Raw genomic sequence first — 115,343 nt, 5'->3', positions numbered from 1 at the left:
ACCAGCAACCATGACCACGATATCTATGCCACCTACGCCAACGTCGCGGCCAACAGTGCGAGTTTCGTCGGCGGCAAATACACCTTCACGCCCTCGCTGAGTGCAACCGTGTACGCCGGTGAACTGGAAGATATCTGGCGCCAGTACTACACCAACCTCAACTACGTGTTGCCGTTGGGCCATGACCAGTCGCTGGCGCTGGACGGCAACCTGTACCGCACCCTCGACACCGGCAGCGCCAAGGCCGGGGCCATCAACAACACCACGTATTCGGTGGCGGCGGCCTACTCGTTCCTGGCGGCCCACACGCTGACGCTGTCGTTCCAGAAGGTGCACGGCGACACGCCGTTCGACTACATCGGCACCGGCAACAACGGCGCGGGTGAAGGCGGCGATTCAGTGTTCCTGGCCAACTCGATTCAGTGGGGCGACTTCAACGGCCCGGGCGAGCAGTCCTGGGGCGTGCGTTATGACCTGAACATGGCCAGCTACGGCGTGCCAGGCTTGAGCTTCATGACCCGCTACGTCAACGGCTCCGACATCAACGGCACGCACACGCCGGCCAACAGCGCCTACGTCGGCGACTACGGTGCCGACGGCGACCATCACGAGACGGATGTGGAGGCCAAATACGTGCTGCAAAGCGGCCCGGCGAAAAACCTGTCGCTGCGCGTGCGCGATGCGATGGTTTCGTCAAACGCGGATCAGCGCGACGGCAAATTGAACGAGCTGCGGGTGATCGTCGACTACCCGTTCACTCTGCTGTAACCACCCCAGGCTCCAGCCGTTGGCGCATGCCTGCGCTGGCGGCTGGACCGGCCTGCACCACGCACGCATCCAACGGCACGAGTGTGCCTTCGGCCGTTGCCATCATCGGTTGCACCGGCTTGCCCGTCTCGCGCTCCACCACCTCGACACTGGTGCCCTCTTCGGCATAATGCCGATTGCCCCACGCCACCAGTGCCATCAGCACCATGCGCAAATCCTCGCCCTTGGCCGTCGGCACGTATTCATACCGTGGCGGCCGCTCGCTGTAGGCGCGGCGCTCAAGCATCCCGGCGTCCACCAGGCCATTCAAGCGGCGCGTCAACATGTTCGGCGCGATGCCCAGGCTGCGTGAAAACTCATCGAAGCGACGCAGGCCATGCAATGCATCGCGCATGATCAACATGCTCCACCACTCCCCTATCCGTTCAAGGCTGCGGGCGATCGGGCATTCGTCGCTGACAAGAGACTTGCGTTGCATAAGGGTTCCCAGGTGCCGGTACAAAGTTGTGTGACGCCATGTTACTTTCATCATGATAGTGACGTCCATAGGGTCTGTACCCTCAACGCAACCGGAGTCGATTGATCATGAGTAAACGTATCGTCGTGACAGGCATGGGCGCACTGACGCCGCTGGGCGCCAGCGTGGAATCCACCTGGCAACGCCTGTTGAACGGGCAGTCGGGCATACGCCGTCTGCCTGAAGCATTGATCGGTGACCTCGCCATCAGCATCGGTGGCCAAGTGCAAAGCGTGTTGCAAGACCCTGAGGCCGGGTTTGACCCTGATCGGCTGCTGGCCGCCAAGGAACAGCGCAAGATGGACCGCTTTATCCTGTTCGCCCTGGCGGCGGCCGATGAAGCCTTGAAGCAAGCCGGCTGGGCGCCTCAAACGCCGCAGGCACAGGAACGCACGGCGACCATCATTGCCTCTGGTGTGGGTGGCTTTCCGGCGATTGCCGATGCCGTGCGCACCACCGACAGCAAAGGCCCGCGACGTTTGTCTCCCTTCACCATTCCCTCGTTCCTGAGCAACATGGCGGCCGGGCATGTGTCGATCAACTACGGCTTGAAAGGCCCGCTGGGCGCGCCGGTGACGGCCTGCGCAGCCGGTGTGCAAGCGATTGGGGACGCAGCACGGATGATTCGTGCCGGGGAAATCGATGTGGCGGTGTGTGGCGGTGCGGAAGCGGCAATTCACCGGGTCAGCCTGGCCGGGTTTGCAGCGGCGCGGGCGTTATCCAGCGACTTCAATGACACGCCAGAACGGGCTTCGCGGCCCTTCGATCAGGCACGTGACGGCTTCGTGATGGGCGAAGGTGCCGGCATCCTGGTCATCGAAGAACTGGAGCATGCCCTGGCACGCGGCGCGCAGCCCATCGCCGAACTGGTGGGTTATGGCACCAGTGCCGATGCCTACCACATGACGGCCGGGCCGGAAGACGGTGATGGCGCGCGGCGGGCGATGACCCAGGCACTGCGTCAGGCAGGCATTGAGGCGGCCCAGGTCCAGTACTTGAACGCCCATGCAACCTCGACGCCGGTGGGTGACAAAGGCGAACTGGCCGCCATCAAGACCGTGTTCGGCGCCCATGGCGGCCCGGCCATCAGCTCAACCAAGTCTGCCACCGGCCACTTACTGGGCGCCGCAGGCGGCATCGAAGCGATCTTCAGCGTGCTTGCCCTGCGCGACCAGGTCGCCCCGGTGACGCTGAACCTGGATAACCCGGACGCGCTGGCCGACGGCCTGGACATGGTGCGCGGTGAAGCGCGGCACATGCCGATTGAATATGCGCTGTCCAACGGCTTCGGCTTCGGTGGCGTGAATGCCAGCGTGCTGTTCCGCCGCTGGGCATAACCCTCGGTTTGCCCCTGCTGTGATTTTCGGGGACCATGTGCGCCTTCTGTTATAGCCAACCAGAGGCGCCCATGGCCAACCACGACCTGAGCTACACCCCCGATCCGGATGCCGACTCGATTTCCTCCGACGTCGTCGGCTTCAACGGCATCCTGGTCTCCACCCAGATCCCGACCCGCGCCGATGGCAGCCTCGAACTCGGCGACATCACCCTGCAAAGCGAATGCACCCTGCAAGCGCTGAAAGTCGCGCTGGAAAAAGCCGGCAGTTCCATGGACCGGGTGATGCACCTGACCATCTACCTCACCGACATGGCTGATCGCGCCGCTTTCAATGAAGTCTACAAACGCTTTTTCGCCAAACCGTGGCCGGTTCGCGCTGCAGTAGGCGTGGCCGCATTGGCCGTTGAAGGCATGCGCGTGGAAGTCACCGCGATGGCGGCCAAGGCCTGAGTTATCGCTGGCAATACACATCATGGATTGGCGCGATAGCGTCAGATAGACCGAGGTGCCCGCATCGCAGGCAAGCCAGCTCCCACAGAAAAGCAAAAGCAGTGCGGTGGTGGCGGCTGAACGCGGTCAACTTGTGGGAGCGGGCTTGCTCGCGAAGGCGGTGCATCAGTCAACTCATGTTTAGCTGACCCACCGCATTCGCGGGCAAGCCCGCTCCCACATTTGGATCTCTGTGCATCAGATAGAAGTGTGTTGCTGTGCTTTTGCTTCTACCACTCAGGCCGCCGTGCTGTGCTTTTGATTTTGATCTGACAGGCCCCGTCAACCACGCTGGCCGAACCTAGGCGAGGCACCGAGTGGTGGGGCAAAGACCTTTTGGTTACTTTTGGCTGGGCCGGCGTTCCGGGCGTTTGCCAAAAGTGACCCGCTGTAAGAGCGGAACCACCAGTGGCCGTTACCGCAGCAACGGATATGCCCCCAATCTACCTCCCCCCATTCGCCCAAGCAGCCCTGCGGTAGGTGCCCACCCAGCATTTCACAGCTACAATGCTCGCCTCAACCGTGACAAGCCTGACTAAAAAACTATGTCCTTGCCCAAGCATCACCTGGAATTGCTCAGCCCGGCCCGCGATGTCGCCATCGCGCGCGAGGCTATCTTGCATGGCGCCGACGCCATCTACATTGGTGGACCAAGCTTCGGCGCGCGCCATAACGCGTGTAACGAGGTGAGCGACATCGCTCAACTGGTCGAATTCGCCCGCCGTTACCACGCCCGCGTGTTCACCACCATCAACACCATCCTGCACGACAACGAACTGGAACCCGCGCGCAAGCTGATCCATCAGCTGTACGACGCCGGTGTCGATGCGTTGATCGTGCAAGACCTGGGCGTGATGGAGCTGGATATTCCGCCCATCGAGCTGCACGCCAGCACCCAGACCGACATCCGCACCCTGGGCCGCGCCAAGTTTCTCGACCAGGCCGGTTTCTCGCAGCTGGTGTTGGCCCGCGAGCTGAACCTGCAGGAAATCCGCGCGATCGCCGATGAAACCGATGCCGCCATTGAGTTCTTCATCCACGGCGCCCTGTGCGTGGCGTTCTCCGGGCAATGCAATATCTCCCACGCGCAGAATGGCCGCAGCGCCAACCGTGGCGATTGCTCCCAGGCCTGCCGCCTGCCGTACACCTTGAAAGATGACCAGGGCCGCGTGGTGGCCTTTGAAAAACACCTGCTGTCGATGAAAGACAACAACCAGAGCGCCAACATCCGCGCGCTGGTCGAAGCCGGTGTGCGTTCGTTCAAGATCGAAGGCCGCTACAAGGACATGGGTTATGTGAAAAACATCACCGCCTATTACCGCCAACGCCTCGACGACGTCCTCGAAGACCGCCCTGACCTGGCGCGCGCTTCCAGCGGCCGTACTGCGCATTTCTTCCTGCCCGACCCGGAAAAAACCTTCCACCGGGGCAGCACCGACTACTTCGTCACCGACCGCAAGATCGACATCGGCGCCTTCGACACGCCCACCTTCACCGGCCTGCCGGTGGGTGTGGTGGAAAAAGCCGGCAAGCGCGACTTGCAGGTAGTCACCCATGAGCCGTTGTCCAACGGCGACGGCCTCAATGTGCTGATCAAGCGCGAAGTCGTGGGTTTTCGCGCCAACATCGCCGAACCCAAAGGCGAGTTCGAAGAAGACGGCGAGAAACGCTACCGCTACCGCGTCGAGCCCAATGAAATGCCGGCCGGCCTGCATCAGTTGCGCCCCAACCATCCGCTGAACCGCAACCTCGACCACAACTGGCAGCAAGCCTTGCTCAAGACCTCGGCCGAACGCCGTATTGGCCTGCAGTGGGTCGCGCGCCTGCGTGAAGACCAGTTGGACGTGACCGCGACCAGCGAAGAAGGCATCAGCGCCAGCGTCACCCTGCCCGGCCCGTTCGGCGTGGCCAACAAGCCGGAACAGGCGCTCGACACCCTGCGCGACCTGCTTGGCCAACTCGGCACCACCGAGTACCACGCCACGCACATCGAACTGGATGCGCCGCAGGCATTCTTCATCCCCAACTCACAGCTCAAGGCCCTGCGCCGTGAAGTGATCGAGGCGCTGAGCGCCGCCCGCGTTGCCGCTCACCCACGAGGTGGACGCAAGGCTGAGACGTCGCCGCCGCCGGTGTACCCGGAAGCGCATTTGTCGTTCCTGGCCAACGTCTACAACCAGAAAGCCCGGGACTTCTACCACCGTCACGGCGTGAAGCTGATCGACGCCGCCTTCGAAGCCCACGAAGAAACCGGCGAAGTGCCGGTGATGATCACCAAGCACTGCCTGCGGTTCTCGTTCAACCTGTGCCCTAAACAGGCCAAGGGCGTGACGGGTGTGAAGACCAAAGTGGCGCCGATGCAGCTGATCCACGGTGATGAAGTGCTGACCCTGAAGTTCGACTGCAAACCGTGCGAGATGCACGTGGTGGGCAAGATCAAGGGCCACATCCTTGGCTTGCCACAGCCGGGCAGCGGCGTGGGCCACTTCAACCCGGAAAACATCATCTTTCAGGGCACGCACTGACCCTTGGGGAGCGGGGCCACCACCAGCCCCGCTGCAACCCCGCTGCCGCCAGCAGAATCGCAACAACCCCCAGCCATTGCAGCCAACCCAGGCGATGCCCGAAGGCGATCCAATCGACAAAGATCGCCGCAATCGGGTAGATGAACGACAGCGCGCCGGTAATCGCGGTCGGCAGTTTCTGGATCGCCCCGTACAGCAACACATACATCAAACCGGTGTGCACCATGCCCAGCGTGACCAGCGCAGCCCAGGCCTGGGTCGCGGCAGGCAAGCTGTGCCAAGGCACTAACGGCGCCAGCAACAGTGCGCCGGTAATCACCTGGATCAACGCCATCAAGTGGGGTGGAACGTCCTTCAAGCGCTTGATGATCAAGGCGGCAATCGCATACAAAAACGCTGCGCCCAACGCCAGAGCAATACCGGTCAGATAATCCCCGCCAGCGCTTTGCTGTTCGCCATGGGCGGTGACAATCGCCAGCATGCCGAGGAACGCCACGCTCAACCATGCGAGCTTCTGCACGGTGATCTTCTCACCCAGAAACAGCGCCGCCAGCATCACCAACATGAACGGCTGCACGTTGTACACCGCGGTGCTGATGGCAATCGACGCACGTGAATAGGATTCGAACAACAGCAACCAGTTGCCGACGATGGCCACACCGCTGAGCATCGCCAGGCTGAGCTTGGCCCAAGTCAGCAGGTCTCGGCGCAAATAGCCCAACCACGCGCACACCAGCAATAGTGTCAGCGCGCCAATCAGGCAGCGCCAGAACACCACTTCGATCACCGACACGCCAGACACCAGCACAAACCAGCCGATGGTGCCCGAAATCAGCATGGCGGCGACCATTTCCCACGACCCGCGACGAATAGATGTGTCCACGATGGCGCTCCTCAAGTGAGGCTCAATTATGGCAATCTGCTGATCGGCGCCTCCAGCGACTAAAGTAGGCAAAAACCTTCAATTACCTTTTTAAATTAGGCAGGCAGCATGATTGACTCTATCGACCAGCAACTGATCGCCGCCTTGATGGACGACTCGCGCCTGTCGCTCAAGGCGTTGGCAGGTATTACCGGGCTGTCTTCGCCCAGCGTGGGCGAACGTCTGCGCCGTTTGGAGGAGCGCGGGGTGCTGACCCATTACACCGTCGACATCGACCCCAAACACTTCGGCTATTTGCTGCAAGCCATCGTGCGTATCCGCCCATTGCCCGGCAAATTGCAGGAGGTGGAGCGCCAGATCCAGGCGATTCCCGAGTTCACCGAGTGCGACAAAGTCACCGGTGAGGACTGCTTTATCGCGCGCCTGCATGTGCGCACCATGGACCAGCTCGACACCCTGCTCGACCGGCTTAACGCCTATGCCGAAACCAACACCGCCATCGTCAAGAAAACCCCAGTCAAACGGCGTTTGCCGCCACTGGCCGATTCGTGATTTTGCGTCACTAACGCAGTGACGTAATCGCTATTCTGTCATCGCCGGCTGAACTTTATGCTGGGCTCCACACATTGGAACCCACAGGAGTAAAGCGCATGTACGTAATCACTGGCATCACAGGCAAAGTCGGCGGCGCCCTGGCGCATAACCTCCTCAAGGCAGGCCTGCCGGTTCGCGCCGTCATTCGCGACGCCGGCAAAGCGGCCTATTGGGCCGACCAGGGCTGCGAAATCGCGTTTGCCGCGATGGAAGATGCACAGGCGCTGACCGAAGCGTTCAAGGGCGCGACCGCTGTGTTCATCCTGCCGCCACCGGGCTTCGATCCGCTGCCTGGGTTTCCCGAAGCGCGTGCCGTGATAGCGGCTGTCAGCCAGGCCCTCAAGGCCGCCGCGCCACAAAAAGTCTTGTGCCTGTCGACCATCGGCGCGCAAGCCAAGGAGCTCAACCTGCTGACCCAGCGCACGCTGATGGAGCAGGCGTTGAGCGCCCTGGACATCCCCGTAACCTTCCTGCGCCCAGGCTGGTTCATGGAAAACGCCGCCTATGACGTCAGCAGTGCGCGTGACACCGGCGTGATCCACAGCTTCCTGCAACCGCTCGACAAACGCGTACCAATGGTTGCCACGGCCGACATCGGCACACTTGCCGCGCAACTGTTGCAGCAAGACTGGGCCGGCCATCGCGTAGTTGAACTGGAAAGCCAGTGGGTCAGCCCGAACGACATCGCCCAGACCCTGGCGCAAGTGCTCGGCCGTGACGTGCGCGCCGAGGTGGTTGAGCGCGATACCTGGGAACCGTTGCTGCGCGCCCAAGGCGCACACAACCCACTGCCGCGCATGCGCATGGTCGATGGCTTCAACGAAGGCTGGATCTGTTTCGAGCACGATCAGGTGCTCAAGGGCACAACTTCCCTGCTCACGGTGTTGCGCGAGCTGGCAGATAAAACCGCGGAGGCGAATGCCTGATGAACCTGCCTGAATTGGGTTTCGGTACCTTCCGTATGCCCGGCGATGACTGCCGGGCAGTGGTCGAAAGTGCCCTGGCGCTGGGTTACCGGCATATCGACACCGCCGCCCTGTACGACAACGAAGCCGCTGTTGGCCAGGCGATCAAACACTCGGGCATCCCCCGCGACGAGGTGTTCCTGACCACCAAGGTGTGGCATGACCAGTTGGCGCCGGCCGCGCTGCAAAAAGCCTTTGAGCTGAGCCTCGGCAAGCTGGCGGTGGACTACGTCGATCTGTTCATGGTGCATTGGCCGGCTGCCGACATGGACCTGCCCGGCGTGATGAACGCTTTGTTGGCCCTGCGCGACAGTGGCCGCGTGAAGCACATCGGTGTGTGCAACTTCAACATGCCGATGCTGCGCGAGACGATCGATGTGCTGGGTACGCCGATTGCCGCGGTACAGGTGGAATACCACCCGTTCCTCGACCAGAGCCGCCTGCTCAACTACCTGCGCGGCAAACGCATCCCGATGGTTGCGTATGCACCGTTGGCACAGGGTCGCGCGGCCACTGACCCGGTATTGACACAGATCGGCGCCAAGCACGGCGCCAGCGCAGCGCAAGTCGCCCTGGCCTGGTTACGCCAACAAGGCGTGGCGGCGATTCCCAAAGCCCAGCGCCCGCAAAGCCAGCAAGCCAACCTCGATTCGCTGCACGTCACACTCGATGAGCAGGATATGCAAGCCATCGCGCGCCTGCCCAAAGACCAACGCTTTGTGCAGCCGCCGTTTGCACCGCAATGGGATGCGCTGTAAGCCGATGGACTGTTGTCGTCAGTGGGCTTTCTGTGGCGAGCGGTCTGGTTGTGGCGAGCGGGCTTGCCCCGCGTTGGGGCGCGAAGCGGCCCTGAAACCTGCCGACTCAATTAATCTGGAAAAGCGCGGTGACTGGTTTGGGGCTGCTGCGCAGCCCAACGCGGGGCAAGCCCGCTCGCCACAACAGCCCCGCTTGCCACAACCAGCCCGCTTGCCACAAAAGGCCCGCAAGAAATATGGGGACATGGAAGTCAACGCGGGTGTTCCGGCTGCGCTGCTAGCGTCACAGCTTCTTATCCATGCAAGGAGCAACGGATTGTCTCGTCAGCCCAACTCTCACCGGTTACGCCGCGGTCGCTACTCAGAATCAGGGCGTGCTTATTTGGTTACCGTCGTGGTGCATCAGCGCCAACCCTTGTTCAACAGTTTTGAGCTGGGACGATTATTGGTAGCAGAATTCAAACGAACCCACGACGCGGGCCAGGTCAACTCACTGGCGTGGGTGATCATGCCGGATCACTTTCATTGGTTGTTCGACCTGCATAACTCGACCCTGCCCGATGTGATGCGCCAGACCAAGTCGCGCAGTACGCTGAGTATCAATCGAGCCCGAGGCAGCCGGGAAAGATTTTGGCAGCGCGGCTATCACGACCATGCTGTTCGGGCCGAGGAAGACGTAAGGAAAATAGCCCGCTACGTGATCGCCAATCCTCTACGAGCCGGGCTGGTCGAGCACATTGGCGATTATCCGTTGTGGGACGCGGCGTGGTTGTGACACTGCAGATTCGCTTGGCAAGCGGGCTTTCTGTGGTGGACGGGATTCCTGTGGCGAGCGGGCTTGTTGTGGCGAGCGGGCTTGCCCCGCGTTGGGGCGCGAAGCGGCCCCGAAACCTGACGACTCAATTCACCTGGAAAAACGCGGTGACGGGTTTGGGGCTGCTGCGCAGCCCAACGCGGGGCAAGCCCGCTCACCACAACAAGCCCGCTCGCCACAAAAAAGGCCTGCTCAACACAAGGCGCATGATCAGTCGTGCAGCGCCTTCGCCGCCACCAGCAACCCTTGGAATTTGCGATAACGCGCTTCCAACACCGGCTGTTGCGTCGCATCAGGCCAATACCGCGCCTTGACCGGCAGGCCCGCTTGCAACAGCGACGCGCCCTGCCCGATCGCCACAAACCCCAGCTTCGCCGCCCCAATACACGCGCTCAATTCGCTGCCCTGCAAGGTAAAGACCTCGCGCTGCAGGATGTTCGCCAACAACTGTGCCCAGTACTCGCTGCGCGCGCCGCCGCCCACCAGGGCACAGGCGCCGACGCTGGCGCCGGCCGATTGCACGGCGCGCAAGGCATCGAGCAAGCCAAACCCCACGCCTTCCATCACGGCGTAACCGAGCATCGCCGGGGTGCAATCGTGGCCCAGGTTCATGAAACCGCCGCGCAACAACGGGTCGTTATGCGGCGTGCGTTCACCGGCCAGATAGGGCAAAAACAGGGGTGTGTCCAACGGTACCGGCTGCCCCATCGGCAACTGCGCCTGCACCTGGTCCAGTAGCGTTTGTTCGTCTGGCATACCGGTCAGGCGCGTCACCCAGCGCAAGCAACTGGCACCGGCCAGCATGGCGCCCATCGTGTACCAGCGATCAGGCAGCGCGTGGCAGAAGCTGTGCACGGCGCTGGTCGGGTTGCCGGCGGCGTGATCGGTGATAGCGACGATGGCCGCGCTGGTGCCCAGGGTGATGAAACCGTCGCCGGCATTGATTGCACCGATGCCGACGGCCGCCACCGGGTTATCGCCGCCGCCACCGGCAATCACCACGCCGTGCGACAAACCCAGCTCGCTTGCCGTCACGTAACCCGCCGGCGCACCGCCTTCCACCAACCTGGGCATCTGCGCAGGCGCAAGCCCCGTGGCACCCAGCATCGGCGCGAACCATTCGCGCTGCGCCACGTCCAGCCACAGTGTGCCGGCCGCATCGGACATCTCGCTGATGCGCTCGCCACTCAGGCGTAAACGCAGGTAATCCTTGGGCGAGAGCACGCAGTCAATGGCCTTGAACACCTCGGGTTCATGCTGCTGCAGCCACAGCAGTTTCGGCGCGGTCAGCCCGGCCATGGGCAGGCTGCCGGTGACATCGGCGAAGCCGGGCCCGAGTTGCTCAGCGTCGGCGACAGCACGCGAGTCGTCCCACAGGATCGCCGGGTACAACACGCGGTCGTCATCCCCGAGCAACACGGCGCCGTGCATCTGCCCCGACAACCCGATGCACACCACGCGACTGAAAGCCGCATGCGCACGCAACTGCTCAAGCGCCTGCAAACAGGCCTGCCACCAGTCTTGCGGGGCCTGTTCGGACCAGCCGCTGTGGCGTCGCGAAACACTCAAGCGCACACCGGCGTGGGCCAGCACGGCGCCGTCGACGTCCATCAGGATCGCCTTGAGTTCGGAGGTGCCCAGATCAATACCGAGGGAAACAGGACTGCTCATACGTGGGTCATTCCAATCAAATACAGCCACATGAATTACGGTATTGCAGGCTCGGCGCCAGGCGTACGCTTTGTACCGGCGCGGCCGGCGAGGCCATGCGTTGCAGCAGCATCTGCACCGCGCGTACGCCCAGTTCCTTGACCGGCTGGGCAATCAAGGTCAGGCGCGGCACGAAAAAATCCGCCCAGTCAAAATCATCAAAACCCACCAGCGCGATCTGCCCTGGCACCTCAATCTGCGCGTCACGCAGGGCATGCATGGCGCCCAGTGTCATCAGGTTATTGCCCGCCATGATCGCCGTAGGCGGCGCGCTCAGGGCCAGCAACTGCGCAGTCGCAGCGCGCGCCGGCTGACTGTTGGAGCCACCGTTGACCAGCAACTGCGGATCAAACGCCACGCCTGCCGCCTGCAACGCAGCCCGGTAACCCGCCACGCGCTCATCGGTAGTGCCCAGCCCCGCGCGCCCGGCAATAAAGCCGATGCGGCGGTGCCCGTGTTCAATCAAATGCGCGACCAGGGCCTGGGTGGACTGGGTATTCTCCACCCCGATCTGGTCAAACTGCGTACTCATCATGCGGTCCACCAGCACCGTGGGCATTTCATTTGCCTGCAAATACTTAAGGGCCCTGGAATCAGTGGACGGGGCCAGCAAAATCCCGTCAACCCGCCGATGATGCAACGCCGTGACCACCCGCAGCTCCTGCTCCGGGTCGTCGTGGGGGTCGACAAACAGCATCATGTAGCCGTGCTTGGCGCACTCGGTTTCAATCGCGTGCACGGTTTCACTGAAGTAATGGTTGGACAGCGCCGAGATCGCCACGCCAATCGTGCTGGTGCTGGAACGGGCCAGCGAGCGCGCCAGGGTATTGGGGATGTAGCCCAAGTCCTGAATCGCGCGCTGCACCGCTTGCACCGTGGCCTCGCTGACTTTGCGGGTGCCGTTCAGCACGTGGGACACGGTCGACGTTGACACCCCCGCCCTGCTTGCCACGTCATCCATGGTGACCACGACGCGCTCCCCTTCCTCAATGACTCAATGTTTACTCGACCAACCGCTGTACGTAGCCACGTTGTCGCGGGTGATCAGTTTTGGCGTGAGCAGGGTAACCGCTTCGGCCGGGGCCTTGTCATTGAGAATGTCGTTGCCCACATTCACCGCTGTTTGCGCCATGGCCCAAGGGTCCTGGCTGGCCGAGGCCTGGATTTGCGTGTCGGTCTTCAGCGCATTTTCGATGTCTGGCGCACCGTCCACCGAGGTGATGAGGATGCCGCTGCGTTTCAGCTGTTTGGCCGCCAGGTCACTGCCAATGGCTTGCGGGTCGTTGATCGCGAACAGGCCGTCGATTTTCGGGAAGCGCGTGAGGTAACCCTGCATCACGTTCAGGCCACCTTCGCGCGAGCCTTTGCCGTCCTGGTCATCGGACAGCACCTTGATGTCCGGCGCACCCGCCAATGCAGCCTTGCAGCCTTTGACGCGGTCGGTCACGGCGGTGACTTGCGGGCCATTCTGGATGATCACATTGCCCTTGCCCGCAAGCTTGTCCACCAGGAACTGGCAGGCCAGTTTGCCGGCCTCGACGTTGTCAGTTTGCACCGTGGCGTTTACGCCCTTGGCGTCCACATCCACCGCCACCACGACAATGCCGGCATCCCGGGCTTTTTTGATGGCTGAGGCCATGGCCGATGGGTCGACGGCGTTGAGCAGGATCAGGTCGACCTTGGACGAAATGAAGTTGTCGATCTGCGAGAACTGCTTGCTCAGGTCGTAGTCGGCCGACACCGACGTCACTTTGACGTTGGGGTTCAGCTCTTTGGCCCGCGCCGTGGCGCCATCGGCCAGGGTCACAAAATACGGGTTGCCGAGCGAGCCCATGCTGATGCCGAGGGCCTTGAGTTCGCGGGCTTCTACGGTGTGGGAGATCAGGGCAGCCAAGGCCATAACAGGAAAGAGGCGTTTGAAGTTCATGCGGGACTCTCTTGTGATTGTTGTTGGAGTGAAATCAGGTCCGTGCACCGGACTGGCGATAGCGATCCAGCGCCACCGCGCCGATGATCACAATGCCCTTGATGATGTACTGCCAGATATCCGACACACCCAGCAGCACCAGGCCGTTGGTGAGCACCGCGATAATCAGCGCACCGATCAGCGTGCCGCCGATGGTGCCGACGCCGCCGGTAAAACTGGTGCCGCCGAGAATCACCGCAGCAATCGCGTCCAGCTCATAGGATTGCCCCAGTTGCAGGCCATTGGCGGCGAACAGGCGCGAGGCGCTCATCACCGCGCCCAGCCCGGCCAGTGCACCGGACATGGCGTAGACGAACAGCAGCACTTTCCACACCTTGATCCCCGACAAGCGCGCCGCTTCCGGGTTGCCGCCGACGGAGTAGATCTGCACGCCCATGACGGTGCGGCGCAGGATGAACCACGACAGCGCCACCACAGCGACGGCAATGATCACCAGCCACGGCACGCCCAGCACCGAGTCATTGCCGATAAACGCAAACGGCAAGTCGGGGTTGAACACGGTTTTGTCATCTGCCAGCAACCGCGCCAGGCCTCGCATGGCGGTCAGTGCGCCGAGGGTGACGATAAACGGCGGCAGGCGCATGAAGGCGATCAGCCCGCCGTTGACCAGGCCCAGCAACAGACCGAAACCGATGCCGGCAGCAATCCCGAACATGCCGAACTGTGGCGACATTGAGGCCTGCAACGCGACCACGGCGGACGCCGCGAGAATCGCGCCGACGGACAAGTCGATGCCCGCCGTCAGAATCACAAAGGTCATGCCCGCCGCCAGCACCACATTCACCGAAGCCTGCTGGGTGATGATCGACAGGTTCTGCACGGTGAGGAAGTTTTCACTGGCCAGGGCAAACCCGACCAACAGCAGTATCAGCACCGGCAGCATGCCGACCGTGCGCATCAGCTCGCGAACGCGTTCCGCTTTACCGGCGGGCGCAAGGGCAAGTGTGTGGTTGTTTGAATCAGCCATGGGCAGCCACCTGATCGCCACCGGTGGCGAGGTCAATAATACGTTCCTGGGAAATGACGTGGCCGGATGCCCCGCCGACTTCGGCCACCAACTGGCCTTCGCGCATGATCAACACGCGGTCGCACGTGCCGATGATTTCCGGCAACTCACTGGAGATCACCACAATGCCAACACCGGCCAGCGCCAGTTGATTGATGATGCGGTAGATCTCGGACTTGGAGCCGATGTCCACGCCCCGCGTCGGTTCGTCGAGGATCAGCACATGCGGCTTGACCTCCAGCAGCCGCGCCAGCAGCACTTTCTGCTGATTGCCGCCGCTCAAGGCGCCGACATTGACCTTGCCCGATGCCACGCGAATCGACAGCGACTTGATCGCGTCATTTGAACGCTGGGCAGCATGGCCGCGATCCAGCACGCCACCGGCATGCGCGTCTGGCACACAGGCGCAGACGTTGATGTTGTCGGCCACGCTCATGTCGAGGAACAGGCCCTGGGCCTTGCGGTCTTCGGTGAGGTACACCACGCCGGCGCGGATCGCGTCAGCCGGGCTGCGCAATTGGGTGACGGTCTTGCCCACCACTTCAAGTGTGCCGCTGGTGCGCGGGTCGGCCGCAAAGATCAGCCGCGCCAGCTCCGTGCGCCCTGCCCCGACCAGCCCGGCAATGCCCAATACCTCGCCGGCATGCAGGTCGAAACTGCACTGGCGCACGCGTTTGCCATCGGCCATGTCACGCACGCGCATCACCACGTTGCCGGGGTTATAGGCGGCATGTTCCTTCTTGTAGAACCCGGAAAGATCGCGGCCGACCATCATTTTCACCAGCACCTCGGCCGACAGCGCCTCGCGCGTCAGCTCGCCGATGTACTGGCCGTCGCGCAGCACCGAGACGCGGTCCGACAACTCATAGATCTCGGCCATGCGGTGGCTGATGTAGATAATCGCCAGGCCCTGGCTGCGCAGCTGTTTGATCAGGGCAAACAGGCGGTCGGTCTCACGCGATGACAGCGGCGTGGTCGGCTCGTCCATCACCAGGATCCTGGCGTGGGCATGCAGCGCACGGGCGATTTCCACCAGCTGGCGCTCGGCAATCGACAGGCTGCTCACCGGCGTGGTGGGTTTGAACTCGGCGCCCAGGCGTTGCAGCACCTCGACGCAGCCGGCTTGCATGCCCTTGCGGTCGATGGTCCAGCCGCGCCGCAGTTCGCGGCCCAGGTAGATATTCTCGGCCACGCTCAGGTTGGGGCACAGGCTCAGTTCCTGGTAGATCACGGCGATGCCGAGGTTCTTGGCAGTGGCGGGGTCGAAGGTGGCGACGGGCTGGCCGTCGATGCGGATTTCACCGCCGGGATCGGCCTGGTAGGCGCCGGAGAGGATTTTCATCAGGGTGGATTTGCCGGCCCCGTTCTCCCCCATCAACGCGTGGATTTCACCGGGGTAGACCTTCAGGCCGACATTCTTGAGCACGCGCAAACCGTTGAAGGTTTTGCTGATGCCCTGCATCTCAAGCAAGGGTTCAAGGCTCATGGATGAGCTCCTGGAATTATTATTTTTGTAGTCGAGTGCTGCCGACTCTAGTCCAGTTACATTTCCTTACGCAAGCGCTTGCGTGCGCCGTTTATCGATTGATTAAACGTTTCATCAAGCACACAAGCGCGAAACCCGCACGCCGCCGGCGTGCATGACATGAAATTTATACGCCAGCGGAATAAAACCCTGCGCCCGTGCGTTCTGCCAGCAGTCATTGGAAGAAATCAGGATGCGTCATGACCTCCAACGCAGGCGTTGTCGTTTACATCTGGTATTCCCAATGGCGGCTGAACGCGGTCAACTTGTGGGAGCGGGCTTGCCCGCGAAGGCGGTGTGCCAGTGATACATGAGCTGACTGGCCCACCGCATTCGCAGGCAAGCCAGCTCCCACAGAAAAGCACATGAGCTGACTGGCCCACCGCATTCGCAGGCAAGCCAGCTCCCACAGAAAAGCAAAGCACTGCGGTACTGGCGGCTGCACTCGGTCAACTTGTGGGAGCGGGCTTGCTCGCGAATGCGGTGTGCCAGTGACACATGAGCTGACTGGCCCACCGCATTCGCAGGCAAGCCAGCTCCCACAGAAAAGCAAAGCACTGCGGTGCTGGCAGTTGCACTCGGTCAACTTGTGGGAGCTCTGTGCATCAGATAGACGTGTGTTGCTGTGCTCCGGCATTCCGGGTGTTTGCCAAAGGTGACCCGCTGTAAGAGCGCAACCGCCAGCCGCCCTGAGCGCAGCAACGGATATGCCCCCGCCCAACAATCCCTCCAAAACCCGCCAAGTCAAAGCTGCCAAGCATCAAAACGCCTTAATCTCTGCTATCGTCCAAAGACCTCATCTCCTCCTCGTCGCCCTCGTGCGATCTCAGTGAGCATGCTCTGCGCCATCGGCTGTCAATGATGGCGGGCCTGAAGTTCATGGAACGCCACCGCGATGGATAAAAACCCAACCGAACGCCCCCTCGAACCGCAATCGCGGGCCGAAAAAATCGTCGAATTCAAACGCCAGAAAACCCTGCTCAAGACCGGCGCCCTGCAAGACGCGATCTTCAACAGCGCGTATTTTTCAAGCATCGCCACCGACGAAAAAGGCGTGATCCAGATATTCAACGTCGGCGCCGAACGCATGCTCGGCTACGCCGCCGACGACGTGCTGAACCGCATTACCCCCGCCGACATTTCCGACCCCGCCGAACTCATCACCCGCGCCGCCGCCCTCAGCCTGGAGCTCGACACACCGATCACGCCGGGCTTCGAAGCCCTGGTGTTCAAAGCCTCGCGCGGCATCGAAGACATTTACGAGCTGACCTACATCCGCAAGGACGGCAGTCGCCTGTCGGCCATGGTTTCGGTGACGGCCCTGCGCAACCGCCACGACACCATCATCGGCTACTTGCTGATCGGCACCGACAACACCGCGCGCAAGCAGGAAGAAGCCGAGCGCAAAGGCTTCGAACGCGCTCTGGAAGAAAAAAACCTGGAACTGGAACACGCCAACCACATGAAGTCCGAGTTCCTCGCCACCATGTCCCACGAGTTGCGCACGCCGTTGAACGCGGTGATCGGCTTTTCCGAGGCGCTCAAGGATGGCCTGGTCGGCGACATGAGCGAGGTGCAGCGTGAATACATCGGCGATATCTTCACCAGCGGCCAGCACTTGCTGTCGCTGATCAACGACATTCTCGACCTGTCCAAGGTCGAGGCCGGGATGATGGACCTGGAGCTTGAGGCCGTGGAGCTCGCCGGCTTGCTGGCCAACAGCCTGTTGATCGTGCGCGAAAAAGCCGCCTTGCAACGCATCCAGTTGAAACTGGAAAGCGACGGCGATTTCGGCACCCTGGAACTGGACCTGCGCAAAACCAAGCAGATCATCTACAACCTGCTGGCCAATGCGGTGAAGTTCAGCGAACACGGCGCCTCCGTGACCCTGGCGGTGCGCGAGGTCAGTCGCGCTCAGGTCGGGCAGATCCCTGGCGACTGGCCGACCCACGGCTTCGCCCTGCAACCCAGCCCCCACGCGCAGTTCCTGGAACTGAGCGTCAGCGACACCGGCATCGGCATTGCCAAGGACGACATGAGCAAGCTCTTCAAGGCGTTCAGCCAGATCGACAGCAGCCTGGCGCGTAAATTTGATGGCACGGGTTTGGGGCTGGCGATGGTCAAGCAATTGACCGACCTGCATGGCGGCAGCGTCGCCGTCGCCAGCCGCGTGGGCCTGGGCACCCGCTTTGTGGTGTGGCTGCCACTGCATCGCGCCCCGGAGGCCGCATGGCCGAAATCCTGATCGTCGAAGACAATGAGGCGAACATGCGCCTGGCTCGGTTGCTGCTGGTCAATGCCGGTCACAGCGTGTTGTGGGCGGCGGATGCAGAAACCGGCTTGACGCTGGCGCGGGAAAAACAGCCGGCGCTGATCCTGATGGATATCCAGTTGCCGGGCATGGACGGCCTCGCCGCCACCCGCCTGCTCAAACAAGACCCCGGCACCGCGCACATTCCGGTGATCGCCCTGACCGCCATGGCCATGAAGGAAGACCGCGAAAAGACCCGACTGGCCGGCTGCGACGCCTACATCATCAAGCCGCTGCGCTACAAAGAGCTTTACCAGACCATCGACACCTTGCTGCAACAACACATCAGCCCCCTCCTGTGAGTCCTCTCCATGGCCAGCCAACCCGCAACGCTATTGATCGTTGATGATGAACCCCATGTTCGCAAGCTGCTGGAAACCCTGCTGCAACACGAGGGCTACCAGACCTTGAGTGCCGGCAGCGGTGAGGAAGCCCTGCAGTTGGTGGCGCAGCAACCGCCCGACCTGATCCTGCTGGACATCATGATGCCGGGCATGGACGGCTACGAGGTGGCCAGCCACTTGAAGGGCGACGAAGCCACGGCGAGTATCCCGATCATCATGTTGTCGGCCCTCAGCGAGCCCAGCGCGCGCGTCACCGGGCTGCAAACCGGCGCCGAGGAGTTCATCAGCAAACCGGTGGAGCGTGTCGAGTTGTGGCTGCGGGTGCGCAACCTGCTGCGGCTCAAGGCGCGCGGCGATCATTTGAAAGTCCACAACCTGATGCTCGAACAGCAACTGCAGCAGCAAACGGGAGAGCCGGCGGGCATGAGCGTGCACGACCTGGCACGCCAGGATCTGGAAAACGCCCTGCGCCTGGCGGTCGAAACCAATGCATTCAGCGTGCATTACCAACCCAAGGTCGAGCTGGCCGGCGGCCAGATATGCGCACTCGAAGCCTTGCTGCGCTGGGAGCGGCCAGGCTATGGCGCGGTTTCACCGGCGGTATTTGTGCCGATACTCGAGAGCCTGGGCCTGATCGTGCCGGTCGGGCGCTGGGTGATTGACACGGTTTGCCAGCAAATCGCCGTGTGGCAACGCGGTCTGATTGGCGCCGTAGAGGTTTCAGTCAACGTTTCCGGTCATCAGTTGATCGAAGGCGACCTGATTGCCGATATCGAACGCACCTTGAGGCAACATGGGGTTGCGCCGCACTGGCTGGAGGTCGAACTGACCGAAGGCTCATTGATGGAAAACACCCAGCACACCATTGCCAGCCTGCAACGGCTGCGCACGATGGGCGTGAAAATTTCCATCGATGACTTCGGCACCGGCTATTCAAGCCTGGCGTATCTGCGCCGGTTTCCCATCGACACGTTGAAGATCGACATCGCGTTTATTCGCGAAGTCACCACCAACCCGCAAGACGCGGCCATCACCCGCACGATCATTGAACTGGCCCATAGCCTGAGCCTGCAAGTGGTCGCCGAAGGTGTCGAAACCCAGGATCAGCTGGCGTTTTTGAAGGCCGCCGGCTGTGATCAGATTCAAGGGTACTTGTTCAGCCGGCCATTGCCCGCGGCCACGCTGGAACGCCTGCTACTGGAGCGACTGCCGCGGATCTGAAATCTCGTCGCGCAAACACTCGATCAGCCCGCGGTGTGTCGAACTCAATCGCCCCGCGCCGCTGATCAGCGAGTTCGAGATCAAACAGGGCGGCGACCTTCATATCGACTATTCAACTGTGTGGCAGAGGCTAATTTGATTTCCAACTGACGGCCACGTTTCCTGTGCTGCGAGGGTCACTCACTTTCCGTACAGGTGCCGCATGCCCCTTGAGAACACCCCTCGCCCACTCTGGTTGACCTTTGATTGCTACGGCACGCTGATCCAGTGGGACGAAGGCCTGCGCGCCGCGATCGATAAAATCCTCGACGAAAAAGGTGATCATCAGGTCGACCGGAATACCTTGCTCAGCGCCTACGATCATCACGAACACACGCATATCTGCGCCAGCCCGCACCTGGACCACGTGCCTGAGCTGTTCAAGTCCGTGGGTTGGTGAGGCCTATCGAAATCACCTGACGCGCTGCGATACAACTGTGGGAGCGGGCTTGCCCGCGAATGCGCAGTGTCATTCACTGAATAGGTCGGCTGATACGCCCTCTTCGCGGGAAAGCCCGCTCCCACATGGGGGTGCGTGTACAGGCAATTTCAGGGGTCCAGCACCAGGCCGGCGTCGGCGGCTGACTGCACCAGGCTCTTTTGCCACTGCGCCAGGTTGCTCGCCTGGCGCTCCATGGCCAGTGAGTGGTCGAAAGCGCGGTTGAAGTTCTGCCCGGTGGCGTCGTGAAAGCGCCCCAGCAGTCGGCCCTGAGGAAATTGGCCGATGCCGAACGGATTCGCCTGGGGCACAACAGTAACAGTGCCGCGCAGCCGCCCTTGAGCCTGTAAGGGGTGTCAGCCGTTGATGTAGCCGAACGGACACCCCTGACAACTGAGCACGAAGGTTGAAATGAGGGGTAAAGATTATCGCCGCCAGGCGCCGGAATCGCTGCACGCAATACTGCCACAAGGGGATGCCACGCCACTGTGCCGTGGCGTATTCCCCTGCCCAGGTGACAGACTTTATGACGCGTATTTCCACCCCCCACGCTGCGCACGTGCAGCCAACGCAGGTTCCTGACAGCAACGTTGCACCGCCCAGGCTCACCGCTGAGCCCGGCGCGCCCATTCAGCCAGCCATTGAAGGCACCCGGGCCCACGGTGATCGTGAGCTGGCGGCTCAGTACGGCGCCGCACTGCGCGGCATAACCGGCGTAGCCGCCCGCGATGCTGACCAGAAAATCTGGCCCATTCCCCCGCATTCAACTTTCGGCCAATGGTGGGCGCAGCTGGCCAACGCCTTGCGATCACCGGATGTGGCCCAGTGGATCCATGACAAAGGCATAGACAGCCACTCGATCAGCCTCAACCCGGCGTCCGGGCAGATTTGCTTCACGCTCAAGCGCCACCTGGATCCCGCGCAGACGCTGGGGCTCGACGACAGACACTGGGGCGCCATTAGCGGCCCGGTTCTGCAGGCGGCACGTATCATTGCAGCCGGCCAGGCGGATGCGACCTTCACCCTGCCGGGCGCTACAAACGAGCACATCGCGCCCTTGGCACTGGTAGGCAATTTTTATCAAGAACCGCCCCACCTTTCGGGCACGGCCCTAAAGCAGCGTGCCGACGCACTCAGCCGCGAGCGCCGCTTCGCCGGGCTCGACCCTGTTGCCTTTCCGGGCTTGATCGAATCGCGCAGCGAAAGTGCCCTGCAAAGCCAGAAATCCGTAGTCGACGATACGCATGCGCAGCATCAGGCCGCAGCGTCGTTGCGGTACTTGTCAGCGCAGTTGAAAGACGGCACGCGATCAAATGCCGACATCGCCGATGAGTTACAGGCAAACACCCTTCAACTGGGCACCGACAGCACCTACCGCAGCGATCACACGCAGGCGTGGGCCGAGGTCAGCCTCAAGCAGTTCCTGGAAGATAACGGCTGGGATCTGCCGACCTGCCGCGAGGACATGGACAACCTTGCCCACGCAATCACCACGCCACCGCCCCTTGCTCCGACGCACGGGAACCTTGGCGGTGCGCTGAGCTGGCCGCAACCCCTGGATCAGCGTAACCAGCGACTGTTGAGTACCGGCTTGTACGCAGGCGGCTTGGGCGACATTGATGTGCGCCCGTTTAACAATGTCCTGGAGTACCTGCTCGACAACAGGCCTCTCACGCCCTCAACGCTGAGCCAGCCGCGACACTTACTCGACGAGTTGATCAATACGCCCAGAGGCAAGGCACTGGGCGAGGCCATCCAGGCCAGCTTCGAGGCACGGTCGATCAAGGGCAGTGCCACCGATTGGCTGCTGGCGGCATTGAACGTGGAGCGTGTCAGCGTGACCGATCCGTTTGGCACTGCGCGGCCAGACACGCCACTGAGCATTGAGGGTTACACGCTGTTCTGCGCCGAAAACGCCGGCAAGTCCGCGTCTACCATCATCAGGGAGTTGGAAGACCACCTGGTGACCACCGGCCGAGCGTCCTCCCCGGCCACCGCCTCAGTGCTGACTCAACTTTTGCTTGCCAGTCGGGCGCCGGCGCTTTTGGTCAAGGACATCCCCGATCAGGTGGCCGTGGGCACCCACAGCTGGGTCAGCTTTGCCACGGCGGTCGCGCGCATCGAGGCAAAAGCGCCAGGGGCAACAGCGGCGATGAGCTATGCGCGCGTCATGCTGGAGGCCAGCATTGCCCCCGTGACCGATGACGAGCGCCGCATTGAATATGCCGCCCAGCATGAAGCGATCAAGGACTGGGCCGTTGGCAATGGCATGCACTACCTGACCACCGATGCAGCCATGGCCGAAGTGCGTCAGCGATTCAGTGCCCAGGTCAGTGAGTTGAGAGAGGCCGCCGAGACGCAGATCGGCGAGATGCCGACCACAAAAGCCCTGGCGCTGGCGCAACTGAAACTCGCCTTGCCGGCAATGGCCCCGAACCTGTTTGAAGAAAAATGCATCACCTCGCAGCCCGCCAGCCGGCACTTTCCGGGGCCTTACTCGCTGCTGGATCTGTTTATCGACGGCAGAGCCCTGCTCGGCGCTCCCGACTCGTCCGACGATTGGGGCCGGGCCGGTCGCACTGTGGTCAGCGCGGTGACGTTGGGCAACGTCTCTTTGCCCACCGATGGCGCGCCGGGGGCTTGGGTAGCGTCATCGAATGCGATCAACATCAACGCCGCTCTGGCAACGCTTAAAGACCTGTCGCGTCCGCAGGATGCTTTTGATCAAGCGTTTGCGTCCTACGCCAACCGCGTAAAAAAGACCACCGCTGCGCAGCTCAAGCACTTGATAGCCAGGCTGCCGCTGCAAGACCGGCACAACCTGGAATTCGGCCAAATAAGCGTGCGCAAGGAAATTGAATACAGCCGAGACGATCGCCGCATTGCAGAAGGAGTGCTGCTGGTCGAGACCCAGCGCAATGGCAAGACCATGACCTATGAAGTCGACCGCCTCAAGGGCACGGTGACCCGGCGGCCGGGCCAGACCTATAAGGAGTACCCACCGGCCGGCGGTTGGTATCCGTCCCCCGGCAAACGCTACGATGCCGTAAAGCCTGCGGGTGAATACTCATCGGCGCTGTTGGATGAGCGCCAAGGTGCGCAGACCGTGCCTGATAGCTTCGCCAGTGACCGAACCCGGTACATCGCCGATGCGCTGATCGAAGACATCAACCTGCCTGCGGTGCGCCGCAGCGCCAAAGGCGTGACGACCTTCGACACTGAAGTGCCGACCTATAAGGTGGTTGAGGAAGTAGCGCTGAATCTGATCCCGTTCAGGTCAGCCATCAAGCATTTCATCGACGGCAACGTGAAGGACGGTGCCGTCGATCTGGCCTTCGATATCTTTGGTTTCGCGGTGGGCCTGGGGGCTGCGGCCAAGGGCGCGAAAGGCGCCCTGGCCGGCGCTTCGGCCATTTCCAAACTCGGCCAGACGTTCAAGATCGTCGGGCGTGCGGCGGTCGGCTCGCTCAACCCCCTGAGCGGGGTGGATGACCTGGCTCGCGGCGTCGCCAATGGCGTACGCAGCTGGACCGGCACCGCCTATAAAGGCCTCAAGCACATGCGCGGGTCTTACCGCAGTGTCAATCTGCTCGAGTTGGCGAAAAAGCCCGATCTCGCACAAGGCACCTTCAGGGCCTCTCACCGTGCGCAGAGCACCCCAGCGCTGGCCACATTCGATGAGGCAACCCAAAACTGGTACGCCTTTGATCCGCGCACGAAGCAGGCGTACGGCAAAGCGCTGGACAACTTTGTCGTCGACAGCCCCAACTCAAACGACGCCAGCAGCCTGCACGCCCTCGGCGGCGATGACCTGGTGAAGATCGCCGAACGGCAACAGGGCCTGGCGGCAAACGGCACGTTCAAGGTCGGGCAACAGACCGTCGAAGGTCATGCCGTGTTGTTCCAGGGTCACTGGCATCAATACGACGCGGTGAAAAAATACCCCTTTGGCCCCCCGCTCAAAGACTTCACGCCCAAGCGCCTGGCGGCCAGTGGCGAGACCCGCACACTGGATGCCAACCTGCGCGGTTATGAAGCCAGACACATAGCCCCCGACGCGCTATCGGCCAAGGGCTTGCAGGGCAACGTGTACGTAGGCCGCAGTAAAAAAGAATATGTAAGGGTTGACGGAACACTCTATGAGTCACGGTTGAAGCACGGCCAGCGAGTCATCCGGCACCCCAATGGCACGGGGCCAGAGATTGCCATCAGGGACCTCGGCGCGTCCGGCTGGGAACCCACCTCCAGGTCCGCCCGGCTGCTGGGTGGCACCCATGACACACCCACGCCCTGGAAGTTTGGCGACAGCACTTACGTGGTCCCGATGGATGACATCCAAGTCGTCGAACATGCAGCCACGCCGTTCAGGCTCAATCACAAAGGCGCCGAACACAGCGTCATCTTCGACAGCTCGGCCGGTGCGTGGAAAGAGACCACGCTCGCCACGGGTATCGATGACACGCCCGCGAGGTATTTCTGGCGAAGTGCCAAGGGCAAGTGGCAACGGGGAACGCTTGATGAGTTCAGCAAAGCTAAAAAAGCCGACGCGCATCAGTACACCTTTATAGATGTCTCCCCGCCGTCGGTGCTGAAGGTGCCAAACAAGGTGAAACCGCTGCCCAAGGCGCTGCACTATTTTTGGGCCGGCCAGGAAATACCGTCGCACCTGGCCGACAACATTGCCAGGAACGCCACTCAAGCGCCCGGCTACACCTCCATCCTTCACGTCGATGCCGACAGCCCGGCGGTGTTTCAACGCATAAAAACCACGCTGCAGAGCAAGGCTCCCGACGTGAAGGTGGTGAACCTGCATGAGGACGAAGTCTTCAAGCAGCTCAGGCGCGGCGAAATGTACGACTACTTTCGGCAGGGGCAAGGCAAAAACCTGGCGGCCGCCTCGGACGTTGCGCGTTATCCCATCATGAACAAGCACGGCGGCGTGTATCTGGACACCGATGACGTCATTCAAAAAAACATCGGCACCGACGCATTGCTCGCCGGCCCTGACGATGTTCTGCTCGGCGCGCCGGTCGTGCATAGCCTGACCGACTACACGCCGTTCTATAACACCAGTAACTTCGCGACACGCCCTGGCAACCCGGTCATCGAAGCGATGATCACGCAGATGAACCAACGCTTTAAGGCCAACAAGGCGTACTTCGCGGCCAACCGCCCCACTGCCACGAAAACCGCCGATGGCCGGGTGCACTACACGCCCGAATTCACCGCGTATGAACGCAAGATATTCGAGACCGCTGGCCCGAATCTATTCAATGACATCCTCAAATCGAACCGGCCCGACCTGTACGACCTGGGTTTGGATGGATTAGCCAAAGAGTCCAAGCTGGTCGAGGGCAGCCTCGTCTCGTCCGGGCCTATCGTCGACATTGAAAACGACGTGCTTCGCGTCTACGCCAGCAAAGGGCTTGCGCCACCGGATCACCTGCGTGAGCAGATACAAAAAATCAAACACCACCACTACCCGCTGCGCTACCGGTTCCACATCAGCATCGGCGCCGATCATTCGTGGATCAACACCTGACCCAACAACTTTGAACCAGTACCGGGTCGTGGTCCTCCAACGGCTACAAACCACGGCCACGGTGCACGTTCGATGACTTTTATTCTTTGGTTGGCCGTACTCGGCGCGGTATTGCTGACCCTCGCCCTCACCTCCTCCTACCTGCGCTGGATGCCGGTGACAACCTCGGCAGTCTGCCTGTTGCTGGGCATCGCCATCGGCCCGCTGGGCATGGACCTGCTGCAGATGGACATCAAGGCCTCCGCACGCTGGATGGAGCACTTAACCGAAGTAGCAGTGCTGTTTTCGCTGTTCGTCAGCGGCCTGAAGCTGCGCCTGCCCTTGCGGCATCGCACCTGGCGCATTGCGTTTGGCATGGCTGGCCCGGTGATGTTGCTGACTATCCTGGGCAGCGGCCTCGCGCTGCATTACCTGTTCGACCTTTCCTGGGGCGTTTCGCTGTTGGTCGGTGCCATTCTCGCGCCGACCGACCCGGTACTGGCCGGCCTGGTTCAGGTCAACAATGCGCAGGACTATGACGCGCTGCGTTTTGGCCTGTCGGGCGAGGCCGGCCTGAACGATGGCACGGCGTTTCCGTTTGTGATCTTTGCGCTGTTATTCATGCAGCACGGCGGCTTTGACGGTGACTGGCTGGGCGGTTGGGCGCTGAAAAACCTGCTGTGGGCCGTACCGGCCGGGTTGCTGATCGGCTACTGGATGGGCCGAGGCATCGGCCGCGTGACCTTGTGGATGCGCATCACCAACGAAGACAGCACCTTGTCACCCAACGATTACCTGACGCTGGCGTTGATCGCCCTGGCCTACGTGGCAGCCGAGGCTGTGGGCGGCTACGGCTTTTTGTCGGTGTTCGCCGCCGGGCTCGGCTTGCGCCAGGCAGAGTTCAGGTCCACGGGCAATTCGCAGACGCCCTCCGAGCACTTGGCATTGCCGGTAGTGGGCCATCTGGAAGTCGAACCTGCGCGCGCGCTCCAAGGTGATGTCAGTGAACTGCAAGACACGCAGATCGCCGCCGGTGTGATGATGGGCGACATGTTGTCGTTCGGCAGCCTGGTGGAGCGCTCGATGGAGGTTTTCCTGGTGACGTTGCTGGGGATCATTCTGGTCAGCCATTGGGACTGGCGCGCGCTGCCGGTAGCGGCGCTGTTGTTTTGCGTGATCCGGCCGGCGAGTGTGCTGGCGGTGCCTTGGGGCAGCCTGATCGACTATCGGCAGCGCGGTTTGATGGGCTGGTTCGGTATCCGCGGGATCGGCAGCATCTACTACCTGTTTTATGCGCTCAACCACGGGTTGATCGGCACCAGCAGTGCGGTGGCGGTGAACCTTACGGTGTCGGTGATCGCCTTGAGCATCGTCGTTCATGGCCTGAGTACCCAGCCGATGCTGGTCTGGTATGAACGACGTGCCAAGGTGAAAGCTCAAAAAATTGCAGCTCAGTCCTGATTTTCGGTATGACCGACATCGGCCGCGTCATCCAGATCGTTCAGCGGCACTTCTGCATCATCCATCAATGAACCCGGGTCTTCGTTGCCCGGGTCATTGAGTTCTTCGTCGTCTGGATCTGACATGACCGTCTCCTCTAACCGCCTTGGGTATCGATATCGGCATCCGTCTCAGGCTTGGCTTCGGGCTCAGGCTTGAAGTCGGGGCTGTAGTCGTTTTCCTTGGCTTTTGGGTCGCTGGCAGGTTTTGGGTCTTTCGGCGCGTCGGCGGCAGTGCCGGGGGCCGGCTCTCCACCATCGATGGCCGGGTCGTTGCGGTTGCTGACTTGCGGATCATTGCTTGTGTTCATGGGGTCACCTCTTCGCAGTTTCGGAAAACACATCCTGCGTAAAGGTAAGGTCCCGCGCAGGACGATGAAGTTCCGACGATTTAACCAGCGTGCTCAAGACACAGGGTTGTCGATCTGGATGTAGAACGCGTAGACGCCCAGCAATAGCCAGAACACCATGAACAGCCACGGCGCGCGCATGGAGAACAGCAGCGACTTGCGATAGCCCTTGTGCGACGACTCGGTTTCACAAAACAGCGGCGAATCGTCATAGGCCAAGCCCATTACCGGCTCGCTGCGCAGCAATTCACTTTGTTTGTAGTGCCAGTGGTCGATGATTTCGTACGCGGCGCGGATCCCCGGCCAGGCATTCAGGGAACTGAGCACCCCCAGGGAGGCCAGGAACACCGGCACGATCAGGGTGAAAAACTTGCCCCATTCCGGGTTCAGGTTGCCCATGCCGGAGACAAAGGCGATAACCAGGAACGATTGCGCCGTCAGGTAGGCGTCGGTGCGGTTGGCCAGGATGGAGGTTTCGTACTGGATTTCGCGGCGATAGAAGTCAAGGCGGTCCTTGGGCGAACCAAAAATCTTGGCGTTGTGTTCACTATGATCGTCCAGCGCTGCTTCGGGAGTGTTCGGGGAGATGATTCTGGGCACGACGGTGCTCCACAAGGTTGCGAGTCTCGTTAGAAGAATCGGGGAGCAGTGAAGTTCAAGTTTGTTCATGCACCATTGTGGAACATGCCCTGCACCCTTGTAGTGAGCGGGCTTGCCCCGCGTTTGAGTGCGCAGCGCTGCTGCGTTTTCCTGGGGGACGCTGCGCAGCCCAACGCGGGGCAAGCCCGCTCGCCACAATGCGCTCCGCTGTCACCATCAGCCGGCTCCCGCAGGATTAAATCGACACAAGGCCCAGTTCCGGCACACGCATTGCTTTATCCATTCATCTGCCCGGATTCAGGAGCATTCGTTACCCCCCGACCCAGAGCCGACCCCATAAGAAAGTAAGGACCAGGCCTGTTGGCACGATCAGCCACGGGCTCATAAAAAAATGCGTTTTTTAAAGCGGCAGTGCCACCCAAGCATCCCTGGGCACTGACAAGGTACTGGAATGGCTCGATCTTTCTTTGATGAAATGAATGACGCACAGGGCGTGTGCCGTGCGCATTATCAGGATTTCTCCCGCTGGCTGGCCAACACGCCGCCTGAACTGCTGGCGCAAAGGCGCCGCGAAGCCGATTTGCTGTTCCACCGCGCCGGCATCACCTTCACCCTCTACGGCGACGAGCAGGACACCGAGCGCCTGATCCCCTTCGATATCATTCCGCGCAGCATCCCCGCCACTGAATGGAGCGTGATCGAACGCGGCTGTATCCAGCGCGTCAATGCGCTGAACATGTTCCTGGCCGACATCTATCACGACCAACGCATCATCAAGGCCGGGATCATTCCCGCCGAGCAGGTGCTGGGCAACGAGGGTTATCAGAAGGCGATGGTCGGGCTGGACCTGCACCGCGACATCTATTCGCATATTTCCGGGGTTGACCTGGTGCGCGACGGCGACGGCACCTATTACGTGCTCGAAGACAACCTGCGCACCCCCAGCGGCGTGAGCTACATGCTCGAAGACCGCAAGATGATGATGCGCCTGTTCCCGGAAGTGTTCGCCAAGCAGCGCATCGCGCCGGTGGACCAGTACCCCAACCTGCTGCTCAAGACCCTGAAAAGCTCCAGCCGCCTCGACAACCCCAACGTGGTGGTATTGACGCCTGGGCGCTTCAACAGCGCCTTTTTCGAACACGCCTTCCTTGCCCGAGAAATGGGCGTGGAACTGGTCGAAGGCGCCGACCTGTTCGTGCACGACCTCAAGGTGTTCATGCGCACCACCGACGGGCCCAAGCCGGTGGATGTGATTTACCGGCGTATCGACGACGCCTTCCTCGACCCCAAGGCCTTCAACCCCGATTCGATGCTCGGCGTGCCGGGGCTGGTCGCCGCCTATTGCGCCGGCAATGTGGTGCTGGCCAATGCGATTGGCACCGGCGTGGCCGATGACAAGTCGGTTTACCCGTACGTGCCGGAGATGATCCGCTTTTATCTGGATGAAGAGCCGATCCTGCAAAACGTGCCGACCTTCCAGTGCCGCAAGCCGGATGAACTGTCCCACGTGCTCGCCCACTTGCCGGAACTGGTGGTCAAGGAAACCCAGGGCTCGGGCGGCTACGGCATGCTGGTCGGCCCGGCCTCCACCGCCGCCGAAATCGAGGATTTCCGCCAACGCATCAAGGCACGCCCCCACGCCTACATCGCCCAACCGACCCTGAGCCTGTCCACCTGCCCCACCTTCGTCGAAAACGGCATCGCGCCGCGGCATATCGACCTGCGCCCGTTCGTGCTCTCGGGCAAGGAAACCCGCCTGGTGCCCGGCGGCCTGACCCGCGTGGCATTGAAGGAAGGCTCGTTGATCGTCAACTCGTCGCAAGGCGGCGGAACCAAGGACACCTGGGTGGTGGAGGGCTGAGTATGTTGAGTAGAACCGCCGCAGATCTGTACTGGATGTCGCGTTACCTGGAGCGTGCCGAGAACCTGGCGCGCATGCTCGAAGTCAGTTACTCGCTGTCGCTGATGCCCCAGGCCGGGCGCAGCGATGGGCTGGACGAACTGGCGATGGCGTTGCTCAGCAGTGGCACTCTGGAAAGTTACCTGGAGCGTCACAAACAACTGGACGCGACGCTCATGCTGCACTTTTTCGCCCTCGACGAAGAAAACCCCGCGAGCATCTACAACTGCCTGCGTGCCGCCCGGGGCAACGCCCACGCGGTACGCGGGCGCATTACCGCCGACATGTGGGAAAACCTCAACGCTACCTGGCTGGAAATGCGCAGCATCGCCGCCGGAGGCCTGGCGCGGCACGGCATCAGCCACTTCTGCGACTGGGTCAAGCAGCGTTCGCACCTGTTCCGCGGCGCGACGTCCGGCACCATCATGCGCAATGACGCGTACCGGTTTATTCGCCTGGGCACCTTCGTCGAGCGCGCGGACAACACCTTGCGCTTGCTGGACGCGCGCTATGAAATGTTTGGCGAGGAGTCGGAAGAAGTCAGCGACTTGTCGGCGCGCGGCTACTACCAGTGGAGCGCCCTGCTGCGGGCGTTGTCGTCGTTTGAGGCCTACACCGAGCTGTACCCGAATGCGTTGAATGCGCGCTCGGTGTCGGAGTTGCTGCTGCTGCGCAGTGATGTGCCGCGTTCGCTGCATGCGTGTATCGAGGAGTTGAGCCATATCCTCGCCGACTTACCCGGCAGTTATGGGCGCACCGCGCAGCGCCTGGCGGCCGAATTCGAGGCGCGCCTGCGCTATACCGGGATCGACGAGATTCTGGAGGACGGCTTGCACAGCCGCCTGACGGACTTTATCGACACGGTGCGCGAGCTGGCACGGGCGATTCATAGCTCGTACCTGGAAGTGGTGTGAGTTGCAGTCACTTAACTGTCAGTTCGGGTGATTGACCCTGCTCAGGTGCCGCTCTTATGTTGGGCAGGTGAAAGGCCTTCCCATCCCAAGAACAGGTACCGCGCATGTCCGAACTGACACTGACCCCCGCCGCCGCGGCTACGTTACAACGCTGGCACGCGATGCTGGCCGGGCGCGATCTGCAATCGCTGCCCGAGCTGCTGGCGCCTGATGCCGTCTTCCGCTCACCCATGGCCCACACGCCCTACCCTGGCGCGCCCGTGGTGTCGATGATTCTGAACACCGTGATCACGGTGTTTGAAGACTTTAAATACCACCGTGAACTGGCCACGGCCGACGGGCTCAGTGTGGTGCTGGAGTTCAGCGCGCGGGTGGGCGACAAGCAACTCAAGGGAATTGACCTGATTCGTTTTAATGAGTTGGGGCAAATCGTTGAGTTTGAAGTGATGGTGCGGCCGCTGAGCGGGTTGCAGGCGTTGGGGGAAGAGATGGGGCGGCGGTTGGCGCCTTATCTGGCAAAAACCAAAGGTTAAAACTGTGGGAGCGGGCTTGCCCGCGATGGCGGTGGTTCAGTTGCATGGGTGGTGACTGAGCGGACGCCATCGCGGGCAAGCCCGCTCCCACATTGGGTTTTGTGTTAGTTGCTGGTTATTGGTTTTTTACCAGTACGGGTTCTGCGCGGTATTGGTCCGGGAACAGCTTTTTCAGCTGCGCCACTTTCGGCAGGTCATTGATCACGATGTAGGGGTAGGACGGGTTCTCGGTGAGGAAGTCCTGGTGATAGGACTCGGCCGGGTAAAACGCCTTGCCCATCTCCACTTTGGTCACGATCGGCTTGTCGAAGGCCTTGGCGGCGTCGAGCTGTGCGATGTAGGCCAGGGCGACTTTTTGCTGCTCGGCATTCTGCGCGAAAATCTCCGAGCGGTACTGGGTGCCACTGTCCGGGCCCTGGCGGTTGAGCTCGGTGGGGTTGTGAGCCACCGAGAAGTAGATCTGCAGCAGCTTGCCGTAGCTGACCTTGCTCGGATCGTAGGTCACCGACACCGACTCGGCGTGGCCGGTGTCGCCCTCGCTGACCGACTCGTATTGCGCCGTGTTGGCGGCGCCGCCGTCATAGCCGGACACCGCGTTTTTCACGCCTTGTACATGCTGGAACACCCCTTGGACGCCCCAGAAACAGCCACCGGCAAACACCGCGGTTTGCAGGTTGCCGGACTCGGCGGGCAGGTCGAGCGCGGGCGGCGCGATCATCACCGCGTCATCGGCGGCGCCGAAAGAAAAGGCCGAGCTTTGGCCGACGAAGGTGGCGAAGGCCAGTGCGGGTAAAATGTTGAGAAGCCTCATAAAACTCACTCCAGAGCGCGGTCGAGTGTGGGAGCAGGCTTGCCTGCTCCCACATTGATTGGGTTTTCACTTGAAGATTGATGGGTCAGCCGAAGGTGAAGGCATATGCCGCCACGTGCGGGTCGAGAAATTCGATGCTGAAGATGCGGTCCTGAACGGCGCCGGGCTGGCGTACTAGCTGATAAAGGCGTTGCTCGGTCACCGTGCCGCTGCCGTCCGGTGCCACATCCGTGCCGTGGGCATCGCCCGGCGCTTGGCCGTCAATCGTCACCTTGAAACGCACCGGCTTGCCATCGGCACCCGGGCCCAGCACCAGGTGCAGGTCACGGGCATGGAAGCGGTAGACGATGCGCCCGCCAGCCTGGTCGAGGGTGGCTTGCTGGCCGCCGACATTCCATGGGCCTTCCAGGGTCCAGTTGTTCAGCGCCAGGGTGCCGGCTGCCGGGTAATTCACCACTGTGTCGGTGCCCAGGGTGCCGGTGGTCACGAAGTTTTGCGCACGCTGGAAGCCCAGGTAGGTTTCCGGCGATTGCACCTCGTTCATGTCCGGCGCTTGCTGCACGCCCTTGGCGTCGGCTTCGATCAAGCCACCGGCGACGTTGGTCGCGCCGGCCTCACGCAGCAGTTGCTGAATGACACGTTCGGACTCGGCGTAATCACCTTCGCCAAAGTGGTGATAGCGAATCTGGCCCTTGGCATCGGCAAAGTAGTGCGCCGGCCAGTACTGGTTGTTGAAGGCGCGCCAGATTTTATAGTTGTTGTCGATCGCCACCGGGTAGGTGATGCCCAGATCCGTCATGGCCTTGGTGACGTTGCTCACGTCGCGTTCAAAGGCGAATTCCGGGGCGTGCACGCCAATCACCACCAGGCCCTGGTCGTGGTATTTCGCGGCCCAGGCTTTGACGTAGGGCAAGCTGCGCAGGCAGTTGATGCAGGAGTAGGTCCAGAAATCCACCAGCACCACTTTGCCTTTGAGCGCTTCGGCGCTCAGCGGCGGGCTGTTAAGCCACTGCACCGCGCCGTCCAGCGCCGGCAACGCGCCTTCGATGGGCAGCGAATCGCTGTGGTTGGCCGCTGCCATCATGGCTCCGCCAGCCATCATCGCGCCGCTCTTCTGTTCGGGCTTGGCGCTGAGTGTGTCCACCAGGCGTTGTTCCAGGCCGCCGGTGGAGGCTGTCGACAAGCGCGACAGCACGCCGGTGTCCAGGCCCAGCGCGATGGCGGCCACCCCGGCCAACATCAGCGCGCCCAGACCGCGGCGCAACCATTCGCCGGCGCCGAGCGACTTTTTCATCAGGCCAAAGACTTTACCGCCGACCAGCAGCGCCAGCGCCAGTGACGTCGCAGCACCGGCGGCGTAGGCCAGCAACAGCAAGGTAGTGCCGATGCTGGCGCCCTGCAGCGCCGCGCCGGTCAGTACCAACCCGAGGATGGGCCCGGCGCAGGGTGCCCAGAGCAAACCGGTGGCCACGCCGATCAGGAACGAGGCGCCCGGACGCGGTTTGGTGTCGGCCCCAGCGGCTTCGGACAGGCGACTGCCGGCGGCTACCAGTGGCCGCGTCAGGCGTTCCGACAGTTGCGGCAGCAACAGCGTGAGTCCGAACAGGGCAACGCACAGCAACGCGAGCCAGCGCCCGTATTGATTGACTTGCACCACCCAGCCGCCGCCCACTGCCGCCAGCGAGGCCACCAGGGCGAACGTCACCGCCATCCCCGCTAACAGCGGCAAGCCACTGCGCATAAACGGCTGCCCGGTGCGAGCGAAGACAAAAGGCAGAACAGGCAGGATGCACGGGCTGACAATGGTCAGCACGCCGCCCAGATACGCGAGAACCAGAAGCCACATGGGTTCGTCCCTTATAAGTATTGATAAGCATCGGCTTAAGCCGCCGTGAACGTCATGGCCGCGCCATTCATGCAATAGCGCAGGCCGGTGGGTGCAGGGCCATCGTCGAAGACGTGCCCTTGGTGGCCACCACAGCGGCGGCAGTGAATTTCCTTGCGCACCACGCCGAAGGAGGTGTCGACGTGGCTGGCGACCGCGTTGTCCAGTGGCTGCCAGAAGCTTGGCCAGCCGGTGTGGCTGTCGAATTTGGTGGCCGAGGAGAACAGCGGCAGCGCGCAGCCGGCGCAGGCGAAAGTGCCCGTGCGGTGTTCGTCGTTGAGCGGGCTGGTGTAAGGCCGTTCGGTGCCCTCCTCGCGCAGAATGTCGAATTGCTCGGCGCTGAGCAGGCTGCGCCACTGAGCCTCGGTGTGGTTGACCTCGAAGGTTTCGGCGGCTTCGGCGTCGGTGACCAGGTTGAGCTGTTTGAGCAGGCCGCCGGCCAGGACGGCGACACCCAGGCCGCCGGTGGCCAGGAGTATTTGTCGGCGTGAATACATGGGATTTTCCTCATTGATGGCTGGCGCTGATCGTGTGGCTGCAGGGTTGGTGTGGCGAGCGGGCTTGTCCCGCGTTGGAGTGTGTGGCGCTCCCGGTTTTTTGGGGCCGCTGCGCAGCCCGACGCGGGGCAAGCCCGCTCGCCACGGGGATCTGGCTCGCCGTAAAAGCTTGTCTTGTCGTAACCGGCGCCTTTGCATTGAGGTGATCCTGGGCCATGGGCGGTCGCGAAATCCTCACGCAGAGTTAAACAATTCGTGATAACTACACTGTTGCAAAACCCGCACAATGCGCGGACTACAAGTGAAGGTTTCTGAAGGTTTCCAACATGGATCAGCCCAAACGTGTCCTGGTGGTCGAGGACGATGCCCATATCGCCGACTTGATCTGCCTGCACCTGCGCGACGAGCAGTTTGAGGTGGTGCACAGCGCCGATGGCAACGAAGGCCTGCGCCTGCTCGAGCAAGGCGGCTGGGATGCGTTGATCCTCGACTTGATGCTGCCCGGCGTCGACGGCCTGGAAATCTGCCGGCGTGCCCGCGCCATGACGCGCTACACCCCGATCATCATCACCAGCGCGCGCTCCAGCGAGTTGCACCGCATCCTTGGGCTGGAGCTGGGCGCCGACGATTACCTGGCCAAGCCGTTTTCGATGCCCGAGCTGGTCGCACGGGTCAAGGCACTACTGCGCCGCGTGGATGCAATGGCGCGCAACTTGAAGATGGACGCCGGCAGCCTTGACCTCGGCCAGCTGTTCATCAACCCGCTGACCCGCGATGCGACCCTGCAAGGCCAGCGCCTGGACCTCACGCCGCGCGAGTTCGACCTGCTGTATTTCTTCGCCCGCCAGCCGGGCAAGGTATTTTCGCGCATGGACCTGCTCAACGCGGTGTGGGGCTACAGCCACGAAGGCTATGAACACACCGTGAACACGCACATCAACCGCCTGCGCGCCAAAGTCGAAGCCGACCCGGCCAACCCGGTGCTCATCCTCACGGTATGGGGCCGGGGCTACAAGTTTGCCGAGAGTGCGTCATGAAACTGACCCTGACCCAGCGCCTGTCGGTGGTGTTCGCCGTGCTGCTGGTGATTTGCAGCGGCACCTCGGCATGGCTGCAGGTGCGCTCCAACCGCATGCATGAACTGGAAGTGGTGCAAGGCCTGTCGCGCGACCTGGCGGCGCATATTGCCCGCGACACTCAACTGATGGACGCCGACGGCCTCAAGCCCGAGGCGGTGCGCAACCTGTTCAGCCAGTTGATGCTGGTCAACCCGAGTGTCGAGGTGTACTTGCTCGATAATGACGGGCGTGTGGTCGGGAATGCCGCGCCCAGCGGGCATTTGCTGCGCGACAAGGTCGACCTCGCACCGGTGCGCCGATTCCTCAGCGGCGCGATACTGCCGATCCTCGGCGATGACCCGCGCAGTGTCGATGGGCGCAAGGTATTCAGCGCGGCGCCGCTCAAGGCCAACGGCCAGCAAACCGGCTTTCTGTACGTGGTGCTGCTGGGCGAAGCCCATGATGTGTACGACGCCAAAGACGCGACCGGCATGGCGTTGAAGATTGCCTTGTGGTCCATCGGCCTGGTCGCCCTGCTCTGCCTGTTGGCCGGCTTGATCGCCTTTGCCTGGATTACCCGACCGCTGCGCCAGCTCACCGACAAGGTGGGCCGATTCGACATCAACGGCGCCCCTAAACCTGCGCAAATCAACACCCCCGAACTCGACAGCGGCGATGAAATCGCAGTACTCGACCATGCCTTCGTGCAAATGGAAAACCGCCTGGGCGAACAATGGCGCGCCATCACCCATCAGGACCAGGAACGCCGCGAAATGGTCGCGAACATCTCCCATGACCTGCGCACGCCGTTGGCGTCGCTGCACGGCTATCTGGAAACGCTGTCCCTCAAGGACGCCAGCCTCAGCCCCGACGAGCGCCGCCGTTACCTGGGCATCGCCCTCGACCAAAGCCGCAAGGTGGGCGGGTTGGCCCAGTCATTGCTGGAGCTGGTGCGCCTGGAGCATGGTTTTGTGCAGCCGGTAATCGAAGGCTTTTCCCTGCCGGACCTGGTGCAAGACATCTTCCAGAAATTCGCACTCACCGCCGAAGCCCGCTGCATTACCCTCACCGCCACGCTGCCGCCACAGGTGCCAACGGTGCTGGCCGACCTGGGCCTGATCGAACGTGTGCTGACCAACTTGCTCGACAACGCCTTGCGGCACACCCCGGTAAACGGTGAAGTCGAAGTGATCCTGGCACCCGAGGCTACTTGTGTGGCGGTGACCGTCAGCGACAGCGGCCCGGGCATTGACGCGCAGCTGCGCGAAGGCCTGTTCCTGCGCGCGTTCACCATCGGCGGCGCACGCCGCGATGGCGGCCTGGGCCTGCGCATCGTGCACCGTATCCTGCAATTGCACGGGCGCAGCATCCAACTGGTGGAGCGCCCAGGCCATGGGGCGACCTTCAGGTTCTCCCTAGAAACGCGAGCATCAGCGCGTTGACCCGCTCGGCCTGTTCGTTCTGGATCCAGTGACCGCAGTTGGCCAACACCTGCTGGTGCAGGTTGGGCACTGCGTCGGGCATGCGCTTGAGGGTGTGGGCTTCAAACACGCCGACCGGATCACGGTCGCCAATCAGGAATAATGTGGGTTGCAGCACGGGCTGGCCGGCGAGGAACTCGGTGCGCTGCCAGTTGCGCTCAAAGTTGCGATACCAGTTCAGCGGGCCACGAAAACCGCACTTGCTGAAGGTTTGCACGTAAACGTCCAAGTCCGCTTGAGTACACCACGTCGGCAATGCGCCGGGGGCCGAGACGCCGTCGAACAGGGTGGCGTTGGCTGGCTTTTTCTGCAGGAACACGTCCTGATCCTGCATGAACAGCCGCAACGTGCGTTCGCTGTCGGCATCCAGTTCCCGCTCGGCTACGCCCGGTGCCTGGAAATACAGGATGTAGTTGAAGCGCTCGGCGTACAGCTCGCGCATGATCTCGATCACCGGGCGCCGCGCACGTCCGGCAAACGGTACGGACATTGTGATCAAGCGGGCGACCCGCACAGGCTCCAGTAACGCCAGATGCCAGGCCACCACGGCGCCCCAGTCGTGGCCGACCATCACCACCTGTTGATGGCCGAAATGGTCCATGGCCTGCTGAATATCGGCACACAAGGTCAGTAACTCGTAATCGGCGACCTCGGCAGGCGAACTCGATTCGCCGTAGCCGCGCATGTCGGGCGCGAACACCCGATACCCGGCGCCGGCCAGCGCGCGAATCTGCTCGCGCCAGGAGTGCCAGCACTCCGGAAACCCGTGCAGCAGCCAGATCGGCTGGCCGTGCTCGGGCCCGGCGATGTGGACGCTCAACTCAATACCGTTGACCTGAGCCTTGTCATGCTGGATATCGCTCATCACTGGCTTCCTTGTGATCGATGGTGTGAAGGTTATGGAGGGAGCGCTCGCGGTATTCGCGTGGTGTGCACTTCATCTGACGTTTGAATACGCTGCTGAAGGCGCTGTCCGACTGGTACCCCAACGCCTGGCCGATGCTGGACACACTGCTGCCGGAGGTGTTCAAGGCCTTTATCGCCAGGTGCATGCGCCAGCGGGTCAGGTACTCCTGAGGGGCCATTCCGACCTGCTGCTTGAAGCGCAAGGCAAACGTCGAACGGGACTGATTGGCAATGCCGGCCATGTCGCTCAAGGTCCAACGCCGCGCCGGTGCGGCGTGCACTTGCGCAAGTACCGGTGCCAGCCGAGGATCGGTCAATGCCGCCAACCAGCCTTGAGTGCTGGCACCCAGGGAAGATTGATAGAGCCGCAGGATTTGCACCAGCATCATTTGCGCCAAATGCTCGGTCATCAATGCCGCGCCGAGTCTTGGGCCGGCATATTCCAGGGCCAGCCGCTCCAGGCACCAGCGCAACACACCGGCCTGTTCGGACCTGGCGCTGATACGCACCACCGGCGGCAACCCATCGAGCAACAAACGCGCATCATCGCCGTAGGTGAACAGCCCACCAATCAGAAACAAATCCTGCGCGTCGCCCACGCGGGCGATGCCGTCCACCGCCTCGCGGTAAACGTCGCGCGCGTCAACGCCCTCCCGCGCAAGGTTGCTGGACAATCTCCACGGGCGGTTGTGTGTCAGTAAAAAACAATCGCCCTCGCTCAAGGCGATGGGCACCGGCTCGCCCTCCACTTCCAGCCAACAGTTGCCCTCCACCACGGCATTGAACTTGATGCCCTGCGGCGCCGGAAAATTCACCGCCCACGTGCCGCCGGCCTTCAAGCCCGCGAACAGCGTGCGGTGGCTTTTCAAGAGGGCCAATACCTCGGAGAGAGTATCCACAAGAAAAATCTCCGGACGATCGCGATAGAAACACAGACTTTAGGGCATTCCGCGTCCGACCGCCGAAGAAGAACATAGCCCTACCCCAAATGGAGAATTGCTATGACGCGCAAACAAGCCCCCCTCAACAGTGGTTTTGGTGCCAGTACCACCGCGCTGCAAGCGTTGGCCGCTAAAGACTTGCGCGGTATGACCGCCATCGTCACCGGCGGTTACTCAGGAATTGGTCTGGAGGCCACTCGCGCACTTGCAAGTGCCGGAGCACGGGTGATCGTCCCTGCACGTGACGCGCAAAAGGCGCAGCGCAATCTGCACGGCATACAAGGTGTTGAATCGGTGCACCCCGACGAAATCCTTACTGACCTGGTTCGGCATCTGGACAACAAGGACTTGGCGTTCGTCGGCGCGCTGGATGAACACGGCACTGTGCGCGCGGCCAGCCATTACAAAAGCCCCGCACAAGGCGCCGCCACGCTGGTGTGGTGTGGCGTCAGCCCGCAACTTGAAGGAATGGGCGGCCTGTATTGCGAGGACTGTGAAGTCGCCACTCCCACCGAAGATCACACCCAGCGCAGCGGCATTCACGCCTGGGCGATCGATCCGCAGCAAGCCGAAAAACGCTGGGCGCTGAATGAGCAACTGAGCGGCATCACGCTTGAGTGACGGGCGCCCACCAGCGCGGCAACAATTGGCGAACCCGCGCTTCGCCAAAGCGGTCGTCAATCAACATCACCACGCCCTCATCCTGCTGGCTGCGAATCACGCGCCCCGCCGCCTGCACCACTTTCTGAATGCCGGGGTACAGGTAGGTGTAGTCGTAACCGGAGCCGAAAATCGACGCCATGCGCGCTTTCATCTGTTCGTTGATCGGGTTCAGTTGCGGCAAACCCAAGGTGGCGATGAAGGCGCCAATCAAGCGTGCGCCGGGCAAATCAATGCCTTCGCCAAACGCACCGCCCAGCACGGCAAAGCCGATGCCCTGGCTGTGCTGGGTAAACTGGTTGAGGAACCCCTGCCGTTCGGCCTCGGCCATACCGCGTGACTGCAACCACAGCGCCACCTGCGGGTGGCGCTCGGCCATTAACTGCGCCACCTGTTGCAGGTAATCGAAGCTTGAGAAAAACGCCAGGTAGTTGCCGGGCCGTTGCGCGAATTGCCCGGCGATGAGCTCCACGATCGGTGCCAGCGAGGCTTGGCGGTGCACAAACCGCGTGGAAATCGCATCGACGATACGCACCTGCAATTGCTCGGCCTTGAACGGCGATTCCACATCGATCCACGCAGTATCGGCCGGCAGGCCGAGCAGGTCGGCGTAATAGTGGCGTGGGCTCAGGGTCGCGGAAAACAACACGCTGCTGCGCGCGGCGGTCAGCCTGGGCCGAATGAATTCGGCCGGCACCACATTGCGCAGGCACAGGGTTGAAGCACTGCGCTTGCCACCGAACTGACGTTTGCTGATATCAAAGATGAAGTGTTCGTTGAACAGTTCGGCGACTTTGGCAAATTGCAGCGCTTCGAAATAAAACGCCTGCAGCTCGCCGCTGAGGGCTTCGGGGTGATCGTTGAAGTAGTCGCCCATGGCGCTGGCGCAGAGGCTCAGGGCCTGCAGCAGTTTTTCGGGTTTGGTGGCGTAGGCCTGGTATGGCGCGAGCTGGTCCTTATGCAGGGCGTTCCATTCGCGGTTCAGGCGTTGCAAGGGTTTCTTCAGCGGCTCGGGTGCGCTGTCGCGCAGGGTCTTGAGGCTGTATTGGTCGAGGCTGGCGCTGTACATCGAACGCGCACGCTCCACCAGGTTGTGGGCTTCGTCCACCAGCACGGCGGCGCGCCATTGGTTCAACTGGGCCAGGCCGAACAGCATGGCGCCAAAGTCGAAATAGTAGTTGTAGTCAGCCACCACCAGGTCGGTCCAGCGCGCCATTTCCTGGCTCAGGTAATACGGGCAAACATCATGGGCCAGCGCCACGTCGCGCAGGTTGCGCTGGTCCAGCAGGCGCACCTTGGACGCGGCCGTGCGCGCGGCCGGCAGGCGATCGTAAAAGCCTTTGGCCAAGGGGCAGGAATCGCCATGGCAAGCTTTGTCCAGGTGTTCGCAGGCCTTGTCCCGCGCCACCAGTTCGAGCACGCGCAGCGGCAAATCGGGGCTGCTGTCGTAGAGGACTTGGGCGGCGTCCAGGGCCAGCTTGCGGCCCGGCGTCTTGGCGGTGAGGAAGAACACCTTGTCCAGCTGCTGCGGCGCCAGGGCCTTGAGCAGCGGAAAGATCGTGCCGACGGTTTTGCCGATGCCAGTGGGCGCCTGCGCCATCAGGCAACGGCCGGTACTCACGGCTTTGTAGACCGATTCTGCCAGGGCGCGCTGGCCGGGGCGAAAGTCAGCATGGGGGAACGCCAGGCGTTGGGCCGCGCCGTTGCGCGCGTCGCGGTGCTGCATTTCCTGTTGGGCCCAGCCCAGGAACAACGCGCACTGCTGGTTGAAGAACAGTTCGAGGTCGGCCGCTGCAAAGCGCTGGTTGAACAGGGTCTCGCCCTCGCCGACGATGTCGAAGTACACCAGTGCCAGGTCGATTTCACCAAGGCCAAGCTTCTGGCACATCAACCAGCCGTACACCTTGACCTGCGCCCAATGCAGTTGGCGGTGGTTGGCGGGCTGGGCGTCGAGGTCGCCGCGATAGGTTTTCACTTCTTCCAGGCGATTACTGTCCGGGTCGTAGCCGTCCGCCCTGCCCCGTACCTTGAGCTGTTGGTATTCGCCTTCCAGCGCGACTTCGTTCTGGTAGTGCGCGCTGCGCCGCGACGCCACGGTGCGGTGGCCGACGATACCTTCCTGGGCGCTGGGCGACGGCGTGAAGCGCAGGTCGAGGTCGCCGACCTTGGCCGTGAATTCACACAGCGCGCGCACCGCGACGCTGTAGCTCAAGCCGACTGCGCCCAGCGCACATAACAGACAGTCACCGGCATCTGATACTCGCCACAGAACTCCAGCCAGCGCAGTTGGTTATCCTGCAGGCGGTCGCCGGGGCCCTTGACCTCGATCATGCGGTAAGTCTTCTGGGCGGGCCAGAACTGGATCAGGTCCGGCATGCCGGCGCGGTTGGCGCGGATGTCCAGCAGCAAGCGTTCAAACCAGTAGCGCAGGTGTTCGGCGGGCAAGCAGTCCAGTGCTTGCTGCAGCAGGTCTTCGCTGAGCAGGTTCCAGAACACAAAGGGCGACTGGATGCCCCATTTGTCGACGTAACGCTGGCGGATGGTGGCCTTGTAACGCTCATCGCCAAGCTGCTCGAAACACGCCGCGAACAACGGCGCGCGGCGCTGATGGAAGTCTTCACTGTGCAAGTCCACCGGCCCGCGCTGGAACGGGTGGAAAAACGAGCCGGGCAACGGTGCAAAAATCGCCTCCCAGCACAACAGACCGAACAGGGAGTTGATCAGCCCATTCTCGACGTAATGCACCGGTGCATCGGGCTCGCTGAGGTGCGCCTGCACGCAGTACTCCACCGACATCAGCGGCTGCGGCACCTCCAGCGCCAGGTCCAGACGCGTGACGGGCCGCGGCTTGGCCTTGGGCAGCGCCGGCTCCCCCAGCTTGCGGCGCAGGCGTGGCAGCACGCGCACCAGGTGTTGCTGTTCGGCGGCGCTTTCCGGAGCCTGTTGCGCGGCGCACGCCAGGGCCATGGCTTGCGGGTAATCCTCCTGGCGCTCCAGCACGCGAATCAGGCGTGACCGGGCGCCGGGATAGGCGCATTGGCGGTAAATGCGTTGCGCCAGGTCGAGTTCGGCGCTGCGTTCGCAATACTGGCCGATCTGGAACAACAGCTTGGCGCGACGCTTTTCCAGCCATGGGTTGTCGGTGCACAGCGTAGCGATTTGCGCGAGTACGCCGTCCAGTGCCTCCCCCGCTTCAAAGGCCTGCTGGCATTGATGCAGAAATAGAAAGCCGACGACGTCGTCACGGGTGCGCAGGCCGCGGGACTCGGCGCAGAACTCGACTTTTTCGTAGGTGTAGATGCCAAGGTCGGCCAGCACGAACTCTGACCAGTCCTGGTGCAGATTGCCAAAGAACATCAGACGCAAGCGGTCGCACAGGTCCATCACGGTGAGGCTGTACAGTGCATCGCTCAGGTCGGGGCACCACTGGGCAAAGCTGCGCTGCTGCGTAAAATGCTGCGTCAGTGGCGCCAGCCAGTCGGTTTTCTTGGCTTTGGGTTGATCAATCCAGGGTTTGAAGGCAGCGAGGACTTCGCCTTTTTGCAGCACGGCGAACAGCTCTTCAACGCACAGCGCGCCTTGATCATCGACCCAACCCTGCTCAATCAACGCCAGGGCGGCCGAGCGTGTGCAACCAATCTCGAGGTAATTGAGCTTGCTTGCGCGAAAATGCACGCCCTTGCGCATGACCATGCGCACCAACAGCGCCTGTGACGCTTGCGGCAACCTGTCAAATTGCTGAATGAAATACTGTTCGTCCGCATCAAGCAAATCCGCATAGCGCTGCACCAGCCACTGCAGGACTTGGCGGAAGTTATGCAGGTAATACAAGGGATTTTCGAGGGGGTTGGCCATGTCGAGCGCTGATCAAATACTGGTTATGCATACAGAGTGCCGTCGCGAACCCGTTGTTGCAATCGGTAATAGATAAATGGCGCACGCAACTTTTCTAATAAAAAGGATCAGATAGCTCAGTTGATGGCGTAACATTTACGGCCCGCCCCCATAGGCTGCGGGACTTTTCAGGGTTAAAGGTAAGGGTTATGAACATGAAGAATTTGGGTCTGCCGCTGGTTGCACTCACTTTTCTGCTATTGGCCGGTTGCTCAACGCAAACCGTGGTGACATTGCAAAATGGTACGCAGTATTTGACCAAGGACAGTCCTAAAACCAAGACGGCCGACGGCTTCTACGAGTTCACCGACATCGCTGGCAAGCATGTGCGCGTCAAGGCCGATGACGTAGCGACGGTACGCAAGGAAAACTGATAAAAAAAGCCCCGCAGATGCGGGGCTTTTTGTTGCAGGTTCAGTACCGATAGTACGGGTGGTAATACGGGTGATAGTAGGGATGGTAATAGTACGAGTGGTAGTACGGCCGGTAGCAGCATGGGCCCGGATAGGCCGGGTACACCGCACACCCGCCCAACCCCAGCAATACCAAGGCGCATAGCAGCAATCGAAGTCGGGACATGCTCAGCTCCTCATATGACGCGCGAAACATCTCGCAGGTGCTGATTAAACGCGTGAGGCGCGCGTAATCCGTCGCAAGGCTGCGCCGCTGATCAATGAAGATTTATTTACCGAAGGATTTTCCCCGCCTGGGCGTTTAACCGATAAGCCGCTTTTATTTTCAAACGCGGCACAACGGAGGAACGACGGCCATGGCACTCATGTCCCGCACGGTACGCGCTCTTTTGCTGATTCCCCTGACCCTGGCGGCCTTGGCCTGCGCGCCAGCGTTTGCCGACACCATCATCATTCGCCAGCCACCGCGGGTGATCGTGGTGCAACCACCTCCACCGCTCTATTACGGGCATTGGGGCTATGCGCCACGTCCTTACTACTACCCACATCACTATTACGTCTATGGCTACCCCCGCCGGCCCTATTGGGGCGGTGGCTGGCGGGGGCAGCACTGGCACTGATCGGTTGCGCGAGTAATCAGCCGATCACTACACCATCCGTCCACAGCCCGCCATGCCCCACGCCGACCAGCGTCACCGAGTCGGCCCCAAACGTGAGCACCGTATCGGCGCCGACCACCTTCGCGTGGTCACGCAGGTCGGTGCTCCCTTGCACGTCCTTGAACACCAGTTTGTCGGTGGGCTGGTAGCCAATCACCCGGTCATTGCCAAAGTGGCCGCTGAACAAAAAGGTGTTGTGCCCGCTATCGTCGCGGATCGTGTCGTTGCCTTTGCCACCCTCGATAAAGTCCGCCCCCTTGCCGCCCTGGATCAGGTCGTTGCCATCGCTGCCGATGATGAACGTGTTGCCCTTGTGCGGCTCGGCATTGCGGTTGAGGTCCTGCACCCAGGTATTGGCCCGCGCCGGGTCGGACAGGTTGGCAACAATCACCGTGGAGTCACGGGTCATCTGGTCGTAGAAGCCGGACTCGAGGATGCGCGTCATGCCATCGCCGTACGCCGTCGGCAAATGCGAGACCCAGGTGGGCAGGTTGACGATGGAAAACGGCATCACATTCCACAGCGTCGAGGCGTAGTGGTCGTTGAAGCTGACAATGTTATCGGTGGTGGACTCGTGGGGTTTGTCGTGCACGCCCAGTGACGACAGGTTGAAGGACGAGCCGTCCAGCGCGCGGAACACCGGGTCGTTTTCGTAACCGATATTGAGCACCTTGTCGCCGGCACTCTGGGTCGGCGAGGCATAGGCGACATAGTTGGCGTCCTTGTAGAAACCCGCCCATTTGTTGTTGCTCAAGTCCGCCATGCTGTTGACCGCCAGCCCGCCCAGGCTGTGGCCGCTGACCACCACGTCCTTGCCGGTCAGGCCATGGGCACCGGCGTAGTCGGCAACATTCTTGAGCAAGCCGCCGAACGCTTCGCCGGCGTAGTTTTTCGCGTAATCCTTGGGCCCCAGGGCCGCGAGCAGATCGCTGATCAAGTCGCCGATCGAGTCGCTGATCAGGGTTTCCCGTGGCCCCGAGGTGCCACGAAAACCGATACCGATTTCGAGCAGCTTGCCGGCGTCATCGTATTTGCCGAGTACCTCGACCTGGGCCGTGGTGTAGCCGGCTTTTTCCCCAAAGAAGGTGCCACGCGCATCGACCTTGCCGGCGTAGCCCAGGGCACTGGCGCTGATCGGTGTCCAACCGGCTTTCTGCACCGCCTCAAGGGCGGCTTTTTCCGAATCCGGGTTCCACGGGATGCCAGGGATCACGCCCTGGGAGTCCGTGCTGCCGAGCAGCGCACCCACCAGCGTGGCCGGTAGCCCCAAGCCTAACCCGTTGTGCTGGTAGCCCACGGCAAAGCCGTTATCCAGGTTGTGATAGGAATACAACGTGATCGCCATGGCATCGGCGAACAACGTTTTGGAACCCTCGGTGCCAAGGTTTTTATAGTCAAAGATACCCATGGTAGTGCCTCTCTGTTGTTGGATTTGTAGAGAAAGCGAAAACACTTTTCAGCGGTGGGCCAGGTGTCAGGTGGGAGCTGGCGTGCTCCCACCTGACACCTGGCCCGCATGCAAAGGTGATGAAACCTTTAGAACGCCCAGTCGAGGCTCAAGCCCACCCCGTGCACTTTGTCCTTGCTGGCCAGCAGGCCGTTGTAGTCAAAGTTCACCCGCGCCTCTTTGCTCAAGGCCAGGCTCACCCGCGCGCCCACCAGCGCGGCATCGCGCACCATCGGTGCGCTTTCCACCGCGAACGACGGGCTGCCCGACGCGAACGCCAGGTGCTGCTCGGAATCAGTGCTACTCAGGTTGTGCTGCCAGCCCAGGGTGCCGGACACCTCCAGTTGCTGGTGATCGTTCACATTGAAGGTCTTCAATGCACGCATGCCCAAGGTGCTCAACACCACATCGCGGCGGTCGTCGTGGCCTTTGAGCGCGGCGGCATCGCCTTTTTCGGTAAAGCCATCGGTGTCCAGGTGCACGTAAGCCAGGTTGGCGAACGGCTCCAGGGCCAGCGGTTGCAGATTGACGCGGTAAGCCGCCTCGCCAAACACCTGCGTGCTGCTCGCGTCCACTTTGACTTTCTGCTTGCCGGCCACATCGCCATACTGCAGGTCGCGCTTCACATCGGCGCGATGCCAGCTGTAGGTCGCTCCCCCGCTCAGGCGCAAGGCACCGATCTCATGCCCGGCATAGGCGCCAAAGTGGTAGCTGTCGACCGAGGCACGTGAGTGGGTGTCGTTGCCCATGTTCAACGAGGTGTCGCTGTAACCGGCGACCAAACCGATACGGGTCGCCTCGTCCAACGCACCGTCAACGCCCACAAGCATGCCGCCCAGCGAAGTGGTGTAGCCCGCCGTGTCGCTGCGGCTGTCGGTCTTGCCCCAGGCGCCCAGGGCCTTGACCCACACGTTGCCACGGCTGTCGAGGGTTTCGCTGGTGGCGCCCATCTCGCCATTGCGCAGGCGCTCACCCACCGCTTCACGCACGTAGCGGCTGTCGTTGACCAGCGCGCTCTGCAACGCCGGGTAGATTTCGCCGGACAGTTGCTGGAACGCGCCTTGCGCCGAGGCCGCAGTCGGCGCCAGCAACAGGCTTTCATACACCGCGTTGCCGGCGCCCAACTGGTCTGCCGCCGCGGCGACAGCACGCTGGTTGGGCGTGACGGCCACACTGGCGAAGCTGTTGGTACGCGCCACATCCAACTGCACACCGTTGGCGGCATAGTTCAACGTGCCACCGATAAACAGGTAGTTGGGCAGTACCGCACCGAAGCTACCGGTAACCCCACCCGCGGCTTGCAGGATGGTGTACTGGCGACCGACCAGGCTCTGGGCCTGCGCGTTTGTCAGCAGTGTCGGGCTGTTTTCCAGGGCCAGGGTCACGGTGCCGCCATTGAGCGTGGCCGTGCCACCGGCGACGATGCGATCGCTGCTGGTCGGCGACAACTCGACCGCGTAGGTCGAGCCCGCGTCGAAGGTGACATTGCCGGCCACATTCAAGGTGCCGATGGAATTACCCGGCGCCACGGTGCCGCCGCTTTTGGCGGACAGCGAGCCGATATGCCCCGAGCCACCGACCACGCCGCTCTGGCTGACGGTGACGTCGGAGGTGACCGAGCCATTGATCGCCAGCAAGCCCTGATTAACCAGGGTCGGGCCGCTGTAGGTGTTGTTGCCGGTCAGCACCAGCGCACCGATGCCCTGCTTGGTCAGGCCGCCGTGGCCGGAGATGTTGTTGCTCCACACGTCCAGCCCGCAGTGCACGTCCGTGCACAGGCGCTGGGTCGGTTTGCCGGCATCCACCACGGCGCCGATCCCTGGCAAATCCGCCACGAACTGCCCGCTGCCGTACGCGCCGTCAATGCGAAACTCGGCCGGGATATCTTCGCCGGTGATGAACATCCCCGGGCCGTTGACCGCCTTGCCCAGGTTGATCATGCCCCAGCCGTACAGCGCGTCGATGCCCGGCGCGCCGAGGTCGGTGGCGGTGGTTTTCAGCACGGTGGAGACCTGATCGCCGCTCATGTACGGGAAGCGTTCCATCAACACCGCCGCAGCGCCGGCCACGTGGGGCGCGGCCATGGAAGTGCCATTTTTATTGGCCCAGTCGGTGGTGAGGTTTGAAAGATCGGTGCCGTTGATGATCGAGCTGAAGATCTTGGTGCCGGGCGCCGACACGCAAAAGCTTGCCGCATACCCGCAGCGCGACGAGAAGGTACTGATCACATAAGGATCAGCGCTGGCGGTGTCCGGGTTCTGCTGCAAGGCCGCCACCGACAGCCAGTTTGGCGCAATGTCCGGCACGAAGTAGGCCAGGCCCGACATCGCATCCGGGTTGTTGCGGTTGTAGTCGTTACCGGCGGCAAAGATGGTCAGCACGCCGCTGCGGGCCGCGTCGATTGCGCCTTGATAAGCCCCGCCGGCCAGCGTGCCGAGGATCGGCCGGATAACGTTGAACTGCGCCTGCGCTTCATTGACCGTGAAGTTGGGGAATGCCGGATCGCGGCCGCCCTTGGCGTACTGGTCACCAATGCCGATGCCCCAGCTGTTGTTGATGATGCGCGCGCCATTGGCGACCAGCCCATCCCAACCGGCCTTGTACACCGCGCCATCGTTGCCGAGGATGATCCCGTCTTCCGGGCCCGGGTCGCCGTTTTCGGCGCTGAGGATTTGCGCATTGAACGCCACGCCATGCATCGGCCCACCATCGCGGTTACCCGCAGCAATGCCGCCGACGTGGGTGCCGTGGTTGCCCAGCTTGCCGTTGGAGTCCTTGGACGGCGTGCCGTCATAACGGAACGCATCGCCCGCCTTCACCGGAATGTAGGGGTCGGTGTATTGGCGAATGCCCTCGGTGACAATGGTCACCACCTTGCCGGGGCTGTCGAATTCCGGGTGCTGCGCGTACACCGGCTGGTCGAAGATCCCCAGCTTGACGCCCTTGCCGGTGTAGCCCGCGGCGTAGGCGGCATCTGCATGCACCGCGCCCAGGCCCCAGTCGGCCTTGAATTCATTGCTGCGCCAACTGGCCGCGTCGCCCAGCTTGCCCGCTTCCACATAGGGTGCGGCCTGGGCGGTTCCCAGGCTTGCCAGGCAGCACAGCAACGCGCCGTATGGCACGCAGCTCAAGGCCTTGAGCGGGTAGCCCGGGCCGGTGTGAGTGGCGGTGATTAACCCTGACTTGCGTTTGTTCACGGTGACCTTCCTTAGTTTTCTTATTGCCGGTATGTGAATCACTTTTTCTTCAGCGCCGCCTATCTGATGTGGGCGCTGGCGTGCCAGCTCCCACCGTTTTTGACCTGCGGTGTTCTCTAGAACTGCCAGTTGAGGCTCAGCCCCACGCCCTGGGTTTTCTCGCGGCCACCCAACTGGCCGTTGTAATCCAGGTTGACCCGTGTGGTCGGGCTCAACGCCAGGCTGGCCTGCACGCCCACCAGCGCCGCGTCACGTAGCAACGGCGAACTGCGCACGGCAAATGACGGCCCGCCGGCAACAAACGCCAAATGTTCTTCGGATTCCACCGCCGTGAGGCTGTGCTGCCAGCCCAGCGAGCCGGACAGCTCCAGTTGCTGATGGTCATTCAATGGCAAGGTTTTCAACGCGCGAAGCCCGAGGGTGCTGAGCACTGCATCACGCCGGTCACTGCCACGCTCCAGGGCCGCGGCGTCACCTTTTTCGTGGAATGAGTCACTGTCCAGGTGCACGTACGCCAGGTTGGCGAACGGCTCCAGCGCCAGCGGTTGCAGGTGAATGCGGTACGCCGCCTCGGTGAACAACTGCGCCGTGCGCGCATCCAGCTTGGTCTTTTGCTTGCCGCTGACGTCGCCGTATTGCAGGTCGCGTTTCACATCACCGCGATGCCAGCTGTAGGCACCGCCGACGCTCACGCGCCAGTCACCCAGTTCACGCCCGGCATACGCACCGAAGTGGTAACTGTCGATGGACGCCGATGAGTGTGTGCCACTGCCCAGGTTCAAGGAGCTGTCGCTGTAGCCTGCCACCACACCTACGCGGGTCTGCTCGTCCAACGCACCGTCTACACCGGCCAGCAAGCCACCGATCGAGGTGGTCGAGCCTGCGGTTTCGCTGCGGCTGTCAGTCTTGCCCCAAGCCCCGAGCGCCTTGAGCCACAGGTTACTTTCGCCGCTCACCGGTACATGGCGCAGCCGCTCACCCACAGCATCACGCAGTTGCAGGCTGTCGTTGATCAGCATCGCGCCAATCGCCGGGTAAACCTCGCCGGACAGTTGCTGCAAGCCTTGCCGAGCGGTTGCAACCGAATCGGACTGCAGCAGGCTTTCATACACCGGGTTGCCCGCGCCCAGTTGCTCGGCAGCGGCGGCGACAGCGCGCTGGTTACGGTTGACGGCGACGCTGGCAAAGGTCGCTCCGTTGCGCCCCACGTCCAGTTGCACGCCGTTGGCCGCATAGTCGAGGGTGCCGCCAAGGAACAGGTAGTTGGGCAGCACTTGGCCAAACTGCCCCTGGATACCGCCCGCCGCCTGCAGGATGGTGTATTGGCGGCCGATCAGGCTTTGCACCTGGCTCTGGCTCAGCAGCGTCGGGCTGTTTTCCAGCGCCAGGGTGACGGTGCCGCCACCCAGTACGGCGTTGCCACCGGCGACAATGCGGTCGCTGCTGGTCGGGGTCAGTTCCACCGCATAGGTGGAGCCCGCCCCCAGGTTCACATCGCCCGCCACCTGCAAGGTGCCGACCGAATTGCCCGGTGCCACGGTACCGCCGCTGTTCACCGCCAAGGCGCCGATGCGCCCGGAGCCGCCGAGGGTGCCGCTGTCGTTCACGGTCACGGCCGAGGTCAGCGAGCCGTTGACCGCCAGCAGGCCGCCATTGACGCTGGTCGCGCCGCGGTAGGTGCTGTCGCCGCTGAGCAGCAAACTGCCGGCGCCGGATTTGATCAGGCTGCCTTCATACACGCGGTTCGCGGCGGCGTGATCACGGGCGGTGCCGACCGCGTAGTCGGTCTGGTCCTGCTGACTGGCAGTTGCGCTCACGCCGTTTTGCCAGCCCTTGTCGATCAGGGTTTGCTGCCAGGCTGTGTGCTCGGCGCGGTCTTCGGCCTGGCGCTGGAGCAACGCCTGGTCGGTGATGCCGTTGCTCCACACATCGCCCTGCCCGGCCGCCAGGTTGACGTTCATCGAACCGAGCAATTGCCCCGGCCCGTGCATCGCCCGGCCCAGGTCCGGCACGCCCCAGCCCACGGTGGTATTGGGTGCCTGGGTAATTGAGCCGTCGAGTTGCGTGGCAGTGGTCAACAGCACCTGCAACGCCTGCTCGTTGTTCAAGTACGGGTAGCGTTCCATCACCAGCGCCAAGGCGCCGGTGGCGTGCGGCGCCGACATCGACGTGCCGGACTTCACCCCATAACCGCCGCCGGGAACGGTGCTGTTGATCAGCGCGCCCGGGGTGGAAATGCACCAGTACTTGGCGATGCCGCACTTGTTGTATTTCTGGTTATTCGCCTTGTCCAGGCCCGACACCGCCAGCCAGTGGCCTTCCAGTTCCGGCTGGAAGTACGGCAGCGCCGAACGCACGCTGGCATTCGCGTAGCCACTGTTGCCGGCGCTGAACACATTGATCACGCCGGCCTTGGCCACATCCGCTGCCGCATCCAGCCAGGTGCCCTGGTTGTAATGCTGGGCGTAGGCGGCGTGCAGGCCGTCGAGGGTCTGGTAACTGACGTCCGGCGGCTGGCTGCCCCAGCTGTTATTGATGGCGCGCACGCCGGAATCCACCAACGCGGTGTACACCGCCTTGAAGTATTTGGGGTCCGGGGTGGGGCCAAACAGGAAGCTGTCGTTGGCGTTGGTGTTGCCCACATAGACTTGCGCGTTGTACGCCACGCCATGCATGCCCACGCCATCACGCGCCGCGCCCATAGTGCCGGTGACGTGGGTGCCGTGGGAGTCGTTGTTGGGGTTGAGCGCGCCGGTGGTACTGAACGCGCTGCCATTGACGTAAGTGCCGGTGGCCGTGACCGGGTGGAAGCGGTCTTTGGAGGCTTCCGGGTGATCGGTATCGAACCCGGAGTCCAGCGCGCCGATTTTTACTCCGCTGCCGCTGATCCCGGCGGCGTAGGCCTCATTCGCCTTCATGCGGTCCAGGCCCCAGTCACTCTGGAACTCGGCCGAACGCCAGCTGGCGGGGTTACCCAGTAAACCGGTCTCGGTGTATTGCGCCTGTGCCGCAACGGACAACAGCAGCAAGGAACCTGCGGTAAAGGGTTTGAAGCGTGATGAATCGGTGATCATCTAAACCATCCTTATTGTTTTTATAACTGCTCATTTCACCGGGCCGAATGCCTCATCGACTTTCGCCAGGTCGGTGTCGCGCAAGTTGCCCGCGTAGTAGTGCAATTTGGTCCAGGCCATCAAATAGTCGTACCGCGCCTGGGCCAGGTCGCGACGGGTGCTGTACAGCTGCTGTTCGGCATTCAATGCATCCAGGTTGACCCGCTCGCCGCCGAGGATGCTCTGCTTGGTCGATACCACCAGCGCCTCGGCCGAGGTCAGGGCCTTTTGATACGCGCGCAATTTGCTCACCCCGGACAGGCACGCGCTGAACTGGCGGCGCAGCTCGATCAGGGTTTCGCGCGTCTTGCCTTCCAGCTCGTACTCGGCCTGCTCCATGCCGCGACTGGCTTGGCGGGTGGCGGCCGAAATACCGCCACCGGCATACAGCGGCACGCTGACTTCAATGCCGATGGTGTTGGTGTCGTAGCGCTGGTTGTAGGTGTTGCCGCTGTCGGACTCCTGTTTGCGCGAGCTGGCATACGCGGTGATCTTGGGCAGGTGCCCGGCGCGGTTGCGCTCCACTTCATAGCGCGCCACTTCCACGGCCTGACGCTGGGAAGCGAGGGTCGGGTTATTGGTGATCGCCAGTTCATGCCAGGTGTCGTAGTTGGCCGGCGTCAGGGTGAAGGCGGCAAAACTTTGGTTCAGCGGCGCCAAATCCTGGATGTTGACGCTCTGCACACCGATCAACGCGCCCAACTCCCTCAGCGACGCGTCCTGCTCATCCAGCGCCTGGATCTCTTCGGCAGTGGCCAGTTCATAACGCGATTCGGCTTCGAGGATGTCGGTACGCGTGCCTTCGCCCTGCTGGAACAGGTGCTGGTTTTGCTGGAACTGCTGCTCGAAGGCCTTCTTTTTGGCGCGGGCGATGTCGATCTGGTCCTGGGCAAACAAGGCCTGGGTGTAATAGCTCAGCACCCGCACCAGCAGCGCCTGGCTCTTGTCGCGAAAGCTTTCATCGGCGAACAACGACTGGGCCACGCCCTTGCGGTAGTTGGCATAGGCTTCGTAGTCGAACAACGGCTGTTGCAGGCTGAAGGTCGAGCCATAACTGTTGTAGTTGCGGTCGTCGCGGTAGTTGCCGCCGCGCCCGTCCGGCAGGTGCGCCTCAGAGTTGTTGCGGCCCTTGTTGTAGTTGTACGACAGCTTGGGCAGCAGCCCGGCGCGGCCGATGGTGCGGTTTTCCAGGCCGGCGTCGCGCTCCTTGATCGCGCCGAGAAACACCGGATCGTTACGCAAGGCTTGCTCATACACATCAAACGGGCCCATGGCAGCCTGGGCAGAGCCACACATCAACAGCAGTGAAATGAACACAGGTTTCATGCTCATTCCTCGGTCAGCGCGGAGCCGGCGCGATCCAGCAGCGGCTTGAACAGGTAATTGAGCAACGAGCGCTCGCCGGTGCGCACGAACATCTCGGCAGGCATGCCCGGCTTGATCACCAGGCCATGGAGTTTTTCCAGTGCGGCCTCGCTCACCGTGGTGCGCAGCACGTAGTACGGCTGGCCGGTTTTTTCATCAAGCATCTGGTCGGCAGAAATCAGGCTGACTTCGCCCGGCACGCGCGGGGTGCGGCTCTGGTTGAAGGCCGTGAACAGGATATCCACCGGCAAGTGCGTGCCGACCTTGTCGACCAGGTTCACCGGCAAACGCCCTTCGACTTCCAGGCGTGTGCCCTGGGGCACGATTTCCAGCAGGGTTTCACCGGCACGCACCACGGCGCCTTCGGTGTGCACGCTGAGGTTGACCGCAATGCCATCGGCCGGTGCGTTGATTTCACTGTGCTGCAGGTCGAAGCCGGCCGAGGTGAGCTGCTGCTCCAGGGTCAGGCTGCGCAGTTGGGCGTCGGCCAGTTGGCTGCGCACTTCCTTTTGATATTCCTCGCTGTGCTGCTGCAACTTGAGCCGTGATTCAAGAATGCCCTGCTCCACGCGGCCGCTTTCGCCGGCGTTCTGCGCCAGGTCCTGTTGTACCTGGGACAGTTGGCGCTGGTAATCGAGCAAGCGATTGCGCGGGATATAGCCGTTGTCGGCCAAGGGTTGCAGGTTGGCCAGTTGGTCGCGCAGGGATTGGGCCTGGGCGGACAAGTCGCTGCGGGCACGGCGCATGCCATTGAGTTGCGAAGTGGCACCGTCGATATTCGCGCGAATCCCGGCTTGCTCACGGGAAAACGCCTCGCGGCGGCTGCTGAACAGTTGGCGTTGGCCTTCCAGCACCAGGGCCAGCGCCGGATCGGGGTTGGCGCTCAACTCGGCCGGAAAGGTGATGCTGGAGCGGTTATCGCGCTCGCTCTGCCAGCGCGCCACGCTGGCCCAGGCCATGCGGTACTGGGCTTGCAGGGATTGCACGTCGGCCTGGTTCTGGGTCTGGTCGAGGCGAAACAGCGGCTGGCCTTGTTTGACCGCCTCGCCCTCCTTCACCAGAATCCGGCTGACCACGCCGGGGCTGAAGGTTTGCACGGCTTTGCGCTTGCCCGACACCACCACCGTGCCTTGCACCGGGATGCCTTGGTCCAGAGGCGCCAGGCTGGCCCAGAGAAAGAAGCCGCCGGCGCCGACGATGGTCAGCAGCCAACCCATTTTTACGAAAAAACCGGCATCTCGTTGCTCAAATGTAAGGCTGCTCATGCGCCTGGATTCCTTCCGGCTTGGTACTGACGGCTGAGGCTCACGCCGGCCTTTTCTCGTGGTGCTTCCTGCTGCTGGCCCGACAAGGCGCGCAGCACTTCCTGGCTGGGGCCGAAGGCCTGCAAACGGCCTTCGTTGAGCACCAGCAACTTATCGGCCTGGGCCAGCGCCGAGGACCGGTGCGTCACCAGCACCACGCTGCTGCCCTGGGCTTTCATCTGCACGATGGCACTGGCCAGCGCGGCTTCGCCGACGGTGTCGAGATTGGAGTTGGGTTCATCCAGTACGATCAAGCGCGGCCCGCCGTAGAGCGCGCGGGCCAGGGCCACGCGTTGCTTCTGGCCACCGGACAGGCCGCCGCCGTTGTCGCCCAGCACCGTGTCGTAACCCTGTGGCAGGCGCAGGATCAGCTCATGCACACCGGCTTGTTGCGCGGCCTGCACCACCCGTTCCGGGTCGGCGTCGCGAAACCGTGCAATGTTGTCGGCGATGCTGCCGCTGAACAGTTCGATGTCCTGGGGCAAGTAACCGATATGGGGACCGAGGTCGTCGCGGTCCCAACGATGGATATCGGCGCCGTCCAGGCGCACTGTGCCGGCCAGGGTTGGCCACACACCCACCAGCACGCGGGCCAGGGTGGATTTGCCCGAACCCGACGCGCCAAGCACGCCAAGCACTTCGCCCGCACCGAGGTTGAAACTGACCTGATGCAGGGTCGGCACGCGCCGCCCGGGCGGGCCCGCGCTGACTTGTTCGAAACTGACCTGGCCGTTGGGCGCCGGCAGCGCCATGTGTTCGACTTCCGGCGGGAATTCGCGCAGCAATTCGTCAAGCCGCTGGTAAGCCAACTTGGCCGAACTCCACTGCTTCCACACCGCAATCAGTTGGTCGATGGGGCTGAGCACGCGGCCCATGAGGATGGAACCGGCGATCATCATCCCGGCCGTCATGTCGCCCTTGATCACCAGAAAGGCGCCCAAGCCCAGCACCAGTGATTGCAGGCACAGGCGAAAGGACTTGCTCAGCGAGGTGATCACCGAGCCGGTGTCGCTGGCCTTGTTCTGATAGCCAAGAAATTGCGAATGCACCGCGAACCAGCGCTTGCGCAACGCGCCGAGCATGCCCATGGCCTGGATCGTCTCGGCGTTGTGCAAATGGCTGGTGGCCAACTGGGTCGATTGCTGGGAAAACGCGCCCGCCTCGCCCAGCGGTTTTTTGGTCAGGTATTCATTCAGGCACGCCAGCGCGATCAGCAGTACCGCGCCCGCCGTTGCCAGCACGCCAAGCCACACGTTGAAGAGGAAAATCACGAACAGGTAGATGGGAAACCACGGCGCATCAAAGAACGCGAACAGCGCAGGCCCCGTGATGAATTGGCGGATCACGGTCAGGTCGCCAAGGGATTGCCCGGCGTGCCCCTGACCGCGCTGCAGGTTGCGTTCAAAGGCGGCTTTGTAGACGCGCAAGTTGAAGCGCCGCTCCAACTGGCTGCCGATCCGGATCACGATAAAACTGCGAACGACTTCCAGCGTGCCGATAAACGCAAAGAAGCCGACGACCATCAACGTCAACATCACCAGGGTGGTTTCATTCTGGGAGGACAACACACGGTCGTACACTTGCAGCATGTAAATCGACGGCACCAGCATCAACAGGTTAATCAATGCGGTAAAACAGCCGATGCTGATCAAAATACTCTTGTATTCACCCAACACCCTGAATAAGGGCGCAACCGCATGGGACTTCGCCATATCTTCTGATCTTCCCTGAAGCGAATTACGCGCACTAGTTGCCCAGGCCCCACACTAGGGCGGCCAACTATTAAAATCGGGTTATATGCTTATAACTGTTAATTAAGGTGTTCGTTGCAGGACAACTTCGGGGATTGAAGGCGTCTGCCCTTTATATTCGCCGTCTTTTTCACGGTTCAAATGGATAATGCCCGTGCCCTGGGCGTTCATCAGCCAGATGCCATCCGGGGTCGGCAACCAGGTCAGCGGCTTATCGCCCAGCCATTGCGCGGCGCACGCCACATCGCCGGCCAGCGCGTTAGGCTGGTCCAACAGGTCCAACGCGCACACTTGATCCTGCTGGTGCAACTGCCAGTGGCCGGCCAACTGGGCGGTGGTGGGTAAAACAAGACTGCTAGCCATTGCGTGGGCTCCTGCCGACACGAACAACACCTGTGAAGCACAGGCGATCAAATGAGAAAAACGCGGCATGTGCTGCTCCATCATAGAGCGCGGCGCCGGAGCGCCGCGCGCTTTACATCACGCTACGATGTCGCTGACCGCAGCCTGGCCAACGGTGGTGACGAGGAAATCCGCCACGCCGTGCCCGGAGAAGTCCACGGCCAAGGTGCCCAGGTTGGTACCCGAGGCATAGCTGAGTACAGCATCGCCGGCATGCCCGGTAAATGCGTTGACGAAGCTCAAGCCTGCACCTTTGGTGATACCGGACAGGTCGATCTTGTCCGAACCCGAGGTGAAGTCGAAGATCTTGTCAGCAGCACCCGGCTTGGAATCGGAACTGGCACCGTACACGAAGGTATCGTTGCCGGCGCCGCCCCACAGTTGGTCCGCACCGCCACCGCCGTAGATGATGTCGTTGCCGGCACCGCCCTTGATGAGGTTGGCTGCGTTGTTACCAATGATCAGGTCGTTGCCCGAACCGCCGAAGGCGTTCTCGACCGTGACGCCCTTGGCGATGGACACGTTGCCCACCAGGCCGCCAACGTCGGAGAACGAGGCCTCATTGAGGTTGATCTTCTGGTTCTGGGTAAAACCGGAGAAGTCCAGGGTGTCGTTGCCGCCACCGTCCCATACCGAGAACACCAGCTTGTCGGCATTGGAAGTCGCGCTGTAGAAATCACGCCCGGTGTTGGAGTTGAAACCGTAGGTGGTGTCGCCGGCGCGGGTGCTGTAGTTGGCACCGTAGAGCTTCTGGATCGCGGCAATGTCGTCGATCAGCGGGCCTGAAGCGTAAGCTTCGACGCCGCCTTTAGTGAAGTTCTGGTTGGTGTTGCTTTCGCTCCAGTAACTCATGACGCTGTAGCCACGCGTGTCCTGTCCATAGTCCGCGTCTTTGTACGAAGGGTTGCCGGTCCCGGCGTTGTAGTCGCCAGGGTGAGCCAGGCCCAGGGTATGGCCGATTTCGTGGGTCAGGGTCTGCCGGCCGTAGTTGTTCACGTCCGGGGTCTTGTTCGGCGTGTAGCTGCTGTTGGTCAGGTACCACGAGGTGCCGTCGTAGCCTGCGCCGGTGCCGGGCAGATAAGCGAAGGCAGCCGCGCCATCCTGGCCACCGCTGTAGTTGCCGAAGGTCATGTGCGTGTCACCGCCCGAGGCGCTTTCGGTAAAGCTCACGTTGGCGACATCCGACCAGGATTGCATGGCCAGTACGGCCTGTGCTTTCTGCTGGGCGTTGAACTGGCTGAACCCGGAGATCCCATGTTTGTTCAGGGTGGCCGAGGAAGCCGAGGTGAGGAAGGTGTAGGTCAGATCGATCTTGCCGTTGTGATTCACATCCTTGTACGAGGCGCCATCGCGCAGCAGGTGGTCCGCTGCCTGGTCCACGGAAAAGGACGGTTTGCCATTCACCGTGAGGTTGCCGCCACGGTCATACAGATGGCTGAAGCTATCGATTTGCGAGTAAGCAGTGCTGGCTTGCGCGGCAGAAACAATAGCTTTGTCTTTTACTTTTGACATAAACGTACTTCCTTGTTTGCAAGTGCATCAGTCTTTGGTCGATAGGAACCCCGCGGGCGAGATCGTCCTATCACTCGCCTCTTTTGAAGGCGTATCGAAACTGACACAACTTGAAATCTTTCGTCTACAAATATTTCCGCGATGAAAATGTGACGTGGATTCAAGTTAAGGAAGTCGCAGGCAGTGTTTATTGGGGACAACTGCGTTTGCGCAAAAGCGCCGGCCCGAGTGGTATTTAAATATTAAATAGCAGTAAAGCCGCTCAACTTGAGTGGCGCACTTGAATAATGGATCCAATATATTGTCACGGTGTCATTGGCGACATTAAAGAGCCACTACTTAGATAATTAATTAGAGTTGTCCCCTATTACGGGGACACGCTCCAACCGCACTTGTTTAGTGCGGTCAATAAGGTCTCGTCCGCCAGGCCGGGCACCCTGACGCCGTCCTCGGTGGTCATGTCCTCGCCGGCCAGCATGGCGTTGATGATCGCCTCCTCCACCGCTTCTGCCGCGGCCGTGAACAGCGGTGAGATGTGATCGTTGTTGACCATCTGCAACGCCGTGCTCAGTGGCGAGCCTTCGCGCCCGTAATCGGCTGGCGGCAGATCGCGGTTGCCGGTGGCGAATGCCAGGAACAGGTCGCCACTGGAATCCTCGGTGCCACCGCCGGTGCGCGCAATACCAATCGAGGCGCGTTGCGCCAGGCGCTGGCATTGGTGCGGCAGCAAGGGCGCGTCGGTGGCGATGATCACCACAATCGAGCCCATGCCCGGCGTGCCACGCGCGGCAAACGGCGAAGCAATGCCCATCAAGTGGCGGCCAACCGGGTAACCGTCCACCCGCAGCTCCTGGCGCTTGCCATGGTTGGCCTGCACCAGCGCGCCGACGGTCCAGCCGCCCCGCTCGGCCGGCAATCGCCGCGAGGCGGTGCCGATGCCGCCCTTGAACTCATGGCAGATCATCCCGGTGCCACCACCCACCGCACCTTCCTGCACCGCGCCGCCTTGGGCGCTATCCAGCGCCTCGCGCACATGCTCGGGCTCGACGTGCTGGCCCCAGATGTCATTGAGCAGCCCGTCGTAGGTTTCCATCACCACCGGCATACACCAATACACCGCCGGGTCCGCCAGGCGCTCACGCTCCAGGGCGATCAAGGTGTCACGCACCACGCCGATGCTGTGAGTGTTGGTGATGGCCACGGGCGTGGTCAGCAATCCCGCTTCGCTGATCCATTCAAGGCCGGTGGCATCGCCATTGCCGTTGAGTACGTGATACCCGGCGAAGCACGGCTGGTGCCGCGCCTCGCCTTCGCGCGGCTGGATCACGGTGACACCGGTACGCACTTGTTTGCCGTCGATACACGCCTTGAGCGTACTGTGGCCGACCCGAACGCCCGGCACATCGGTGATCGCATTCAATTCGCCGGGCGTGCCCAGCCCCAACGTGATGCCCAATTGACGTGCACGCATACCCACTCCTTACAATTTTTGATACGCCGGACTCAACCGGCCACTGATGCAATAAAAAATGACCGACAGTGCGAGCAAGCCGATGATGATCATGATGTCGCGCACCGACGCCGCGTAGATCAAGGTCACCAGCAGGTAACCTGCGCCCAGCACGGCCAACACCGCCGGCAGCGGCCATAACGGCATGCGATAAGGATGCTCGCGATCACGCAGCAGCACCCGGCTCATCAGCGCGCACAAGGCCACCGCCAGGTACACCAATATGATCAGTAACACGCTGAAGGATGTGAGGTCCGCCAAGTTGGAGCTGAAACTCAACAGCGCCGACGGGATGGCCAGGAACAAGGTTGCCAGCCACGGCGAATCCCAGCGCGGGTGAATGCGCGTGAACAGTGTGTTGATGCGCGGCGTCCACAGCGCATCGCGGCCGCTGCTGAACACCACGCGGCCAATCTGGATGACGATGGCGACAATCGCGTTGAACACTGAGAGGAAGATCCCCGCACTGACCAGCCGCGACAGCGTTTCATTGCCGTGGCTGGTCAGCAGGTAGCCGATCGGGTCCGGGCTGCTGATCATCGCACTCAACGACGGCGCGCCGATCAACAGCGCGGTGATGGGCACCAGTTCGATCACCACCACCAGCCCCAGTGACCACAGCACCGCCTTGTGCACGCCTTTGCCGCCACACTTCATGTCTTCAGCCAACAACACGGCGGGGCCGTAACCGTTGTACGAAAACAAGCCGATACCGACCGCGCCGATCACCAAGCCCCACGGCGCCAGGTGCAGCACGCCGTTTTCGACGATTTGCGGCTGGAACAACACGCTGGCCGGCTGCACCGGGTTGCCGAAGCCGATGCACACAATCACCAGCAACGCGGCGATTTCCAGCAGCAGGCAGGTGCCGGTGATCCAGGCGTTGAGCTTGATATTGAGGATGCCCAGCGCGTAGCTGCACACCACGATGACCAGGGCGACGGTTTGCGAATCGAACTGCGTGCCCAGAGCATTGTTCAGGTAGGTCGCCGCGCCAGTGGCCAACACCGGTGGGATAAACAGCAGCATCACCAGCACGGTCAGGAAGGTCGCGTAGCCGGCCATGCCGCCAAACACCCGCTTGGCGTAGACGTATTCGCCACCGGCACTGTTGTGCGCGCGGCCCAGCTCCGCGTAGCAGAAGGCGAACATCAAGGCGAGCAAGCCGGCCATCACAAACGCCAGGAACACACCACTGCCCGCTTGCTGGATAGCAAACGGGGCAATCACAAACACGGAACTGGCCGGCGTCACCGCAGAAACGGTGATGGTGACCACATCGAACACGCTCAGCGTGGGTTTGAGCACGCCGTCTGGCGCGGGGGAAGCACTCATATCGTTATCCTCTGTCGTTGTTTTTGATGTGAGGCAGAAACGAAAGGTCTGGCGTTTGCGGGATATGTTTCCCACTGGATGGTCGAGAAAGTAAACGCTGCGTGTAGGCAGGCCAATTCCCCTATTGGCGTACTCCCCTTGACGGTACGCGCTAAAAGCCGAACCCTTGGCCGATATTTTGAGGGTGGGAGCCTGTGAGATGAGCCTGTTCAGAGAGGTCGGCATGCACGCAGGCCTGGGCCGCACCGTCGCGCATATCGGCACCGAGCGGTTCTGGAAGCAACTGGTGCTGTTGCTACACCAATGCCTGCCGTTCGATAACGCGCTGGCGATTTTCTATCCTGCCGACGGCCCGCCCCAGGCCCTGGAAGAATACGACGCCCAGCCCAGCAGTAAACCGGCGTCGATGCTGGTGTACCTCAATGGCCTGTACTTGCTCGACCCGTTTTACCAGGCCTGCCGCGAGGGTTATGCCAGTGGTGTGTATCGCCTGGAGGAAGTCGCGCCGGATCATTTCCGCCAGAGTGAATACTTCCTCAACTACTTCCACGACAACGTGCTGGAAGACGAGGTGCAGTTCATCCTGCAAGTCCCGGGTACGGGGACCTTGTCGTTATCGCTGGGCATGCAGCGGCGGTTCAGCGTTGAGGAAACCGGGTTGATGACGATGCTGGCAGCCTGGGTGTTGCCGTTGATGCACCAGCATTGGCAGCAAAGTACCCAACGCGCGCCGGCGATGGACAGCCAGATCCGGGATGCGCTGAGCCATTTCGGCAGTGGCGTGCTCTCGGAGCGGGAGCTGGAAGTGGCGCGCCTGGTGCTGCGCGGGTTCTCGTCCAAGGCCATGGCCGAACGCCTGAAGATCTCGCCGGACACCGTGAAGGTGCACCGGCGACACCTGTACGCGAAGCTGGATATCTCGTCACAGCCGGAGCTGTTTTCGCTATTTATCCAGTCGCTGGGGCACGATTTGGAACACCCCTGACTGCATGCGCGGTTGTGATGAGCCGGGTTGTTGTGGCTGGCAGGGTTACTGTGGTGAGCAGGCTTGCTGTGGCGAGCGGGCTTGCCCCGCGTTGGGGCGCGAAGCGGCCCCAGTTGGGATGAATGCGGTGTATCAGGCAGTCCTCAGCGGCAGGTTTTGGGGCCGCTTCGCAGCCCAACGCGGGGCAAGCCCGCTCGCCACAGTAAGCCCGCTCGCCACAACGGGCCCGCTCGACACAGGGAGCCCGCTTCTCACAACAACCCCTCGCCACAGCAGCTAAGCCTATCGCCCGGTACGAATGGTGTTCCACACCCGCGTACGAACCCGGTCGATGTTCAGCGGCATTGCTTCGAGTGCAAACAGCTTGCCCATCATTTCCGGGCTCGGGTACACCTTGGTGTCGGCTTTGATCGCCGGGTCCACCAGGCTGTCGGCGGCGGCGTTGCCGTTGGCGTAGTGCACGTAGTTGGTGATGCTGGCCATCACTTCCGGGCGCAGCAGGTAGTTCATGAACGCATAGCCGGCCTTTTCGTCAGGCGCGTCGGCCGGCATGGCGACCATGTCGAACCAGATGGCGGCGCCTTCTTTGGGAATGTTGTAGCCGATGTTCACGCCGTTCTTGGCTTCCTTGGCGCGGCTTTCGGCTTGCAGGATGTCGCCGGAGAAGCCGACGGCCACGCAGATGTCGCCATTGGCCAGGTCAGCGGTGTACTTCGAAGAGTGGAAATACGCCACGTACGGCCGCACTTTCATCAGCAGGTCTTCAGCTTTCTTGTAGCCCTCGGGCTTTTTGCTGTGGTGTGGCAGGCCCAGGTAGTTAAGCGCCGCCGGCAGCAGTTCCGGGCCGTTGTCGAGGATCGCCACGCCGCATTTTTGCAGCTTGGCCATATTCTCCGGCTTGAAAATCAGGTCCCAGGAATCCACCGGGGCGTTGTCGCCCAGCACGGCCTTGACCTTGTCGATGTTGTAGCCGATGCCCGTGCTGCCCCACAGGTACGGGAAGCCGTGCTGGTTGCCCGGGTCGTTGTTTTCCAGGGCCTTGAGCAGCACCGGGTTGAGGTTTTTCCAGTTCGGCAACTGGCTCTTGTCGAGCTTTTTGAGGGCGCCGCCCTGGATTTGCCGGGCCATGAAGTGGTTGGACGGAAACACCACGTCATACCCGGATTTGCCGGTCATCAACTTGCCGTCGAGGGTTTCGTTGCTGTCGTACACGTCGTAAGTGAAACCGATGCCGGTCTCTTGCTGGAAGTGCTTGGTGGTATCCGGCGCGATGTAGTCCGACCAGTTGTAGATCTTCACCGTCTCGGCGGCCTGGCTGATAGTGGCCACCAACATCAAGGGCAACAGGGCAATGGCTTTCATGGTTCGATTTCCTGGCGGTTTTAGGGCTGTTTTTATGGCAGGCGATCAAGGATCAAAGCGTTACAGAATCAATACATAGGTCTTGCGCACGGTTTCCTGGATATCCCAGACTCCGGTGCTGTTGGCCGGCAACATCAGTGCATCACCGGCTTGTATGTGGACGACTTCACCGTTATCGGGCGTGAAGGTGCAGCGGCCCTGGATAAATTGGCAAAACTCCTGGGATTTGATCTGCCGACGCCAGCGCCCTGGCGTGCACGCCCAGATGCCGGTTTCGACGCCGTCGTCGCGTTCCACACTCAAGGTGGAGGCCACGGCGATGGGCTCGCCCAAGGGCACGGCCACCGGTGAGGAGTCCGGCAAGTGGGCATTCAGCGTGTCTTTGAAGTGAGTGATGCTCATGGGTTTTCCCGTGTGAGTGAAACGTCTTAGTGCATGAAGCCTTCCATGAACCCGGCCACGCCGGTCGCCAACTTGCGGCGCCAAGGCGCGGTATTGGGGTTGGCCAATACCTGGTCTTCATGGACGAAACTGCGAATGATCGCGTTGTAGCCCAGCCAGCGGCACGGCTCGGGCTCCCAGGCCTTGAGCGCGTCCAGGCCACGTTCGCGAATCACCCAAGGCTGGGTGGTCAGCGGCGTATCGAGGCCCAGGATCAAGTCAGCCAGGGTGCGGCCACCCAGGTTGCTGGCGCCTACGCCCTCCCCGCCGTAACCACCGGACAGCGCGATGCCGGTCTTGTGGTCACACAGCATGTGCGGTCGGAAGTTACGTGACATGCCGAGGTTGCCGCCCCACGAGTGGGTAATCCGAACCTTCTTCAGCTGCGGGAAAAGTTCGCCAAACAGGTAGCGACGCAGTTCCACTTCGCTGTCGGTCAGGTCGAAGTTGTGGCGCAATTTACCGGCGAACTGGTAACCGCCCCGCGCGCCGAACACCAGGCGGTTGTCGGCCGAACGCTGGCCGTACGTGACCTGGCGGCTGCTTTCGCCGAATGCCTGGCCGTGGCTCAAGCCGATTTCATCCCAGGTGCTGGCGGGCAGCGGCTCGGTGGCGACAATCAGGCTCTGTACCGGCAACTGATAGCGACCCAGCGGCGGCAGCGTGGTGGCATAGCCCTCCACCGCCGGCACCACCCAAGCGGCCCGCACTCCCGCCTTGGCGGTGCGCAGGCTGCCGGACTGCCAATGGGTGACCGGGCTGTTTTCGTAGAGGGTGACGCCCATGCTCTCCACGACGCGCGCCAGGCCACGCACCAGTTTGGCCGGGTTGATCGTCGCCACATGCGGCGCGTAGATGCCGCCATAGGGTTTGGCGATACGGATCTGTTCGGCCAGCTGTTGCGGGCTCAGCCAGCGGTAATCGTCTGCTGTCAGCCCTTGGGCGTAGAGTTTTTCGAGGTAGCGGCGCAGGCTGCCTTCCTGCTCGGGGTAGCGCGCGGCGCAGTACAGCGCGCCGCCCTTGCGGTAGTCGCAGTCAATGCCCTCACGGGCCAGCACCCGCGCCACTTCATCGGGAATGCCGTGCAGCAGGTCAAAGGAGGCGCGGCGTTGTTGCGGGTCAAGCCCGGCGAGCAGGCGATCTTCGCCGAGCAAATTGCCCATCAGCCAGCCGCCGTTGCGGCCAGAGGCGCCAAAACCTGCGGTTTGCGCTTCGATAATTGCAATTTTCAGCTCGGGTGCCTGGCGTTTCAGGTAATAGGCCGTCCACAGGCCTGTGTAGCCGGCACCGATGATGGCCACGTTGACGTCCAGGTCATGCTCCAAGGCCGGCCGCGCCCGCAGCGGGTCGTCCAGCTGGTCCATCCATAAACTGATATTGCGCCATGCCGGCATGCCAAGCTCCCCTACCTCGTTTCGATAGGCTGGATCCTAGAGCGCGGTGTTATGGGCTGTCTTGCGCGCGTGCACGCAGAGAAATTTGTTTGACGTAGGCCTTGGGCGACTGGCCGGTGTGCTGGCGAAAGGCACTGTAGAACGCCGACAGTGAATTGAAACCGGCGGCGAACGCCAGGTCATCGACTTTTATCGGCGGCACGGCGTTATACAGCGCGGCCAGCAAGTGTTGAAGCCGGGCCTGGTTGACGTAGCGGTAGAAGCTCTGCCCCAGCACCTGGTTCAACAGGTAGGAAATCTGATTGCGACTGTAGCCGCATTCCTTGGCAACCCGTTGCAGGTCCAGTTCCGGGTCCAGGTAGGGCTGCTTGAGTTCGAAATAGTGTTGCAGGTCATTGGCCATGTGCCCCAATTGCTGGGGCGACAAACCCAGGCGGCTGACCGTGGGGCGCATGGCCCGGGTTGGCTGTTCGTGCACCAGTGACGCGTATTCGTTGACCCGCCAGATCAGCCCGTCACGCACAGTGATGGCCTCGCTGGTGCGAAACGACACCAGGCCCTGGCCGCCCCGCAACGTGATGCGGTACTGGATGAACGCGGTGTCGCCGTCGGCACGAATGCGGTCGGTGTGCTCAATGGCTTCATCGGCGCCACGCGGCATGCTGGCTTGCAGGTAGTCACGCAGTTCGGCGTAGCCGATGACGCGGTTCTGGAAGAAGTCGTGGTACTGGATGTCCGGATGGTAATAGGACATCACGCCATCCAGATCGCGATGGCGCCAGCACAGGTGGTGACGCAGCACCAGATCGCCCGTGGCTTGGGTGTGTTGGCAATCGTCGTCCGGAGCGTTCTGCGGCATGGGCGGCTCGGTTGCGGGTAAACCCTGGAGAGTGCCGAATTTCAGGGCAGCCTTCAATGGTCAATTGGCGCTTCTGAATAATGGCCTTTTGCCTAGTTTGTAGTAGGAGATGACCCACATCAAGGTATTGAAAAAGAACTGCCCAACGGGCCCAAAAAAGTCACCTTGCGCTTGCGAACGGGTGCTATTTTGAACTTCTTCGATGCCCTGACCAGTGACGGTCATGGCCCCTGCCGCGAGCTAAAGGAAGCGCTCAATGAAGAAGGTGGGCAACATGAATAAAGTGACATTTCCCAACGCTTGCCAGCTGATGCGCTGGCATTTTCATCCGATGGGGTTTGAGGGCAGCATGGACGCCCCCGGCAGCATGGTCGCCCGCCTGTTTGATCGCAGCAGCGGCGAAACGTTGATCGCGATTGCCGGCATTCCCTGTGCCACCGTGATGAATGCCGCCGATGTAGAGCGCATCATCGAAGCCGTCGAAGCTGAGCTGGAGTGTTTTGTGCCGCCGCTGTCCCTGCGGGCCTGACCTCAGGTTATCAGGCGACGTGTAGCTCATGTGGGAACGGCTGGCGCCTTCCCACATCACGTTGCACTCACTGGCCGCGCTGGTCGTCAAAAAACGCTTTCTTGCCATCTACCCGTTCCGAAGCCCTGGGCACATTCACGCCCTGGCCCTCCGGTTTTTCCACGTACCAATAGCAATGGCTTACCGCTCGGGTGATACCGACATAGGCCAGACGCAGCACTTCGTCTTTTTGGGCAGCGTCATACGGCTCGCTGTCACCGTCCTTGCCCAGGCCAGCCATGCGGTAGACCTGATTCTTGTAGGGCGAGCTGGTCACATGCTGACAATCACCCAGCAGAAATACCGCATCGGCCTGTAGCCCTTTGGCGCTGTGATAAGTCAGCTGTCTCAGCCTGCGGTCCGGTAACGGCAAGCTAGAATCAGCATTAACTACAGACTGAATATGTTCCTGAATCAATAACTTATCGCTACTTTTTCGATAAAGCATTAACACCGATTCGCCTCTTTGGTAGTGCGTCAGCAACTGCCGAGCCAACGCAGCGTCGTCGCGCTCAAGCACCGTCACGGGCACCAATGCCTTGGGTTCGCCACTGGCCTTGGCTTTTTTGCCGGGGATTGCCGGGGCGGCGCGCACAATATGCTCGGCGGCGTCGATGATGTGCTGGTGGCTGCGGTAGTTCTCACTCAGCATCACGCGGGTAGTGCTCGGCGACGGGAATTCGGTGTTGAACGCCATGAAGTATTGGGGCGAACTGCCGCGCCAGCCATAAATCGACTGCCAGTCATCGCCCACACACAGCAAGGATGAACGCTGTGCGCCGCGGCCCACGTGCATCGCCGGGCCGCGAGCGCGGATCTCCCGCAGGCTGGCGCGAATCCACGACACGATCTGCGGTGACACGTCCTGAAACTCGTCGATCATCAAGTGCGACATCGGCCGTAGCAACGGATCGCTGAGCAGCTTGAGATTTTCCGGGGTATTTTCGCCGAACAGCGAAAACATCCGGTTGTAGGTCATGATCGGCGGCGATTGATCGAGCAGGTGATCTTCCAGGGCTTTCCAGAAGATGCTCAGGGCTTCAAAAAACAACCGGTCGGGATCGTCCTTGGCAAAGCTCATCTGGCCCACGGCAGTCGGCACGTCCAGGCCGAGGTTCTCGATGAACCCGGCAGCCATCACAAAGCTGTCCAGCAGTGGCGCCGAGGCGAGTTCACCTTTGACCTTGTAATCGAAGCCCGGCCCTGCGGTAGCATCGCCGGCCAAGCTGCTTAATAGACGCTTGTAAGATTCATAACTATCCAGCCAAATCATAGGTTTACGACAGAAAGCTTGAAACAGTGTGCGCTTTACTGCCCACTCGGCGCGCACCGAAAGCTTCGAATTCGGCCGACTGATCTGAGCGTTTTCGCGTGAATCGAAGCCCAGCATCACCCAGGCGTCCAGCTGCGGAATATAGCCATGACAGTGAAACTGCGCGCCATTGATCTCAAAGGTCTGACGGCTCGGCTCAATGCCCTTGATCGGCCAGGCGCCCGCACGAAACCACAGGTCTTCGATGACATCGCAAAGTTCTTCATCACGCTTGGCGGCCAGCTCGGTCACGGCGATACGCTTTTGCACATCCGGATGATCACGCTCCAGCTCCTTGAGCTGCAGGCCATGACGGGCCAAGGGTGCAATCAGCTCACGGAAACGCTCGTGCCGGCCGTGCAGCCGGTGGTAGCAGGCATTCATCTGTTGGCGTTGGGCGTCGCCGATGCGCAGGTCGAATGGGTTGCTGTCCGCGTCCTCGACGCCGCTGCTGAGGTTTTCGAACGCCTGCAGCCGTTCAAAGCCGGGCAAGCTGCGCACCATCGGCAAGATGCGCGAGTGGAAGGTACGCACCACGGCCTGGGCTTCTTTACTGCCAAGGGGTTGGCCCCACAGGCTGAGAATTTCCATGAGCTTGTTGATGAAGTCCTTGCGCGACTCGCGGGTGAACGTCACCACGGTCATCGAGCTCAGTTCAAAGCCCAGGTAATGGGTGAGCAACAGGATCCGCAGCACCAGAGAGGTGGACTTACCAGCACCGGCACCGGCGATCACCGACGTCGAAGGCGTGTCGCTGAAGATCATTTTCCATTGCGCGCTGCTCGGCTGTGCATGGGCCGGCAGTAAACGCGCCACATCCGCCTTCATGCGCTTCTTCACGTCGGCGCTGAGCGGCAGCCGCCAGTCGTCGAACAGGCTGTCATCCACACCTGGCGCCTTGTGCTCATCGGGCCGGAAGTCACGGATCAGCAATACCTGACGGCCCTCTTCTATTCCGTCAGCCTTGCCTTCGCGATAGCCATATTCCACACCGGCTTCGTGCCCGCTGCGAAATCCGTCAGCCTGGCCGTGCAGCCAGGAAAACCGATGCTGCGCACGTAAACGCGTCAGGCCGTGGCCAAACAAGCGGGCGGCCAGCCGTTTCAGCAGCGGCATTTCTGCCAGAGGTCGAAGCTCAGGGGGCAAATCAGGCGTTTGTTGCGGCACGCGGACTCCAGCGATGAGGTTGGTTTTGGCGAAGGCGCCATGGTCGCCGGAATCGGCGCTCAGTTCCAGCCAATTGCTTTGACGTCATGCAGTTAGGCGATGAAGTGAAAGTTGAAACGCCTGTAACCAATCGAATAATTGGATGAGAATACGGCAATTTTTACGCTTTTTATCGATCATGCACTGGCGGATCATGGCCTCCATCAACAGGAGACCCTCATGCTCGAACTTCGACCTTTCAACACGCTGGGCGGCGCCCATCATGGCTGGCTTGACGCCCATCACCATTTTTCATTCGCCCAATACCACGACCCCAAGCGCATGCACTGGGGCAACCTGCGGGTATGGAACGACGACATTATCGCGCCGGGCACGGGTTTCCCGCAGCACCCGCACCGCGACATGGAAATCATCACCTACGTGCGCGAAGGCGCCATCAGCCACGCCGACAACCTGGGCAACAAGGGCCGTACCGAGGCCGGCGATGTGCAGGTGATGAGTGCCGGCACCGGGATCGCCCACAGCGAATACAACCTGGAGGCCACGCCGACCAAAATTTTCCAGATCTGGATTATCCCAAACGAGGCCGGCCTGCCGCCTTCGTGGGGCGCCAAACCCTTTCCCCAGGGAGATCGCGAGGGCTTTGTGACCCTGGCCAGCGGCAAGGCCGGTGACAGCGAAAGCCTGCGCATCCGCGCTGATGCGCGTCTGGTGGCGGCCAACCTGAAAGCGGGCGAAAGTGCCGAGTATCGACTGGACAGCGGGCGCCGCGCGTACCTGGTGCCGGCGACGGGCGTGATTGAAGTCAATGGCTTGCGTGCGCAAGCTCGAGACGGCGTGGCGGTTGAGGATGAGCAACTGTTACGGGTGATGGCGATTGAGGACAGCGAGATCGTGCTGGTCGATCTGGCTTGAAGTGACGTTCGTTAACCTGAAAATGTGGGAGGGAACAACCCCCTCCCACATCGGGTATGGCGTGATTACTGGCTGATCGCGCCGTCGACCAGCACCTGCGCTTCTTCCACCAGTTGCTTGAGGTGATCCTCGCCGACAAAGCTCTCGGCGTAGATCTTGTAGATGTCCTCGGTGCCCGATGGGCGCGCGGCAAACCAGCCGTTTTCGGTCATCACCTTCAAACCGCCAATCGCCTGGTTATTGCCCGGTGCATGGCTGAGGATCTGCTGGATGCTTTCCCCGGCCAACTGCGTGGACGTGACCTGTTCCGGCGACAGTTTGCCCAGCAAGGCTTTCTGCGCCGGGGTGGCCTTGGCGTCGACGCGGATCGCGAAAGGCTCGCCCAGTGCGTCGGTCAGGCCACGGTAGATCTGGCTTGGGTCCTGGCCTTTGCGCGAGGTCATTTCCGCCGCCAGCAGGGCCGGAATCAAGCCATCCTTGTCGGTGCTCCACACCGTGCCGTCCTTGCGCAGGAACGAGGCACCGGCGCTCTCTTCGCCGCCAAAACCCAGGGAGCCTTCAAACAGGCCATCGGCAAACCATTTGAAGCCTACGGGCACTTCGTACAGACGACGGCCAATACGCGCTGCCACGCGGTCGATCAAGCCACTGCTGACCACGGTCTTGCCCACGGCGGCATCGGCGCGCCAGTCCGGGCGGTTCTGGAACAGGTAATCGATGGACACCGCGAGGTAGTTGTTCGGCGCCAGCAGGCCGCCGGACGGCGTGACGATGCCGTGGCGATCGTGGTCCGGGTCGCACGCGAAGGCCACGTCGAACCGCTCCTTGAGGCCGATCAAGCCTTGCATCGCATAGCTGGAGGACGGGTCCATACGGATCTGGCCGTCCCAGTCGACGCTCATGAAGCGGAAGGTGGAATCGACTTCAGTGTTCACCACGTCCAGGTTCAAGCGGTAATGCTCGGCAATCGCCGACCAGTAGCGCACCCCTGCGCCGCCCAGCGGATCGACGCCCAGGCGCAAATCGGCGCTGCGGATGGCGTCCATGTCGATCACGTTGACCAGATCGGCCACGTAGCTGTTGAGGTAATCGTGGCGGTGCGTGGTATCGGCCTTGAGCGCCTGGGCGTGGGTGATACGCTTGACCCCGGCGAGTTTGTTGGCCAGCAGTTCGTTGGCCTTGGCTTCGATCCACTTGGTGACGTGAGTATCGGCTGGGCCGCCATTGGGCGGGTTGTACTTGTAGCCGCCGCTTTGCGGCGGGTTGTGCGACGGCGTGATCACGATGCCGTCGGCCAGGCCCGTGGTGCGGCCGCGGTTGTAGCAGATGATGGCGTGGGAAATTGCCGGGGTCGGCGTGTATTCATCGCCCTCGGCCAGCATCACGTGCACGCCATTGGCCGCCAGGACTTCCAGCGCACTGGCACCGGCCGGTGTCGACAGCGCATGAGTATCCAGGCCGACGAACAAAGGACCATTGATACCCTGGGCTTCGCGATACAGGCAGATGGCCTGGCTGATGGCGAGCACGTGCCACTCGTTGAAGCTCAGCTCAAACGAGCTGCCGCGGTGGCCGGAGGTGCCAAAAGCCACGCGCTGGGTGGAGATCGCTGCATCAGGCTGGCCTGTGTAGTAGGCCGTGACCAGTCGCGGGATATCCACCAGCAACTGAGCTGGCGCCGGCTTGCCCGCAAAAGGACTGATAGTCATGCATGAACCTCGAAAAGAAGGATTTGGAAAAAACGACAGTTTACTGAGAGTTGGACTACTACGCGACGGTATCGATCCTACAAAACTCAGAGAAATTTCACGCATCTAGCCTGTTTGTGCCTGCCGCAGGGCATCAGCCAGTGCCACCAGCGCAACTTCCAGGTTGGGCTGCCCATGAAAGGTATGGCTCAAACGCATGTGCTGATGGTGCAGGCCGCCGACACTGAACAACTCGCCGGGCGCCACCACCACCTGCCGGGCCAGCAAATACTGGAACACCTGGCGCATATCCACTGCCTGGGTCGAACCCAACCAGAAGGTCGCGCCGCCGGCGGGCATCCGATAAGTCACTTGATCGCCCAAATGCTGCTCGAGCAGCTGGCTCATTGCCCCGGCTTGCTCGCGCAGCAACTGACGCAGGGTGCGCAGGTGCTGATCAATCTGCCCGCTCTGATACAGGCGGGCAATCGCGCGTTGACGAATTGACGACAACCGGAACGAGCGCAGCAGAAACTGGCGCTGCAATTGGCTGCTCATGTGCCGGGACAGCACGTAGCCAAACGGCGCTTCTGGGCCGAGAATTTTCTCGAAGGAGGAAAACACCATCAGCCGCTCCGGGTTCACCAGATCGCGCAAGGCCGTGTGGGGTGGTTTGAAACTCAATTCCCCGCACGTATCGTTCTCCAACAGCCAGCACCCATGCTGGTCGAGCAATTGCGCCACCTTGAGGCGATCGCGCAAAGCCATCGCCACGCCGGAGGGCTGGCTGACCGTCGATGACAGCAGCACCAGGCTCACGCGCTCGTCGCGCAGCAGGCCTTCAAGCGACACCAGGTCGAGGCTGCCGTCGTGCGCCCAGGGCAATTCGAGCAGGCGGATGCCGGCATCCTGCAGCAGGCGCAGGATCAGCCAGTCGCAGGGCGACTCGATAATCACCGTAGAACCGGGCAGGCCAAGCACCTCGATGAGGATATCAAGCACCCCGCGCAGGTCGGCACCGATATACACATCGTCGGCGTGCCAGCAGCGCGTCGGCGACGACGTGTAACGCGCCGCCAGCGCCGCGCGCAGCTCCCACACCCCACATGGCTGGGACCAGGGCTGCAAGTGGTGCGGGTACTGGCGCACCAGCTCCCGCTCCAGGCGCAACAGCGTGCTGTCCAGCGAGGCCAACAAGGCAGGCTCATCGCCACTGAGCACGACCATGCCCGGGCGTCGCGCCGCCACATAGAGGCGCTCGAGCAAATCCCCGCTTGGCCACGTCGATGTGCTGCCGGCAAGCGGCCAGGCGTAATAGCCTGACTTGGCCACTGAGTACACCCTTCCCTCTTTCTCCAGCAGCGAGTAAGCGTACTGGATGGTGGAGATGGACACGTTCAGGCGTTGGGATAACTGGCGCAGAGACGGCAGCTTCACCCGGCTATCGCTGCTGACCTCGTCAATCAGGTTGATCATGTAGCGATACACCGCCTGATAGGCGAAATCCGCCTGCCGCACGCCACGCAGGGTCATCGCCCGGACAGCTGCAAGGCCATGTCGGCAGTGGGCGTCGACCGTTCCTGACGACAACCGCGAGCGGTACTGCCAGGGCCGCCCGGCATTGGCCGCTTGCGGTACAGATGCTGGAGCAACGGCAGCGGCAGCCCGCTGGCGTCGGTGACCCATTGCTGCAACATCTCGGCAGCGGGCTTGCCCTGCAGCACTTTGTGCAGTTCCGGCAGCGCCACCAGCATGCCCGAGTGGCACTGGCGCAAATAACCTTCCAGCCGCTCACCGTGGTGGATAAAAGGCGAAAACAGCAGACAGATCAACTGGCCTTCATCCAGGCCGAAAAACCGCTGGGCGTGCTGGGCCGACACGGCACGTCCTTCACGGCTGACAGTTTGGGTGATCAATGCTTCGCACACCTGTCGACGACGCAAGTAATTCGCTGCCTGCAGCATGAACCCTTCGACGCCCGCTTCGTAATCCAGCGCCCTCAGGCTCTCGGCTTGCAGGCCGCGCAGGTGCGCCATCAACATTGGGTTGGCAAAGGTCGGATGACTCAGATGAAAGCCCAATGGGTCCGGGTTATAGGCCATGAACTCGGTGAGCAACGGCGCGCAACCGCGGTCAATGCCATCCAGCAGGTCGGCGATACCGATGTACGCGAGGTGGCGGTGGCCACCCGGGCTGGTGTCGCTCTTCGCCACATAGTGCTCACCGTACAAGTCGCGATAAATGTCGTCACTCCACTGATCCATGCGCCCGAACAGCCCATTGAGCGTCGCGGGCCTGCCCGCAGGAACCTGAACGCCCGCGGCCTGGGCGGTCTTTTTCAGCCAGGCGAGCAACTGGCCCTGCTTGCGCGCGCAATCGCCGCTGACCAATGCATGCACGCCACCGTCCCAGGCGGTGACGCGCTGGTAGAAGTCGCCCAGGGCCAGATAGGTCTCGTTGCACAGTGTTGCGCGAACGTCACCGGAGGACAGATGCCCCATCATCAGCATGTTGCGCTGGCTGACCTCGCGCCCAGTGGCGGAGGCCGGGCGCTGGTGGTTGAAAGGCAGCACCTGATGGTTTTCCACCATCAGCAGTTCAACCCGTGGGTCGTCGTGAAAAAACAACTGGCTGTAGCCGCGGTGAAGCGTGTCGAGCGTGCCTTGGGTCATGCCGCTGTGACGCAAGGTGGCCACCCGCAGCTGGAACGTCCTGGGGGCGCGGCCGGCAATGCTCAATTGCGCGGCACGCAACAGCGCCAGGGTGTAGCTGCTCACCTCACCGCCGCCATGGGCCACCAGCACCTTGTAATCGCCCACCTGCTCCATACCGCCAGCGGCAACGACAATCCGCTGTATCAACAATTGAAGTGCTGTACGTTCTGCACGATTGAAGTGCCCGATGAGCCGTTGCAGTACTTGCTGGTAAACATAATTCATAGCTTGTTCGTGAATAGCGCTCATAGCTCTACTACCTGAGTTGAAATATCAGTTTCAAGCAACTACCGAGACGCACTGCCCGGTCTATTGCATCTGTAAGAAGGGGTGCCCGCGCTACCGTGTTCGCGATAAATAAACACTAGCACTCTGCAATTAATCGACATGGAATATGCACCGGCGCACCGTTGGAGCATCCATTGCGCCAACAGGCCGTGCGTGAGGCGTCCAGGCCGTCAATGCGGCAATCCTAGGAATGCTCCGACGGCCCCCTACACTCATTTATCCTTGAACTAGAAGATGAATCTGACACATAAAAATCTTCTAACTTTGACCTCCGCTGGTTTATCGATTGAGGTTCGCCTGGAAAGTACCCGCATCCTCGGGTCCAGGCAGTTGCTGCATTATCGTGGGTAGTTGCAGGGACTGCCTGCTGGGGTATCAGAGTATCAATCATTACTCGGTCCTTGAGTTGAACGTGAAGACTCAATTATCAGGACTGGAATAATGATTAACAGATACAGAAGCCGGTCGAAAACCAGTTCAGATAATTATCCGTTGCCGCGTAAATAGCGCGCGCACAAAGACGCCGCGCTGAAAATCAGGGCGGCGGCAGGGGCAAAGGTATCGTTTACAGGACCGACAGACGCTCGCGCGTTTCATGCAACGCGCGGGTTAAGCCCTGCTAAATGGCGCATTTGTCTCATACGCCCAGGGCTCGGATGACTCATTTGCGAATATTCCTACACCTCAAACAGCTTCAACCTGCAACGCAACGCGTTCGCGACACGGGCATTCGTCCATATAGCGGTGCGCTTCCACGAACTGATTGAATGGAAACACCGTCGTTTTCAACGGCACCAGTACGCGGTCGGCCGTCAGTTGGTTGATATCACGCAGCGCACGCTGCAAGGCCACCTGGTCCTGAATGATGCCCAGCTCCGGCTTGCCGGTGAAGTTGCCGATGCAATGCACAAAGAACTGAATGTTCTTCTGAAACGCTGCGCACGCCGGAAACGGTGTCTGGTTGCCGCCTTGCAGGCCATACAGCACCAGGCTGCCACGCGGTGCCAGCACGTCACCGAGCAACGACATCTGCGGACCGCCCAAGCCATCGAACACCACGTCAACGCCGCGGTTGTCGGTGAACTTGTTGACCTGCATGAGCAAGTCCTGTTCTTCGGTGACAATCACCTTTTCTGCCCCGAGGGACAGCAGGTACTCACGCTCCGCGCTGTCTTTGGTCGCGGCAATCACCCGCACACCCAGGGCTTTGCCCAGTTGTACGAACGAGGGGCCGGCGCAGTGGCTGGCGTCGGTCACCAGGGCAAACTGGCCGGGTTTGACCCGCGCCAGGTCCACATAGGCAAAGTAGGCAATCAGCAGCGGCGTGTAGTGCACGCTGGCTTCAATCGGGCTCAATACGTCCGGATAACGGGTCAAGGCCGAACGGGGCAGGACGATCTGTTCGCCATACACCGGGTAATCATTGGGGCTCTCGGCCGGAAAACTGGCCACTTTATCGCCCACCGCCAAGTCATCCACGCCGTCGCCGAGGGCTACAACCACCCCGGCCATCTCGTGGCCAAGGCCCGAAGGCAGACGTGCATGGGAAGACGCCAGGTTCTGGCGCCACAAAATGTCATACCAACTGATGCCAATCGCGTCGACACGCACCTGCACTTCGCCCGGTGCGGGCAGCGCGGCTACATGCTCTTCGCACTTGAGCACCTCGGCCGGACCAAACTTGTGAAAACGGATCGTGCGGGACATCGCAAACCTCGTCAAAGTAACCTCTAATGCCATGAACTCTATCTGGGCTTTCCAGGTAAGACCACCGGTCGCCGTTAATAGTCGACATGCCTGCCATTGATTCCGCAACTGAGGAATGGACCCCAGATCTTGTAGGAAAACTCAATTAGCCGGTGCAGAGTACCAGCCTTTCCCCGTAAGATTCATGCCGGTCATTGTTTACATGTGGCCGCTCTCGTCAAGCTCGCTGACTCTTCCAGGACACAAGATGAACCGTAACGACCTGCGTCGTGTCGACCTTAACCTCTTGATCGTATTCGAAACCTTGATGCATGAGCGCAGTGTGACCCGTGCCGCCGAGAAGTTGTTCCTTGGCCAGCCGGCCATCAGTGCGGCGTTGTCGCGCCTGCGCGGGCTGTTCGATGACCCGCTGTTTGTGCGCACCGGGCGCAGCATGGAGCCGTCCGCCCGCGCTGTAGAGATTTTCGCCCTGCTCTCCCCGGCCTTGGACTCGATTTCCACCGCCGTGAGCCGCGCCGCCGAGTTCGACCCGGCCACCAGCACGGCCGTGTTCCGCATCGGTTTGTCGGACGACGTCGAATTCGCCCTGCTCCCCCAGTTGCTCAAACGCCTGCGCGCCGAAGCGCCGGGCATCGTGCTGGTGGTGCGCCGGGTCAATTACATCCTGATGCCGGGTCTGCTGGCCTCCGGCGAAATTTCCATCGGCGTGAGCTACACCGCCGACCTGCCGGCCAACGCCAAGCGCAAGGTCCTGCGCCGCAGCCTGCCGAAACTGCTGCGCGCCGACAGCGTGCCCGGCTCGCTGAGCCTGGATGACTTTTGCGCCCGCCCCCACGCCCTGGTGTCATTCGCCGGCGACCTGAGCGGATTTATTGATGAAGAGCTGGAAAAACTCGACCGCAAACGCCACGTGGTCCTAGCCGTGCCGCAGTTCAACGGCCTGGGCACATTGCTGGCCGGCACCGATATCCTGGCCACCGTGCCGGACTACGCCGCCGAGGCGCTGACCTCAGCGGGCGGTTTGCGCGCAGAAGACCCGCCGTTGCCCGTACGCTCGTTCGAATTGCACATGGCCTGGCGTGGCTCGCAGGACAACGATCCGGGAGAGCGCTGGTTGCGCTCGCGGATTCAGATGTTTTTTGGCGATCCCGACAGCCTCTGATCACAACCTGCAACCCCTCAACCAACCAACGCCACCTTGCGCGCCACTGCCCATGGCGCCATCAGGCGTTGCGGGGTCTGGCACGTCTTGCGTTTGAACACGAAGTTGCGGCACTTCTCGGCGAACTGTTGGCGGTTGTGCACCATATCTTGCTGCATCTGTGCCAGTTCGTGTTCGCGACAGCGTTCCACCTGATCCAGGTCCATCGTTGCCTTGCGCGCGCGCGCCAGCACGTAGTGCTCATCGTCGAGCGCGCGGGTCGCCTGTTGCATGAGCCATAGGCCAAATGCCTGTGGGCACCGTGGGCCGATGGCCTGAACCATGCCGTAGTGCCGGGCCTGGTCGGCACTGATCGGCAGGCATTCTTGCGTGAGTCGCTGCGCCACTTCACTGCCGACGGCACGTGGCAGGCTGTAGGTCCAGTATTCGGAGCCATACAAGCCCATGGTTTTGTAATGCGGGTTGAGCACCACACCCTCACGGGCAAAAACGATGTCGGCCGCCAGCGCCAGCATGACGCCGCCGGCTCCGGCACTGCCGGTCAGGCCGCTGACCACCAACTGCCGGGCCGTGAGCAGCTCCTTGCAAACATCGTCGATGGCCTGGATGTTGGCCCAGGCTTGCAGCCCAGGCACCGTGGCGGCCTGAATCACATTGAGGTGCACGCCGTTGGAAAAGCTGCCACGCCCGCCCTTGATCAACAGCACCTGGGTGTCTCGCGCCTTGGCCCAACGCAATGCAGCCACCAGACGCTGGCATTGCTCGGTGCTCATGGCGCCGTTGTAGAACTCAAACGTCAGTTCGCCGACAGGCCCTGACTCTCGGTAGCGAATCGGTTGATAGGCCTGTTCATTCCACGTTTGGCTGGCGAGGGTGCTGTCCAGCACGGGAATGCCTGCGAGTTTTTCGGCCAGCACGTGACGGGCCGGCAACTTGAAGGTTTCCTCACCGGGCTGGGCTTTGCGTTTGAGCGAGCCGATCCACAGGCTGTGATCGCCGGCCGCCACCAGCACCGCGTCGTCCTGTACCGCAAGAATGTCGCCCGGCGTGCCGTGGCGTGAGTCCAGGTGCGCGTCGTACACGTAATACTGCCCGCCCCTGATGCTCGCCAGCACACCGGGTTGGCCATCGGCGGCGTCGATGTTGCGTTTGATGAAGCGTGCGCAATCGAACCAACTGAAGCTGCGGTCGGCCTGGGTCATGTTGGGCTGCAATCGCCCGATGACGGTGGGCTGCGTGTAATCAAGCGGTGCCGGGACGAAGCCGCGGGCGAATTTTGCCACCACGTCGCGGATGCAATCGATGGCTGCGTCACTGACCAGGCCGTTGTACAGCTCTGATTTGCGCACGTCGGCCGGCATGTCGAATTCACGGGTCGACCAGATCGGCCCGGCGTCCATTTCCTCCACCGCCTGCAGGGCGGTCACGCCCCAGCGGCTGACCTGCCGGGTGATGGCCCAGTCCAGCGCACTGGCGCCGCGGTCGCCGACGATCCCCGGATGGATGATCACGACCGGGCGTTCCGGGTTGCTCCACAGCTGCTGTGGCACACGGTCCTTCAGAAACGGGCAGATCACCACATCGGCGCCTGACGCCTCAACCTGCTCGCACACCGTGGCGGCATCGGTGAACAGCACCACGCTGGGCGCGTGACCCGCCTGGCGCAAGTCCAGCCAGGCGCGCTGGGTCAAACCGTTGAACGCCGACGATAACAACAGGATCTTCAATGACCGCATAGCTGACTCTTCCTTGAGAATACGCGACCCGAGGCACTCATTGAGCCCTCCCTGGCCTTTGATGGAAGCATAAGGTTAGAGGCGCTGCCAGGCAGGTCACCTGATCAGGATCAATCTTGTGTCAGCCAATCGCGCATTCGTGGCCAGCCGCAAAGCCACTGGTCATTCGAGCGCACTCAATCCGGCAATCAGCGCCTCCAGCACCACGCGAACCTTGGGCTGGTTTTGCCGGCTTTTGACCCAGGCCAGGGTGACCTCAAACCCCGGCGTCGCCAGTTGCGGCAGTACCTCGACCAACGCGCCGTCCTGCAACTGCTGCTTGACCAGCCAGGATGGCAACTGGACGATACCGCAGCCCGCCAACGCGGCCATCACCAGCCCTTCGCCATTGCCCACCACCAGCTGCGGCGTGAGTGGCCTGTGCAGCGTGATGCCGTCTTCGCCGGTGTAGCGCCAAGGGCTGATGCGTCCATCCACCCAGCCATAGGCAATGCACTGGTGCTGCTCCAGGTCGCGGTCGGACAACGGCGTGCCATGGCGAGCCAGGTACGCCGGCGATGCACAAAACACGTGCCACTCACGCGTCAGCAGCCGATGCTCCACCGTGTGCGGCCAGGCGTGGCCGTCACCAATGCGCAGTGCAATGTCCACGCCCTCCTTGAACGGGTCGAGATGGCCGTCAGAGAAGGAAATATGCGGCACCACCAACGGGTGCGCCTGCAGCCACGGCAGCAGCACCGGGAGTACCTGCACGCGCCCATATGGGCCTGGCAAGTCGATGCGCACGCGCCCGCGAGGCTCGGTGTTTTCGGCTTGCAGCGACAGCTCGGCGTCTTCCAGATCGGCCAGCACCCCCGTACAGGTACGCAGAAACGCGGCACCGGCATCGGTCAACGCCAACGTGCGCGTGGTCCGCTGGAACAGTCGTGCGCCCAGGCGATTTTCCAGCCTGGCGATGCCTTTACTCACGGCAGACGCCGTCAGGTTCATTTTCTCCGCGGCCGCTGTGAAGCTGCCGTACTGCGCGACGCAGACGAACACATCGATACCCTTCAAGCGCTCGGAGGAAAACATACGCGTGCCTTATTCATGAATTCAGTTCGTGCGTTTTGATAAAAAGCATCCTAAATCAGAATTCAGATCAACAGTAAGCTGCGTCGATCCGGACGAGCGACTTGCCACGCTTGCACCTTATAAATGGACGATGAGGCTCGAATGCTCGCCACGCTTAAAAAATATCCCGCCACCCTCAATCTGCTGCTGTGCGCTTCATTGGTGTTAACCCTCGCCCGGGCCATTACGCTGCCCTACCTGGTGATTTATTTGTCCGGCCACTTTGGCTTGAGCATTGCCGATGTCGGCCTGGTGATCGGCAGCACGCTGATCATCGGCTCACTGCTGAGCCTGTATGGCGGCTTCCTGGTCGATAGCCTGTCTAGTTACCGGCTCATCCTTACGGCCTGCGCCGTCTTCACGGCAGGTTTTCTCGGCGCCTTCATCGCGTCCGGTCTCGGGCTGTTTTATGCGTGCCTGGTGGCAATCAACCTGGCCTATGCGGTCATTGATACCGCGGTGAAAGCCGGGTTTGCCAGCCTGCTCCCACTTGATCAGCGCAGTGAGGTGTTTTCGATCAAGTACACGCTGACCAATATTGGCTACGCCGTCGGGCCGTTCCTCGGTGCCGGCGCGGCCGCGCTGGACATCAGCCTGCCGTTCCTGCTGTCGGCGGGACTGGGAACCGGCTATTTTTTTGTCTACTTCGTGTGGGGCGACAGAGGCCTGGCAACGGCCGAGGCAAGCCGGCAAACCACTCCATTTTTGGCCGTCGGCAAACTGCTGCTGCGCGATTACCGCCTGGTGTGCTTTACCTTGGGCGGGGTGCTGAGCGCGGTGGTCTTCGGCCAGTTCACCGCCTACCTCTCGCAATACCTGATAGTCACCAGCAACCCGCAGACGGCCTACCGCATTATCAGCGCCGTCGTGGCGACCAACGCCCTGATGGTTATCTGCCTGCAATACAGCCTCGGCAAACGGATTACCCACAAGCACCTGAACCTGTGGCTGGCCGCTGGGCTGAGCCTGTTCATCGTCGGGCTGGGCGGTTTTGCGCTGTCGAGCACGCTGACGGTGTGGGTGATCGCCATGGCCATCTTCACCGTGGGTGAAATCATCGTATTCCCGGCTGAATACATGTTTATCGACACCATTGCGCCGAATCACCTGCGAGGCATGTATTACGCCGCGCAAAACCTCAGCAACGTCGGCGCAGCGTTAGGCCCGGTGCTGTGTGGCGTGATGCTGACGACACAACCGGCTCACCACATGTTTTACATGCTGGCGCTGTTCATCATTGCCGGCGGAGCGCTCTACGGATTAGGCGTGCACCTGTCAGTTGAGGCAAAGCCTGATGCGGTGACGTGAGCGCACATTGAGTGCCTGGACAGACTATCAGCGCCGGCAGCCACCGTGACAGCGTCACCGCCAAGGGCAAAACCGGCCCGCCAGCCGCCTGCACCACGCGACGCTCAACCTGGCGCCTCAACCCGCAACGCTCTCCCGCCTACCCTGGCGCGACAGGTTCAACGCCACCAGCAGCGCCAGCACGGCCATGACCATTCCCGCTAGAAACCCGCCGCTATACCCCGCCTGCGCGGTCAAGCCAACCAGCAAGGTCGAGGACAGCATCTCGCCCAAATCCCGCGTGCTTTGCACGGCCGTCATGTCTGTCCCCGCCTGATCGCTTTGGGCGGCGAAGGCCATGGAGGCGGTCATGATCACCACCGAGGTCGCACCGGTGGCAAACGAGCCCAGGCCTACCGCCAGCCAGATCAGCCCGGTTTGCGTGGCGAGCATGCCGGTGGCTTGCAACAGCCAGGTCAACGCAGCCACACCGGCCATGCCGACCGCGAGCATGAACGTCGGCCACAACCCCAGTACACGGATCAGCCAGGCGCCGCCGCCACAACCGAGGACGACAGTGACCATGCCGCCGCTCATGCCCAGTTGGCCGATGGCCTGCAACGACCAGCCGGCGTCGTTCAAGAACAGTTTGGACAAGCCGAAACCGGACACCGAGGTCATCGCTGACAACAGCGCCAGCAGCACCAGCGCCAGCGCTTTCGGGCGCTTGATAAACCGCCACAGCGAAGCATGCGCCACGTCCGGTTGTGTGTCTTTGGCGGGGGCCACGTGCAGCCAGCCGACGCACACCAGGCTCAGTAACGGCACCAGTGCCAGCAGGCTGAACGCCGTGGTTTGCCCCAAAGCCCCGCTGAGCAACAAGGTGCCGGCGCCGCCAACGAAAAAGCCGACCATGGTGCCGCCGACTTGAATGGCGTTGATCCGCGCCAGCATGTTGTCGGTGAAGTACTCGGCGGCCATGCCGTCGGTGGCGATGTCCTGCGTGGCGCTGGCCAGCGAGGCGACAATCAACAGGCCCACGGCCACGCCTGCGGTGGCCACGCTCAGGCCGATGCTTGCCAGGGTGACGATGCACAGCAAGACCAGCACCTGCATCGGTATGATCCAGCTGCGCCGCCGTCCCAGTCGCGGGCTCCAGTGGTTATCCACCTGGGGCGCCCAGATGAATTTGATCACCCACGGCAAGCCCACCAACGGCAGGAAGGCCAGCGCATGGAGTGCAGCGCCGTCATGGCGCAGCAGGGTCGGCAAGGCGTCCATCGCAATGCCGAAGCAAATGCCCTGGGACAGGTACAGCAGTGCGAAGGTCAGCACCATGCGCCAGTGTTTCAACAGTTCCAGCATCACAACTCTCCCATCAGGCAACGTTGGCGTCGGCAGCCCGTGCCGCACGCGTAAAAGAAATCAACCGGCGCACTGCCCACAAGGCACTCGCACCGCACAGCAACAACACCAGGTCGATGGGCCACAGCGGCAGACCGCCCTGCCTCACACTCCCCACCATGTGCACCCCGCCCGCAGCGACAAAGGCCAGGCCCGCCACCGCCAACAAAAGGTGCAGCGGTTGACGGCGCGGCGGCATCACGCACGCCAGCAACAGGCTGGCGAGCCAACTGCCCCAGAACCACCCCGCCAACGCGCCGCTGCCCAGCGCCCCCGCGCACAGCAACACGGCGGTGGCCGTCAGCAACCCGCCGCCACCGCCGACCACCAGGCGCAACAGCACCTGCCAGCCGGCGCCCGCCTTGAGGCGCCTGCGTTCCAGCCACAGGTACAAGCCGCTGAGCACCAGCACCGCCGCCGCCAACGCCATGGCGAAATGCACGGCACGCAGCAGCGGCCCGCCATAGGGCACCCAGCGGTAATCGGCAAAATGCAGCGGCTGCACCGCGATGAACGCCTGCAACCACAGGCCGCGCCCACTGGCACTGCGGGTGCCCACCGCCACGCCGTCAGCGCCTGCGTAGGCATGGCGTTCAAATACCGCGGTGCTGGGCAACCCTTGCTGGATGCCGCTGACTTCAACCCAGGCACCCGGTTCGCCCCAGCGGTGCAAGGCGAGGTTTTGCGCCAAGAACCCGGGATGAGCAGCGGCGTCCTCGCGCAATAGCTGATCGAGATCGACCCGCGCCGCACTTGCCTGCGCGCTGACCTGCGGCGGCGCGCCCAGCAAGTGCATGAAGGCCTGCTGCGGTGCGCCTGGAAACGCCTGCCCGGCCAGGCCCAGCGTGCCGAGCGCGCCAAGGCCCGACAGCGCGCCGGTCACGCCGAACAGCAGCAACCACGGCCCGCACCACCGCCCGATCAGGCTGTGCAGGTCATGGGCAAACACCCGCGCGCCACGGTCCCGGCGCAAGCGCTTGAGGTCTTGCAGACGCCCACTGTGCAACGCGCTGCCGGCCCAGATCATCAGTAGCAACACCACGCCCAGCAGGCTGATCAGCACCCGTCCGGGGAAGCCGATGAACAGGCTTTTGTGCAGATTGAACAGGATGTCGGCCGCATCGCCCGACGCGACCGCACGGCCGTTGGCCGGGTCCAGCGCGACGCTGCAATCGCCAGGCGAAGCGCACAGCTCGACCACCGAGTGGTGGCTGTCGGGCAAACGAATGCGCAATTCGTCCAGCGCCATGCCCTTTTCACGCGCGACCTCCAGCCATTGTTCCACCGCCATCGCCGGCTTATGGCTTAACGCGGAAGGCCCGCGAAACCAGGCGCGCAAGTCTTCATGGGCCATGCTCCAGGCGCCGGTCAGCAGGATGCCAAACAGCACCACGCCAAACACCGCGCCCATCCCGGCATGTACGCGCTGCACCAGCGCCCTCGGGGCTCCCATCAGTTTCATGACCAGGTTCCATCCCATAGCAGCCAGGGCGTAAACAGCAGCAGCCAGGCGCTGGATCGATACACCACACGCGGCCGATCCGGCGCCAGCAGCGACCACAGCAGCACCGTCACCAGAAAGCCCAGCCCCAGGAACACCCCGGCATACAGCCGTTCCAGGCCGTCGCCCCACGGATAATGCCGCGCCAGCAGCACCGCCAGTTGCAGGCTGCTGAGCAGACTGCCGGCCAACGCCAGGCCGATGCGCAACGGCCAGGCGCCGAGCATCAGAACGTACCTCGCAAGGTCATGTTGAGGCTGCGCGGTTCGCCGTAGCGGTTGTTCCAATTGACGTTGGACAGGCTCTGGTAGTACTTGCGATCGGCCAGGTTGTTGCCGTTCACCGCGGCGGTCCAATGCTCGTCGATGCGATAAGCGACGCGCGCGTTGAGCAAGGCATAGCCGCCCTGCTCCAGGGTCACTGCGCCGGATTGCGTGGCGTAATCACTTTGCGCCTGCACGCCGGCGCCGACGCTCCAGCGATGTTCTTGCCACGGCAGTTGGTATTCGGTCCAGACCCGCGCCATGTGGCGCGGGGTGAATTCGGCGTAGCGTTCGCCCGAGGCGTTGTTGGTGTCCTTGAGGTATTCGGTGGTGGTGTAGGTGTAACCAGCGGAGACGTTCCACTCAGGCGTGATGTAGCCGGTGCTTTCCAGCTCGAAGCCCTGGCTGCGCACTTTGCCGCCGCTGATGTAATAGGTGTTCGGCCCGGCGCCGGGGTGTTCGGGATCGACCTGCGGGTTGTTTTCAAGATCGATGCGGAACACCGCCAATGACACATTCAAGCGGCCATCGGCCAACTCGCCCTTGACGCCGGTTTCGTAGGTCTTGCCCTCGACCGGCTTGAGCAGATCGCCGCTCCAGGTTTGCCCGGTTTGCGGCTGGTAGACCTCGGCGTAGCTGGCGTACCACGACCAGTTCTGCGCAAAGTCCCAGATCAGGCCGCCATACGGGGTGATTTCCCGGCCGGGCTTGAAGTGGCTGGTCGGCGCGTCCTGGTCCCACCAATTGGCACGGCCGCCGATCACCAGCGTCAACGGGTCGAGCAGTTTGTAGCGAGTCAGCGCGTAAACGCCTTTGGAGGTGGTGATGGTCGAGCCCGGCGAGGTGTAGGCGCTGATCCCGGGTTTGGGCACGCTGCTCGGGTCCCAGCGATAGACATTCACCGGCACATTCAACGGCGTGGTGAACTGGGCGCTGTGCTGTTCGGTTTCGCCCTGGCTGTAATTGCTGCCCAGCAGCAATTCATGGCTGCGGCCGAACAACGCGTAAGGCCCATCGACCGACGCATCCACGCTCTTCTGAGTGCTGTTGAAGGTATACGCCGCGCCCATCAAGTGCCCGCCATCGCCGGTGAGCGGATCGATGGCGCCGTACGCTCCGGCGTAACGCAGGCTGGAGTCAGCGTCCTGGTATTCGGCGGCGACTTTGGCTTTCCAGTCGTGATCAAGTTGCTGCTCAAGGGCGCCGAACACCCGGCGCGTGGTCCACTTGAAGCGGTCCCAGTCCACGTCCAGGTAGGTGGAGCGCGGCAGGTGCAGGCTGGAACCATCCTTGGCCATCGGCACGCCGGCCATATTGGTCACCTGGTCGATGGTCTGATACTGCGCGCCCAGGGTCAGCAGCGTGTCGGGGCTCAGGTCGAACTCGGTAACACCGTAGAGCAACTGCGTGTCTTGTTTGCCGACGTCGTAGAAGTAGTCGCGGTCTTCATAAGCGGCCACCACTCGGCCACGCACGTTGCCCGATTGCGTCAACGGCCCGCCCACATCGACCTCGCCGCGGTAGCGGTCCCAACTGCCAGCGCTGAGGGTGGTGCTGGCGGTAAATTGCTTTTGCGGGCGTTTGCGCACCAGGTTGACCGTGGCCGCCGGGTTGCCGCTGCCGTGGAGCAGACCGTTGGCGCCGCGCAGGATTTCGACGCGCTCGTACACCGCCATGTCCTGGGGCGAACCGGCGGTTTCACCGAGCATCGCCGGCACACCGTCCAGCTCGAACGCGTTGATCTTGAAGCCACGCACGTAATAGGCAGTCGTCAGCAGCTGGAAGGGTTGCACCGTCACACCGGTGGCTTGCTGCATCACTTCGTCGAGGCTGAACAGGTTCTGCTGCTCGATGCGCTCGTGGTCGATCACGCTCACCGACTGCGGGGTTTCCCGCAGCGTGAGTGGCAGCTTGCCCAGGGTGGTCACGCCCGGCGGGGTCACATCGCCGGAGGTGTCGTCGCCGGCAATCTCGATACTGTCCAACTGCACGGCGGCACGCGCCGGCGCCAGCGGGCTCAGGCCCAGTACCAGCGCGATCCCCACGTGTGCCCCGTTACGCTTGAAGCCCCGCCCGACCTTTGTTGCTCCCCGGTGTGACATTGCTGCGCCCCATTCGATAATAATTCGCATTAGTATCGTTTAAACGAGCGGGCCGACTTTTCGATTTAGGGACTTTTTCAATGGCTGCCCGGCACTCATTCACCTCGGTGCTGCTCAACGAACTGCGCATACCACGGGTGTGTGGCCAGCAAATGCTCATGGCTGCCGCAGCCGCTGACACTGCCGCCTTCCAGCACCAGGATCTGGTCGGCATCGCGCACCAGCGTCGGGTTGTGCGACACCAACACTAAGGTGCGCCTACCGTGCAGCGCCTGCAGGCTGCGATTGACCCGTGCCTCGCTGCGCGCATCGAGGCTGGCGGTGGGTTCATCCAGCAGCAAGACCGGCGCCTGTGACAGCAACGCACGCGCCAGGCCAACCCGTTGCCGTTGGCCGCCGGACAGCAATGCGCCGCCCGGCCCCACTTCACTGTGCCAACCCTCCGGCAGGCGGCTGAGGACGTCGTCCAGTGCAGCGTCCCGGGCGGCTTGCTGCAATTGCGCGGGCGTGGCGTGCGGCCGCGCCATGCTCACGTTCCACAGCAGGCTGCCGGCGAACAGGCCGCTGTCTTGGAACACCTGGGTCATGTGCTGGGCCAGGGTGTGTTCGCTTATCTGGCGGATGTCCACCTGGCCGAGGCGCACTTGCCCGGTCTGCGGGTCCATGCCGCGGCCCAGCAAGGCCAGCAAGGTGCTTTTGCCCGCCCCCGAGGCCCCGACGATTGCCGTGAACGTGCCCGCCGCGCAATGCACATCGAGGTCCTTGAGCAGGTGCTCGCCCGCTTCGCCGAAGCTGTTCAGGCGCTGCCCTTCCAGGCTCGCATCCTGCGGTTGCTCACCGGGTTGCGGGCTGTGCAACGTCGGCGCCGCCAACACCGCCAAGACTTGCGAGAGTGCCTGCCAGGCCATGCGCAGCGCCTGGTCCAGATACGCCAATTGCGACAGCGGCTCGATAAAGCGCACCAGCAGCACCAGCACCGCCACCAGCAGCGCGCCGGATAAATGCCCCGCGGCCACCGCCAGCACGCCGCCTGCCAGCACCAGCGCAAACACCATCTGCACCGCAGCGGCAAACCCGAGGCCGGCGGGCAACCCACGGCGATTGAGCTTGCGCGTCGCCTGGTGCTGCTCATGCAGCGCCTCGCGCAGGGCCCGTTGGCCCAGGCTGGCGTCGCCGGCACTGCGGATCAACGCCTGTTGCTGCGCGAACGCCTGCAGCAGTCGCGCGGCGTGGCGATCCACGGCCTGACGCTGTTGCTCAAGATCCAGGCTGCGCCGCCCGGCCCAACGTAAAAGGCCGAACAGCGGCAGGTACGCCAGCGCCAACACCAGCGCCAGACGCGGCTCGATGAAGAACAGTCCCAGCACCACCACCGTTGGCGTGACCAGCGCGGTGACCAACGGTGCCAGCAGGTGCGCGGGAATGCCCATGCTGTTGAACACCGGCCCGCTCACCAGCCCTTCCAGTTGGCCTCGACGGGTCAGCGGCAGTCGCGGCAAGTGTTGCACCAACTGCCAGACCAGGCCCGCAGCCAACCCGGCACCGGCCAGATAACCACGGCGCTGCGCGACGTAACTGACGCCCGCCTGCAGCAGCGTCAACCCCAGCAGCACCAGCACGCTCGACTGCAAGTTCTGGTGCTCGAACCAGGCCAGTATCAACGGCACCAGCGCCAAGCCCGCCAAGCCATCGAGGACGGCGGCCAGCAGTATCCACACCAAGGCGCCGCGCAGCGCGCGCCGGGCGAGGTCGGGCAAATGACGCAACAGCGAAACAACACTCATGACACGGGCTCCAGTTGATCGGCGTTCGAGGTTTGCTCGTTCCAGAGCTGTCGGTAGAGGCCGTCCATGGCCAACAGGTCCGCATGGCGCCCGCGTTGCACGATGCGCCCGTCACTGAGCACCAGAATCTGCTCGGCATGGCGGATTGTTTCCAGGCGATGGGCGATGATCAGCCGCGTACGCCCGGCCGCGTCGTTGTGCAGGGCGGCGCGCAGTGCGCGCTCGGTGTGCGGGTCGGTGGCGGACGTGGGTTCATCCAGCAACATGATCGGCGCAGGCGACAGCAGCGCCCGCGCGATCGCCAGACGCTGTAACTCGCCACCGGACAAGCGCACGTCTTCGTCCACTACGCTGGCGTAGCCCTTGGGCAACCCCATGATCCAGGCGTCCAGGCAAGCGGCCTTGGCAGCGCGGCGAACCTGCGCGTGACTGGCGTCGGGTTGATACAACGCGATGTTCTGCGCCAGCGACAGGCGCAACGCACCCGCCTGCTGGAACACCAGCGCCAGGTGCTGTTGCAGCGCACGACTGGCGATCTGCCGAACATCCACCCCGCCCACGCGGACTTGCCCGCTGTCCACGTCCATAAAGCGTGCGATCAACCCGGCCAGGGTGCTTTTGCCCGCACCCGACGGCCCGACCAGCGCGGTCGTGGTGCCGGGTTCCAGGCGCAACGTAATCGAGTTGAGGACCGGCACGTCACCGTGGGAGAAATTCACCTCAAGCATCTCCACGCTGGCATCCCTGGGCGATTGCGGCGCGTCGGGCTCGGCCAGCGGTGGCGTGGTCAAAACGGCCTGCAAACGCCGAGCACTTTCGCCTGCCGAGTTCAGTGCATCAAAACCGTGCCCCATCGCCAGCACCGGCGCCGCCATCGCACGCACCAACAATAAAAAGCCGCAGACTTGCGCAGCTGCCACATCCGCCACCCCGATCAACAACGCGCCAAGCACCACCCAGGCCAACAGCCACGGCGCGCTCAGCAGCACCTGGATCAACGCCGCCAAGTGTCCTGCACGGCTTACCCAGTGGCTGAAACGCTGATCAAACTGCTGCACCGCCTCCTGCACACGGCGATGAATACCCGCATCCGGAAATTGCCGGACCAGACCGAGGTTGCTTGCAAACTGGCCGTAGTCGCTGAACAGGCGCTGGATCGCGCCGTTTCGCTGCGCCACCGCTTCGCGGTAGTGCGCCGAGCCGAGGCGCCAATAACCCAGCGCCCCCAACGCCAGCGGCAGCAAGCACCAGAGCGCCAGAGCGCTGTTGCTCCACAGCAGATACCCGAAGGTCGCCAGGGGGATCAGCAACAGGTTGACCAGGTCGGTCGGCGCATGCCCGACCAACTGGTGCAGCGCGCGCACATCCTGCTCGGCATAACGGGTCACGCCCTCGGGCCCCAGCCGTGCGAACCAGCCCAGCGGCAGCCGCTGCAGATGCTCGGCGAGGCGCACGCGCAGGCGGTCGCAGAGGTCGGCATCCACCTGATGAGTCAGGTGCAGCGCCAGGGTCTGGCCACACAACCACACGGCCGATGCCAGCACCGCCAGCACCACCCAGGCCATTGCCGACGCCGCCAGCGGCGGCGCCTGGCGCAGGCTGTCGGCCAAGTGCGCCAGCGCGATCAGCGGCAGCAGCGAGCAGATCCCGGCGACCGCCTGCAACGCGACCGCCAGGTATAAGCGCCCACGAAACGGACGCAAGATTTCGCGCAGAGGGCTCATCGAATGCACTCCAGCGCCTGGGCCAGGTTGGCCGCGGGCAACGTCTGCGCCGGCGGCTGGGGAAAACCGATAGCTGCCGTCACCTGCTGCCACAGCCCGACCACTTCCAGGCTGCGCTGTTGCAGACGCGCCAGGCCAACACCGGTGATCAAAGGTTGCAGCGCGCTGGCCGCGGCGGCTGGCCAGATGCTGCGGTAAACCTGCGCCCAATCCGGCGCAGCGGCCTCCAGCACTTCGGCGCAGGGTAACGGCTGGCCGGCCAGCGGGCCGAACAGCTCAAACACACCCTCGGCGTCCTCCTGCGGCGCGCGCACGGCGGGCATCCACAGCAGCGGCCCGTGGGGCGACGCCAGTAACAGCGTGCCGCTGTCGGTGGCGATGCTCAGGCGCAGCAACATCTGCATGCGCCCGTCATCATTGGCGGCCAGTTCGTTGAGCACGCGCAGCGACACCGGCACCTGCGCCATCACCAGGCTGATATCGCGCCAGGCCGAGAGTGCCGGCGCCACACAGTCCACGGACCATGGCCCCACCGACTCCAGCAGCGCCGCCAACACGTCCAGCGTCGCGTAGCTGACTTGCACTGCGCAGCTGGCCTCGATATGCCGAATGCCCTGCTGGCGATGCAGCTGCCGCGCCAGTTCGATAAAGCGCGCCACGCACGGCAGCTGCGGGTAAAAACTGTTGAGCAGGCAGCGCCGTTGCAGGCGGTTCGCCGTGCGCAGCACCTCGTGCAGTTCCTGGGGCAACAGCGGATGCTCGATCAACACATGCATGCCGCGCTCCATCAGCGCTTGTGCCACGGCCGGGCCCTGCTCTCCCCGCGCTGCACCGCCCACCGCGACGCACGCCAAGTGCGTGTCGGTCGGCACTTGCTCAAGGGCGTCGAAACTCGGCACTTCCAGATACCGCGCCAGCGCTTGGGAACGACGACTGCCCTGCCCCAACACGCCGACCAGCTCCAAGTGCTCGGCGGCGGCAACCCCAGCCGCATAGAACTGGCCGAAGCGCGAGCCCACCACCAGGGTTTTCAATGCGAACGTCATGGATGTTCCTCCAGCAAATAACGACTCAGCCCGGCGTTCAGGCATTCAAAGTGATTGCCGCGCAGCGTGTGTACCGTCAACGGTGCGAGCGACGCCGCCTGCCACCAGGCCTGCAAACTGGCGTGATGATCGGGGATCATCGGGTTGGCAACACTGGGCACAAACAGGCGGATGGCGCCCACATACGGCGCGCCGTCGCTGTAGTGACTGGCGTGAACGGAATGCACAAACACGCGATACAGCTGCTCATCGGCCATGCCTTGCGCCGCCGCGAGCACGCGGGCCTTGAGCAAGCCCACATCCAGGTTCAGCCCCGCCGGGGCTTGCAGTTGTTCGGCAGACGGCAAGCCGAGCGCCGCACCGTCCAGCTCGAGGGTGGCGGCGAAGCTGAAGAGCATCAGCACTTCATCGTCGACCAGATACGGAATGCGGTAGCTGGACACAATGTCCACTTGGCGCACCTCAGCGCCCAGTTGCAGCAAAGCCTTGGCCAGCTCCAGGGTCACCAGCCCGCCGGAGCAGTAACCGAGCAGATCGAAGCTGCGCCGGCCGCTGTCCCACAGCGCCTGGGCGTAGCGCTTGCCCAAGGTCGCGTTGACATGCTCGGCAGGCAGGCGCAGATAGTCGTCGCTGTCGTGCACCGCCAGCCCCAGCAACGGGCCGCTACCGGCCAGTTCAGCGATCAACGCGCGGTACGGCAACAAGGTGCCGAGCCCTTCATGCACCAGCACACGTGCGGTGCCTTCGCCGCCGACCAACTCCGTCAACGCGTCCACACGCAGGCGCCCACCCAGCGGCGCCCGGCGCGTATCCGGCACTGGCGCCGCCGTCGTCGCCGTCGGCGCTTCACTGCTCGATTCACTGCGCAAACGCTGGGCCAGGCCTTGCGGGGTCGGCTGGCTCAGCGCCCACCGCAACAAACGGTCGAAGGGTTGCGCCTGCGCCAGCGGTTCCTGTTCGCGCAGCCCCGCGATCAACTGCGCGATGAGCAGCGAGTCGCCGCCGGCCGCAAAGAAATCCTGATCCGGAGACAGACCACTGCAATCAAGCACCCGCTCCCAGTGCGTGATCAAGCGCTGCACCAGTTCATCGGCGACATCGACCTTCGCGCGCTGCACCGGCTGCAGTTGCCGTTGCTCGGCCTGGGTGATGAGGGCGCGGCGGTCGATCTTGCCATTGGCCGTGACCGGCAACCGGTCGAGCACCCGCACCTGCGCCGGCACCATGTAACGCGGCACTCGCTCGGCGATAAATGCCAGCAAGGTGTCTGCACTGAGCAATGGGCGGTCGGTTTTCACGCGGGCGACCAGCACGTCGTAGCCCAACAGCTTCAACACGCTGTCGGCGGGCGCCAGCGACTCAGCCTGATCGCCGGCCTCGCTGTTCAGCCACGCCAGCCACTGGGCGGTGTGCACAAACAGTTGCCCATTGGTCGCGCGCACATCCTCGGGCGTCTCCATCATCAGGCTTTGGCTGACGCTGATTTCGCGGTGTTCACGCGTCAGTTCCTGAATCACCAGCCATGCATCGGCCTGCAGCAGTTGGCGTAAACCGGCCAACAGGCGCGGTGTGTCGAGGGCATTGTTCAATGCACCGGAACTGAGCAGCAGGTCCAGGGACCCGGCCGGCAACCCTTGTTCACAGGCGGGTTTGTTCATGTCGAACGGCATGAAACGCACCCACGGATACGCAGCAAAACGCTCGCGGGCCGCGTTGAGGAAGTAGCTCGACACGTCGGAAAACACGTAGTCGATCTGCACCCCGGCCGCCACCCACGGTGCCAGCGCCGGAATAATCAGCGCACTCGCCGCACCGGTGCCGGCGCCCACTTCGAGGATGCGCCAGCGCCGCTGGCCCTGACGCGCGACAATCGCGCTCACCGCCTCGGCCATCGCCCGGTGCAGTACCTGGGCGTGTTGACCGCGGCTGTACATGGCCTCGGCAATGTGCGCCGAACCCTGCGGAAACATCAGGCTGGCCGGGCTCAGGCGCCCGTCAAGTTGCTCGGCCAGGCGGGTCGCGCTGCCGCGCAGGTAATCCACCAGGGCTGCCGGCCACAGAGCGGCCGGTGCCAGCCGGGCGAACTGCGCCCACGCCTGCGCTTGATCGAAAACAGCGACCTGACAGCGCCAGCCATCACCGTCGGTTTGCAGATAGCCGCTCTCGACCAGCAGCGTCAGCCAATGTCGCAACAGGCGATGCTGGCCGGGTTGAAGCTTCAACGCCTGGCACAGCGACGCAAATGCCAGGTGCTGGCCTGGCAGCAGCAAACCGCTGCCCGCCAGCCAGTGCAGCAGCGAAGCGTCCGCCGCGCGGTCCAGCGCGAGCAATGCCGCCTCGATGTCGGCACGCGGGCCGAAATCGGCTTGCTCAAGGGTGTGGCGCGCCGGGCGCAGGACCTCGTGCAGCTCATCGCGCAGCTGTGGCGCCGGCGCGCCGGTGTGCAGGGTGACGAAACTGCACAACGAGCGCTCGTGACGCTCGCCCAGCAACACCGTGGTACTCGCGGCAATCTGCGGGTGGGCCAGCCAGCCCGCGTCGATTTCAGCCAGCTCGATGCGGTGGCCGCGAATCTTCACCTGATCGTCCTGGCGGCCAAGAAACTCGATCAGGCCATCGCCATTGAGGTAGCGCCCCTGGTCGCCGGTGCGATACAGGCGGCGCCCGCTGGCATGCGTGATAAAACGTTCGGCGCTGCGTTGCGGGTCTTCGGCGTAGCCCAGGGCCAGGCCAAGGCCGCCGATATGGATCTCGCCGCGCACGCCCACCGGGCATTGACGGCCGAGGGTGTCGAGCACTTCCAGGGTCTGGTGTTTCAGGGCGCGCCCGTAAGGAATGCTTGGCAAGGCGGTGTCCGCCGGGCGAATGCGATGCTCCACCGACCAGATCGCCGCTTCGGTGGCGCCGCCCAGGCTGAACAGTTGGCTGTCGGGCCAGCGCTGCCACCAACGGGTGGGCAACGTGGTGGGAATCCAGTCCCCTGACCACATGACACACCGCGGCCCGGGAATTGTTGCCGGCTCGGTCTCCAGGTAATCCACCAGCATCTGCCCTTGCGCCGGCACCGAGTTCCACAGGGTGATGCCGTGCTCCTGCATCAATTGCGCCCAGTGCGAAGGGTCGGCGCCGCGTTCCGGATCAGGCAGGACCACGTGCGCACCGACGGCCGTGGCGCCGAAAAAGTCGTACACCGACAGGTCGAAACTCAACTCGGCCAGGCCCAGCACGCAGTCGTCAGCGTTCACCGCGTAGCGTTGGTTGATATCGTCGAGGGTGTTGACCACCGCGCCGTGGCTGAGCATCACGCCCTTGGGCGTGCCCGTGGAGCCAGAGGTGTAGATGATGTAGGCCAACGCCTCGGCCGCCACCCCTACCGGCTCGCGGGTTGGCCAACGCGGGTCGGGCCGGAGGCTGTCGATGGCAATGCGCGGCAGCTCAAGCGTGTCCGGCAATGCCTGTGCGTGCAGGGTGATCACGGCGTCAATGCCAGCGTCGCGCAGGATCGCTTCACGGCGCAGGGCGGGCTGGCGAATGTCCACCGGCACATAGGCCGCGCCCATCTGGGTAATGCCCATGACCGCCATCAGTTGCCAGGCACTTTTGGGCAGCATCACCGCCACCCGCGCACCGCGCTCGACCCCGAGCGCTTCCAGGGCCGCGCGCACGGCCGCAGCGTGTTGGGCCACCTGGCGATAGCTGTAGCGGCCGTCGCGATCGCTGATCACCGTGGCATCGGGTGTGCGCACGGCCTGTTGAGCGAAGCCGGCGGCGATGTTGCGGGCCGGGGCGCTGGCCTCGATCTGCGGGGTTGCCGCTTGCGCGGGCAACACGATGTCGCCACGCGCCTGCCACAACTGTGGGTCCGCGGCCAGACGTTGCAGCAGGTCGACATAGGCCTCGAACATCTGTGCGGCCATGCCGTCCGGCAGCACACCGACGCGCACGTCCCAGCCAATCTGCAACCCGCCGTACTGGTCGCTGACCTGGCAGTCGATCCACACCTGCGGGGTCTGGCTGATCATGTAGCTGGGCGGCTGCAACAGTCGCCCGGCATCGCCGAGCAAGCGTTCGACGCTGCCGATGCCACTGGTGAACACCACCGGCATCAGGTCGGCGCCACGCCCCTGCACCCGCGCCAGCTCGCGCAATACGTCAACGCCGGTGAAGCGGCTGTGGTCGAGGTCATCAAACAGCTGCGCACCGATACGCCGCGCGCGCTGCACGAAACTCGCGCCGTCGGCGCCGTGCACGGCGAGCAGGCTCAGGGCGGTGAAATCACCAATCACCTGGTCCAGTTGCGGGTGCAGGTTCGGGCGGTTGAGCACCGTGAGGTTCAGGCAAAAGTCCGGGCTTTGGCTCCAGCGGCCGATCACTTCGGCAAATGCGGCCAGGGTCACGCCCGCGGCACTCAGGCCCTGGGCGCTGGCGAGGGAACACAGGGTGTTCCATTGTTCGGTGCTGAGCACGCCGTGGTGGTGAATAAAGCGCGTCGAGCCCAGGCCCGCGTGCTCGCTCAACGGCAGGTCCGGGCGGCCGGGCAGGCTGTCCAGGCGTGCCAGCCACCAGGCTTTGTCGGCGTGCCAGGCGGCGCGGGTGCGCGCGTGTTGTTCGTGCTGCAAATAGTCGCGAAACGTCGCCTCCAGCACCGGCCAATGGCGCGTCGGTTCAAGGTAACGCTGGGTCCATTCCACCAGCAACAGTTGCAGGCTGGCGTAATCAAGCAAGGTGAAATCCACCGAACAATGCACAATCGCCTGCTCGCGACCCAGGCTCACTTCGGGCAGCAGGATCGGCCATTGATCAAGCGCGTGGCAGGCATGGTCCAGGCGTGCACGCAGCGCTTGCAGGTGCGCTTCGAAGGCCTCTGGGCTGGCCTGGCGCAGGTCATGCGCCGGTAATCGTTGCCACGCCACCTGGGCCTGCACGCATTGACGGCTGTTGTCTTGCACCACCGCGCGCAGCATCGGGTGACGTTGCACCAGCGCGTTCCAGGCCTGGGTCAGTTGTTCGGTATCGACATTCGCCGGCCATGGGTATTCGACGTACAAGTGGCACGCATTGCCGCCGTAGTCGAACGCCGGGTTGCGCCCCAGTACGTAGGCGCCCTGCACCGCGCTCAGGGCGAACGGTTGCAGCGCCTGTTCCGGCTGCGCCTGCCAGTCCTGCGGCGAGAGATGCACCATCAAGGCCTCACGCTGGGCGCGAATACGCTCGGCCAAGGCTGGGTCCAGCGCGCCTTCGGGGGCGCGAAAATGCAGCTTGCCTGCAGTGGCCCAGAGTTCGATCTGACGCTCACAGCAGAGGTGCAGCAAATCATCCAGGCTCATAACACGCCCTCCTCGATGGCCACGTCGTCACTGCGCAGCAGCAGCGCGGCCATGCCGGCCAGGGTCGGTTGCAGGTAGAAGTCGCCCATGCGCAGGCTCACGCCCACCTGTTCACGCACGCTGGCCAGCAAGCGAGTTGCCAGCAGGCTGTCGCCGCCAAGGCTGAAAAAACTCGCGTGGGCGCTGTGCACCGGCCGCCCCAGGATGGCTTCCCAACAGGCCGCCAGTGGCAACAGGTCGGTGCTCAATGCGGCGTCTTCGTGGTGGGCAGGCTGGCGGCGTTGCCACGCGTCGCCGAGGTTGGCCTGCAGGCGCGTACGGTCGATTTTGCCGTTGGCATTCAGGGCAAAACGCGGCACGCACCACAGGTGTTCCGGGCGCATCGCCTGGGGCAAACGCTGTTGCAGCCAGTGGTTGAGGCTTTCGCAGGTCAAACCCTCGCCTGCTGCCTGCGCACTCACCAGCACCATCGCGGGGTTTTGCCACAGGCATTCCAAATGGCTGAAGCCGCTCTGGCCGAGCCATTGCGTCAGCGCTTGAGCGTCCGGCAATACCGGCTCACGCGTATCCAACAATGCCGCACTGACCAGCCGCAATGGCGAGTCGCGCAGCAGGTCTGCCAATAGCAGCTGGCCGTGCGGTTTGAGCAATGCCTGCGCCAGGTTCAAGCCATCGGCCGGCTGGGCGTAGCTGTGCAGCGCCGCGAAGCTGATCACCACGTCGTACTGCGACCAGTGCTCAGCAGGCAATACGCCGTCCACCACCTGCTGGCTCGCCACGCGCTGGCGCTGGCGCTGGCCGGCAGCGGCCGCCAGCAGGCCGGCGCTGGTGTCGAACACGGTCAGTTGCAGGTCGCGTGAGCGTGCGTGGTTCAGCCATTGGTCCAGCAATTGCCCACCGCGCACATCCAGTACCGCCACCTTCAGCGGTGTGGCGTGCTGCTGGAGGGCCCGGCTCATGGCGTCCAGCACCTGACGACCGGCTGGCAGGTTCAACGCCATGGCCTGAGGCGCCAGCAGCGGGTCGAACAGCACCTGCGCGGCGCCGTCTTCACTGCGCAACAGCACCTGCAATGCGCCGACCATGCGGTGCAGGTCGGCTTCGCGCCAACCCAGCTGCGCCACTGCATCGCTCAGGCTGATGGACTCGACGTAGCCAGCGAGCCACGCGCGCCAGGTGTCGAGCAGCGCACTGGGCGGCGGGTCTTGCAGCAGGCGTTGCAGCAATTCAGCCGTGACGCGGTGTTCGGCTGCCAGGCTGTCATCCAGCATCGACTGCGCGGGCAGCGCTTGAACCGGCACACAGCCGGCGTTGATCACCACCGCCGCGCCAAGGCTGCCGTGCACCACGGCGGCACAGGCACTGTCGATCAGCGGATGCGCCGTGAGCGCGGCTTCGATCTCGCCCAACTCGATACGCTGCCCGCGCACTTTGACCTGCTGGTCCATGCGCCCAAGAAACTCAATCGTACCGTCGCTCCAGAAGCGCCCGCGATCGCCGGTGTAATACCAGCGCCCGCGCGCATCACTGCGAAAGCGCTGGGCGGTGAGCACCGGGTCATTGCGATAACCACGGGCCAGGCTTGCGCCGCCAATCAGCAGTTGCCCGATCACCTGGTCCGGCACATCACGCCCGGCGCCGTCCACTACGCGGTAGGTCTGGCCGGCCAACGGCTTGCCATAAGGGATCGACGGCCAATGCTCGGGCACGTCATCGATGCGTTGCAGGTTCGACCAGATACCCGCCTCGGTCGCGCCGCCCAGGCCGTACACCCGGCACTGCGGTGTGGCGTGGCGGCGCAGGCGTGCGGCAAGGTCCAGGGCGATCCAGTCGCCTGACAGCAAGACCGCCCGCAGGCTCTGGTAGTGACAGTGTTGCGTGCCGATGCTCAAGGCCATCTCCAGCAATGCCGGGGCCGAGTTCCACAGGCTTACGCGGTGCTCGCTGATCAGGTGCGCCCAGCGCATGGCATCGCGGGTTTCCTCAGGCGGCAGTAACACCAGGCGCGCGCCCTGCCCCAGCACGCCAAACAGGTCATAGACCGAGAGATCGAAATCCAGCGCCGACACGGCCAGCAGGCAGTCGTGCGGCGTGACGCGCAACTCGGCCTGCACCGCGTCAATCGTATTCAGCGCCGCCGCGTGGCTGACTTCAACCCCCTTGGGAATGCCGGTGGAACCGGAGGTGTAGATCACGTACGCGCTGGCCTGTGGCGCGGTCTTTTTCGCGGTGGCCAAGGGCGCGCATTGCGCCAGCCGAGCCGGGTCAAGCCACTGCAATGAACTGCCCGCGGGCGGTTGATCGGCAATCACGCGGGTAATCCCCGCCGCCGACTCGATCAGGCTACGCCGTGCGGGCGGTTGCGCGGTGTCCACCGGCACGTAGCAACCGCCGGCCGCCAGCACGCCGAACACGGCGGCAATCTGCCGAGGTCCGCGCGGCAGGCACACTTCAACGGCTTCGCCCTGGCGCATGCCCGCGTCGAGCAAACCGGCGGCCACGCGCAGGGCGTGCTCGGCCAGCTCTTGATACGTCCAGCGTTGCGCACCACAGATCAGCGCCACCGCGTCGGGTTGTGCGGCGCTTTGGCGGAAAAAGTCATCAAGCAAGCCACGCCCCTGGGCCAGCGGCGGCAGGCTGTTCTGCCGGTCGCGCCGCGCCTGTTGTGCCAGCGGCAACAGCACCGGCTGCGGCTGATTCCAGTCGCTGTCGGCGAGGCGCTGCACCAGTTCGATGTAGGCGGTGAACATGGCCGCCAGCACGCCGTCGGGGAACAGCTCGGTGAGGCTGTCCCAGGCCAGCAGCACACCGTCTTCGACCCGATACAGCTGGTGGTCCAACCACACCTGTGGGGTTTGCGAGAGCATGTCGTGCAGGTCGCCGAACAGCTCGCGAAAACTCTGCGGTACAAAGCTCGAATCACTCAGGTTGCAGGAAAACACCACCGGCGCCGAACGGGGGTGCCCTTGGCGACGGGCCTCACGCAGCACTTCCAACGCGGGAAACGCTGCGTGGTCGATGGTGGCGTGCAGGTCGCGCTGGAAACGCCGGGCGCCTTCGGCAAACGCTAACTGCGGCGCGTCTTCGCAGGCCACCAGCAGCAAGGTGGTGAAGTCGGCAATCACCTGGTCGACAGCGTGCTGGTCATCGTGGCGATCGAACAACGGCACGTTGAGCAAAAAATTCGGCTGTTCGCTCCAGCGCGCCAAGACCGCATTGAAGGCCGTGGCGAAGACGCTGGGCAAGGTCAGGCCGTGGGCGGTCGCCTGGCGTTGCAGACGTTCGGCTTCGGCCGGGCTGAGCACAAACGCCTGACGGCTGAAGCGTGGTGCGCGGATCGACTCTGGCGTACGGGCCAATGGCAATGCCGGGCCATCGGGCAACTGTGCCAGGCGCTGGCACCAGTGTTCGCGGTCACGCTCATACGCGTCGGCGCGCCGCTGGCGGCGCCGGCTCAGGTAATCGGCAAAGTGCAGTGTGGGCGGCGGCGCCAGCGCGGCCGGTGCCTGGTAGGCCTCACCCAGCTGCGCCATCAACAAGCGCAGGCTTTCCACGTCCACGGCCAACAGGTCGACACTCAGCCATACGCGGTCACGGCCGTCCGGCAACTGCACCAGGCCGACCAGCATCACCTGCCCCGCCTCCACCGCCAGGCACTCATGCGAGCGCCAATCACGCAGCGCCTGCCAGGCCTGGTGTGCGGCGGCTGGCGCATGGTCGCGCCAGGGTTGGTGATCGAACACCGGCAACGCTGGCGCCGCCAGAATCCGCTGCCGACCGTCATTGAAACTTGCCCGCAACATCGGGTGCCGCGCCTGCACACACTTGACCGCCGCTTCCAGGCGCTGCGGATCAATGCCCTGGCAATCGAACTCCAGCCACGCGTGGCAACTGATATTGCCCAGCACCTCGGCCGGCCCGCGCCCCAGCCAGTACGCCTGTTGCACGGCGCTCAGTTCAAAGCTGTCATCCGGCGCTGCCAACGGCGCAGCATCGGTTACCCGGTGGTGCGGCACCTGGCCCTGCAACAATTCCAGCCACGCCGCCAGGCAGGGTTGTGCGCTGAGTTGGGCAAAGTCGATGTGCAAGCCGTGACTGCGCAAACGTTCCTGCAGGTACATCAGGCGGATGGAATCGAGCCCGCAGCCGAGGAGGTTTTCCTCATCGCCCAGGTTGTGGATGTCTGCCGTGGTGGCGCCCAGCAACTGGGCGAGGTGTTCGATCAGCCATGTGCGCAGTGAGGGGGTGTCTGCTGTTGTCAGCTCGCTCATGAAAAGCTTCCTGTGACCCGTCTGGATAAAGTCCCTGGCTCACCAAGATGGAAGCCATTCTCAATTGGAACTCTATCGCAAGCAGGTTTTCAGAAAGCGCTCAGGGCTTTAGATGCACGGGCCTTTTCATTCGATTCAGAGACACCGACCCACGCTCAGCGGATCTCGCTGGGTGATACGCCGTAGCGTTTACGAAAGGCAATCGAGAAATGCGCCGGGCTGAACCCCACGCCGTAAGCGACGGTGGAGACGTTGCTTTCTTCGTCGCTGAGCATGCGGTGCGCTTCGCTGAGGCGATGCTCGTGCAGATAGCCGAACACACTGGTGCCAAACACCTTGCGAAAGCCCGCGGTGAGTTTGCGCGGGCTCATGCCCACATGGCTGGCCAGGGCGTTCAGGCTCGGCGGCTCCAGCAGCGAGCGCACCAGGCGATCGCGTGCGGCGTGGACACGCTCCACGTCCGAGGAGGTAATGCGCAGCTTTTGTTCCGGCTGACCCCGCTCACCGAGCAAAAATTGCGCGCTCAGGGCAGTCAGCTCCAGCGCTTTGCCACCCAGGTACAACGAACGGCTCGGCCCCTGCATCGGGCACGTCGCAATCTGTGTGGCAAGCGCCTGCATCGCGCGGGGCGCCGGGCGCACCATCATGTACGGGTCGCCGCCGCCACTGGTCAACAGCTTGCGCGGGGCCATGCCGAGGTGGCGGTCGAGGGATTCCAGGTCCAGTTGCACGATGGTGTAGCGCAGCGGCGTGGAGGTGCCGTAGATCTGCGACGAGGTGAACTCGCCGTCATTGACGATGGTGCACAGGCTGGGCCCCTTGATCGATTGCTCGCTGTGCCCGGGAATGCGGCACGACAACTCACCGCTCTGCACCAGGATCAATTTGAGGCCGCGCTCCAACGGGTCTTCCACCCAGTTTTCGCTCTGTGACCACAGCGTGCCGGTGACCAACGTCATGTGCGGTTCCAGGTAGACCGTGCCGGGTTGGTTGCCCTTGGGTTCGGCCTGCGTCTCTTGGTGGCTGGGAGCGATGATCGTAATAGTCATTGGGTTTTCCCTTGATCCTTTAAGGCCATTACGCGGGGCCTGACCTGAGTGAGGAGGAGGCTTTTAAACCGTAAACCTCCCTGTTTAAAGCCGCTGTGTATTTCATCTAATGAAAAAGTCACAGGTCCGAAAGCCTTGGCGTTGAGAAGCTGCCGGCGAAAGACAATGATAATAGATCTCATTTGGACATTTGTAGCCAATTATTTCTACAAATAGGGGATTCCATGTCATTGCACACCTGCGCACGCGATTCAGACACCGTTGACGATGCGCCAGACTGGCCCGCCGCGTTCGCCGAACGCTACCGGCAGGCCGGTTACTGGCAAGACCAGACCTTCGCCCAGGCACTGGAGACGGTGGCCGCACGCACCCCATCGGCGATTGCCATCACCGATGGCCCGTTGCATCTGAACTACCGCAGCCTGGCGGACCGTTGCCGGCGCCTGGCCGGCGGATTGCGTGCGCTGGGGGTGGCGGCAGGCGATAACGTGGTGGTGCACTTGCCCAACGGCAGCGCGTTTATCGAAGTGTGCTTTGCGCTGTTCCGCCTCGGCGCCCGGCCGATCCTCGCCCTGCCCGCCCATCGTCAGCACGAGATCGGCGGTTTTTGCAGGTTTGCCCTGGCCACGGCCTACATCGGCTGCGCCGAACTGGACGGCTTCGACTGCCGTGAAATGGCGCGTCAGTTGGCCGCCCAGAGCATGCATCTGCGCCACGTGGTGATCGACGGGGACGCGCAGGCATTCATCGCCTTGAGTACGCTGTATCACCACGAGCCGCTGGAGCAGGACGCCGGTCACCCTGACGCCGTGGCGTGTTTCCAGCTCTCGGGCGGCACCACCGGCACGCCCAAGCTGATCCCGCGCCGCCACGCCGAATACCTCTATAACGTGCGCGCCAGCAGCGAGGTGTGCGGCCTGGACGCGCGCACGGTGTACCTCACCGCGCTGCCCATGGCGCACAACTTCACGCTGTGTTGCCCGGGCGTCATCGGCACCCTGCTGGCCGGTGGGCGCGTGGTGTGCACGCGCCGCTGCGACCCTGAAAGCTGCTTCGCGCTGATCAGCGAGCAACGCGTCACCGTCACCGCGCTGGTGCCGCCGCTGGCGATGTTATGGCTGGACGCCCAGGCCCAGCGCCAGGCCGACCTGTCGAGCCTGCGCCTGCTGCAAGTCGGCGGCGCAAAGCTGCTCGGCAGCGCAGCGGCCCGCGTCACGCCGACCCTGGACTGCACCTTGCAACAAGTGCTGGGCATGGCCGAGGGCTTGCTGTGTTTTACCCGCCTGGATGATCACCCCGATCACCTGCTGCATACCCAGGGCCGCCCGCTGAGCGCCGATGATGAAATTCGCATTGTCGATGAACACGGCCAAGCGGTGCCCGACGGCGAGGTCGGCGAGCTGCAGGTGCGCGGGCCATACACCATTCGTGGCTATTACCGCCTGCCCGAGCACAATGCCAAGGCGTTTACCGCCGACGGTTTTTATTGCAGCGGTGATCGGGTCCGGCGCACCGCCGAGGGTTACCTGGTGGTTGAAGGTCGCGACAAGGACCAGATCAACCGTGGCGGCGAAAAGGTCGCCGCCGAAGAAGTCGAAAACCTGCTGATCAGTCATCCGCAGGTGCACGACGCTGCGCTGGTGGCGATGCCGGATGCGGTGCTGGGCGAATCCACCTGTGCGTTTATCGTCGCCCGCGACCCGGCACCGTCGGCGTTTGCGCTCAAGCAGCACTTGCGTGGCCAAGGCCTGGCCGCGTTCAAGGTGCCGGACCGCATCGAATTTATCGCGCAGTTCCCGCACACCGGCGTGGGCAAAGTCAGCCGCAAGGACCTGCGCGAACGCCTGCGTCAGGCCTGGTTGCAGAGCGCCGCGTCGTGAGCCGCTGGGTCCGCGCCTACCGCCTGACACCCATGCCGCGCTGGCGCCTGGTGTGTTTTGCGCATGCCGGGGGCAGTGCGAGTTTCTTTCGTGACTGGGTCAACGCCCTGCCCGCCGACATCGACCTGTTGGCCATCCAGTACCCGGGCCGTGAAGACCGTTTCAGCGAGCCGTGCCTGACTGACATGCAGCGCCTGGCCGACGGCGCCGCCCATGCCTTGCAGGGTTACGCCGACCGGCCACTGGCGTTGTTCGGTCACAGCCTGGGTGCGGTGGTGGCGTATGAAGTGGCCGCACGCCTGGAGCAACGCGCAATCGCTGTCGACCACCTGTTCGTGTCCGCCCATCCGGCGCCACACCGCCAGCGCGGCGGGCACCTGCACCGGGGGCCGGATGCGGCGTTGCTCGACGACGTGCGGCGCTTGTCCGAGCGGCCCAACCCATTGCTGGACGACCCGGCCCTGTGCGAACTGTTCCTGCCGGGCCTGCGCGGTGACTACCGCGTGGTTGAAACCTATACCTGCGCGCAACCGCAGCCGCTCAACAGCCGCATCACGGTGTTCTACCCCGAGCAAGACCCGGAGATCGAGCGGGATGAAGCCCATGCCTGGCAAGCCGCCAGTCACCAGCCACTGCACCTGCAGCGCTGGCCCGGCGGCCACTTTTACCTGATCGAGCAACGCCAGGCACTCATCGACGCTATCGCCGCGACGCTGCTGACCCTATCGCCCGCCCTGAAGGAAACCTGTTGATGAAAACACCCGACGCCTGTGATGGCCTGCCGGACATCCGTCACGCCATCGATTCACTGGACCACCAGATCATCGAACTCATGCGTCAACGCATGGCTTACGTCAAAGCCGCTGCACGTTTCAAACCGAGCGAAAGCAGCATTGCCGCGCCTGAACGCGTGGCCCAGATGCTCCCGCAACGCCGCGAATGGGCCGAGCAAGCCGGGCTGGACCCGCACTTCATGGAAACCCTGTTCGCCCAGATCATCCACTGGTACATCGGCCAGCAAGTGCTGCATTGGCGCGCAACGAGAACACCGGCATGAGCGCCTTTACGCAGCTGGAGGGCCATGCCGCCGGCCTGACCGAAGTGTTCGAATGCGCTCGCCAGCGTGCTATCGAACACGGCAAACCCGTGCTGGCCAGTTACGCGCTGAACATCACCGCGCTGGACCTGCTGGCGCTGTTCGAACGTGTCGACGAGCCGCACGCCGAGTGCCTGTTCTGGCGCGCGCCGGAAGATGACAAAAGTCTGTTCGGCTGGGGCGTGGCGGCTGAACTCATCGGCGCCGGTGCTCAACGTTTTGCCACGGTGGATGCGCAATGGCGGGACTGGCTCGAAGGCGCCGTGGTCCACGGCCCATTGGCGCCGACGGTGTGCGGCGGCTTTCGGTTTGATCATCAGGTCAAGGCCAGCCCTGCGTGGCAGGGCTTTGGCGATGCCTCGCTGCTGTTGATGACGCTGTTGCTGGTGCGCGACGGCGATGCCTGCTGGCTGCTGTGCCAACAACGGGTGGCGGCCGACGATGTGGCGCAGCGCTGCTGCGAGCACGTGTTGAATCAATGGAACGCGCTGATGGACCGCTACGTGTCCGGCCCACGCCCCACGGCGGCGCCCCACCACACCCGTGACCAGTGCCTGCCGCGCGCGTGCTGGGAAAGTAAGATCGCCCACGCCCTCGATGTGTTGCGCGACACCCCATTGCAAAAGGTGGTGCTGGCGCGAGAAGTGCTCAGTGAATTTTCCCGGCCTATCAATGCCGGCCGCACCCTGGCGACCCTCGCCAGCAATGACCCCGGCGCTTATTTGTTTGCCTTTCGCCGATACCAGGCGTGCTTCATCGGCGCGTCTCCCGAGCGCCTGGTCAAGCTGCACAATGGCCACCTGCAAACCCTGGCGCTGGCGGGCACCACCCGCCGCGACCCCAACCCTGAGCACGATGCGCAACTGGCGCACGCGCTGCTCGCCTGCGAAAAGAACCAGCACGAACACGCGGTGGTGGTGCAGATCATCCAGCGCGACCTCGCGCCGTGGGTGGCCCCGTTGCAGGTTCCGCCCGCGCCGCATATCAAGCGCCTCAGCCGCGTGCAACACCTGGCCACGCTGATTGAAGGGCCGCTGCACCCGCAGCGCAGTTTGCTGGACATGGTTGCGCTCCTGCACCCGACACCCGCGGTCGGCGGCCACGAACGCCAACAGGCGCTGGAACATATTCGCCAATTCGAGGGCTTTGATCGTGGCTGGTACGCGGCGCCGCTGGGTTGGCTGGACGCGCATGGCAATGGCGAATTCATCGTCGGCCTGCGCAGCGCCCTGTTGAAGGGCAACCAGGCTCGCCTGTTTGCGGGGTGCGGGATCGTGGAGCACTCCGACCCTGCCTGCGAATACGACGAAACCTGCATCAAACTGGCCGGCATGCGGGCGGCGCTGCAACGCTGACTGCGCGCCCGGTGCTTGAATCAAGACCTGTGCAGGCCTACCCTGCACACGGAAAACTCACCCTTCGAGTCAGGAAGACCTTACATGTGGGACGGCAGCGTTACTTTTGGCGATTCATGGGCCGGTTACATCGGTCGCGCGGATCAGAACTCTGCCCATTCCCATGTCGCCATTCAGCTGTGCATCGGCGTGCACCAACCGGTCACCCTGGAACTGCCCGGCCAGTTGATCCGCGCGGCGGGAGTGATCATCGGCCCCAACGTCGAACACCGCGCCGTGGCCGACAGTCATCCGGTGGCGTTTGTGTACGTCAATCCGGACACACCACTGGGCCGTGCACTCAACGCATTGCTGCAAGACAATGGCATCGCCCTGGCCAGTGACGAACTGCTGGAGTGCTTTCGCCGTACCACCTCCCTGCCCCAGTTTGTCGACGCGCTCGCGCGTTTGCTGGCGATTACGCCGCCCATCGACCAACGCCTCTATAAAGCCTTGAACATCCTGCGCCTGGACCGCGACGGTCCCGGTTCCGTCAGCCGCGCCGCCAATGCGGTCGGCCTGTCCAGCCCGCGCCTGCGGTGTGTGGCGACGCACCAGATGGGCGTTTCCCTGTCCCAATGGATCATCTGGAACAAACTTGAGCGCGCCTCCAAATCCCTGGCCGGCGGCGCCAGCTTGTCGGACGCCGCCGCCGATGGCGGGTTCTCCGACCAGGCGCACCTGGCGCGCATGATGCGCCGCATGATCGGCATGACCCCGCTCACGGCGGCCAAGGTTTTGCGCAAGACAAGCGTTTCGTTCAAGACGCGGTGATATCAAAAGGCCAATATCGATCGCATCTTATTCGCGAAAACGTTAAGCGCTGACTGCCTTCCCCCAACGCACGTCAGCGCCACCGAAAGTGGATACAAGAGTGTTCGCCAGGGGCACGTGTGCCTGGGATTCGGCGGAACGCACCGTTAATTCTTTCGATGAGTCCGCAGGAAGCGTCCTACATGTCAGAACAGCAAAAATTAACCGTCCTTCTCACAGGAGGCTCGGGCGTACTCGGCGAGTCACTGATCGACTGCCTGGCAGAGGACTTCAACCTGGTCTGCCTGGCGCGCAAAAGCCGCATCCGCCACCCGCAGGTGCAAGTGCTCAGCGGTGATATCTGCCGCCCCCGGCTGGGGCTGGCTGCCGAGGATTATGAAGCGCTGCTGCAGCGCGTCGACTGGGTCATTCACGCCGCAGCGGTTACCCGCATGGATGGCGACATCGACCAGATTTTTTCGGTCAATTACCTGGGTACCGAAAACGTCGTGCGCTTTGTGCAGCAAGCCAAGGTGCCGCTCTACCACATCAGCACCGCCTTCACCCACCCGTGTGACTACTACGAAGGCGTGCAGGCCGAGACGCCGTACGAAGTCGCCAAGCGCCAGGCCGAGACGCTGGTGCGTTCTTCCGGTATCGACGTGTCGATTTTTCGCCCGTCAATCATCATCGGCAATTCCGACACCGGGCACATGCCCAACTTCCAGGGTTTTCACATGACCATGGGGCTGATGATGTCCGGCGTGCTGCCTATCGTGCCCTGCCCGCCTGCCGGCTACATCGACCTGATTGCCCGCGACGTGGCGGCGCAGGCGATTGCCAACGCCTTGCACCGGCGCTTGATCGGCGCGGACTACTTCCTCACCAGCGGCCCACAGGCGCTGGACCTCACCGGCCTGCTGGACCTGATGTGCGAGTCCATGCAAGCCCAGGCGCAACCGTTCACACGGCCTCGTTGCATGGCGCCGGACATCTATGAACGCCTGATCCGCCCGGTGTTTCTGCCGGCACTGACCGGTGCCGTCCAGGCGGCACTGGGCCGCGCCAACCAGCTGTGCCGCTATGCCTGCCTGCGCACGCCGCTGCCCACTTCGTTGCCCGAGTTGCTCGGTGAGCCGGCCTTCGGTGCACGCGACGTCAGCCGCGAATTGTTGCTGTCACTCAATCACTTGGCCCCCAAGCTCGGCGCCTTGACGCGGATGCTCAAACAGCCGGTTCCACCTGTCGCAGAGGCATCCGTGGCATGAACTCGCACCTGACAGAACTGGAACCCGCCGCCGACGCCGAACAGATTGACCAGTATTTTCGCCAGCATGTGAACTCGGGCTACGCACGCCTCGCGTCCTTGATGAACCTGCCGATCGAACACTCAAGCCAGGGCGTCTACATCTATGACAGCCAAGGCCGCCAGTACCTGGATGCCGGCGGCTACGGGGTGTTTTTCCTCGGCCACGGCCATCCGGTTGTCGTGGATGCCGTGACCCGCCAACTGCAGCAAAACGCGCTGGCCAGCAAGCTGCTGCTCAACCCGCAACAAGCCTTGGCCGCGCAAGCGCTGGCAGCGCGCTGCCCGGGTAACCTGGACTATGTGTTCTTTTGCAATTCGGGCGCCGAAGCCACCGAAGCCGGCCTGAAACTCGCCCGGCTTAACGGCTGCCGTCGCACGCTGTCGACGCTCGGCGGTTTCCACGGCAAGACCCTCGGCGCGCTGGCCGTTACCGGCCGCGAAAGCTACCGCGAACCGTTCAGTGGCCTGCTCAGCGAAAGCGCATTCGTGCCGTTCGGCGACAGCGCCGCGCTGGAACAGCAACTGCTCGCCTCGCCGGAAAAAGCCTGCGTGATTCTCGAGCCGATCCAGGCCGAAGCCGGCGTGATCCTGCCGCCACCGGGTTACCTGACGCGGGTACGCGAGTTGTGTGACCAGTACGGCGCCGTGCTGATCATCGACGAAATCCAGTCCGGGCTGGGCCGTACCGGCCGTTGGTGGGCGTGCGATCAGGAACAGGTGGTGCCCGACATCATGCTGGTCGGCAAAAGCCTGTCCGGCGGCTGCGTGCCGGTCAGCGCCATGGTCGCCAGCGCGGCCATTTATGCGCCGTTCAACCGCAACCCCACGGTGCACACCTCGACCTTTGGCGCCAACCCGCTGGCCATGGCGGCCGTGCAGGCCACGCTGCAGGTGATGGTGCAAGAAGACCTGGTGGCGCGGGCACGGCTGCTGGGCCAGGACCTGCACGCACGTTTCAGCGCGCTGTTGCAGCGCATGGGCCTGGCCGAGCGCGTCACGCTGCGCAGTGCCGGCTTGCTGCTGGGCTTTGAGTTCAGCGACGCCTCGATCGCCGCGAATATGGTCATGGCCCTGATCGAGCAGCACATCATCGTGTGCCACTCGCTCAATGACCACCGTGTCGTGCGGCTTACACCGTCGCCGTTGCTCACTGCCCAGGACTGCAACTGGTTGATCGAGGGATTCGCCCAGGCGCTCACCACCTCTGTCTCACCCCTTTGATCTTTGGAGTTACCCCATGCAAGAAGTCAATGTCCAGGCACATATCCCCCATGCCTGCGCTGATGAAGTCTTCGCCGTGATCAGCGACTTCAGCCACTACGTCGAGCTGTGCGACTCGGTGCGCAATATCACCATCAACAAGGTCAGCGACGACGTGTCGTTCACCTCCTGGGAGGTCAACTTCCACAGCGGCATTCTCAAGTGGCAGGAGCGCGACACGTTCAACGCCCAGACCCGCGAGATTCACTTTGAGCAAATGGCCGGCGATGTCGATCACTTCTCGGGCACCTGGCAAGTCCTGCCCGATGGCAAGGACGCGATTATCACCTTCACCTCGCGCTTTGACCTGGGCCTGCCGATGCTCGCCGACATGCTCGACCCCGTCGCGCAGAAGGCCATTCGCGAAAACATCCACTCGATCATCACCGGCCTGTTTCCGGCGAGCTACCTGAAGGCCTGAGCCATGTCACTGTCATTGTTAAACCGCTCGCGCGCCTTGCTTGACCGCTACGCCCCGGAATTTGACGCGCGCCTGGCCGCCCTCGCCGTCGCCGAACGCGAAGCCCCCGAGAGCAGTGTCATTGCCCTGTTCAAGCAACACGGTCCGGTCGGGCTGCTGGTCAACCGCGCCGCCGGTGGGCTGGGTGCAGGCATCCTCGATGCCGTGCATGTGCAGATCGCCCTGGGCGCGCGTTCGCCCTCGCTGGCGGTGGCCAGCACCATGCACCAGTTTTCGGTGGCGAGCCTGTTGGCGCTCACCCAAAACGGGGGCGGCGCCGAAGGTCTGTTGCTGGCGGCCGTTGCACAGAACCGTTTGTTGCTGTCCTCGGGGTTTGCCGAGGGCAACTCGGGCGCGGGCATCCTCGACTCGAACATGCAGGCCGTGCACACCCCCGAGGGCGTGTTGCTCAGTGGCAGCAAAAAGCCCTGCTGCCTCGGCCGCTCGATGGACTTGCTCACCGCCAGCTATACCCGCCAGACCCCACAGGGCGAAGAGCTGATGGTGGCGTTGATTCCCGCCAACGCGCCAGGCATCAGCCGCGCGCCGTTCTGGCAGAACAGCGCGCTGGCCGCTGCCGAAAGCATTGAGGTACGCCTCAATGAAGTGCTGGTGCCCGAACGCATGCTGTTTTCCGCCGGCTACAAGCACCTGTTGGGCGACGTGCAAACCGTCGGTTTCATCTGGTTCGAACTGTTGATTTGCGCGTCCTACGTGGGTGCCTGCGCCGGCCTGATCGAGACGGTGACCGACGCAGGACGCTGGACCGCGCATCACCGCGTGGACCTGGCGGCCAACCTGCAATTGGCAATCAGCGCGCTGGAAGGCGCGGCGCTGGATATCGAGCGCAACCCCCAGGACCTGCCGAACGTGCTGGCCCGTCTGCTGCTGGTGCGTTATGGCATCGAGCAGCTGCTGACCGAGCTGTCGGACCAGGCCCACGCGATGCTCGGCGGCATGGCATTTATCACCAGCAACCAGAGTTCGAATGGGTTGATGGCCTGCCGCGGTCTGCAATTTCACCCGCCGGCGAAGATCTCGATGGCGAGCAACCTCGACACCTATTTGTCCCACTCAACCTTCAGCATCGCCGGAGCGCACCCATGAACCTGCTCGGAAAAATCATCGTCATCAGCGGCTGCGCGCGTGGCCTGGGCCAAGCCGCCGCCCGCAAACTCAAGCAACAAGGCGCCACGGTGATTGGCCTGGACATTCTGGCGCCGCAGGAGCCGGAACTGCTGGACGGGTTTTATCAGGTCGACCTGTGCGACCGCCGCGCGCTGGCGTCGGTGATCGGCGCTATCTCCACCGATTTCGGCGACATCGACATTCTGGTCAATAACGCCGGCACGCTGACCCTGGAACGCGGTGAAACCGGCATCACCGACGAAGTCATCCGCGCAGTGGATGTCAACCTGTTTGCACCGTGGCAGTTGGTGGCCGGCTTCTTGCCGGGGCTGCTGCGCAAACGCGGCAAAGTGGTCAACGTATCCTCGCTGTTCGCCCTGGTGAATGCGCCTTATGTGGCCGCGTACGCCGCCAGCAAACGCGCGTTGAGCGCCTATTCGGACGTGCTGCGCATGCAGTATCGCGGGCAGCTGGATGTGGTCACGGTGTACCCGGGGTTCATCGACACGGCGATTCACTTGCCGGCCCAGCGGGTGGGGCTGTCGGTCAAGCGCCTGGTGACCTTCAAGCGGGGTGACAAGACCCTGCTGTCTCTGGAAGAAAAACTCGGTGCAGCCTCTGACGGCCTGGTGCGCGCCTGCCGCACAAACGGTTTGCGCAATCGCGGGCTGACCTTCATGGGCACGCTGGCCATGTACACCGCGCGCATCGCGCCAAGTGTGGTCGACGCCTTTATCGCCATGCGCCTGCGCACGCTCACACGCGGCGGGCACCTGGCGCTCAAACCTGAACTGATCGAGTAACGCCTCGCCAATGGCCAGACAACTGCACCCCAAGCCCCAGGTCCGTCTCGACCGCGCCTTGTTCAAGGCGCGCACGGGCGAGTCGCTGCTGATCATCGCTTACGCGGTGTGCCTGTACCTGCTGCCCCTTGCCCTGTTTGTGTGGGTGGCAAACACGGCGCCCACCGTGTGGGTGCTGCTGTGTTCGCCCTTGCTGGTGGTGGCCGGGTACGGATTGTTTCTGCAAGCGATCCTTGGGCATGAAGGCTTCCACTTCAACCTGAGCGGTAACCCGATGCACAGCTGCTACCTGGGCATTCTTACCAGTTCGCTGCTGCCGGGGTTTTGCGTGACCGGTTACTTCGTCGACCATTGGCAACATCATCGCTACAGCAACAGCGCAAAAGACCCGGACTATCGGCACTTCTCGCGCTATCGCACGCTGGCAAGCCGCATCGCGCTGTCGCGTTTGCTCGCAACCTCGAACTACCTGCACGCCACCGTGCGGCTGGCGTTCGGCCCACTGAGCAGCCCTTCGCCGCTGCCCTTGAGCGCGGCGCAGGTGCAACGGCTGGCGCGCTGCAACATCGCCTGCCAAGTGGGCTGGTTGTGCGTGTACGCCGTGGCGCTGTGGCAGATCGACGGGTTGCTGCTGGGGTTTTGCGGAAGCCTGGCGGTGGCGTTTCTGGTGTCGGCCTTCAATGCCCATCAGGAACATGCGTTCAGCGAAGGCGATGAACCACCGCCTGCGCGCTCGCGCACCTCGCGGCTGTGCACCTGGCTGCACGCCGGCGCGAACTTTCACCTGGAGCATCACTTTTATCCCGCGGTGCCGTGCTGGCGACTGCCAAAAGTGCACCGCCAACTGCTGGACGCGGGCTGGTACACAGACCGGCAGTACTTGTTGGAAAAGCACTTCGTCGCGTCCTTCAAGTACGCCACCAGCCGCCACCCCTACCGTGGAGACACGGTAAACGACTGAACACTCACTCAAACATTCCGAATGGATTTTCCCGCCTGAAGACTCAGGCTGCAGGAGCATGTATGCCTTTTGATATCGACAGCCACATCGAAACCGAACGCGAGCAGTTATTCAGCCACCCGTTGTTCGCCACTATCCGCACGGTTGAAGACGTGCGCACGCTGATGGAATTCCATGTGTTCGCCGTGTGGGATTTCATGACCTTGCTCAAGCGCATCCAGCGCGACCTCACCTGCGTCGAGTTGCCGTGGGTGCCGCCGGTGCACATCACCGCCGCGCGCTTGATCAATGAAATCGTGGTGGGCGAAGAAACCGACGAACACCCGGACGGCGGCTTTATCAGCCACCTGGACCTGTACCTCACGGCCATGGATGAAATCGGCGCCGACAGTTCAGTGTTCCGGCGTTTCCTCGCTGCCATCCAGGCCCAGGTGCCGCTGGCCAAGGCGCTCAACGACCGCGACATTCCGCTGGCAGCCAAAGTGTTCATGTGCCAGACCCTCGATGTCGCGCAGCACGGCTCGACCGAAGCGGTGCTGGCGTACTTCTTCTTTGGCCGTGAAGACATCATCCCCGACATGTTCGGCCGCCTGCTGTCGCAATGGTCGGTGAGTGAAACCGAGGTGCCGATGCTCACGTATTACCTCAAGCGCCACATCGAAATGGACGGCGACGATCACGGCCCGGCGGCCAAGCGCATCATCGCTGAAATCGTCACCACGCCCGCGCAACACCAGCACATGATCGAAAGCGCCAAGACCGCGATCAACTCGCGCATCGACCTGTGGGATGGCGTGCATCACTTCCTCCAGGAAAAAGCGCAACGCGCCACGGACCGCCCTGTGCGTCAGGTTGAACACAGCGTCTGAGCCTCGCATGAACACAGGGAGTAGGACATGACCAAAGGCAAGCTTATAAAAATGACACTGTGCGTCGCCGTGGTGGGCGGGTTGCTGCTGCTCGGCTGGCAGCGCTGGCAGTATTCCAGCGCCTACGTGAGCACCGACAACGCGGAACTCGACGGCGTGATCATCCCGGTGCGGGCCAAGCTGTCGGGTGTGGTGATGAGCGTGCCGGTGATGGATAACGTCACCGTGCAAAGCGGTGACCTGCTGTTTCAGATACGCGACAGCGAATATCAATACCAGGTGCAGCAGCGCGAAGCACAGTGGCAAGCCTTGCTCGCCGCTGCCGGACGCAGCGGCAGCCCGGGTGCGCTGGACAGCCAGATTCTCGGCGCAGTTGCCATGCGCCAGGCCGCACAAGCGGCGCTGGCACAGTCCAGCGCCAACCTTGAGCAGGCGCGCAACGACTACCAGCGCGCCCGGCGCCTGGGCGCCCAGGGTGTGCTGAGCACTCAGGACCTGGAACTGGCCAAAGCGCGTTTCGACGCGTTGAGCCATGCCCAGGAAGCGGCCCGCAGCAATGCCCAGGCCGC

General features: G+C 62.7%; 88 protein-coding genes and 2 pseudogenes (2 of these 90 cut by a window edge). 40 read left to right on the top strand and 50 right to left on the bottom strand.

Features of this window, described 5'->3' with window-relative positions; translation table 11 throughout:
• A protein-coding gene (locus FPT15_RS10495) for an OprD family porin (protein ID WP_145160640.1) crosses the window boundary here: on the top strand, positions 1 to 768 show its 3' portion. It extends 555 nt beyond the left edge of the window; the window shows 768 of its 1,323 coding nt (coding positions 556-1,323); the start codon falls outside the window, past its left edge; it ends in the stop codon at positions 766 to 768.
• Here FPT15_RS10495 and FPT15_RS10490 read toward each other — a convergent pair.
• A complete protein-coding gene (locus tag FPT15_RS10490) occupies positions 755 to 1,246 on the bottom strand; it encodes a helix-turn-helix domain-containing protein (RefSeq protein ID WP_145160638.1) in 492 nt (163 codons plus the stop codon). The two genes, FPT15_RS10495 and FPT15_RS10490, sit on opposite strands and share 14 nt — an antisense overlap.
• A 107-nt stretch (positions 1,247 to 1,353) precedes the next feature.
• On the opposite strand from FPT15_RS10490, the gene fabF reads away from it, so the two are divergent.
• The 3 genes from fabF to FPT15_RS10475 all read left to right on the top strand — a co-directional run bounded on the left by fabF (position 1,354) and on the right by FPT15_RS10475 (position 5,638).
• Positions 1,354 to 2,622 (top strand): beta-ketoacyl-ACP synthase II, encoded by a 1,269-nt coding sequence (fabF, locus tag FPT15_RS10485; protein ID WP_145160636.1) that lies wholly within the window; start codon positions 1,354 to 1,356, stop codon positions 2,620 to 2,622.
• 71 nt (positions 2,623 to 2,693) lie between these two features.
• On the top strand, positions 2,694 to 3,074 hold the full coding sequence (locus tag FPT15_RS10480) for a RidA family protein (protein ID WP_145160633.1): 381 nt from the start codon (positions 2,694 to 2,696) through the stop codon (positions 3,072 to 3,074).
• 584 nt (positions 3,075 to 3,658) lie between these two features.
• Positions 3,659 to 5,638, top strand: a complete 1,980-nt coding sequence (locus FPT15_RS10475) for a U32 family peptidase (protein WP_145160631.1) — start codon at positions 3,659 to 3,661, stop codon at positions 5,636 to 5,638.
• On the opposite strand, the gene FPT15_RS10470 is transcribed toward FPT15_RS10475, so the two are convergent.
• Complete coding sequence (locus FPT15_RS10470; protein WP_145160629.1) at positions 5,616 to 6,521, bottom strand: DMT family transporter; 906 nt, start codon at positions 6,519 to 6,521, stop codon at positions 5,616 to 5,618. The genes FPT15_RS10475 and FPT15_RS10470 overlap by 23 nt on opposite strands.
• A gap of 108 nt (positions 6,522 to 6,629) precedes the next feature.
• Between FPT15_RS10470 and FPT15_RS10465 the strand changes: the two genes are divergently transcribed.
• From FPT15_RS10465 to FPT15_RS10450, 4 genes are all read left to right on the top strand, one after another.
• Positions 6,630 to 7,073: an Lrp/AsnC family transcriptional regulator gene (locus tag FPT15_RS10465; protein ID WP_145160627.1), complete on the top strand. Its 444-nt coding sequence runs from the start codon at positions 6,630 to 6,632 to the stop codon at positions 7,071 to 7,073.
• 98 nt (positions 7,074 to 7,171) lie between these two features.
• Positions 7,172 to 8,041: an NmrA family NAD(P)-binding protein gene (locus FPT15_RS10460; protein ID WP_145160625.1), complete on the top strand. Its 870-nt coding sequence runs from the start codon at positions 7,172 to 7,174 to the stop codon at positions 8,039 to 8,041.
• Positions 8,041 to 8,838 carry an aldo/keto reductase gene (locus tag FPT15_RS10455; RefSeq protein WP_145160623.1) on the top strand — a complete coding sequence of 266 codons (798 nt, stop codon included), beginning with the start codon at positions 8,041 to 8,043 and terminating at the stop codon, positions 8,836 to 8,838. The genes FPT15_RS10460 and FPT15_RS10455 overlap by 1 nt, the downstream gene beginning before the upstream one ends.
• A 316-nt stretch (positions 8,839 to 9,154) precedes the next feature.
• Positions 9,155 to 9,613 (top strand): transposase, encoded by a 459-nt coding sequence (locus tag FPT15_RS10450; protein ID WP_145161222.1) that lies wholly within the window; start codon positions 9,155 to 9,157, stop codon positions 9,611 to 9,613.
• A 249-nt stretch (positions 9,614 to 9,862) separates the two neighbouring features.
• Here the strand turns inward: FPT15_RS10450 and xylB are convergent, their stop codons facing one another.
• From xylB to FPT15_RS10420, 5 genes are read right to left on the bottom strand one after another with little or no spacing between them, the layout of a single operon-like run.
• Entirely contained in the window at positions 9,863 to 11,323 is a 1,461-nt protein-coding gene (xylB, locus tag FPT15_RS10440; protein WP_145160619.1) for a xylulokinase, read from the bottom strand.
• Between the two features lie 16 nt (positions 11,324 to 11,339).
• Positions 11,340 to 12,332: a LacI family DNA-binding transcriptional regulator gene (locus FPT15_RS10435; protein ID WP_145160617.1), complete on the bottom strand. Its 993-nt coding sequence runs from the start codon at positions 12,330 to 12,332 to the stop codon at positions 11,340 to 11,342.
• Between the two features lie 24 nt (positions 12,333 to 12,356).
• Positions 12,357 to 13,289, bottom strand: a complete 933-nt coding sequence (locus tag FPT15_RS10430) for an ABC transporter substrate-binding protein (RefSeq protein ID WP_145160615.1) — start codon at positions 13,287 to 13,289, stop codon at positions 12,357 to 12,359.
• 34 nt (positions 13,290 to 13,323) lie between these two features.
• On the bottom strand, positions 13,324 to 14,316 hold the full coding sequence (locus tag FPT15_RS10425; RefSeq protein ID WP_145160613.1) for a ribose ABC transporter permease: 993 nt from the start codon (positions 14,314 to 14,316) through the stop codon (positions 13,324 to 13,326).
• Entirely contained in the window at positions 14,309 to 15,841 is a 1,533-nt protein-coding gene (locus FPT15_RS10420; protein WP_145160611.1) for a sugar ABC transporter ATP-binding protein, read from the bottom strand. Before FPT15_RS10420 ends, FPT15_RS10425 begins: the two co-directional genes overlap by 8 nt.
• Before the next feature lie 934 nt (positions 15,842 to 16,775).
• On the opposite strand from FPT15_RS10420, the gene FPT15_RS10415 reads away from it, so the two are divergent.
• From FPT15_RS10415 to FPT15_RS10400, 4 genes and pseudogenes are all read left to right on the top strand, one after another.
• A complete protein-coding gene (locus FPT15_RS10415) occupies positions 16,776 to 18,125 on the top strand; it encodes a HAMP domain-containing sensor histidine kinase (protein WP_145160609.1) in 1,350 nt (449 codons plus the stop codon).
• Positions 18,110 to 18,493, top strand: a complete 384-nt coding sequence (locus FPT15_RS10410) for a response regulator (protein ID WP_145160607.1) — start codon at positions 18,110 to 18,112, stop codon at positions 18,491 to 18,493. The genes FPT15_RS10415 and FPT15_RS10410 overlap by 16 nt, the downstream gene beginning before the upstream one ends.
• 9 nt (positions 18,494 to 18,502) lie before the next feature.
• Positions 18,503 to 19,756 carry an EAL domain-containing response regulator gene (locus FPT15_RS10405; RefSeq protein WP_145160605.1) on the top strand — a complete coding sequence of 418 codons (1,254 nt, stop codon included), beginning with the start codon at positions 18,503 to 18,505 and terminating at the stop codon, positions 19,754 to 19,756.
• 202 nt (positions 19,757 to 19,958) lie between these two features.
• Positions 19,959 to 20,153: pseudogene (locus tag FPT15_RS10400) on the top strand (haloacid dehalogenase type II); the annotation flags it as partial.
• A 197-nt stretch (positions 20,154 to 20,350) separates the two neighbouring features.
• Here FPT15_RS10400 and FPT15_RS10395 read toward each other — a convergent pair.
• Positions 20,351 to 20,581, bottom strand: a pseudogene (locus tag FPT15_RS10395) (succinylglutamate desuccinylase); the annotation flags it as partial.
• 179 nt (positions 20,582 to 20,760) lie between these two features.
• On the opposite strand from FPT15_RS10395, the gene FPT15_RS10390 reads away from it, so the two are divergent.
• Together FPT15_RS10390 and FPT15_RS10385 are read left to right on the top strand one after the other, a co-directional pair.
• Positions 20,761 to 25,776 carry a glycosyltransferase family 32 protein gene (locus FPT15_RS10390; RefSeq protein WP_145160603.1) on the top strand — a complete coding sequence of 1,672 codons (5,016 nt, stop codon included), beginning with the start codon at positions 20,761 to 20,763 and terminating at the stop codon, positions 25,774 to 25,776.
• Positions 25,777 to 25,848: 72 nt separating this feature from the next.
• The gene (locus FPT15_RS10385; RefSeq protein WP_145160601.1) at positions 25,849 to 27,216 is read left to right on the top strand and encodes a sodium:proton antiporter; all 1,368 of its coding nucleotides are present in this window, start codon (positions 25,849 to 25,851) and stop codon (positions 27,214 to 27,216) included.
• Here the strand turns inward: FPT15_RS10385 and FPT15_RS29995 are convergent.
• From FPT15_RS29995 to FPT15_RS10375, 3 genes are all read right to left on the bottom strand, one after another.
• Positions 27,207 to 27,341, bottom strand: coding sequence for a hypothetical protein (locus tag FPT15_RS29995; RefSeq protein WP_256676416.1), 135 nt, complete (start codon positions 27,339 to 27,341; stop codon positions 27,207 to 27,209). The genes FPT15_RS10385 and FPT15_RS29995 overlap by 10 nt on opposite strands.
• Positions 27,342 to 27,352: 11 nt before the next feature.
• Positions 27,353 to 27,565, bottom strand: coding sequence for a hypothetical protein (locus FPT15_RS10380; protein WP_145160599.1), 213 nt, complete (start codon positions 27,563 to 27,565; stop codon positions 27,353 to 27,355).
• A 93-nt stretch (positions 27,566 to 27,658) separates the two neighbouring features.
• Entirely contained in the window at positions 27,659 to 28,204 is a 546-nt protein-coding gene (locus FPT15_RS10375) for a hypothetical protein (RefSeq protein ID WP_145160597.1), read from the bottom strand.
• Between the two features lie 451 nt (positions 28,205 to 28,655).
• Here FPT15_RS10375 and FPT15_RS10370 point away from each other — a divergent pair, with 451 nt between their 5' ends.
• The 3 genes from FPT15_RS10370 to FPT15_RS10360 all read left to right on the top strand — a co-directional run bounded on the left by FPT15_RS10370 (position 28,656) and on the right by FPT15_RS10360 (position 31,551).
• The gene (locus tag FPT15_RS10370; RefSeq protein WP_145160595.1) at positions 28,656 to 30,065 is read left to right on the top strand and encodes a circularly permuted type 2 ATP-grasp protein; all 1,410 of its coding nucleotides are present in this window, start codon (positions 28,656 to 28,658) and stop codon (positions 30,063 to 30,065) included.
• Between the two features lie 2 nt (positions 30,066 to 30,067).
• Positions 30,068 to 31,018, top strand: a complete 951-nt coding sequence (locus tag FPT15_RS10365; protein ID WP_145160593.1) for an alpha-E domain-containing protein — start codon at positions 30,068 to 30,070, stop codon at positions 31,016 to 31,018.
• 104 nt (positions 31,019 to 31,122) lie between these two features.
• A complete protein-coding gene (locus FPT15_RS10360) occupies positions 31,123 to 31,551 on the top strand; it encodes a nuclear transport factor 2 family protein (protein ID WP_145160591.1) in 429 nt (142 codons plus the stop codon).
• Positions 31,552 to 31,666: 115 nt separating this feature from the next.
• Here FPT15_RS10360 and msrA read toward each other — a convergent pair whose 3' ends face one another.
• From msrA to msrB, 3 genes are all read right to left on the bottom strand, one after another.
• Positions 31,667 to 32,362, bottom strand: coding sequence for a peptide-methionine (S)-S-oxide reductase MsrA (msrA, locus tag FPT15_RS10355; RefSeq protein WP_145160589.1), 696 nt, complete (start codon positions 32,360 to 32,362; stop codon positions 31,667 to 31,669).
• Positions 32,363 to 32,447: 85 nt separating this feature from the next.
• On the bottom strand, positions 32,448 to 34,208 hold the full coding sequence (locus FPT15_RS10350; RefSeq protein WP_145160587.1) for a cytochrome c biogenesis protein DipZ: 1,761 nt from the start codon (positions 34,206 to 34,208) through the stop codon (positions 32,448 to 32,450).
• Between the two features lie 35 nt (positions 34,209 to 34,243).
• Positions 34,244 to 34,744 carry a peptide-methionine (R)-S-oxide reductase MsrB gene (msrB, locus tag FPT15_RS10345; RefSeq protein WP_119740560.1) on the bottom strand — a complete coding sequence of 167 codons (501 nt, stop codon included), beginning with the start codon at positions 34,742 to 34,744 and terminating at the stop codon, positions 34,244 to 34,246.
• Positions 34,745 to 35,070: 326 nt separating this feature from the next.
• On the opposite strand from msrB, the gene FPT15_RS10340 reads away from it, so the two are divergent.
• Both FPT15_RS10340 and FPT15_RS10335 read left to right on the top strand, forming a co-directional pair.
• Positions 35,071 to 35,781, top strand: a complete 711-nt coding sequence (locus FPT15_RS10340) for a response regulator transcription factor (RefSeq protein WP_145160585.1) — start codon at positions 35,071 to 35,073, stop codon at positions 35,779 to 35,781.
• Positions 35,778 to 37,244, top strand: coding sequence for a HAMP domain-containing sensor histidine kinase (locus FPT15_RS10335; RefSeq protein WP_145160583.1), 1,467 nt, complete (start codon positions 35,778 to 35,780; stop codon positions 37,242 to 37,244). Before FPT15_RS10340 ends, FPT15_RS10335 begins: the two co-directional genes overlap by 4 nt.
• On the opposite strand, the gene FPT15_RS10330 is transcribed toward FPT15_RS10335, so the two are convergent.
• Together FPT15_RS10330 and FPT15_RS10325 are read right to left on the bottom strand one after the other, a co-directional pair.
• Positions 37,207 to 38,148, bottom strand: coding sequence for an alpha/beta fold hydrolase (locus tag FPT15_RS10330; RefSeq protein WP_145160581.1), 942 nt, complete (start codon positions 38,146 to 38,148; stop codon positions 37,207 to 37,209). The two genes, FPT15_RS10335 and FPT15_RS10330, sit on opposite strands and share 38 nt — an antisense overlap.
• Positions 38,129 to 39,088, bottom strand: coding sequence for an AraC family transcriptional regulator (locus FPT15_RS10325; protein WP_145160579.1), 960 nt, complete (start codon positions 39,086 to 39,088; stop codon positions 38,129 to 38,131). The genes FPT15_RS10330 and FPT15_RS10325 overlap by 20 nt, the downstream gene beginning before the upstream one ends.
• A 102-nt stretch (positions 39,089 to 39,190) precedes the next feature.
• On the opposite strand from FPT15_RS10325, the gene FPT15_RS10320 reads away from it, so the two are divergent.
• The gene (locus FPT15_RS10320; RefSeq protein WP_145160577.1) at positions 39,191 to 39,751 is read left to right on the top strand and encodes an SDR family NAD(P)-dependent oxidoreductase; all 561 of its coding nucleotides are present in this window, start codon (positions 39,191 to 39,193) and stop codon (positions 39,749 to 39,751) included.
• Here FPT15_RS10320 and FPT15_RS10315 read toward each other — a convergent pair.
• Both FPT15_RS10315 and FPT15_RS10310 read right to left on the bottom strand, forming a co-directional pair.
• Positions 39,738 to 42,002, bottom strand: a complete 2,265-nt coding sequence (locus tag FPT15_RS10315) for an ATP-dependent DNA helicase (protein WP_145160575.1) — start codon at positions 42,000 to 42,002, stop codon at positions 39,738 to 39,740. The two genes, FPT15_RS10320 and FPT15_RS10315, sit on opposite strands and share 14 nt — an antisense overlap.
• On the bottom strand, positions 41,999 to 43,645 hold the full coding sequence (locus FPT15_RS10310) for a VRR-NUC domain-containing protein (protein ID WP_145160573.1): 1,647 nt from the start codon (positions 43,643 to 43,645) through the stop codon (positions 41,999 to 42,001). The genes FPT15_RS10315 and FPT15_RS10310 overlap by 4 nt, the downstream gene beginning before the upstream one ends.
• A gap of 188 nt (positions 43,646 to 43,833) precedes the next feature.
• Between FPT15_RS10310 and FPT15_RS10305 the strand changes: the two genes are divergently transcribed.
• Positions 43,834 to 44,058, top strand: a complete 225-nt coding sequence (locus tag FPT15_RS10305; RefSeq protein WP_145160571.1) for a YgdI/YgdR family lipoprotein — start codon at positions 43,834 to 43,836, stop codon at positions 44,056 to 44,058.
• A gap of 40 nt (positions 44,059 to 44,098) precedes the next feature.
• Here the strand turns inward: FPT15_RS10305 and FPT15_RS29745 are convergent, their stop codons facing one another.
• Entirely contained in the window at positions 44,099 to 44,263 is a 165-nt protein-coding gene (locus FPT15_RS29745; protein ID WP_164487936.1) for a hypothetical protein, read from the bottom strand.
• Positions 44,264 to 44,453: 190 nt separating this feature from the next.
• Between FPT15_RS29745 and FPT15_RS10300 the strand changes: the two genes are divergently transcribed.
• Positions 44,454 to 44,717, top strand: a complete 264-nt coding sequence (locus FPT15_RS10300; protein ID WP_145160569.1) for a hypothetical protein — start codon at positions 44,454 to 44,456, stop codon at positions 44,715 to 44,717.
• A gap of 16 nt (positions 44,718 to 44,733) precedes the next feature.
• Here the strand turns inward: FPT15_RS10300 and FPT15_RS10295 are convergent, their stop codons facing one another.
• The 10 genes from FPT15_RS10295 to FPT15_RS10250 form a co-directional block, all read right to left on the bottom strand.
• Positions 44,734 to 46,164, bottom strand: a complete 1,431-nt coding sequence (locus FPT15_RS10295; RefSeq protein WP_145160568.1) for a lipase — start codon at positions 46,162 to 46,164, stop codon at positions 44,734 to 44,736.
• Between the two features lie 128 nt (positions 46,165 to 46,292).
• Positions 46,293 to 49,400, bottom strand: coding sequence for an autotransporter domain-containing protein (locus FPT15_RS10290; protein ID WP_145160566.1), 3,108 nt, complete (start codon positions 49,398 to 49,400; stop codon positions 46,293 to 46,295).
• 116 nt (positions 49,401 to 49,516) lie between these two features.
• A complete protein-coding gene (locus FPT15_RS10285; protein WP_145160564.1) occupies positions 49,517 to 52,474 on the bottom strand; it encodes an autotransporter serine protease in 2,958 nt (985 codons plus the stop codon).
• Positions 52,475 to 52,504: 30 nt separating this feature from the next.
• Complete coding sequence (locus FPT15_RS10280) at positions 52,505 to 53,839, bottom strand: TolC family outer membrane protein (RefSeq protein ID WP_145160562.1); 1,335 nt, start codon at positions 53,837 to 53,839, stop codon at positions 52,505 to 52,507.
• A gap of 2 nt (positions 53,840 to 53,841) precedes the next feature.
• On the bottom strand, positions 53,842 to 55,143 hold the full coding sequence (locus FPT15_RS10275) for an HlyD family type I secretion periplasmic adaptor subunit (RefSeq protein ID WP_145160560.1): 1,302 nt from the start codon (positions 55,141 to 55,143) through the stop codon (positions 53,842 to 53,844).
• Positions 55,140 to 56,894 carry a type I secretion system permease/ATPase gene (locus FPT15_RS10270; RefSeq protein ID WP_145160558.1) on the bottom strand — a complete coding sequence of 585 codons (1,755 nt, stop codon included), beginning with the start codon at positions 56,892 to 56,894 and terminating at the stop codon, positions 55,140 to 55,142. The genes FPT15_RS10275 and FPT15_RS10270 overlap by 4 nt, the downstream gene beginning before the upstream one ends.
• 102 nt (positions 56,895 to 56,996) lie before the next feature.
• Positions 56,997 to 57,365 carry a protease inhibitor Inh/omp19 family protein gene (locus FPT15_RS10265; protein WP_106578105.1) on the bottom strand — a complete coding sequence of 123 codons (369 nt, stop codon included), beginning with the start codon at positions 57,363 to 57,365 and terminating at the stop codon, positions 56,997 to 56,999.
• A gap of 48 nt (positions 57,366 to 57,413) precedes the next feature.
• Positions 57,414 to 58,847 carry a serralysin family metalloprotease gene (locus FPT15_RS10260; protein ID WP_106578104.1) on the bottom strand — a complete coding sequence of 478 codons (1,434 nt, stop codon included), beginning with the start codon at positions 58,845 to 58,847 and terminating at the stop codon, positions 57,414 to 57,416.
• A 367-nt stretch (positions 58,848 to 59,214) separates the two neighbouring features.
• On the bottom strand, positions 59,215 to 60,318 hold the full coding sequence (locus FPT15_RS10255; RefSeq protein ID WP_145160556.1) for a P1 family peptidase: 1,104 nt from the start codon (positions 60,316 to 60,318) through the stop codon (positions 59,215 to 59,217).
• A 9-nt stretch (positions 60,319 to 60,327) separates the two neighbouring features.
• Positions 60,328 to 61,692, bottom strand: coding sequence for an APC family permease (locus tag FPT15_RS10250; RefSeq protein ID WP_145160554.1), 1,365 nt, complete (start codon positions 61,690 to 61,692; stop codon positions 60,328 to 60,330).
• A 199-nt stretch (positions 61,693 to 61,891) separates the two neighbouring features.
• On the opposite strand from FPT15_RS10250, the gene FPT15_RS10245 reads away from it, so the two are divergent.
• A complete protein-coding gene (locus FPT15_RS10245) occupies positions 61,892 to 62,677 on the top strand; it encodes a helix-turn-helix transcriptional regulator (RefSeq protein ID WP_145160552.1) in 786 nt (261 codons plus the stop codon).
• Between the two features lie 282 nt (positions 62,678 to 62,959).
• Here the strand turns inward: FPT15_RS10245 and FPT15_RS10240 are convergent, their stop codons facing one another.
• The 4 genes from FPT15_RS10240 to FPT15_RS10225 are packed head-to-tail and all read right to left on the bottom strand — an operon-like array spanning position 62,960 to position 66,733.
• Entirely contained in the window at positions 62,960 to 64,039 is a 1,080-nt protein-coding gene (locus FPT15_RS10240; RefSeq protein ID WP_145160550.1) for a polyamine ABC transporter substrate-binding protein, read from the bottom strand.
• Positions 64,040 to 64,099: 60 nt separating this feature from the next.
• Positions 64,100 to 64,441 (bottom strand): cupin domain-containing protein, encoded by a 342-nt coding sequence (locus tag FPT15_RS10235; RefSeq protein ID WP_145160548.1) that lies wholly within the window; start codon positions 64,439 to 64,441, stop codon positions 64,100 to 64,102.
• A gap of 26 nt (positions 64,442 to 64,467) precedes the next feature.
• The gene (locus tag FPT15_RS10230) at positions 64,468 to 65,874 is read right to left on the bottom strand and encodes an FAD-binding oxidoreductase (protein ID WP_145160546.1); all 1,407 of its coding nucleotides are present in this window, start codon (positions 65,872 to 65,874) and stop codon (positions 64,468 to 64,470) included.
• 49 nt (positions 65,875 to 65,923) lie between these two features.
• Positions 65,924 to 66,733: an AraC family transcriptional regulator gene (locus FPT15_RS10225; protein ID WP_145160544.1), complete on the bottom strand. Its 810-nt coding sequence runs from the start codon at positions 66,731 to 66,733 to the stop codon at positions 65,924 to 65,926.
• Between the two features lie 256 nt (positions 66,734 to 66,989).
• Here FPT15_RS10225 and FPT15_RS10220 point away from each other — a divergent pair, with 256 nt between their 5' ends.
• The gene (locus tag FPT15_RS10220) at positions 66,990 to 67,262 is read left to right on the top strand and encodes a DUF1652 domain-containing protein (RefSeq protein WP_145160542.1); all 273 of its coding nucleotides are present in this window, start codon (positions 66,990 to 66,992) and stop codon (positions 67,260 to 67,262) included.
• Between the two features lie 67 nt (positions 67,263 to 67,329).
• Here FPT15_RS10220 and FPT15_RS10215 read toward each other — a convergent pair whose 3' ends face one another.
• Positions 67,330 to 69,780 (bottom strand): UvrD-helicase domain-containing protein, encoded by a 2,451-nt coding sequence (locus FPT15_RS10215; protein ID WP_145160540.1) that lies wholly within the window; start codon positions 69,778 to 69,780, stop codon positions 67,330 to 67,332.
• 219 nt (positions 69,781 to 69,999) lie between these two features.
• Here FPT15_RS10215 and FPT15_RS10210 point away from each other — a divergent pair, with 219 nt between their 5' ends.
• Positions 70,000 to 70,695: a pirin family protein gene (locus FPT15_RS10210; RefSeq protein ID WP_145160538.1), complete on the top strand. Its 696-nt coding sequence runs from the start codon at positions 70,000 to 70,002 to the stop codon at positions 70,693 to 70,695.
• A gap of 65 nt (positions 70,696 to 70,760) precedes the next feature.
• Here the strand turns inward: FPT15_RS10210 and pgm are convergent, their stop codons facing one another.
• The 4 genes from pgm to FPT15_RS10190 all read right to left on the bottom strand — a co-directional run bounded on the left by pgm (position 70,761) and on the right by FPT15_RS10190 (position 77,092).
• Positions 70,761 to 72,404 carry a phosphoglucomutase (alpha-D-glucose-1,6-bisphosphate-dependent) gene (pgm, locus tag FPT15_RS10205; protein ID WP_106578094.1) on the bottom strand — a complete coding sequence of 548 codons (1,644 nt, stop codon included), beginning with the start codon at positions 72,402 to 72,404 and terminating at the stop codon, positions 70,761 to 70,763.
• Between the two features lie 105 nt (positions 72,405 to 72,509).
• Complete coding sequence (locus tag FPT15_RS10200) at positions 72,510 to 73,916, bottom strand: PLP-dependent aminotransferase family protein (protein WP_145160536.1); 1,407 nt, start codon at positions 73,914 to 73,916, stop codon at positions 72,510 to 72,512.
• Positions 73,913 to 75,346 carry a hypothetical protein gene (locus tag FPT15_RS10195; protein WP_145160534.1) on the bottom strand — a complete coding sequence of 478 codons (1,434 nt, stop codon included), beginning with the start codon at positions 75,344 to 75,346 and terminating at the stop codon, positions 73,913 to 73,915. The genes FPT15_RS10200 and FPT15_RS10195 overlap by 4 nt, the downstream gene beginning before the upstream one ends.
• 723 nt (positions 75,347 to 76,069) lie before the next feature.
• A complete protein-coding gene (locus FPT15_RS10190) occupies positions 76,070 to 77,092 on the bottom strand; it encodes a zinc-dependent alcohol dehydrogenase family protein (protein WP_106578091.1) in 1,023 nt (340 codons plus the stop codon).
• Between the two features lie 247 nt (positions 77,093 to 77,339).
• On the opposite strand from FPT15_RS10190, the gene FPT15_RS10185 reads away from it, so the two are divergent.
• Positions 77,340 to 78,254 (top strand): LysR substrate-binding domain-containing protein, encoded by a 915-nt coding sequence (locus tag FPT15_RS10185; protein ID WP_028616088.1) that lies wholly within the window; start codon positions 77,340 to 77,342, stop codon positions 78,252 to 78,254.
• 17 nt (positions 78,255 to 78,271) lie between these two features.
• On the opposite strand, the gene FPT15_RS10180 is transcribed toward FPT15_RS10185, so the two are convergent.
• Positions 78,272 to 79,990: a hydrogenase maturation protein gene (locus tag FPT15_RS10180; RefSeq protein WP_145160533.1), complete on the bottom strand. Its 1,719-nt coding sequence runs from the start codon at positions 79,988 to 79,990 to the stop codon at positions 78,272 to 78,274.
• A gap of 162 nt (positions 79,991 to 80,152) precedes the next feature.
• A complete protein-coding gene (locus FPT15_RS10175) occupies positions 80,153 to 81,064 on the bottom strand; it encodes a LysR family transcriptional regulator (RefSeq protein ID WP_145160531.1) in 912 nt (303 codons plus the stop codon).
• Between the two features lie 141 nt (positions 81,065 to 81,205).
• Here FPT15_RS10175 and FPT15_RS10170 point away from each other — a divergent pair, with 141 nt between their 5' ends.
• The gene (locus FPT15_RS10170) at positions 81,206 to 82,411 is read left to right on the top strand and encodes an MFS transporter (RefSeq protein ID WP_145160529.1); all 1,206 of its coding nucleotides are present in this window, start codon (positions 81,206 to 81,208) and stop codon (positions 82,409 to 82,411) included.
• Between the two features lie 117 nt (positions 82,412 to 82,528).
• Here the strand turns inward: FPT15_RS10170 and FPT15_RS10165 are convergent, their stop codons facing one another.
• The 10 genes from FPT15_RS10165 to FPT15_RS10120 all read right to left on the bottom strand — a co-directional run bounded on the left by FPT15_RS10165 (position 82,529) and on the right by FPT15_RS10120 (position 102,861).
• Positions 82,529 to 83,755 carry a RhtX/FptX family siderophore transporter gene (locus tag FPT15_RS10165; RefSeq protein WP_145160528.1) on the bottom strand — a complete coding sequence of 409 codons (1,227 nt, stop codon included), beginning with the start codon at positions 83,753 to 83,755 and terminating at the stop codon, positions 82,529 to 82,531.
• A 13-nt stretch (positions 83,756 to 83,768) separates the two neighbouring features.
• Positions 83,769 to 85,256, bottom strand: coding sequence for a PepSY domain-containing protein (locus FPT15_RS10160; RefSeq protein WP_256676413.1), 1,488 nt, complete (start codon positions 85,254 to 85,256; stop codon positions 83,769 to 83,771).
• Entirely contained in the window at positions 85,253 to 85,522 is a 270-nt protein-coding gene (locus tag FPT15_RS10155; RefSeq protein ID WP_145160526.1) for a hypothetical protein, read from the bottom strand. Before FPT15_RS10155 ends, FPT15_RS10160 begins: the two co-directional genes overlap by 4 nt.
• Positions 85,522 to 87,597, bottom strand: coding sequence for a TonB-dependent siderophore receptor (locus FPT15_RS10150; protein WP_218570661.1), 2,076 nt, complete (start codon positions 87,595 to 87,597; stop codon positions 85,522 to 85,524). Before FPT15_RS10150 ends, FPT15_RS10155 begins: the two co-directional genes overlap by 1 nt.
• Positions 87,598 to 87,755: 158 nt before the next feature.
• A complete protein-coding gene (locus tag FPT15_RS10145) occupies positions 87,756 to 89,444 on the bottom strand; it encodes an ABC transporter ATP-binding protein (protein WP_145160522.1) in 1,689 nt (562 codons plus the stop codon).
• The gene (locus FPT15_RS10140) at positions 89,441 to 91,168 is read right to left on the bottom strand and encodes an ABC transporter ATP-binding protein (RefSeq protein ID WP_145160520.1); all 1,728 of its coding nucleotides are present in this window, start codon (positions 91,166 to 91,168) and stop codon (positions 89,441 to 89,443) included. The genes FPT15_RS10145 and FPT15_RS10140 overlap by 4 nt, the downstream gene beginning before the upstream one ends.
• Positions 91,165 to 92,214: a Gfo/Idh/MocA family oxidoreductase gene (locus FPT15_RS10135; protein WP_145160519.1), complete on the bottom strand. Its 1,050-nt coding sequence runs from the start codon at positions 92,212 to 92,214 to the stop codon at positions 91,165 to 91,167. The genes FPT15_RS10140 and FPT15_RS10135 overlap by 4 nt, the downstream gene beginning before the upstream one ends.
• Positions 92,211 to 97,541, bottom strand: coding sequence for a non-ribosomal peptide synthetase (locus tag FPT15_RS10130; protein WP_145160517.1), 5,331 nt, complete (start codon positions 97,539 to 97,541; stop codon positions 92,211 to 92,213). Before FPT15_RS10130 ends, FPT15_RS10135 begins: the two co-directional genes overlap by 4 nt.
• Positions 97,538 to 101,812: a non-ribosomal peptide synthetase gene (locus FPT15_RS10125; protein WP_145160515.1), complete on the bottom strand. Its 4,275-nt coding sequence runs from the start codon at positions 101,810 to 101,812 to the stop codon at positions 97,538 to 97,540. The genes FPT15_RS10130 and FPT15_RS10125 overlap by 4 nt, the downstream gene beginning before the upstream one ends.
• A 155-nt stretch (positions 101,813 to 101,967) precedes the next feature.
• Positions 101,968 to 102,861, bottom strand: coding sequence for a helix-turn-helix transcriptional regulator (locus FPT15_RS10120; protein ID WP_145160513.1), 894 nt, complete (start codon positions 102,859 to 102,861; stop codon positions 101,968 to 101,970).
• 224 nt (positions 102,862 to 103,085) lie between these two features.
• Between FPT15_RS10120 and FPT15_RS10115 the strand changes: the two genes are divergently transcribed.
• The 13 genes from FPT15_RS10115 to FPT15_RS10055 form a co-directional block, all read left to right on the top strand.
• Positions 103,086 to 104,741: a (2,3-dihydroxybenzoyl)adenylate synthase gene (locus FPT15_RS10115; RefSeq protein WP_145160511.1), complete on the top strand. Its 1,656-nt coding sequence runs from the start codon at positions 103,086 to 103,088 to the stop codon at positions 104,739 to 104,741.
• The gene (locus tag FPT15_RS10110; protein WP_306098876.1) at positions 104,738 to 105,493 is read left to right on the top strand and encodes a thioesterase II family protein; all 756 of its coding nucleotides are present in this window, start codon (positions 104,738 to 104,740) and stop codon (positions 105,491 to 105,493) included. Before FPT15_RS10115 ends, FPT15_RS10110 begins: the two co-directional genes overlap by 4 nt.
• Positions 105,493 to 105,798 carry an isochorismate lyase gene (locus FPT15_RS10105; RefSeq protein WP_145160509.1) on the top strand — a complete coding sequence of 102 codons (306 nt, stop codon included), beginning with the start codon at positions 105,493 to 105,495 and terminating at the stop codon, positions 105,796 to 105,798. The genes FPT15_RS10110 and FPT15_RS10105 overlap by 1 nt, the downstream gene beginning before the upstream one ends.
• Positions 105,795 to 107,192 (top strand): isochorismate synthase, encoded by a 1,398-nt coding sequence (locus tag FPT15_RS10100; RefSeq protein ID WP_178119679.1) that lies wholly within the window; start codon positions 105,795 to 105,797, stop codon positions 107,190 to 107,192. Before FPT15_RS10105 ends, FPT15_RS10100 begins: the two co-directional genes overlap by 4 nt.
• A gap of 84 nt (positions 107,193 to 107,276) precedes the next feature.
• Positions 107,277 to 108,005 (top strand): AraC family transcriptional regulator, encoded by a 729-nt coding sequence (locus FPT15_RS10095; RefSeq protein ID WP_145160505.1) that lies wholly within the window; start codon positions 107,277 to 107,279, stop codon positions 108,003 to 108,005.
• Positions 108,006 to 108,187: 182 nt separating this feature from the next.
• Positions 108,188 to 109,252 (top strand): SDR family oxidoreductase, encoded by a 1,065-nt coding sequence (locus FPT15_RS10090; protein ID WP_145160503.1) that lies wholly within the window; start codon positions 108,188 to 108,190, stop codon positions 109,250 to 109,252.
• Entirely contained in the window at positions 109,249 to 110,514 is a 1,266-nt protein-coding gene (locus tag FPT15_RS10085) for an aspartate aminotransferase family protein (protein WP_145160501.1), read from the top strand. Before FPT15_RS10090 ends, FPT15_RS10085 begins: the two co-directional genes overlap by 4 nt.
• A gap of 16 nt (positions 110,515 to 110,530) precedes the next feature.
• On the top strand, positions 110,531 to 110,974 hold the full coding sequence (locus tag FPT15_RS10080; RefSeq protein ID WP_145160499.1) for a type II toxin-antitoxin system RatA family toxin: 444 nt from the start codon (positions 110,531 to 110,533) through the stop codon (positions 110,972 to 110,974).
• Between the two features lie 3 nt (positions 110,975 to 110,977).
• A complete protein-coding gene (locus FPT15_RS10075) occupies positions 110,978 to 112,120 on the top strand; it encodes an acyl-CoA dehydrogenase family protein (protein WP_145160497.1) in 1,143 nt (380 codons plus the stop codon).
• Positions 112,117 to 112,944: an SDR family oxidoreductase gene (locus FPT15_RS10070; protein WP_145160495.1), complete on the top strand. Its 828-nt coding sequence runs from the start codon at positions 112,117 to 112,119 to the stop codon at positions 112,942 to 112,944. Before FPT15_RS10075 ends, FPT15_RS10070 begins: the two co-directional genes overlap by 4 nt.
• 10 nt (positions 112,945 to 112,954) lie before the next feature.
• Positions 112,955 to 113,905 carry a fatty acid desaturase gene (locus FPT15_RS10065; protein ID WP_145160493.1) on the top strand — a complete coding sequence of 317 codons (951 nt, stop codon included), beginning with the start codon at positions 112,955 to 112,957 and terminating at the stop codon, positions 113,903 to 113,905.
• A gap of 62 nt (positions 113,906 to 113,967) precedes the next feature.
• Positions 113,968 to 114,774: a DUF3050 domain-containing protein gene (locus tag FPT15_RS10060; protein WP_145160491.1), complete on the top strand. Its 807-nt coding sequence runs from the start codon at positions 113,968 to 113,970 to the stop codon at positions 114,772 to 114,774.
• A gap of 27 nt (positions 114,775 to 114,801) precedes the next feature.
• Positions 114,802 to 115,343: the 5' portion of an HlyD family secretion protein gene (locus tag FPT15_RS10055; protein ID WP_145160489.1), read on the top strand. The gene runs 526 nt beyond the window's last position; 542 of the gene's 1,068 nt are visible here — the first part of the coding sequence; the start codon lies at positions 114,802 to 114,804; its stop codon lies off the right edge, out of view.

This window comes from Pseudomonas sp. RGB (assembly GCF_007713445.1).
Taxonomy (GTDB): Bacteria; Pseudomonadota; Gammaproteobacteria; order Pseudomonadales; family Pseudomonadaceae; genus Aquipseudomonas.
Note: the sequence above shows the minus strand (reverse complement) of the source record. Positions and strands in the feature narration are given on the sequence as shown.

Excerpts from the sequence above, each read along its gene's own strand:
- FPT15_RS10370 (WP_145160595.1), top strand. The coding sequence starts at position 28,656 with ATGGCTCGATCTTTCTTTGATGAAATGAATGACGCACAGGGCGTGTGC.
- FPT15_RS10100 (WP_178119679.1), top strand. The coding sequence starts at position 105,795 with ATGAGCGCCTTTACGCAGCTGGAGGGCCATGCCGCCGGCCTGACCGAA.
- FPT15_RS10125 (WP_145160515.1), bottom strand. The coding sequence starts at position 101,812 with ATGAGCGAGCTGACAACAGCAGACACCCCCTCACTGCGCACATGGCTG.
- FPT15_RS10415 (WP_145160609.1), top strand. The coding sequence starts at position 16,776 with ATGGATAAAAACCCAACCGAACGCCCCCTCGAACCGCAATCGCGGGCC.
- FPT15_RS10145 (WP_145160522.1), bottom strand. The coding sequence starts at position 89,444 with ATGAGTGTTGTTTCGCTGTTGCGTCATTTGCCCGACCTCGCCCGGCGC.
- FPT15_RS10060 (WP_145160491.1), top strand. The coding sequence starts at position 113,968 with ATGCCTTTTGATATCGACAGCCACATCGAAACCGAACGCGAGCAGTTA.
- FPT15_RS10095 (WP_145160505.1), top strand. The coding sequence starts at position 107,277 with ATGTGGGACGGCAGCGTTACTTTTGGCGATTCATGGGCCGGTTACATC.
- FPT15_RS10420 (WP_145160611.1), bottom strand. The coding sequence starts at position 15,841 with ATGAGCCTTGAACCCTTGCTTGAGATGCAGGGCATCAGCAAAACCTTC.
- FPT15_RS10070 (WP_145160495.1), top strand. The coding sequence starts at position 112,117 with ATGAACCTGCTCGGAAAAATCATCGTCATCAGCGGCTGCGCGCGTGGC.
- FPT15_RS10480 (WP_145160633.1), top strand. The coding sequence starts at position 2,694 with ATGGCCAACCACGACCTGAGCTACACCCCCGATCCGGATGCCGACTCG.
- FPT15_RS10465 (WP_145160627.1), top strand. The coding sequence starts at position 6,630 with ATGATTGACTCTATCGACCAGCAACTGATCGCCGCCTTGATGGACGAC.
- FPT15_RS10075 (WP_145160497.1), top strand. The coding sequence starts at position 110,978 with ATGTCACTGTCATTGTTAAACCGCTCGCGCGCCTTGCTTGACCGCTAC.
- FPT15_RS10260 (WP_106578104.1), bottom strand. The coding sequence starts at position 58,847 with ATGTCAAAAGTAAAAGACAAAGCTATTGTTTCTGCCGCGCAAGCCAGC.
- FPT15_RS10310 (WP_145160573.1), bottom strand. The coding sequence starts at position 43,645 with ATGGCCAACCCCCTCGAAAATCCCTTGTATTACCTGCATAACTTCCGC.
- FPT15_RS10320 (WP_145160577.1), top strand. The coding sequence starts at position 39,191 with ATGACGCGCAAACAAGCCCCCCTCAACAGTGGTTTTGGTGCCAGTACC.
- FPT15_RS10120 (WP_145160513.1), bottom strand. The coding sequence starts at position 102,861 with ATGACTATTACGATCATCGCTCCCAGCCACCAAGAGACGCAGGCCGAA.
- FPT15_RS10180 (WP_145160533.1), bottom strand. The coding sequence starts at position 79,990 with ATGCGGTCATTGAAGATCCTGTTGTTATCGTCGGCGTTCAACGGTTTG.
- FPT15_RS10365 (WP_145160593.1), top strand. The coding sequence starts at position 30,068 with ATGTTGAGTAGAACCGCCGCAGATCTGTACTGGATGTCGCGTTACCTG.
- FPT15_RS10380 (WP_145160599.1), bottom strand. The coding sequence starts at position 27,565 with ATGAACACAAGCAATGATCCGCAAGTCAGCAACCGCAACGACCCGGCC.
- FPT15_RS29995 (WP_256676416.1), bottom strand. The coding sequence starts at position 27,341 with ATGTCAGATCCAGACGACGAAGAACTCAATGACCCGGGCAACGAAGAC.
- FPT15_RS10085 (WP_145160501.1), top strand. The coding sequence starts at position 109,249 with ATGAACTCGCACCTGACAGAACTGGAACCCGCCGCCGACGCCGAACAG.
- FPT15_RS10285 (WP_145160564.1), bottom strand. The coding sequence starts at position 52,474 with ATGATCACCGATTCATCACGCTTCAAACCCTTTACCGCAGGTTCCTTG.
- FPT15_RS10475 (WP_145160631.1), top strand. The coding sequence starts at position 3,659 with ATGTCCTTGCCCAAGCATCACCTGGAATTGCTCAGCCCGGCCCGCGAT.
- FPT15_RS10200 (WP_145160536.1), bottom strand. The coding sequence starts at position 73,916 with ATGACCCTGCGTGGCGTGCGGCAGGCGGATTTCGCCTATCAGGCGGTG.
- FPT15_RS10160 (WP_256676413.1), bottom strand. The coding sequence starts at position 85,256 with ATGAAACTGATGGGAGCCCCGAGGGCGCTGGTGCAGCGCGTACATGCC.
- FPT15_RS10190 (WP_106578091.1), bottom strand. The coding sequence starts at position 77,092 with ATGTCCCGCACGATCCGTTTTCACAAGTTTGGTCCGGCCGAGGTGCTC.
- msrA (WP_145160589.1), bottom strand. The coding sequence starts at position 32,362 with ATGAGGCTTCTCAACATTTTACCCGCACTGGCCTTCGCCACCTTCGTC.
- FPT15_RS10430 (WP_145160615.1), bottom strand. The coding sequence starts at position 13,289 with ATGAACTTCAAACGCCTCTTTCCTGTTATGGCCTTGGCTGCCCTGATC.
- FPT15_RS10385 (WP_145160601.1), top strand. The coding sequence starts at position 25,849 with ATGACTTTTATTCTTTGGTTGGCCGTACTCGGCGCGGTATTGCTGACC.
- FPT15_RS10230 (WP_145160546.1), bottom strand. The coding sequence starts at position 65,874 with ATGCCGGCATGGCGCAATATCAGTTTATGGATGGACCAGCTGGACGAC.
- FPT15_RS10170 (WP_145160529.1), top strand. The coding sequence starts at position 81,206 with ATGCTCGCCACGCTTAAAAAATATCCCGCCACCCTCAATCTGCTGCTG.
- FPT15_RS10195 (WP_145160534.1), bottom strand. The coding sequence starts at position 75,346 with ATGAGCGCTATTCACGAACAAGCTATGAATTATGTTTACCAGCAAGTA.
- FPT15_RS10080 (WP_145160499.1), top strand. The coding sequence starts at position 110,531 with ATGCAAGAAGTCAATGTCCAGGCACATATCCCCCATGCCTGCGCTGAT.
- FPT15_RS10155 (WP_145160526.1), bottom strand. The coding sequence starts at position 85,522 with ATGCTCGGCGCCTGGCCGTTGCGCATCGGCCTGGCGTTGGCCGGCAGT.
- FPT15_RS10255 (WP_145160556.1), bottom strand. The coding sequence starts at position 60,318 with ATGCGTGCACGTCAATTGGGCATCACGTTGGGGCTGGGCACGCCCGGC.
- FPT15_RS10490 (WP_145160638.1), bottom strand. The coding sequence starts at position 1,246 with ATGCAACGCAAGTCTCTTGTCAGCGACGAATGCCCGATCGCCCGCAGC.
- FPT15_RS10165 (WP_145160528.1), bottom strand. The coding sequence starts at position 83,755 with ATGCTGGAACTGTTGAAACACTGGCGCATGGTGCTGACCTTCGCACTG.
- FPT15_RS10340 (WP_145160585.1), top strand. The coding sequence starts at position 35,071 with ATGGATCAGCCCAAACGTGTCCTGGTGGTCGAGGACGATGCCCATATC.
- xylB (WP_145160619.1), bottom strand. The coding sequence starts at position 11,323 with ATGAGCAGTCCTGTTTCCCTCGGTATTGATCTGGGCACCTCCGAACTC.
- FPT15_RS10140 (WP_145160520.1), bottom strand. The coding sequence starts at position 91,168 with ATGAGCCCTCTGCGCGAAATCTTGCGTCCGTTTCGTGGGCGCTTATAC.
- FPT15_RS10305 (WP_145160571.1), top strand. The coding sequence starts at position 43,834 with ATGAACATGAAGAATTTGGGTCTGCCGCTGGTTGCACTCACTTTTCTG.
- FPT15_RS10425 (WP_145160613.1), bottom strand. The coding sequence starts at position 14,316 with ATGGCTGATTCAAACAACCACACACTTGCCCTTGCGCCCGCCGGTAAA.
- FPT15_RS10300 (WP_145160569.1), top strand. The coding sequence starts at position 44,454 with ATGGCACTCATGTCCCGCACGGTACGCGCTCTTTTGCTGATTCCCCTG.
- FPT15_RS10065 (WP_145160493.1), top strand. The coding sequence starts at position 112,955 with ATGGCCAGACAACTGCACCCCAAGCCCCAGGTCCGTCTCGACCGCGCC.
- FPT15_RS10105 (WP_145160509.1), top strand. The coding sequence starts at position 105,493 with ATGAAAACACCCGACGCCTGTGATGGCCTGCCGGACATCCGTCACGCC.
- FPT15_RS10265 (WP_106578105.1), bottom strand. The coding sequence starts at position 57,365 with ATGCCGCGTTTTTCTCATTTGATCGCCTGTGCTTCACAGGTGTTGTTC.
- FPT15_RS10210 (WP_145160538.1), top strand. The coding sequence starts at position 70,000 with ATGCTCGAACTTCGACCTTTCAACACGCTGGGCGGCGCCCATCATGGC.
- FPT15_RS10135 (WP_145160519.1), bottom strand. The coding sequence starts at position 92,214 with ATGACGTTCGCATTGAAAACCCTGGTGGTGGGCTCGCGCTTCGGCCAG.
- FPT15_RS10245 (WP_145160552.1), top strand. The coding sequence starts at position 61,892 with ATGAGCCTGTTCAGAGAGGTCGGCATGCACGCAGGCCTGGGCCGCACC.
- FPT15_RS10280 (WP_145160562.1), bottom strand. The coding sequence starts at position 53,839 with ATGAAACCTGTGTTCATTTCACTGCTGTTGATGTGTGGCTCTGCCCAG.
- FPT15_RS10330 (WP_145160581.1), bottom strand. The coding sequence starts at position 38,148 with ATGAGCGATATCCAGCATGACAAGGCTCAGGTCAACGGTATTGAGTTG.
- FPT15_RS10275 (WP_145160560.1), bottom strand. The coding sequence starts at position 55,143 with ATGAGCAGCCTTACATTTGAGCAACGAGATGCCGGTTTTTTCGTAAAA.
- FPT15_RS10175 (WP_145160531.1), bottom strand. The coding sequence starts at position 81,064 with ATGTTTTCCTCCGAGCGCTTGAAGGGTATCGATGTGTTCGTCTGCGTC.
- FPT15_RS10360 (WP_145160591.1), top strand. The coding sequence starts at position 31,123 with ATGTCCGAACTGACACTGACCCCCGCCGCCGCGGCTACGTTACAACGC.
- FPT15_RS10295 (WP_145160568.1), bottom strand. The coding sequence starts at position 46,164 with ATGGGTATCTTTGACTATAAAAACCTTGGCACCGAGGGTTCCAAAACG.
- FPT15_RS10390 (WP_145160603.1), top strand. The coding sequence starts at position 20,761 with ATGACGCGTATTTCCACCCCCCACGCTGCGCACGTGCAGCCAACGCAG.
- FPT15_RS29745 (WP_164487936.1), bottom strand. The coding sequence starts at position 44,263 with ATGTCCCGACTTCGATTGCTGCTATGCGCCTTGGTATTGCTGGGGTTG.
- fabF (WP_145160636.1), top strand. The coding sequence starts at position 1,354 with ATGAGTAAACGTATCGTCGTGACAGGCATGGGCGCACTGACGCCGCTG.
- FPT15_RS10240 (WP_145160550.1), bottom strand. The coding sequence starts at position 64,039 with ATGAAAGCCATTGCCCTGTTGCCCTTGATGTTGGTGGCCACTATCAGC.
- FPT15_RS10405 (WP_145160605.1), top strand. The coding sequence starts at position 18,503 with ATGGCCAGCCAACCCGCAACGCTATTGATCGTTGATGATGAACCCCAT.
- FPT15_RS10220 (WP_145160542.1), top strand. The coding sequence starts at position 66,990 with ATGAAGAAGGTGGGCAACATGAATAAAGTGACATTTCCCAACGCTTGC.
- msrB (WP_119740560.1), bottom strand. The coding sequence starts at position 34,744 with ATGTATTCACGCCGACAAATACTCCTGGCCACCGGCGGCCTGGGTGTC.
- FPT15_RS10115 (WP_145160511.1), top strand. The coding sequence starts at position 103,086 with ATGTCATTGCACACCTGCGCACGCGATTCAGACACCGTTGACGATGCG.
- FPT15_RS10335 (WP_145160583.1), top strand. The coding sequence starts at position 35,778 with ATGAAACTGACCCTGACCCAGCGCCTGTCGGTGGTGTTCGCCGTGCTG.
- FPT15_RS10410 (WP_145160607.1), top strand. The coding sequence starts at position 18,110 with ATGGCCGAAATCCTGATCGTCGAAGACAATGAGGCGAACATGCGCCTG.
- FPT15_RS10235 (WP_145160548.1), bottom strand. The coding sequence starts at position 64,441 with ATGAGCATCACTCACTTCAAAGACACGCTGAATGCCCACTTGCCGGAC.
- FPT15_RS10185 (WP_028616088.1), top strand. The coding sequence starts at position 77,340 with ATGAACCGTAACGACCTGCGTCGTGTCGACCTTAACCTCTTGATCGTA.
- FPT15_RS10455 (WP_145160623.1), top strand. The coding sequence starts at position 8,041 with ATGAACCTGCCTGAATTGGGTTTCGGTACCTTCCGTATGCCCGGCGAT.
- FPT15_RS10460 (WP_145160625.1), top strand. The coding sequence starts at position 7,172 with ATGTACGTAATCACTGGCATCACAGGCAAAGTCGGCGGCGCCCTGGCG.
- FPT15_RS10250 (WP_145160554.1), bottom strand. The coding sequence starts at position 61,692 with ATGAGTGCTTCCCCCGCGCCAGACGGCGTGCTCAAACCCACGCTGAGC.
- FPT15_RS10225 (WP_145160544.1), bottom strand. The coding sequence starts at position 66,733 with ATGCCGCAGAACGCTCCGGACGACGATTGCCAACACACCCAAGCCACG.
- FPT15_RS10350 (WP_145160587.1), bottom strand. The coding sequence starts at position 34,208 with ATGTGGCTTCTGGTTCTCGCGTATCTGGGCGGCGTGCTGACCATTGTC.
- FPT15_RS10270 (WP_145160558.1), bottom strand. The coding sequence starts at position 56,894 with ATGGCGAAGTCCCATGCGGTTGCGCCCTTATTCAGGGTGTTGGGTGAA.
- FPT15_RS10090 (WP_145160503.1), top strand. The coding sequence starts at position 108,188 with ATGTCAGAACAGCAAAAATTAACCGTCCTTCTCACAGGAGGCTCGGGC.
- pgm (WP_106578094.1), bottom strand. The coding sequence starts at position 72,404 with ATGACTATCAGTCCTTTTGCGGGCAAGCCGGCGCCAGCTCAGTTGCTG.
- FPT15_RS10130 (WP_145160517.1), bottom strand. The coding sequence starts at position 97,541 with ATGAGCCTGGATGATTTGCTGCACCTCTGCTGTGAGCGTCAGATCGAA.